This is a genomic window from Paenibacillus sp. 05T425, assembly GCF_056396205.1.
In genome coordinates this window covers 57,672-147,833 of sequence record NZ_JBFTLA010000014.1, presented here as the reverse complement: position 1 = coordinate 147,833, position 90,162 = coordinate 57,672, and the positions used below count along the sequence as shown (strand labels likewise).

The window sequence follows — 90,162 nt, the reverse complement described above, 5'->3', positions numbered from 1 at the left end:
TCCCCGTCCTGCTTCATACTCCTTCAGAATGGCTAATTTCTCTTCCCCGCAGTACTCATTTATTTGAGACATGAAAAAACTCCCCTTGATAAACAGGTTTTTATTATTTCACCTGTCTACCTAAAGGGGAGCATATCATTACAGGGCGGCTTTTAAGTCCAGAAACAAAGTCGAATTAATGACCAGATTTTGATCAGGACGAGTTCGCCCTAGAATGTTCCACCCCTCCTGACTCAACTGCGATTCATCAATCGCTTCGTACATCATTTGCCTCATTCCCTCCGCTGTGCGAACAGCTACTAGAGAATCCGGGGACGTATGACGGATTTGTTCAAGCACCGCTTGCTTATTCCTCACTAGACTAGCAACAAAGATCCGGCTATAAGAACGATAATCGAAATCTGATCCATTACCCAACACGACAGTCACCTTATCCCCCAAGCCCATGTGCTCTAGCAAAGTGCTGGATGCCTCATAGGCCACCGCATCCATTTYCACGCAGATAACCTCCACATCACCGAATAAGTGCAAAATAATTGGACTTAGCGGCAACGGCCCGCTGCCAACAAAAACAATCGGAGACTTCTCTGTCTGACTATCCTGCGGGGTGAACTGACGAAGCGTGGACAGCTCCTGACTAACCAAGGCCATGTATACATTCCAATTAGGCAGCCTCGTCACGATATCCAAGACAGTGCCCTCCAAACTGGAAATGTCGCGAGAATCGCTCAGCTCTACTAAAAACTCGGCTTCCGACAACTTATCCTGCAGTTTTCGTTGGTTCATTCGAACGTATTCGTTGCTTAGAACGGCTTGTACCTCTTCCGGAAAATAAGGGTATCGCAACTGAAGCGAGAGCTGGCTAATCAGATTCGTAACCAATTGATTAGCAGGCGACAGATCGGTTTCCTCTTGTAGAAGTTCATTCGCTTCACGTATAAAGGCAATAAAGCTGTTAATCATTTGCACCCTTGGCTCCGTGGTTATATGTATAAAAGAACCGTTAGAATAAACGTTCATTTTGCCCGCTTCCTCCTTATATCTGCATCCGAATTCCTACAACAAAATATATTCATTGGGTTCAGGATATAGAAGGATCGTAAAAAGCGCCGCCCCAAACTGGGACAGCGCTCTTGGTAAAGTTAGTTGCTTGTATAAATCAAGCTACCATTTTTCCCCGACCGTTTAACCTTATACATGGCTTCATCCGCGTTTTTTATTAGCTTCGTAACGTCCGTCGTATCTCTAGGATATACGCTGACCCCTACTGAAAACGAGATCGGAATTGCCGTCGACTCATGAATGAACGCGTTTTTGGATAATAGCCCCAGCCGGCTGTTGATCAGCTCGTCAACATCGCTTTCTTGGGAACATGGAACGATCAGAACGAACTCATCTCCTCCGATCCGGCCTATTAGATCGCTAGGCTTTGCACCCAATTTAATGGTATCGGCTATATGCTTAAGATACAGATCGCCTACATAATGGCCGTACGTATCGTTAACCTGCTTGAAATTATCCAAATCAATTAATGCAAGAGCAAACCAATCGTTGCCTGCTATCTTTAGCTCCAATTGCTCCCGAATAGCAGTCCGATTATAAAGATCGGTCAACGAATCGTGATACGCGAGATGCTTATAACCTCTTTCGGATTCCAATAATCTGCGTTCCGTATCCTTTAAGGAGGTTACGTCAGTAAGATGCATCACGAATAGTTGCTCGTTGCCGCCGTCGATTAACTCAAGGCCCATCATTAAATCCATATGTCCCTGATTAGGATTAGGATTGTTCATCCGAATCTCCATGTAGGCTGCCTTTTCTTTTCCTTGAGCATTTAGTGCCAACAATTCGTTAAAATCTAGCCCGCCATTATATTCAAAATGGCTCGTAATCTGCTGAACGGGAATTCCTTCGAACCATTGATTGGCTCGTGGGTTCATTTCTATAATGGATCCCTTCCGATCCAATAAAAAAATGGCCGTCGGCGCGGACTTGAAGAGAATATGAAACAGCTTGCGGTAATCCGGCATGATGTTATGTTTTCCGATCAAATGACGAAGAACGACAGACCAGAGCAAATAACCGATGAAATAAAAAATCATTGCGTTGCGGGACGTGAAGATCTCCGATTGCAGGAGAAGCGTGACGATGACAAACCAAGCAAACAGCGAAAATAAACTAAGCAGCAGAGACTGCGAAATTATTTTTAGTTTCGCTTCCCTCGCACGATATCGGCATACGGCCAAAATAAGGACTGAAATCAGAATATACCCCGCGACAAAAATAAGGGTAAGGAGCATAAACAACGGATCAAGCGGACTCCGTCCATCTGTAACGGCCGCATTATACAGCTCCCGATGATCCTTCATTATTAAGAAAACAGCCCATAATAGAAATGGAGCCGAATAGATCAACGGCAGCCATCGTTTCAAAGAAGCTGTTATAGAGCTTCCAATAAGTATACTAAGATGGACTAAGAAACAAATGACAAACAAAAGCATCGGGGCGTTCCCATAAAGAACAATCTGCATTTGATATTCGGTCAGCAAAGACGTTTTCACATATTCGCCTAGGAAATAAAACAAAAAAGCAAACATAAGAAAAGCCGCTATTCGGTTCAACATACTCCTTCTGTTACGATGAATAAGCGTAATGGCCATATAAAAGAAAAAATAGGTAGGGAGCAAAATGGTTAAAAAGTCCATGAATTGTGCGCTCATCGTTAAGTGTCCTATCGTTGTCTATAGTCTAACCACAATTATAACTGGTTTTCACCTGACAAAAAACGATTAAAATGTTGGCACAGGTTGCTTTCAGTCACATCTTGACCATCTATGGGATACCTTATAGGATGAAAATCAATACATTCACACCTACCCGGGAGGGATCGATGATGAAGCTGGATTTGGGCTGCGGCACGAACAAGCACCCTGATTTTTACGGAATTGACCGCTATCCGCTGGATGGCGTGGATTTAGTATGGGATATGAACAACGGCATTCCTCTTCCCGATGATTCGGTAGAATGGGTTATGGCAGGCCGCAGTCTACCCTATGTACAAGATTTATTTGCAGTGTTATCCGAAATCTATCGCATTTCCATTCATAAATCGATCGTTTGCATACTGGCTCCCTATGCCCACAGCTTCAAGAACGTGACCAACCCCATGCTCCGGCATCGTTTCGACGAACACACCCCGCGTTATTTCACTAAACATTTTTATCAGCCGCCGCACGGACCCGAGTCTCCGGCCGTCCCGCATTATCTCGACCTAGGCGATCTTCCATTCGATTTCCGCTTGATTCGGATGGAATGCTTTTACAACGATATCTTTCTTTCGCCTATTTATGAATCCGAAGAACTGGACGAACTTGGGCGGCTTCAGAACAATATCGTGGATGAAATCATGTATCATTTTGTCGTTGTAAAGGAGAACATCTCCCCATTCGAGCTTGACCAATTGTCACGCCAATCCCATATGGAACCCTCCTGCGTACAATCACTGCGCAAAATCGAAGAACCACCGGAATTAATGGAAGAACTAGAGCCGCACCTTCCAAAAGAGAGTGAAATCGTACCGCCAACGCCCCCGAAACGTTCCTTGGCGCAAAGACGCCACCACAAAAAGGCTCCGCGAATTTCAAACAGCCCCAAGAAACGATTCCGCTATTTTCGATAAATTAATTGCCTCGTCCCCATATGGACAGACAAAATCAAAAGTTTAGGCTCATACTAATGAGTTGGTAGAAACTTTTATGGAGTTGTCTTTCGGAAAGGGAGGTGAATCAACATTCCACTCATCGTGCGGGCAACTGTTAATGCAACAGGCGCCATTACCTTTACGGGAAACACTTTGGGTCTCAGTCGTTCCGAGGTGTCCGGCGTTCCCGGAACTTCCGATAGCATCGGCGCATTCGTTACAACCAACACCGCTTTGCGATACGGCACCTATCCTTTTGGCACCACGGATAACTATTTGCTCAACAGCTCATCGGCCGTCCTGAATCTTCCCGCGGGCAGCTCCGTGCTTTACGCAGAGCTAATCTGGGGCGGCACTTACGTTAATGGCACCACCAATCTGACGGCAGCCATTAATAATCCGGTATCCTTCGCGACACCCGCCGGTACCTCCAATGTATCGCCGGACTCCGCTACGAGCAACATCTTTGACCTGGGCGGAGGAGCCCTTGGTTATGTTCGAACGGCAAATGTGACGTCGCTAGTTCAGCAAGGCGGCGCAGGAACTTATACAACAGGTCGGGTTGTCGGCACATTAGTTATCAGCAATGATCCGACCGCCAACAATGCCGGATGGACGCTCGGCGTCATTTATCAGAATGCCTCGCTTCCATTCCGCAATATGTCTCTGCGGGCAGGAGCGGTTCTTGTTCAGAGCACCTCGTCGGCTGTTACGACTACGCTTACCGGTTTTTCGACGCCTGTATCCGGTGTGCTCGGAGGGCGTGCCTTGTTCAGCGCCCAAGAGGGAGATGCCAACCGTACCGGCGATCAAGCGCTCTTCGGCCCTACAACTGCGGCCTTGGTCGCTTTGTCGGGTACGAACAATTTCGCCAACAACTTCTTTGCCTCCCAGATTAACAACGATTCAGGAGCGGTAAATACATCAGGCACCTTCGGAAGCCGCAACCAGACCAACGGCGCTCCCGGAAGTAATATTGTGGGGGGAAGACAAGGCTGGGATATTACCAATGTGGATGTATCAGCCCGATTGGTCAATAATCAGACATCTGCCGTACTTCAATTAACAACCTCGGGCGATGCCTATGTACTGAACGCCAATGCCTTGCAGATCGATATTAACGCACCTAGAGTCGGCGTGACCAAATCCGCTAATGTAGCCGGCTCACTGACCGGGGATACGATCCGATATACGGTTACCGTCACCAATACAGGAACGGCCAATGCGACCGACATGATCGTAACTGACAGCCTTCCGGCCGGATTAACCTTCGTTGCGGGAAGTGTCACGGTCGCAGGCGTACCGCGACCGACGGGCGATATTATAGCCGGCGTTCCGGTTGGCACGCTGGCGCCCGGTGCGTCCATTGCCGTGGCTTACATTACGCGAGTAACGTCCATGCCCGGCACGCAACAGCTCGTCAACACAGCCAATGCCTCCTTCAACTTCCAAAGCGTTGCCGGCGGCCCGATCACCCCTGCCGTGATTCCGTCCAACGGAGTAACCGTGCCGGTGTATTCGCCGATTCTGGCCATGAACAAAACGGCAAGCACGGCTAATGCGACTGTAGGAAGCACGGTCACCTACACCATTGTTGTCGCCAACTCCGGCAATATTGCCGGCACGACGACCGTAACGGACCCGATTCCCGCTGGCACTTCATTCGTGCCGAACAGCGTGACCGTGAACGGCGTGACGGTGCCGGGAGCCAATATTGCTACCGGCGTTTCGGCAGGGTCCATTCCGGCGGGCGGCTCGGCTACCGTTACCTTTCAGGTATTGGTTCAAAGTCTGCCTTCTCCCCCGCAGCTGGTGAACCAAGCTAAGGCCGCGTATACGTTCACCGTTCCCGACGGCCGAACCTCATCCGGCTCGGCAGCATCGAACACCGTGACCTTGCCTGTTGCCCTTCCGAATGTAACTGTCGTCAAAAGCGCCAGCGTACCGGACGCTTCTGTTGGAGAAGCTTACACCTATACCGCCGTGATCGCCAACAACGGGACCGCTGCCGTCACGAATATGACTCTGACCGATGCCATGCCGAGCGGGGCTGGTCTTGTATCGGGCAGCGTAACCCTGAATGGAACGCCTCAGCCGTCAGCCAATCCCGCAAGCGGCATTGCCATCGGCACCTTGTCTGCGGGCAGTTCTGCAACCATCTCGTTCCAAGTAACGTCTTCATCGCTCCCCACGCCCGCGCAATTTGTCAACCGAGCTTCCGTGGCGTACAGCTCCGGAACGTTCAGCGGCGTATCGTTGTCCAATACCGTCACCGTCCCTGTCTATCAGCCGATTATCGCTACAGTGAAATCGGTTAACCAAAGCGTCGCCACCGTCGGAGATACATTGACCTATACGGTATTCGTCTCGAATACCGGCAATTTGGCCGCCCAAGCAACTTTAACGGATACACTTCCGGCAGGTACCTCCTTTGTACCCGGAAGCGTGACGGTCAACACGGTCTCCATCCCGGGCGCTTCGCCGATTGTCGGCATATCTCTCGGCTCCATTGCGCCAGGAAGCTCTGTTCCTGTCACGTTTCAATTCGTCCTGAACACGCTGCCCTCACCGCCGCGGCTCGCGAATCAAGCAACGACGGCGTATTCGTATCAACTGCCGAGCGGGCGCCCATTTACAGGCTTTACGTCGTCTTCCAATGTGGTCGACATTCCGGCTACCTCGCCTAATCTGACCGTCACCAAAGCAGTTAACAGCACGATTGCTACGATTAACGACATTTTGACATATTCGATCGCCGTCACCAACAACGGCGTTGCAGCCGTTACGAATGCCGTATTCTCGGATACCCTTCCAGCCGATACGGTTTTTGTAACCGGCAGTACCGTCGTGAACGGCATACCCTTGCCAAACGCCGACCCTAGCGGAGGCATCTCGCTTGGAACCATTACCGCAGGGGCAACCGTGCCGATTACCTTCAACGTCCGTGTAGCGGCCGTTGCGCCGACCATTCCGGCACAATTAAGTAATCGGGCCAATGTGAGCTTTACTTCGGGAAGTTTTACCGGCTCCTCCTCTTCAGCAGTGATCACAACGGCCGCCTACTTACCTGTCATTGACATTATCAAGAGCAGCAGCGTCAGCACATTGACCGTAGGCGATACCTTATCGTATTCACTGACTGTCAGTAATACCGGCAATTACCCGGCTGAAGTTCGATTGGAGGATATTTTACCGCCTGAGGTTGTTTTCGTGCCGAATAGCGTCATTATTAACGGCTTCCCGAATCCAGGCGTCGATCCGACTACAGGCATCCCGCTGGACACGGTATCCGCAGGCGAAATCAATGTCGTAAGCTTCTCTGTTACGGTCGTATCCCTGCCAAATCCACAGCAGCTCTCTAACCAATCCAATGCTTTATACAGCTATACTTTGCCAGACGGAAGAATGTTTGAGAGCAGTACCGCTTCATACACAGTCGTCGTCTCTGTATCCGCACCCAATGTCTCCACAATCAAAAGCAGCAACAGCAGCTTATCCGTGGCCAGTGGAGATACGGTCAAGTATACCGTATTGGTCACAAACAACGGGGCGGCTCCGATCAATAACGCGGTCGTCAGCGACATGATGCCGCAGGGCACCAGCTTTATTACCGGAAGCGTGTTTGTAAACGGTGATTCCGTGCCGCTTGCAAATCCAGCTATCGGCATTCCAATCGGTACATTAGCCCCCAGCGCTTCTGCTACCGTAACTTTCGAGGTGATGGTCAACATGCCCACTCCATCCGTAATTTCGAACCAATCTACGGTCAGCTTTACTTCGGGCGCTTTCTCGTCGGCGTCCCAATCCAACAACGTGAATATTCCCGTTACGCAGCCTGTCATTACGCTGGTGAAGTCTTCGGATACGACCAACGCTTCAGTTGGAAGCTCGGTTACATATTCCGTAGCTGTATCCAACACAGGCAATCTGGCCGCACAGGTTATATTGACCGATGCCATTCCCGCCGGCACAACGTTTATTCCGAACAGCGTGGTCGTTGGAGGCTTGCCTGTAGCCGGTGCCGATCCGGCTACGGGTATTCCGGTTGGGTCCGTGGCTGCAGGGGCAACCGTGCTCGTAACCTTCAGTGTGCTGGTCGCTTCTCTGCCGAGTCCTCAGCAGCTTGTCAACCAGGCCACGGCAGACTATACCTTTGTACCGCCGGATGGACGTACGCTGTCAGGCATTGCTCAGTCCAATATACTGACTATTTCCGTGTCCGCTCCCAATATTTCAATTGTTAAGAGCTCTACGAGGACCAATACGACATTCGGAGATATCGTTCCCTATTCCGTTAGCGTCACCAATACAGGCATTGCGGCAATAACTAACACGATATTTACCGACCCAATAGCTCCCGGCTCGTCCTTCGTGCCTGGATCGGTTACGATCAACGGCGTGCCTAACATTACCGCAATACCGGCCGCCGGCATTTCGCTAGGTCCGATCGCGCCCGGAGCAGTGATCACGGTCGCCTTCAATGTCCTGGTGGAATCCCTTCCTCCTTCCGGCTCTCTCATCAACCAATCGTCTGCAACCTTTACTTCCGGTGCTTTCTCGGGGACAGCCTTCTCCAACACCAACGTCACACCGGTTAACCAACCGATTGTGACAGCTTTGAAATCAGCGGCGGTCACGGCCGCAACGGTAGGGGATACGCTGAATTACACCATTGCCGTTACGAATTCCGGTAACTACGCCGCTACGGCAACAGTAACAGACACCATTCCGACGGGAACCTCTTTCATTCCGAATAGCGTTATCGTGAATGGCGTGCCTCATGCCGCAGAATCGCCCGTAACGGGAATCGCTGTCGGCTCCGTTGCACTGGGAGCAACCATTCAGGTTACCTTCTCCGTCTTGATCGAGTTCCTGCCTACGCCGCAGCAGCTTCTCAATCAGGCCTCGGTCAGCTTCGCGTACACGCTGCCTGACGGACGTCCGTTCAACGGCTCGATTACGTCCAATACAGTTACGGTAGGCGTAACCGCACCGAACGTTTCTGTAGTCAAGACAACGCTCACTACCGCCTCCACCGTCGGGGACACTATCGCGTACAACATTAATGTAACGAATAACGGAATTGCGGCAATCAGCAATACACTGTTAACCGATCCGCTTCCTGCAGGCACTGCTCTAGTTCCGGGCAGCGTGACCGTCAACGGCGTAACTCAGCCATCTGCAAATCCGGCAGCAGGCATACAACTCGGCGATATAGCGGCGGGAGCCTCCGTCCCGGTCACCTTCAGCGTCACGGTTACTTCGATTCCGAATCCGGCTGTCGTCAATAACCAGTCGTTCGTCAGCTTTACTTCCGGCGCCCTCTCGGCAACGGCATTCTCGGAGATTATAGCTACACCCGTGTTCCAGCCATCTCTGACCGTCAACAAAACAGTCAGCAGCACGAACGCCACTGTCGGAGATACCATTGTGTACTCGTCAACGATTACGAACGGCGGAAATATCGGAGCAACGACTACGCTAACCGATCCGATTCCGGCCGGAACCACTTTGGTACCGAACAGCGTACTGTTGAACGGAGCCAGCTTGCCCGGCGCAGACCCTGCCGCAGGCGTACCGCTTGGCGTGGTTGCGCCTGGAAGCCCCGTTACGTTAATGTTCTCTGTCATCATCACATCTTTGCCGCCAACCCAGCAGTTGGTGAATCAGTCTATGGCGGGCTTCAGCTACACGTTGCCGGATGGACGCGTCTTTACGGGATCGGCCCAGTCGAACACAGTCACCTCGACCGTTTCTTCGCCAAATGTGACTACGGTCAAGAGCACAACCTTTACAGCAACAACGATAGGCGACATTGTTCCTTTCTCCGTTACCGTAACCAACGCCGGAATTCAAAACGTTACAGACGCTACTCTGTTTGACCCAATCCCTGCCAATACGGCGTTTGTTCCAGGCAGTGTCAGCGTAGACGGCGTCCCGCGTTCCGGCAGCAATCCGGCATCCGGTATCCAGCTTGGAACGATTGCGCCTGGCGGCAGCGTTGTGGTCAACTTCAACATCACCGTCACGTCCTTGCCGACTTCCGGCTCCTTCAGCAACCAGGCTACCGTCAGCTTCACGTCCGGCGCGTTCTCGGGAACATCTCTGTCCAACACGGTTACGCTGCCTGTAGCGCAGGCGATTATCGGCGTTGTCAAGAGCTCCAGTGTACCTGTCGCAACAGTTGGCGATACAGTCGTCTACTACTTGAACGTCACCAATACCGGAAATACGACAGCTACGGTTACGCTCACGGATCCGGTTCCAGCTGGAGCGGAGTTTGTCCCCAACAGCGTCATTATCAACGGCGTGCCTCAGCCAGGCGTTGATCCCGACATGGGCATCGTAGTCGGTACCGTTGCGTCTGGAGGAACGATTACGGTTACGGTTTCCCTTCAAGTAACCATCGAGACGCTGCCGTCTCCGCAGCAGCTGGTCAACTCGGCCGTGGCTAACTTCTCCTTCTTGCTACCCGACGGAAGAACGGGCATCGGCTCGGCGCAATCCAATATCGTTGTCATTCCGGTATCCTCTCCGGATGTCAGCGTGGTCAAGAGTACGCTCGCTGTTGACGCTGTTTCCGGAGATGAGATTACTTACTCGATTCTTGTTACGAATAACGGCATTTCCACCGTCAACAATGTCGTAGTCATTGACCCGATTCCGGTCGGCAGCACCTTTGTCGCTGGCAGCGTCACCGTGGATACCGTATCGGTACCGACGGCGAATCCTTCGGTCGGCATCGCCGTAGGCTCCATATTAGCAGGAGCCACATCAACCGTAACCTTCCGGGTGCTTGTGTCATGACACCCGATATGGCCAAGGAAGAAATTCTGCTGAACCAATCGCGGATTCTTTATAACGCAGGCGGTACTGCATTCGTTACGTATTCCAACACGGTGAGCACGCCTATCGTTGGCCCTGTCATCACCTTGGTCAAAAGCTCGGAATCGACTCAAGCCTTTCCCGGCTTGCCGGTCATATTCGCCGTCAACATTACTAATACGGGTAACCGGGAAGCGGATATCACCCTCTATGACCTGCTGCAGGAAGGAACGGAATTTGTCCCCAACAGCGTACACCGGGATGGCGCGCCTCTTCCGGGCGCCAATCCCGTGACCGGACTGTATCTAGGCAGAATCGGACTGAATCAAGCCGTGAGAATTACTTTCCAACTTATGACCTCCATGCAGATTACGAGCGAGAAGCTTGGTAACCAAGTGCGGGCAGATTATACGTTCCTCGCGGCTGGAGGGAGGTTGGTCGAGGACAGCGTTTTTTCCAATACCGTCACGCTTCCGGTCATCCGAATGAATAAACCGGATGTAACGATTACCCTTACGGTGAACAAAACCCTCGCAAGTCCGGGGGAAACCCTTCGGTATACCGCACGTGTATCGAACAATGGGGACGTCGCCGCCGACGTGATTCTGTTCGCCGTCATACCGGGCGGCACGCTCTTCGTTCGTAACAGCATTACCTTGAACGGCGTTATGCAAAGCGGGGAATTGGTGACGACAGGTATCGCGCTAGGATCGGTTGCCCCTAGAAAGCAGTCTGTCGTCACCTTCGAGGTGATGATTACAGGCAGCAATATTGTGTCGCCGGCTCAAGTTTTAGTTAACCAAGCCAGTACGGAAGGTACTTATAGAAGTACAGGCGGAACCGTTGCACGACTGGATCCTTCGTTTTCCGGAACGGTTTCTACAGAGGTCTGTTATCCGCACTTTCAGCTTGAAGTAACGACGAATCCTCTCGTCGTAGAACCAGAGGCGGTTGTCGATTATGACGTCGTGCTGACGAATACCGGGAATTGGGCAGCGGATGTTACTCTGAATCGCCTTACGATCAGGCAAACCTCCCTGATACGCGGATCGATCCGCATAAATGGGGTACCTGCCGCAGATCCGGATGCCTCCAGCTCCATTAATTTGGGGTATGTATCACCGGGAAGAGCCGTTCAAATCAGTTATCAGATTTATGTGAGCCCGCTCGTAACGAACCATGTCCTGCGAGGGATTGTCACAGCTCACTATTCGTATGAGCTGAACGAAATCTATCATCATGGAGAGGTCAACTCCAACGGTTACGTCATTTACATTGAAAACTCGGATGAATAGAAAGGTGCCCCTCGGGGCACCTTTCTTTGTTGTTTCCGGCCATGTCTTATACGATTTTTCGTACAATGCCCCTGACTCCTTACGACTTCCTTCGCACTTTATGTGGATTATCGTACAAAAACCTTATCTTATAACCGTTGCCAGCTTGTATTATACGATATTTCACACAATGCCCTACCTGAGGAACATTACCTGTCTGAATTGTACGATTTCTCGTACAATCTTCTGACTCGAGCGCTTTTTATCTATGAGAGCAATGGTCCTTCCAGCGATGTCCGACTTTGAATTAACGAACAAGAGGGTGCCCTTTGGGGACACCCTCTTGTTGTTAGATTGTACTAAATCTTGCTGACTACTTCCCTATTCTGAAGCAAGGCTACCAGGTAAGCCAATGTCAATCCTTGGCCCCAGCCTTGCACTCTCTTCTTGGAGATGACTTTATAATCCTCTGAACTATACATGACCGCCGTGCCTGCAGATACATTGCGGACCGAGCCGTCTTCATCAATGTTGGCCAAGATCCCTTTATAAGCCTTGGCCATATAGTCTTGATGAAGAGGATGCGCATAGGATACCAGCGCGGCAGCAATACCGGCGGAAGCAGACGTTTCCTCGTAGGAAGTATCATCATTCAATACCGTGCGCCACAGACCGTCCGGTGATTGCAGCCTCGCTAGAGAGCTTAATTGATCGCCAAGCGCACCGCCGATTTGCATCCACATCGGCATGAAGGGATTCAACATTTTGTAAGCTTGTGCCATCGTATAAGCGGCCCATGCATTAGCTCTGCCCCAGTAAATGCCGGACAGATGATCTTGCCTCACATTATCCCAGGCGTGATAGAATAAGTTCGTCTTCGTGTCCTGCAAATATTCTTCATGCCAGTAAAATTGATTAAGCGCATCGTCGATGTATTCCTTTTTGTCTAGTTTGAATCCAAGGCGAAGCAGGAAATAAGCTGCCATGAACAACGTGTCCGCCCACGCCTGCTCCGGAAAATCATTTTTGGACGATACCGTGTGCTGGAACACGCCATTCCCGAATCGGATCGCTTCCTTGCTTAAATATTCAGCTTTCATCAAAGCCAAATCCAGATACTTCTTGTCTCCCGTGGCTTCATGCAGGGTCAGCATCGTATGGCCCATGGCACAAGCATTAACCATCATTGGCGGCAGACCGAGCTCCAAATACTCGTCCACCCATTTGACTAGAAAATCGATGTATTCTTGATTACCCGTTACTTCCCAAGCTTTGCAAATCCCGTAATAAGCTACCCCGCAAGACCAATTCCAAGTGAAATCCATGTTCATGGTTCGGCGAACTACACGGTCAATAAGTTCTTTTACTTCCGCTTCGTTGCATTCGAATTTGCGCATATCATCTATTCCTCCCTATCCTTTCTCTTGTCAAAAGAAACGATTCTCATGCTCCAAGATTAACATGAAGATAGGAGTGATTTCTCCGCATTTATACACATCTATTCTCCAAACCCCGCAAATATTGATATAATAAAAACAGTCTAACGCCAGTGAAAGGAGCTTTCCATATGACTGTTCAATCGCTTCCCGACACGCTGCTCCTCGGCTCAATAAACGAACCCTTGTGGATCGAATTCGACCGGAGATTCGGCCATCATTCCATGACGAACACCCACTACCATAAGTCGTACGAAATTTATTATTTATACAGCGGAGAGAGGAACTTCTTTATCGGAGACTCCGTCCACCATGTTCACCCTGGCGATATGGTGCTCATCGACTCCGACGTCGTCCACAAAACGTCAGGGCTCAGCGAGCCCAATCACGTACGGGTCGTTCTTCATTTCGGCGAAGCCTTCTTTAATGGCATTTCGCAGGAGGATATAGATCTGCTTTTGGCCCCTTTCCATGATGGTCATCCGCTAATCAGACTGAACCTGCAAGAACGGATGCACGTGGAAGAGCTGCTTGGTTCTCTGTTGACCGAACTTAACGAGCAGCCTCCAGGCTATCAACTGCATATCCGGAACATGGCTATTGAACTAATGCTGTTCACCGCTCGCCATATTCGGAAGCGCAAAACATTGCCTAATATGGAGCTTACACCCGTCCAGCAGAAAGTAACGGATATTATACGTCACATTAATCTGCACTACCGGGAACCGCTCCATTTGGACGATATTGCCAACCATTTTTATATTAGCAAAGGCCACTTGTGCCGTGTCTTCAAGGAAGTCACAGGCTTTGGCTTTACCCAGTACATCAACATTACCAGGGTCAAAGAAGCCGAAAACTTGCTGCGCGAAACGAACTGGAGCATTACTCAAGTGTCGGAACACTGCGGATTCGAGAACTTCTCCCACTTCGGCAGAGTGTTCAAAAAGCTGTCTGGCCTATCTCCCCGTACGTATCGAAAAGAACGATCTCGATCGGTCTAAATATAATATGAGCTTTTTAAAAGTAATTATTTGACATCGGCACCGCCTCAATGTTATATTGTGCATACACAACATACACAATTATGGAGCGGAGGTACGATATGCTGGCCTTAGAGATCAAAGCATTAAACAAAAAGTATGAGCATTTTCAATTGAAAGACGTGTCTTTTCAACTGGAAAAAGGTTATATTATGGGCTTTATCGGAGCCAATGGCGCAGGAAAAACAACCACTATCAAATCCATCCTGAACTTGACTCGCATGGATAGCGGCGAGATTCGTATTTTGGGCAAAGATTTGATCAAACACGAAGTCGAACTAAAACAAAATATCGGCTCGGCGTTTGGGGATATCGATTTCTACACGCGCAGCAAAATCAAGACCTTAACGAACGTAATCAAAAAGTTCTATCGCAATTGGGATGATCAAGCCTATCATAATTATCTAAAAAAATTTAACTTGAATGAGAATAAAAAAATTGCCGAGCTATCCACCGGTATGAAAGTAAAATACAACTTGGCCTTAGCTTTATCGCATGGCGCAAAAATCCTTATCCTGGATGAGCCTACGAGCGGACTTGATCCGGTTGCGAGAGATAATCTGCTGGATATTTTTCAAGAGCTGGTCGAAGATGGCGAAATCACCATCCTGTTCTCCACCCATATCACTTCCGACTTGGAAAAGTGCGCGGACTATATTACTTACATCCATAACGGACAAATTATTAACAGCTCCGAGAAAGAACAATTCATCGACACCTATCGTCTGGTGAACGGGAGCAAAGAGCAATTGGATTCGATCAAGGACAAGTTGATTTCCTATAAGAAAAATTCATTCGGCTTTACTGGCTTGATCCATACGAGCGATTTCGATTCCTCTTCGGATATCAAATCAACCGCGCCCAATCTCGAAGAGATCATGATCTACTTCTCGAAAAAGGAGGATAATGATGTATAACTTACTGATGAAAGAAATGAAGTTAGGCGTAAGTCCCTTCTTTTATGTGATGCCTTTTTTGACGGGCGCCTTAATGTTTATTCCCTCATGGTTGTATTTCCTAGTCATCCTTTACTTTTGCTTCATTACGATACCGAATATGTTCGCAGGCTATAAAACGCAAAACGATCTCATATTTACGAGCATACTGCCTGTAACCAAAAATGACATGGTAAAAGCAAGGGTATCCGTTATTGTCATTATGGAATTGCTGCACCTTGTAGTGGCCATGATCTTTGGCTTCATCAGTATCCGCTTATATCCGAATTTGATCTACTATTTCTTCCAGCCCTCGTTAGGATTCTGGGGACTATGCTTCGTCATGGTTGCGATCTTCAACATCATCTTTATATCCATGTATTATAAGACAGCCTACAAATACGGCGCTGCGTCGATTGTTTCCATAACGGCTGCCATTTTGTTCGCCATAGGGGCGGAATGGCTCGGAATACAAAATTCGTTCGTGCATGATCTTTTCAAAGGAACCGGTGCCGATAATCTCGCTCTTCAATTTGGAATCCTGATCACGGGCATAGCCATATTCGCGATTTGTACGTATATCGCTTATCGTATTGCCATTAAACGGTTTGAGAAAGTGGAAATCTAATGAACATAGCTATATCGAACACCTCTGAGAAGCCTATTTATCAGCAGCTTTTTGAACAAATCAGCGCACAAATCCTGAAGGGCGAACTAGAAAACGGATATAGCTTGCCTCCCATACGCCAAGCGGCCACAGAACTTCGCGTCAGTATCATTACCGTCAAAAAAGCATGGGAGKAGCTCGAGCGGCTTGGTTTGATCTACACCGTAACCGGCAAAGGATGTTTTGTTACCGAGCTCTCCCCCGATGAAATGCTCCAAAAACGAAATGAAATGATCCTGAAGCAAATGATCATCGACACCTCGTATTACAAATCCTTCGGGCTTTCTGTAGAGGAAGTGTTTGAGCTTTTGAAGGAAATTTATTGATTATAATTTAATTGGAAAAAATCAGCAAACAAAAAAACGCATCCCTCAGGGTGCGTTTTTTCAACTAATATTACACCGTAAACTTCTCGTTATTTTGAGTAGTTAAGGAGCTCTCCTTCTGCGACACTCAAGATCGCATCCATAGATTGAATCGTCATCCTCCTCTGCCAGATATTTGTACGGATGCTGCAGATATATGTTGAATTTGCCCTTTCAAATCAAGCTAATAAGGCCGTTGCGGACAGAGACGTCTCTATCAATGGCATCCCGTTCAGTGTGAGATCATTACGGACCGAACGAACCGTAATCATCCCATTTCAACAGTAATTACGGGTTTGGCATGCTTTTAAAGCTATCTGGGTCCGTAATGACTACAAATTGTCCGATATGCACCGTTTAGAGCCCATATTGTCCGTACTTCCACAGCCTCATTATTTTACAGATCGAGACCGAGATCAAGTACGTTGTTCAGCATGTGCATGATGATCGCCACCGACTGATTGCGGGTAGCGGTACCGTTCGGTGCGAACTTACCTTCGCCGACACCGTTCACGATGCCCGCTTGGCTAAGCTGATCGATATGGTCTGCAGCCCAATGACCGCTGATATCGGAGAACTTTGATACTCCGTTAGCCTCGCTCATATTCAGCACACGAGCTAGGATTGCAGCCATCTCGGCGCGAGTGATCTCTTGGTTAGGATTGAACGCGCCATTGCCTGCACCATATACGATACCTGCGCGATGCAATGCTCTAATGGATGCATCCGCCCAGTGACCATCCGTGTCGGAGAAGGAACCGTCCTCTCCTGTCGTATCCATACCTAACGCACGAACGATCATCGAAGCGAATTCAGCTCGGGTTACATGATCCGAACCTTTGAACTCACCGTTAGGATCGCCTTCGACAATGCCAAGCTGCGAAGCATATTCGATTGCTTTTGCAGCCCAATGCGTCCCCGGTACGTCAGAGAAGTTGGCCGGCGAATTCGCTTGCAGCGCTTGCTGTACATTAGCCTTTATCTGCTCTGCGTTCGCGATGGCTTTGTTCAGTACCGGCTTCTCCGGAGTGGGCTTCTGTTCCGCGGTACCGGAATCCGTTGACGAGTCAGGAACCGTCGGAGTTTCCGGATTCGGTGTCGGATTTGGCGTCTGCTTCGTCGTCACCTTAATCTTCAGTTCCGCTGGCTCGCCTGCGCTGAACACGAAGGTCAGGACATCATCATTCGATAGCGTTGCCAAGTAGCTCTTCTTGATCGTAACCGTTTGCTTGCCGTCCAAAGTTGCAGCAGCGAGGCTGTAATCGGTGTCAGCAAGTACAGTATCACCCTTCTTGATTCCTGTGAGCGTGTTTCCTTTTAATATAACCGTAACCGTGATGTCAGCTCTAGCATTCTTATAGAACGTTGCCGTCGTTGCCGAAAGCGTAGAATTCACCGCTGGCGCATCCGTATAGTAGAGGTTGGGCGCCGGAAGCTGCATCGCCTGAACTTCGTCTCGTATGTCTTCACCCAGGTAGAAGCTCAAATGCTCCGGCTGGTTGTACATAGCGTTCTGCGAGTTCGCCGCCAAACGATACTGCGGATCATGCATCAGCGTGAAAATCACATTGTCCGTCGGAATATCCGTCGTGTAGATTCTTAAAGAATTGTTGTCGCTAGTGCGAACAAGAACCTCGTCGCGCCAGTCTCCGAGGATATCGGCGATCAGGCTTGGATTCGCCTTTGTTCCGTTGTTGGAATAGGTTCCGGTCAAAGTCTGAAGCGTTGTAAGCTCGCTGTTCCCGGTTTCAATCTCATAATTAAACTTCGTGATGGATGGCGCGCCTGTTGTGGTCGAATTATCCGGCCCGTCAAAGAACTCGCTAAGCAGGTCTCCGTCCCAATACAGGATGAAGTTAACGGGAGCCTTGTTAGCTACGCCAATGCCTCCGACATCGGTTGTAATAACCTCGCCGCTCACAACATTGTACATAGGCGTCGATATTCCCCAAACCTCGAAGCCCGGCAAAGGAGTTACATTCGCCGCAACGCCGCGCCCAACATCGCCTAGGTTTGCCGCATACGTCCACACAGGCTCCCCTGTAGAACCGCGAACCAAGGTTACATTGTTCGGAGGCCCGGCTTCATGCGGCTGGAACACATAGATCTCGTTGCTGCCCGGAACCATTGCGGCTACGTGCAGAGCGTCACCGTGACCCGCAGCTACTGTACCCCTGGTTCCGTTGGTGCTCCACAGGAGCGTTCCGTCTTGGTCGATCGTGACGCCGCCCAGCACTACCTCGGTATAACCGTCAAAATCCACATCGGCAATCTGTAAGTTATGATTGCCTTGATTACTGCCGGCGTTCCAATTCGCTAGCGTAAACGTCCAGAGTTCCACAATGTTGCCGTCTATGAACTGATAAGCAGCTGCAAAATGCGGACCGTAGTGACCTCGCACCTCGATAACCGTAGGATAAGGCTCCGCGCCATACTCGCCATTCTTCGGCATATAGGCCGCCGCTCCGTTGAAGCGATCGCTGCGGTTATTGTTGGTGTCGCCCCAGTTGGAGGTTATGTTGTACGGCGCAAAATAATCGACCGTATCACCCGGCGTGCCTGTTTCGCCGTTGAATACCGTTAAGGTTTCCGGGCCGGACGCCACTCTGCCAAGCGCCGTATTGTTGACCTGGTTATCATTTGACGGGTTTTGAAGTCCGCCTACCCATACCGCTTCAGGGTCGCCCAATACCCAAGCCGGAGTGTCAGTCAGGTCATCGATCGTACCGTCCGCTTTAGGAAGATACCCCCTGGTTCCGTCTGCTGTTTTAACCGAGAACTCGGCTTTTCCGTCCTGATCCAGATCATAGAAGTTGAACGCGCTGTGATGCGCGCTGGATACGATATTGATACCCAGGTTGATTCTCCACAGCAACTTGCCCTCAAGGGTATACAAGTCGAATATCGTCTCGCCGGTATGCCTGTTTGTAAGGCCCGGGTCTTGCGCCTGAGACGGATACCATTTTACAAGAATCTCATATTGTCCATCACCATCAACATCCGCTACGGAAGTGTCGTTGGCTGTGTAGGTAATAGGATCCGCACTGGATGTCGCGCCGTAAGCAAGCGCCGGGTTTGGACGATCCGCCGGCCTCTGCATCGGAATATCGATATGATTGTTGGCCCATGCAGTTGCAGGATTGCTTATTGCGCCGGTACTTATCGTCTCTACCTCGTAGAAATCTCCGGTTGTACCGCCTGCGTCAACATAATCCAGCACAGCAACCGGTGACGTGTTGACCTTATCGCCGTTTCTGTACACGTTAAATGTTAAGCCCTTGTTATATTCCGAAGCGAGCAATCGCCATGTTACAAGTATGCCTTCTCCGCTGTTTGCCGGAACGGCTACAACTCCTCTGTCCAGCCACTCCATTGAGTACGGCTCGGATGTCATTTTGTCTTCATAGCGGTTCTCAATGTAAAGCTTCGCTGATACTCCCATTCTGTTGACTGCTACGCCAGGTACACCCGCAAGCGTTCCTACATAGGAGAATACGCCCTGCTTATTCGGGTCATAAACCAACTCCGCGGCTGTTGCAGACCATGGGGCTTCTGTCAATTCCCAGGTTACGCCTACCGATTCGGTAGTGCCGCCCGCCACCTTAACATTAATGGTTGCCGGCAGATTAAGCCCTGCCTCATCAGCCACATCCCCGATGTAAACCGTCTTAAACCAACTCTGCCATGTATTATTGTCCGCTGCCCCTGGACGCTCCGGCAAGAAGTCATAGGGCAGCACTTCTGTTATCGTGTCCGATGAAAGAGGCTTTGTAAAGAAGTACAAGTTATCGACGCCATTATCTACAACGCCGAGGTTATTTCCTCCAGCACGCTCGCCAGTAAGAACGAACGAGCTTATCTGGCTTCCCTCAAAAGGAACCGTCAGCACCGACGGCTCCGCCGCGGCATTATCCCTCGGAACAAGGGAAACCGTAGCGATCATCGTATCAAAATCAAACTCTACGCCTACCGTATACCAAATATTAACCTCGTTATAAGTAAACGCATGGTAACGGTTGCTGCTCCAAAAATTAGCCGGGTTAGAGCCGGTTGGTCCCGGTAAAGCCCCTGCAAACGCGCCTATTGTCCTTGCGCCGTTATAGGTGCCTGTTCTTAAACTAAGCAGAACATTGGCTCCATCCTGGAAACTTAAATTAAACGTATTCTGCGCGGTGGAAACCGCTGGAACCTTCCAGTCCAAATTAGCATATACTTTGCTGCCGGCAACGGCATACGGCAAATCTCCCTTACCGCCGCGGTTGCCTGAACCGGACGCGGCAAATCCGAAATAATTATTGACTTGCGGAGCGTCTTCTCTGGCAAGCGTATGGTATGTACCGCCAGCGAATATCCATAGCGGGGTTGCAGCGTCACCGGCAAAATTGCTACCGAATTGCTGCGTGTACCCTTCCGCTAATAAGGCGGAAAAGTCCGGAGTAGGCTCCGTAATCGACGGGACATAAGTTACATTGATTTGCACGCTGTTCGTAATGGAACCGTCCATATTGGACACAGCCGTAAGAGTGGCCGCGCCTTCGCCGATCGCAGTAACGGTTACGCTGTCATCATCGTTTACAACGATAGCGGCAATGGTATCGTCGCTGATCGACCATGTAAACGTTCTGTCGGTTGCATTGATAGGCATGACAACCGCGCTGAATGTGGCTGAATGCTTGTCGGCAAGCGAACCTTCTCCATATTCCAGATTAGCGGTGGAGGTTGGGGATATGGTTATTTCGCTCGGGTTGATGGTCGGTTTTACTCCACCGGACGAAGCGGCCTTGAATTGGATATTATCAACGCGCATTCCATAGGTGCTTTCATCCCAGTCAACGCCCGTAACCGCGTTAAACCTTGCCCAGGTCTGTCCGCTTGCCCGGCTTGCGCCTATGCTCATGCTGGTCAGCTCATCGGAGCCTATTGCGATTGGCTGAGGCGTGGTGTATGCCAGTGAACCGCCGTCGGTAACGCTGATTGATGCCTCTTGTGCCAGAAGATCAACGTTTATAGTTACCGAAAGTTTGGTCAAGCGCGGCACGCCTGTTAGCGCGTTAGTGGCACTTCCTATTGCCGGAGCGTTATTGGCTGTCATATTTCCTGTGTAGTAGGATACGGTTGCCGGTGAGTTCGCATTAGTTCCGCCTCCGGCAGTTCGAAGCGTTACGACTTGATCCGCACCGTCGTTAAGGCGGACATCGAGCGAGTTCGCGCTAGGGMGGGTAATGTCAACCCACCAGTCAAAGGTGACTTCAACCTGATCTTTGCCGGTAAGGTCATATTCGCCGCTATCAAGAGGAAGAGTCCACCAATAACTAGCTTGTTTGGCCGTGCTCGAATCGGTATCGGATGGAGGTTGAACGCGAAGTACTTTGGAATCAAAATCAGCTACCGTAATTGAACCGGAGCCAGTGGCTGCCGGAGCGCCGGTTACTGTCCCTACCAGCTCGCCATCCTCAAAATCCAATACATTGCCCACTTCTATCAAAGCGGTAGATGTGGAGCCCCCGTCTTCTTCCGCGCCCAAAACCACCGCGGGCATAAGCATAAATGCCATGGAAACGACKAGCAGTACAGATATGTACTTCTTAAGCCTTCTCTTCATTTACTTCACTCCTCCTAGCCATACATAGAGTTGCAAGTCCCGCCTCACTAAGCTCATTCTCCGGTTCCCCTTCGCTAAAGCGCTTTCAATTCTCGTGCTCTCACCTCGCGTCTGTAGGGATATACTCAACCGAATATGGATGTTCTTACAGTGGCAAGAATGTGTTTGCAGTATAATCCATCACCGACTTTTTCGTATATGATGACTATTGATTGTCATTGTCATTTTTGATTTTGTATCAACAATCATAGGTAGAATCAAAAATGTTCTATAATGCCAAGACAATTCTAGTAAACCGAATCCACTGTCTATGCTGTTCCGTACAGCAAAAATCCACTACCTCCTGCGGTAGTGGATTAATATGGTGGAGGCGAACCGTGGCTGTGAAAAACCACAATCCGCCGCAGTGTATTAGTTAGGGTGTTTGGGGAGGTGGCTCAACGGCTTAATCTTATTGGCAACCCCAAACGGAACATGCGCGGTTGGAGAAACACTTGATACTCCCTCAATATGACCTACCTGATCATCGAAAAAGATATGAGGACGAAATACTTTTAATACTCTCCCCTTCTCTATTCCTCCAAGAAAGAAAGCTTCGTCAACCAATATTCCAAGAGTTCTTAGCGTCGTTACTACGCGCTCATGTGCAGGTGCATTCCTTGCCGTTACTATAGCTATCCGGACACGCGGGGAATACGTATTATCATTCTGTTTCTTCTTCCACTCTCGGCGCTGAAGAGTGGCTACTTCACCAAAAAATTTGAACAGTGGACCGGGCGGCAGAGCTTCGCTTGCCTTTTGCCTCTCATTTTCATGAAAGCCTTCCATTCCAAGAGCCTGATAGATCCCTTCCGCTGAATCGTCGGCGATAATACCGTCAAAGTCAAACGCAATCCGAAGTTCTAACTCTTTCTCATCATCAACAAATCCAGTAGGAAACACCTGGGCAGCTGGCAAACCCATTTCGATTGCAGATCGCACATCATTAGGATCTGCCGAAAGAAATAATGAAGCGTTAAATGCATTCATGTAAATGAATGGATTCGTTCCTGCAACGAATGCAGCACGAGTTATCGAAAGTCCATAGTGTTGAATAGATTTGAAAACGCGTAGACCCGTATCGGGATCGTTCCTCGACAGTAACACGACCTCAACCGGTTGGTCGGCCGGATCATCACCGTTGATCATGAGTAGACGTTTTATCAAAGGGAATGCTACTCCCGGTTCTAGCACATCTTGTTCATGATTATGTTGATATTGGCGATATTCTTCCTCCCCCTTTTCCTTAAACACCTTGTCGGACTCCTCCAAGTTGAAAAGAGCGCTTGAGGCAACAGCTACTACAAACTTCTCTTCTATGGGGAAAGGCATGGTCTCCTCACTCCTTACTGTTATATGTGAGATAGCAATTCAGCGAGGTAAAGCCTGTCCATTCCCGCCGATTATCATCTCAAATAATATTACATCAATATTCGACTAATTCTTCCAGATCCCTCCACTTAAAAAATAAAAAGTACCCAATCAACGTCGCAATGACGTAAGTCGGTTACTTCTATTAGTCACAAGTATGCTGAACCCCTGTCCGAAACTACTTACACTGTTCCCCGTTACTTCTCCCGCTCCAGCAAATATCGGGCCGTAAATTGGTCCGTAATTAGTACGTTCGCGTACCCACCGGTCAACGCACCGAAGATACCGTCTACCTTCTTTGCCCCGCCGGCAACTAGAATGGACTGTTCCTTCCGCTTTAGCTCGTCCAAGTTGATGCCGATCGTTCGTTGATCGAGCTCCTCCGAGCAAATGTCGCCGGCCGCGTCGATATAACGGGAGCAGATGTCGCCCGCCCCTTTCGCCCGAATTATAGCCAGTTCTTCCTCGGTAAAATAGTTCGCCCGAATCAGCACCGAATCCTCGGACGGAGCTCCTACTGTCACCACGGCGATATTAGACTGCTTGCCTAGCTCCAAAATATTGCGGATATGGCGATCCTTCTCGATCGTCTGCTTCACGATCTTATGATCGACCAGCGCCGGCAACGGGATGAAATACGGCATGGTGTGGAATGCTTTGCCGAACAAATGTACAACTTCATACGCATATGTATTCGTCTCCGAGTGGCTGACGCCGCCGTTCAACTGTACGACCTTGACGTCGCGGACAGGCTTGTCCTTCAGATGAAGCGCCACTTGATACAGCGTCGTCCCCCATGTAGCGGCGATAATGTCGCCATTCTTGACCGTATCATATAGATAGTGGGCCGCTGCCTCGCCGATGTACTTTTTGACAACGCCGTCCTCGTAATGCGGCACCGATGCGACTACCGCTTTCCTCAGCCCGAACTTCGTCTCCAATCTTACCGCAAGAGCACCGTTGTTCTCTCCCGGGTGGACGATCTTGATTTGCACATACCCTTCGTCCTTCGCTTGCTGCAAGAATCTCGAGATCGTCGGACGCGAGACGCCAAGCTTCTGGGCGATTTCCTCTTGATTGTGATTTAGTTCATAATATAGTCTTGCCGCATCTATCATTTTGCTAAGCTTATCTTCCGCTCGCTCATCCGCCATTAGCACCCAACTCTTCTCAACATGAATCATTATTTTCTTCAAAACTATACCAAATGGCCGTCCTATTGACAATGACTGCCGCGCATGCAAAAGAGCCCCTGCCCACTCGCGAATGCAGTGAACCGGGACTCTTGCACAATCTGGTTAGCTTATGGTCTCCTTATTGCTTGTTCTTCAAATACTCCAGAACGGAAAGCAGCAAGGTAACGACCTCAGCCCTCGTTGCGTTTAATTCCGGCTCGAACCGGTTGCCGCCCATGCCTTCAATCAAGCCCTCTGCATAAGCAGCCGCAATATACGGACGAGCCCACAGCTTGATGTCATCGGCATCGGTAAACGTTGGCACTGCATCGGGATCGACCTCAATGCCCAGCGCCCGCACTAGAATGATGGTCATCTCCGTCCGTGTCAACGGATTGGACGGACGCAGCGTATTGTCCTCATAACCAGCGATGACTTGTTCCTTGACCAACTGGGCGAAAAATGATTGCGCCCATGCCGGCACTTGATCGGCATCCGCAAAGTTCAATTCGCCGCTCGATGAAACATCAAGCTTAAGCGCTCTGCCTATCATCGTAACAAACTCCGCTCTTGTCGTTTGGCCATCAGGACGGAACGTACCGTCCCCGTAACCGCTAATAAAGCCCGCTTCGATAGCAGATTCGATCGACTCCGCGGCCCAGTGGTTGCCCACATCCGTAAACGAAACTTCCGGCGCCTCCGGAGTAGGAGTAGGTGTAGGTGTCGGTGTCGGTGTAGGTGTAGGTGTCGGTGTCGGTGTTGGCGTTGGTGTCGGCGTTGCCGTCGGTTCCGGTGTTGGCGTTGTTACCGGCGGTTTTGGCGTTGGCTTCGGTGTCGGTGTCGGTGTCGGCGTCGGTGTCGGCAGCGGACTACCGTTCAAATCAACGATCCTTCCCTCGACTGCTGACGTAGACGCCGTAATCGTTCCAACCTTCTGGATATACTTCGTAAATACCTCGTAATCCGGCAAATAAAGCAGATTAACGCGTCCCTCTTTATAAGCCTTCTCCAGCGAAGCGTAGAAGTCTCCGCCTTTGGCCGTGAACGCATTAGTTGCCACTTCATAGGTCGCGTTCAGATCAAGAGGAACATAGCTGTTGCCGTTCTTCACCTCTATGCGCACGACGCGCTCGTTCACCGGCTTGGTTGAATCATAGTCGAATCGCATGCCCGCAACATGCGGGAACCGGCCGTCCTTTGTCGTCGTAATGGTGGAGACACCGTTCTCCATTGCTTCCTTGATTTCTTGTCCCGTTAACGAAATGGTAACCAGATCGTTATTGAACGGAAGAACCGTAAGCACTTCGCCTTGCGTAATCGCACCTGCATTGATCGAGTCGCGGATGCCGCCGCCGTTCTGCAGCGCGATGACCGCATTCGTGCCAGCCGCCTTGGCTGCGGCCAGCATGCCGTCAGCAATCAGATTGCCGAGATTCGTCTCCTTCGAGCGTACGTCCGCTCTTACGCCGTTCAGTATGACTTCCGTATTGCCGACCTCCGTACCCGAAAGCTCAACAATGCCCGGTTTATACTTGGTATCGAGGATCTCTTTCGCTTCCGCATCCTCGGCCACGACATACGCCGTGCCGTTCTTCGCGTCAATGGAGATCAGCTCTTCGTCCCATTCCGTCAGAACGCCTTCATCGTTAAACATAACTTCGAGTCTGCCAAGGAATTGGCCCTTCTCCCCGGTTTGCACGATAAGCTTCGGCGCGTTCGGGTCGGTATTGTCGACAACCGCTTCGTCCAGCTTGGTATGGCTATGACCGCCGACAATAATGTCGATGCCGTTAACCGCTTTGGCAAGCTCAACGTCCGCATCGTAGCCCAGGTGGGATAGCACGATGATTTTATTAATGTTTTGCCCCTTCAGCATGGCAACCGCAGCAGCAGCCTTAGCCTCCGCGTCCTCGAACTTGACGTCGCCCGGAGAAGCGATATTCGCCGTATCCTCCGTCGTCAAGCCGATGATTCCGACCTTCTCGCCGTCAACATCCATAATAAGCGCCGGATAGATCGTTTTGTCGCTGCCCGGATTTCCGATTTCATTCTTGAACATCTCTTTCAGAATCGCATCATCCGAGAAGTTCACGTTAGAGGAAACGAACGGGAACTCGGCATTGCCGATAAAATCGGCAAGCACTCGCGAGTTTTTGTCAAACTCATGGTTGCCGAACGTCATCGCGTCGTAACCGACCAAATTCATGAATTCGAGATCGGCTTGACCCAGATACTTGTTGAAATACAGCGTACCGGAGAACACGTCGCCCGCATCGACAAGAATCGGATTCGTCGCGTCCGCTTTCGCATCCTTAATCGCCGTCACGCGTCGAAGGACGCTATTCGGCGAGCTGGTTGTATCCAAATTCGCATGCGTGTCGTTCGTATGCAGTATCGTAAGCGGGAAGCCGGACGACTTCCTCAGGTCGAGCTGTGCCATAACGGCGTCGTGATCGGATACCCGGCCGTCCGACGGCGAGAAATCCGCGTTCAAATGGACAACGTCCGCCTCAGCGCTTGCAGTCAGGTTTTTGCTGACCAAAATATGGTCAAGCACCTGCGAATTGCCGTCGAACGTATACGTGTACCGTTCGTTCAACGGAAGCTCGTCAATCAGATTGTCGAGCTCGTTTCCTTTCAATAGCTGTGCTGTTTGAGTGAATTGGAAGTCGTTCAAGTCGCCTAGAGCGACAATATTGGCCTCCGAATTTTTCGTAAGCACATCCTTTACAAAACCGTTCACGATTGCCGCGATTTGATGACGCTGCGCTTCGCTCGACAGCACAGGAGGTTGAACGACGCCGAATGGCCCGTTGTCGCCGCCTTTGGAATTAAAGTGATTGGCGATGACGATTACTTTCTCGCCTTTGAATTCGAACTGAGCCGCAAGCGGCTTGCGCGAGCTGTTGAATGCAGGGTTCGTCGGATCGATTCGGCCCGGATTGTAGTTCAATTCATTCGTAGCGGCTGTGTATCCAACAGCTTCGATCGCGGAACCTTTCCGATCGTTCTCGCTGCTAGAGAGGCTTACGCGATCCGGATTGTAAAGGAACCCTACGCGAATATTTCCGCCTGGCGCTCCGCCATCCTGGTTGTTCTGAGGAGCGATGTCCGTGTAGACGTAATCGGGACCGCCTTCAGCTTTGATCGCGGCGATTAAGTCGGATGCATCCGCTTCAACCGTGCCGTTATTCGTTTCGCCGTTGCCGTCCTGCATCTCGACGACGCCGATAATATCCGGTTTCTTCATGTTGGATACGATCGATTCGGCCAATTTCTCCGTCTTGGTCGCCCCTACGCCCGGGTAATAATTTTCAATGTTATAAGAAGCGATTAATAATTTATCGTCGTTGATTTCAAGCGTAGTCGTTTCACGCTCGAACGTATTTTGGGTAATAGCCGGCAAGCCGTTCCATGCCGGAATCACCTTGAAATTGCCGTTGTTGTAGCCAATAACGCCTGTTACGTCGCTATTGAACTTGTCGCCTGTACTGACTTCCTGACCCGGATCGCCGTACGCGATCAAGAGACGCTGCGGATTCAGGTTGTTCAGCTCTTTAAGCACCAACCCTCCTGCAGCCGTAACAACGTCGTTTGCATCATTTTCGATTCTTGTCGGTATATTGTACAGCATCGAGTTGCCGTTTCCGCTTGTCCAATACGGACTCAAAATCGTAGGCGTTGGCAGCTTAACGAGCATGCCCTCCAAGGATTCATAGAAGTCGATGGCATCCTCCGATGGCTGGAACTGCGTCATCGGAACGGTGTCATTGTCGATGATGGATGATGGAATCACTCTGCCGTTCTTGCCAAGCGTGACGGCTTCAGGCATCGCCCCGGTCGGAGATAAGATTGCTCTTGCGGTCATCGTAATTTGCGTAGACGTTAAATTGCTTGTGCTTCCTTCATTGTACTCGGATACCGCACCCGTCACCGCAACCTGGCTCCCGATTGCCGGCTTCAGCGATTCGTTCGTGCTGTATACGAAGATCCCTTCGGAAGTATTGATGTTATCATCGGGATTCGGATCCTGCATGAAGAACCCTTTGTAAGCGCCCGTGGCGAAGGTGTAACCGTACTGCGTTACGACGCCTTCAACGTCCGTAACCGTCTGTCCCGCATATTCCGACGAATGGGATTCGCCCTGAATATCGTGGATGCGCGGGGCCACCGAAGCCTCGTATTCGAACGTATAGACATCGCTAGTCTGTCCGCCGGCAACGGCTATCGCTTTAATGACAACGTCTTCGCTTACCGTAATCGGTTCGTCATAAAGCTCGCTTGCCGCCGTAGGGCTAGTGCCATCCAGCGTATAATAAATCGCAGCTCCGCTAGTTGGGCTCGAGAGAGTTACCGAGCTTCCGATAATAATTCGGCCTGCTCCCGGACTTGCATTTACCGAAAGCATATCCTCTACCAGCGCGGCATCGTTTAGCGGAATGAACTGATAATCCGCGTTAAACTGCTTAATCACACCCGTTATTTTTTCAAAAGTTTTATTTACCGATAATTTCGATAGGCTGGAGTAGATTGTAAAGGTGTTGCCGCCTTGGCTAGCGGTTACTTTGCTTCCTTCTTTGCCGGTGATCGTCACATCTTCAAGCGTAACGAGCTCCGCCTCGTGAGCCTCGCCGTTAGCCGCCGACAAATCCGCGCCCGTTAACAGCTTTGGTTCCGGTACGCCGGCATCCTGCTGGGCGACCTCATAAGTTAGCCCGGACTGAGGCTTAATTTCCTCTAGATTACTGTAAATGTCCATAACGCCGCCGACCTCGACAAGGTCTCCGACCTCCGCAAACGGCGAGAATCCGTACAACACGATACCGCCCGTTTCGTCCTGAATGTACATTTCGGCACCGTCAATGTGCGTCACGACGCCTTCGGTCCACACATTTTGCGCCTTAGCGGTCGTACGCGCCGCAGCAACGCCCGACTTTTCCAATATCGTATAGTCGAAAGTCGACTCCGGGCTGTCCGCCATACCTTGCGCCTGCGCGTAAGCTTTGATCGTTGTCGCTTCGTTTATTACGATCGGTCCCGTATACGGCTCGAAGTCTTCCGTTCCTCCCGATCCATACACGGAAGCATAGACAGAGGCACTAACCGTTGCAGACTCCAACGAGATCTCCGTACCTGCAGGCCAAGCATTGGGCCTAGGCGAGGCCGTAACGGGACTTACGGCAAGCTCGTTATAGCTGCTGTTGCGAGGATCCGGCGTTTTAACTTCAAAATCGGCCGAGTTATTATCCGTATCCTCTCCGCGACTGCCTTCCGCTGCGCCTGCAGCGGCCTTCCGAATAGCTGCGGTCGTGTTCGATAATACAGGGGTCGGACTCGTCTCTGATAAGTTTGCCGACCCGAAGCCTACCAAATCGATTGTAGTATTAGAACCGTCAACCAAATCCACTTTCCCGTTCGTGCCGCTCAAGAGTAACGTTCCGACTGCATCGGGAGCAGGCAGATCCTTCGTCCCGCCTGTGCCTGCCGATTGCTTAATTAGAAAGTAGCCTTTGGCATTAATTGTGCCATTTATAGCCGTAACATTAGCAGCATCAAACGGATTAGCAGCACTGGCATAACGTACCTTCCAATTCGTCATTGTGACCGGAGAATCGGTGGGGTTGTACAACTCGATAAAATCATTTTTGTACTCTGCCCCGTTGTTGCCTCCGCCCCCGTACACTTGCGAAATGACAACATGATCAGCCGACGCTGCCCATACTGGCGCGCCAATGCTTCCGAGCGTACTGCCGACTACCATAACCGCCGCTAGCATCATACCTGTCTGTCTCTTGATACGGGAAATCCAATGCAACATGTTTCTTTCTCTCCTCTCTCCTACCAAAAATTTCACAATAACTAGCATTACATCCTTAATAGAGTAGTTCTCATTTGTAATCAAAGCATCAAAATGAAATTAAGTTCTAGTAAACATGAACATTTGTTCAGATGCGACAACAAAAATCCCCTTCTGCAGACATGCACACGATCTGGTTACAGAGTGTTTGCACGATGAAGTAAGGGGATCTAATCGTTTGGGCCCAACCGGAACGAGCCGCATCATAATATGTCATATATACTAACATCACTTATGCTGGCTAGTATACAGCGGAGCCAAACATCTGTCAATCGGCTGAAATAACTTGATATTTTTCGCGAAAATTCAACAAAATCAACTATTTAACGTTCATCTGGACGAACAGGCCTGCAATTGATATACTTGCCGGAGTAGACAGGCCTATACCGTCCAGAAACAGGGGGCAAGGGATGAGAAGATACAATTTTATAAGACCGCTAATATTGATAGTAACCGCGCTACTGACCAAAAGTCTGATTACTAACCTTTGCATGTTGTTTGGTTTAGAGCAGGAAATAGCGTCCAACTTAGGATTCATGGCAATGATTGCTGTCGCACTTATCATCTATACCCGCATGATGAAAAAACGCCGCAAATAGAAAAACAGATTCCAAATACAGCAAAAGACCGCCGGTTAAGGCGGTCTTTTTGTTTTACTCCTTCACGGCGCCTAGCATAATACCGGATACGAAGTACTTTTGCAGGAACGGATATACGATCAGCATCGGCACCATGGCGATGAATACCTTAGCCGAATTCAGCGTCCGGTTAGACAGCTCCGACAGCTTCTTGTATTGTTCGGGGGTTAGATTGGTGCCAACCGGAATGTTGACGACAAGCTGCTGGATATAGGTTTGGAGCGGATATTTAGCGGAAGTGTTCATGAGCACCAATCCGTTAAAAAACTCGTTCCAGTGATATACGCTAAGGAACAACGCCACTGCGGCAAGTACCGGAATGGAGCATGGGATATACACCCGGAACAGGACCGACCAAGGACCGGCGCCGTCGACCACGGCCGCCTCATGCAGCTCCTTCGGCAAATTGCGGAAGAAGTTCATGATCAGAATGACGTCGAATACCGGCACGCCTCCGCCAAGCACCAACGCCCAGATCGTATCGATCAAATGATAGTTTTGAATGGTAAGATACCAAGGGATCAATCCCCCGTTAAACAGCATGCAGAAGACAAGCACCCACATGAACGTATTGCGCATTTTGAAATCCTTCTTGGGCCTTGCCAGCGGATAAGCCATTAATACCGTCATCAGCAAGGCGAATCCCGTACCGAGCACGGTGCGTTGGATGGAAATCCAGAACGCGTTAAAGAACAGGCTGTCGCTAATAATCTCCTTATACGACGACAAGGAGAAACCGATAGGAAATATCGTAACCAAGCCCGCATTGGCGGCCGCTTTCTCGGAGATCGATACACAGAAGGTGTACCAAAGCGGGTATATGCAGCTGACGAGCAGAAGACCGAGGACGACGATATTGGCAATTTCAAACGTCCGCGAGCCTACCGTTATATTTCTGACCAATACAGCTCCCTCCTTCAGAAAACCGTGTAATCGGCATAGCGATACGCCAGACGATAGGATATGAATATGAGCACAAAGCTAATGACCGACTTGAACAATCCGGCAGCCGTCGCGAGCGAGTATTGCAGATTTTGCAAGCCTAGCCGGTACACCCATGTGTCCAAAATATCTCCGGTTGAATACACAAGCGGGTTGTACAGGTTATACACCTGGTCGAAGCCGGCATTCAGCACGTTGCCCAAGCTTAAGACGCCAAGCAACACAACCGTAGTCGACAGAGCAGGCAGCGTAACGTGCCGGATTAACTGCCAACGATTGGCCCCGTCAATGGCGGCCGCCTCATACAGATTGAGATTAATGCCCGTTAGCGCCGCAAGATAAATAATGGCGTTAAAGCCGAACTCCTTCCACACGTCGGTGCCGATGACGAGCTGCCGGAATATACCCGCATCCGCCATGAATAGCTTAGGATCGAAACCGAACATCCCGATAACCGTATTGACGACGCCGTAATAGCCGAAGATCCCGATGACAATCGTTGACATAATAACCCACGACAGAAAGTGCGGCAGGTAAACGACGGTCTGCACCAGCTTTTTGTAGCGCAAGCTGCGAAGTTCGTTCAGCAAAATGGCAAAGACGAGAGGGACAAGCAAATTGAGCGCGATTTTGCCGACTGCGATAATAAACGTATTGATGATGACCGTCTTGCTGTCGTTCAGCTGAAACATATACTTGAAGTTTTCGAGTCCCACCCACTCGGATTTGAACATCCCCGCTCCCGGGTTAAAATTCTGAAAAGCCATCACAATTCCGGTCATAGGCACGATACTGAACATCACTAGCCAGACCATGCCCGGCAGCAGCATCAAATAATAATGTTTCTGATGGCCTAATTTCCTCAATGCGTCTAACCTCCCTTCTTCCTATCCGTATAACAAAGCTTGCGGAGTGCACTTAGGAACCGCAGTGCCTTCCGCAAGCTTCCGCACGTTTATTTCTTCAAGAGCTCCGCCACTTCCGCCGTGATCTCGTCACCGCCTTGAGACTTCCAGTCCTTCACGAATTTGTCGAAAGAGTCGATGGATGCTTGGCCAAGGATGATCTTCATCACGGTTTCGTCCTCCATCTTCTTCAGGTTGGCCCATTTCGTTTCCATCGTCGGCGTCTGGTTGTAGGTGACGCTAAATACCTTCTTATCGATAGGAATCGTCGTGAACGGACGATCGCCGATCAAGATGGAGTACAAACGCTGGAAGTCGCCGAAGTTAGCCGTGCTGAAGTTGCTCACATTCAGATCGTCGTACGGAGGCTTAATGACGTCCCTCACCTTTTTCGCATCCGCATACATCAATTTGTACAAGCTGTTCGGCTTATTGTAATCCTCTGGATCCGTCTCGCCTTTCAGCACTTTCAGAAGCTCGACATACTCGTATTCCGTCTCGTTGGCTGCAGCCATAACGTTGCGAAGCGGATACCAGCCCACGGCAACCGATAAATCAAAGGTCGCTTCATCGCGTACAAGGGCGTTATTCATGATCATGATCGCTTTGACCACATCCGGCTTGGCGTTTTTGCTAATAATGGTGTAGGTGCTGCCCGTCGTCTTCATATGCGCATTCCACTTGTTATCATCGGAATAGACCGGATAGGCCTGCCAGTTCGCCGTCGGATCGTTCTTGAAGGAGTCCCCGTTGCCGTAGCCGCCATTCCACCATGGACCAAAGAAAATGCCTGTCTGATTGGCATTGATCGGATCCCCTACGTTGTCGCGTGTGCCTACCTCGGGATCGATAAGTCCTTTTTTGTACCAATCAGCCAGCAAAGCCAATGATTTTCTTGTATTGTCCGATATCGTTCCGTACGATACCGATCCGTCGCCATTGTCAAGCCAGTAGCCCGGATATGCATCCATCGCGCCAAAAATCGGATCGAATCCGCCCATATTGTTAGAGGAAACAAGGAACGTGGAATACGGGAACGTATTTTTGGAAGGACCGGCAATACCGATCGTTTTGTCCCCGCCAAGCTTATTATCTATAAATGCTTTCGCCGCCTTTTCAACATCCGACACCGTCTTCGGCACGGGCAGCTGCAGCTTATCGAGCCAATCCTTGCGAATCCACAAGACGTGAACGCCGTCGGTATCCACCGTAATGTTCGGGAGCGCAACCATCTTGCCCTTGTAGCTGGCATTTTCCAATGCACGGCCTTCGGTGCTCGCCATAATGTCCTTCACCTGAGAGGACTGATATTGCTGGAATATATCGGTGATGTCATAGAGCAATCCCGAGCTGGCCGCTTTGGTCATGAACGAGCGGTCGTCGACAACCATGCCGTCCGGCAGCTTGCCCGAAGCGATCGTTAAGCTGACCTTCTGCTTGAAATCGTTGCCGGTGGCCGCGGTCCAATCCACGATGACGTTGATGTTGTACTTCTCCTTGAGGTAGCGCGTGTATTGGTTATTGCTTACGCTGTCGCCTTCCGGCAGCGTTTTGTCTGTTGGATCTACCACCATGCCGATGTGAACGTCAACAGGCTTGTCAAATTTGGAGAAGGCCAAATCGTCTCCCGAAAGCTGGGAGCTCGAGTCTGGTTGTGAAGACGCTTTCAAATTATTCGATGAATCATTGGAAGAAGTACATGCTGTCAAGGTTAGGCCAAGCAATACGACGGAAAGCAGCATTGCCATATTCTTTTTCATCTAATCCCTCCCTAAGAGAATGGCGAAGCAATTCTTGTTTTGTAAGCGGTTGCTTCGTTTCTTGCCTTCTCATTGTACATTGGAAGCGGAGAAAAAAAGTCGGACGGTTGTGCCGTGTTTTGCGACGAATAAGGGGCCGAGGTAGATGTTTGTTCGATAAGATGAAATCATTCTTCCCCCCTGTGGAACTGAGCACGAAATTCGGAGGGCAAGAGGCGAGTCTGTTCATAGAAGAGGTGGGAAAAATACTTGGAGTCGTTGTAGCCTACAGCATGAGCAACCCACGCGATCGACTGATTCGTTTCGCATAACAGACGCTCGGCCGCTCTTATCCGCTCTTGTCTTAAGTAATCATTGAACGTCGTGCCCGTCAGCTTCTTAAAGCATTGGCTAAAATAGCTTCGGCTCATGTGCACATGATCGGCGACGTCCTCGGCATGCAGCGTATTCGAAGCCTGCTCGCGAATGAACAGCACAGCCCTCAGAATGCTGGTCGTCGTATTGGTGAAATCGGAGGATGCCGCAACGTGCGCATACACGCGTTTCCTGTAATCGCGCAGCCATTCAACCGCCGACCGGACGTCATTGGCATCTGACCGGAGCTCGGCATCCATTGCGATAACGGTCTCCATTTGTGACAACACACGCATGAACAGACCTTCCAGACGGCGAAAAGAAACCTTGGCTTCTACGGTCCTTTTGCATAAGCGCTGGAAGACCGATTCATTATAAAGCCAATAGTGCGACCGCCACTCCTGCTCCAGCCCGCTCCATTCTTCTTCCTCCTGTAGGCAGACGTCTTGCTCGGAAGCAGCCACAGGCGCGGATACCGCGGGAGGCTTGGCTGAGTGATGAGGCTTTTCTCCTGTCATTTGCTGCTGGATTCGGTTCAATATTTGCTCGTCGTCCTCCGATTCCAGACGCACCTTCGATATATAATCGAGCACCCCCATGCGATAAGCCGTTTGCACATTCTCGAACTCTTCATGAAAAGATAAAATAACGGAGCGCAGCCCAGGAAATCTTTGCCGCGTGACTTGAAGCAGCTCCATTCCCGACATGACGGGCATCGAAAGATCGACGAACATGAGATCCACCTCATGCCTTTCCATAAATTCGAGCGCCTTCGCGCCGTTCGCCGCTTCGCCGACTACAATCATATCGTGATTGGTCCAAGGCATAATCGAAATGAAGCCTTTGCGGGCAAGCTTGTCATCGTCAACGATTAATACACGAATCAAATCGCTCTCTCCTTTCTATACTGCTGAATGGGAAGGGTTAACGTAACGGTTGTGCCGTGATTCGGAGTGCTTTCTATACCCATACGAGCTTTATAGCCATAAAAGGATTCAAGCATCGATCGGACATAACGAAGTCCAATCCCCCAGCCTGTCTGCTGCTGATCCGGCGTATCGCGCTGCAATAAGGCAAGCGTCTCCTGACTTAGCCCTTTGCCGTCATCGCGAATCATAATGCGCACCATCTGCGCGGTTTCGTCAGGCGAAATACAGATTTCCAGCTTGCCGTGATCGTCAAGGCCATGACAAACGGCATTTTCCACGATGGGCTGCAGGATAAACCTTGCGACAGGACTATCGAGATAGGTCCCTTCCGCAATATTCAGCTTCACCTCGAAATCATGCCGCATCTGCTGCAGTTCCAGATACGTTCGCATGACGTCTATTTCCGACCTGAAAGTAGCCGTTCCCTCCGACTTGCCCAAGTTATAGCTCAACAAAAAAATCAACGAGGAAACAAACTTCTCAATCTCCGCCTGCTTATGCATAACCGCCAGCCAACGCACCGAATTGAGCGTATTCATCAGAAAATGCGGGTTGATTTGGTAGGCTAGCTTCTCGATCTCCAGCTGATGACGGCGCTTTTCCTTCTGCTCCACATCCATAATCAGCTGCTGAATTTGCCTCTTCATAATATTAAACTGATTGAATAGCCGGTCAAATTCATCGATACCCGTATGATATTGGCTAGTGCCCATATAGCCCTTGCCAAACGTCCTCATTTCCTTCTCTATCAATCGAAATGGCCTGTTAATGAGCCTCCGCAATAATAGAGTGAGCATGAACATCATCAGAAGGGCAACGGCGAGAATCCAATACATATGATTTTTCCACGTATAGAGCTCATGATTGTAGTAGGAGACGGGAAGCAGCAGCGTGATGCCGTAGCCGTAATCGCCTGTCATCCGATTCCATACATAATCGCCCGTCACACCCGATTGCCCGCTTAGCTCGAGAGGCCCGCCGGCCGCAAAAGCAGTTGAATTGCTGCTATAGGTCACCATGTCCGCCGTATCGGTGAAAACAAGCGTATAGGGCATGTACAAGTTTTCCGCAAGCGAGTTCATATCTGTGGTAATATCCGACTTGGCTTCCACATAAACGACTAGCTGCGTTCCGTCTGAAAAGGTAACCTCCCGTGTCACCGACACAACCAGATCATCGCTGAATCGGCATAAAGATTTATGCGGAGACTGGTATTTCAGCTCCCCGATACCGGCGACACTAGGCAAGGATTCCAGCGTGAAGTCACCGCGCAGCGGCAAATTGGATTGATAAGCTTTCCCGCTTGCGGGGTTAAAATACATCACCAGCTGCATAGCCGGATTCGAAAACGTAATTAATCCAATATTATAGGAAATATCGCGTGATAGAAGACGCTGACTATATGGGTCGGCGGTAGAGATATACGTTTCCATCAGGTGACCCACCGTGCCTTCCGGCGTCATCTGCTGCGTAACCTGAAGCAGGTTGTTGTACATCTGATTCAACTTTGATGTTTGCTGGTACAGATCAAAAGCCATAGAGGTCTTGATTTTATCGCGCTGCATCGTGTAGATCGCATTGTAGGAAACAGACGCCATTAAGACGGCGCATCCCACAAAGCCAACAGTCAGAAACACCATAATTCGTTTGCGAAGAGAGGAGAATTGAAACCGGTTGCGAAGCATATTCAAGAAGCTTGTCTTCCTACGTTCCGTTCGATTAGACTTTACCTGGCGATTGCCGAGCACCTCCACCACCTCACAACGAGTATGGAGCAATATTCGCCGCTCGGCGTGTTTCTCCTTCTTTGGGTGCGGGCAGACTGGGAAATGCTCTTGATCAATAATTGTTCCATTCCATTTACTTGAAACGAAACTTTCCAATCCCGCTTTGCAAAGCGAGCGTCATATTCTGCAGCTCGTTGGAGGCTGCTGCCACCTCCTGGACCATCGCGTTTTGCTCTTGTACGGAAGACGCTATCGTGCTGAGCTTGTCCGCGTTTTCCTCCGCCACATCGGCAACCAGCTGTGCCCCCTCCAGCATCGCCGCCATTTTCACAGACTGGATTTGCATTAAAGCGGCAATTTTATGGATGGCTTCAACCGTACGGTTCACCGATTGCGCAATCAAATGCAAATGGCTGATCGTTTCGGTTGTTTTGGACGATTCATTATGGATGAGCTGCGCTTGCGTCTCCATTCGGCCGACGGCCACCGTCAGATCGGACTGTATCGCTTCAATTAAGCCGCCGATATGCTTAACTTCCTTGGAGCTGTGGTTAGCCAGTTTCCTAATTTCCACCGCCACCACCTGAAACCCTTGACCATGTTCGCCGGCATGGGCCGCTTCTATTGAAGCGTTTAGCGCCAGCAGATGGGTACGGTCCGAAATGTCCTCCACGACGCGGATAATATCTTGAATTTGCTCCGCATGCTTCTCGAGCTTATTGACGATGCCGAACGTTTCATTACCTTCTTCGGCAAGTCGCTGCATCGCAGCCGATAACGAATCGATCGCTTCGTTGCTGCTGGCCATCGAGTTCTCCATTCGCACAGCATCCTGCTGAGCCTCCACCGTACATGCCTTCGCGTCGGCGGAAATGCCGGCTATCTCCTCAATGGAAGCATACATCGTTCGAGAAAGATGCGCCTGCGTATCGGTATTGCCCGATATTTCGTCCACCTGTTCCGATATGGCTGTCAGCAGCATAGCCGCTTGCTCTGCCGCCATTCGCAGCTGCTCCACTTCCGTGCCTGTCGCATTCGAATGCGCGTCGATATCGACAACAATACCGCGCAGGCTGGCAATCATCTGGTTGAACGAAATCGCAAGCTGCTTCAGCTCGTCCTTCGATTTCGGAATGTCAACGCCCGCCTTCAAGTCCCCTCCTGCCGCTAATCCCGCTGCCCGGTGCAGGTCGTTAAGCGGCTTCACGAGCCACCTTGCCGTCAGCCATCCGAGCAGCCCTGTCCAAAACACGCCTAATGCGAAGGTTAGCAGCATAAATATCCACGACTCCATGTTCGGAGCCAAATAATCCTTTAACACGAAAATAAAAAAGGCGCTCGTTCCATACGTCGTTATAGCTACTATCGAAATGCCTACCACAATTTTAGTAATCAGGCTTGATTTCATTGGTTCGCCTCCCCGTTGCTGCATAAACTTCCGTCGTTTGCATTATAGCAATCTAACGGTACGGCCAACTGTGATAAACATCACAGGAAGCTTTAAATAAAACGTAAAAGCCGGCATCGCCGGCTTTACTTCGATTCTATCGGCCGTTATTGGGCCGGGGCGTTCATAATCGTAACAATTTCGTCCAGAAGCCGGTCAAGGGTAATCGGATCATCATAGTTGAATTTGCTATTCAACCAATAGACGCGGTTCTCCTTAACGGCAGGCTCGATGCCCGCTTCATCCCAGTCGTCGAACAGAATAAGATCGGGTTGAAGGCTCATTCGTAGCCGTTGCGTTTGCCGACTGAGTCGGCTCCAATGTCGCGGAAAGCTCAACGGAATTCGAAGCTCCACACGCCGAAATAAGCAAGGTAAAAAGCAGCGTTCCCATGATGTCATTAACCAAATATGATAATCATTATCATATTTGCGGTTATAAACGTTTCTTGCAAAATGTAAATGCAAAAAAAGCTGACTACGGTCATTTTCCGTTGTCAGCTTTTCCTATTTTTTGTACAACTTTGAGATTCGTAGACTATTTTCAATATACCGTGTTTTTACTCCATCCTGTCTCCTACGCTTTTATGCGAGAAGTAGACGGAATACATCTCATCCTTTACTTCATATAACGGGATGAATCGGAATCCGCGATCGATCCCCTTCGTCCGGTAATATCCCGGGTTCCACCAAGAGTGATTTCGTTCACGATCCGGCTGGAGCAGCTGTTCTGGCCGCGATGGATCTCCAACCAAGATTCTCTCCTCATGCGTTAACCCCGCAAGCACGATCGGGCCATCCATGAAGGCGAACATCCCCGAATCGCCTGGCAGCGGCTCGGTTTTCAATGTCTTAGGAAGCTCAACCTTTACAACGTCACCATCCTTCCATGCTCTTCTCACTTGAACGAAGGAAGAGGGTTCCATAGGGGCATCTAATGGGTTTTCACCGTTAACACGGATGATCGGCGTACCGCTTATCCACCACGGAAGACGAAGGTTCAGATCAAAGGTTGATGGGTTGTCGAGGCTGATCGTTATGTTATAGACGAAATGGTCCGGACGATGGACCGGAATCGGCGGCATATCGACTTTCGTAATGGCTGTCATCCCGCTTACGGACCAGTTGTTTAAAGGGTAAATTCCATATTGGCCATCCTGCTCGATCTGAATGGTCAGATTGGAATCTGCGCGTCGATGATGAAGCTCGGAAGGAATCCACTGGCAGATGGATATGCCATCCTTGTCCTCCATGAATATTTGCGGTTCGTATGACGCGTTCGCCTGCAGCAAGGTTCCATGACAGCACCAGAAATGCTGTGTCGCGGATCCCCATGTTTTTTGGCTGCCAGGACCTACGCCAAGAAAATAAGAGATCATCCCGGTAGCCCCGTGCTGATGAGACAAGACGCCATTGTAAAACCGACGTTCCCAGTAATCCCCGTAAGAAGCGTCACCTGTCCAGCGCAGCAGTACATGGGCAAGTCTCATCATATTGTAATTGCAGCAATGTTCTTGCCCGACTCCAAGGCGTGCGGCCATATCCATATTGGGCATCCACAGCTCCCCATTATCGCCCGCCCCCGTTGCAACGTAACCCCTTTCGGCTACGGCGCAGCGCCAGAACGCCTCCACAACGTTACGGTAACGCTCCTCGCCTGTTACTTCCCATACTCTTGCGGCACCCAATATCTCAGGGATTTGCGTATTGGCATGTTTGTTCGTCATACAATCCTCTCCTGCAAGAAGAGCATCAAAAAAACGTCTTCGATCATATCGCCGAATAAGCGCCAGATGTTTCTCATCGCTTGTCTCTCCATATAGATCCGCCCATACCTCGAGCATGCCGCCTGTTTCCAGATCAAGCAGCTCATCCATCTGTTCTACAGAGAATTGGCCTGTCCATCGGTAGAACCAGTCTGCTATTCCGGACATGATCTTTAAAGACTGCGCATTGCCGGCTGCCGCGTACATATCGTAAAGGCCCATGAGCAATTTATGGATCGTATAGTGCGGCGCCCAGACGAATTTGCCCGCGGCAATCCGATGCATATACGTTTGCGGAAAAGCAGCCAGCCATTCGCCTCCGTTCGACTCCTGGCATCTCGCAAGCTCATTTACGATATAGTCGGCTTTCCCCTTAATAAGCGGGTCTTGCGTTTGTGCGTAGATTTTAGCCGCGGCCGATAGCCAGTGCCCTATAATATGACCGCGCAGCTCGCAGGTCGGCGACTCCCAGCCCCAGTGCCAATGATCAGGACCGTCCATATTGCTTGTAGTCGCGCTTGTGGTCCCGCCGTTACCGCTGTAGCTCCAAAGCCCGGCCTCCAAATAGAAATTACGGAGCAAATTATCGTTAGTCAAACTCATTAGATAGCTTTTATTTAATTCAAATCTAGATTTGATAGGACCATCACTAAGCTTGATCTTACCTAATGGGAGCTCCTTCAATCGGCTTTCCATACTCATTACCACCTTCATTATATTTGTGTTAGTATTTATTCTAATCATCTACAGATTCTAATGACATGCAGAATAATTTGTTTTCCCTATACTTTTTTTGTGTTTTCACATTAACCATTCAGGAGGCATCATTCATGAAGTCTTCGCTCCATATCACCGCGGAACGGTTTCCGCTCGTAAGGGACATGGGATGGAACGTCACCAGCCACACCTATACCCACCCAGACAGGATATTGGATTATCATGTCTTTCTCTATGTGTCGAAAGGCAGCATGCAATTGATTGAGGATGGCAAGCCCTACATCGTGGGCGAACGCGAATTTATGTTTTTGGAAAAGGGGTTGCATCATTGGGGGCGACCGGAGACCACCGCCGGGACGAGCTGGTATTGGATTCACTTCTACCCTGCTGATGATCGGCATCTCGATTACAAAGATCAGGCTCCGCTACCCGAACCGGATTATTACGCTCCCGAACATTACGAACACCGGATCTATCTCCCCAAGCACGGGCTGGCACCGCCCGGAACAGAGGAACGCTTATCCGCGATTGTTAGAGAATCCGAGCAGCGCGACAGCTATCGTCTGACCCGGATCAGCATTAGCGCCTATCGGTTTCTTCTTGATCTTGCTTCGATGAACGCTATATCCTCCAATAAACGCGGGACCGCAGCTGAACTGGCAGATCGCGTTTTGAACTATTTGTCAGCTCACTTGGAAGAGCCCTTCAACGCCAACGATATTGGAAAGCACTTGAACATGAACTACAGCCACATCTCGTCAACGTTCCGCAAGACGACAGGCCAAAGCATAGTAGAGACGCATACGCGGCTCAAAATGAACAAGGCCGTCGAGCTGCTGCGCACAAGTTCGCGAACGATTACGGAAATTAGTGAACAGCTTGGGTATCAGAACCCGTTCTACTTCACAAGAGTGTTCAAGAAAACATTTGGCGAACCGCCTTCCTCCTTCATCCAACAGTTTTATAAGCCATGACCTGTGCAACAAAATAAGGCATCTTGGACGCTAATCCAAAATGCCTTATTTTTTGATCAACAATATATAAGAACATATTCGTATGCGTAACATTGCTTGTCCTAGAATGAGTCCACACAAGCTCGTTCGCATGCTTTTCCAAATGTTGAATACATATGTAAGTATTCGATGAACAGGAGGAAACAAGCTATGACGCAACACGGGCAATCGTTCATGAGAGGTACGTTAGTGTTATCTGTCGCTGCATTCATTAACCGTATTCTCGGATTTATCAGCGGCATGTATGTTGCTCGCGTACTGGGCGCGGAGGGAATCGGCCTCTTGATGATGGCGGCTCCTCTCCTCCCGCTCGTCATTACGATTACGGAGCTTGGATTGCCAGTGGCCATCTCAAAGCTGGTCGCAGAGGCCCACGCTCGTGGAGAACGAGGGAAAGTGAGACGTATCCTTCACGTCTCGCTAGCCGTCACCAGCGTCTTAAGCATAGCGCTTACGACCATTTCACTATTAGGATCCGAATGGATCGCATCCATCTTGCTGAGCGATCAACGAGCCTATTATGCGATGCTAGCGATTACGCCGATCGCGCCAATTATCGCCATCTCCGCGGTGTTGAAAGGATACTTCCGCGGCATGCAGCAGATGAAGACCATCGCCGCCTCCGATGTGCTCGAGCATACGGTGCAGATCGCTTGTGTCCTCGCATTGGTACACCTATTGCTGCCTTTCGGCATCGCGTATGCGGCCGCGGGTGCAATGGCTGCATCCGTCGTCAGCGAAGCGATCAGCCTCTTATTTCTAGTGGCAAGCTACAAGCTGTACGGAGAATCGAAGGTGCAGGGCGAGACATGGGCGAGTAACGTGAAGCAAGGAAGAAGCACGCTTGGTGAGCTGCTGCAGATCGGACTGCCGACGACCGGTCACGGCGTTACTCACTCGTTATACAGCACCTTCCAACCGCTTCTCATTACATCCAGCCTGGCGCTGGCCGGCATAGGCACGGCGTTAGCCACGAAGCAATTCGGCCTGCTGGCCGGCTATGTATTTCCACTGCTGTTCATGCCAAGCTTTATCACGCAGTCCTTGTCCACCGCTCTCATTCCTGCGATTGGCGAGGCAGCGGCGAACAAGAACAGTCTGCTTATGCATGAGAGGATGAATCAGGCGCTAAGCTTGGGGCTTCTGATCGGCGCGCCGGCGACCGTCATTCTGTTCGAGTGGGCAACTCCGCTTACGACGCTTGTCTACAACGCACCGGAAGCAGGATTGCTGCTGAAAATATTGGCGCCGATGTTTTTCTTGCATTATTTCGACGCTCCGCTGCATGCCATCCTGCTCGGATTAGGCCGCGCTAAAGCTACACTGTGGAACTACGTGGCAGCAACGATCGTCAAGGCTATCGCGATCTTCGTGTTCGGCAGCCAATTCGGCATTATCGGCATCGCGTACGGCATCGGCATCGGAATTGTCATGCAAACCCTGTTAAACTTTTTTTCGATCTCAGGTTCGATCGGATTATATTTGAGCGTTCGTCCTTATATCAAAGTTGGGATCTGTATGATGCTGATGGCGATATGCGGGCACTGGACCTTTGATTATCTTATCAATCAAGGCTTACCGCTGTTATGGAGCGTCATAGCTTCCATCGTTTGTTCCTTGCTCATCTATTTCGTTACACTCGTATTGACGGGTACTTTGAATTGGAAAAGCAAGCTCCAGAGGTTTTCGATTCCGTGGTAAATAATTTTTGTTGCCTTCTTCGCACCTACAGCAGCTCGAACCGCAGTTGAAGCTCAGGAGTCTCCGATTTCTCTTCCAGGTGAGACTCGCAGTATCCTAATTCCAGTACCCCGGCGATACGCTCGTTGCCTAGTACCCCAAAAGTTGCGGCACGGCTCCGGTCATACATCCAGTCATGCAGGGTGAAGCGCACGCCTAAGCCCTGCTCATAGGCCAGCAGACGGAAATTTTGAACCAGGCAGGAGACGGCTGCAAAGTCCTCCTCCTGCTTAAAGCGGTCTGCTTCTTCTCTCATCACGACTAGCAGATATGCCGGAGCCGGTTCCTGTAAGCCCTGCAGGAGCCTCCCATTCGGGTTATCGGCAAAAATAAATCTCCATGGCTCGCGAAGCCCATCGTTCGGCGCCCAAACCGCATAATTAAGCAGCTCCAGCATCAGCTGCCTAGGCACTGGACGATCTAAAAACTTGACCGGACTGCTCATTTCTCCGAATAAATCGGTTAGTTTCATTTTCACACCTCCACCTTCAATTCGCATGTCCTTGATATACGGTCCACTTCTGCTCGGCTGGCGTTCTTTTGCGGCTCCTAGGCGCTTTATCAAAGTAACCCAGATGGAGAATGCCGACGAATCTTTCATCCTCATGCAGGCCGATTCCTTGGAAGAAACCTTCATGCTGAATCATGGACTCCGTATCCCACAGCATGCCTAATCCCCGTTCCCAGCCCAGCAGTTGAAAGCTCTGCATGATCCCGCATACGGCCGAATAATTACGGTCATTGGTCAAACGGTCCGGCCCTACAGAGGACATGACAATGACATGGGCGGGGATATCGGTAAATCTCTTTTTGAATACATCCAATAGTTTTCCCGGAATCAGCTTACCCAGCTTACTCTGGGTCATCTGTGCAAGCATATAATCGGCCAGCCTTTTGTTTGCTTCGGGAGTTCCGGCATAGACTACGCGCCAGGATCCAGTGTCTATGGACGGTTGCAGCCGGGCTGCGCTGCTCAGCAATTCAACTACCAGCTCTTGCTCCACCGGCCTGGAATTACATTTGCGGATACTTCTGCGTTCCTTGATCAATTCAGCCAAATTCATACCCTTCATCCTCCTTCGGATCACCTGGATTCGATGTCTATGCTCGTATCCTGAAGAAATTTATGGATCACCTTCAGCTCCATTTCTGAATATCTGTCCAAGAATCGGTAAAAACGTTCTGCTTCAAGCTCATGAAGACGTTCGTGCAGTTCGAAGATTTTTTTGCCTTGCTGCGACAAACGGAAATAACTTTCCTTCTTGTTGTCATTCATTTGCGTGCGTTTGACGAATCCTTCTTCCAGCAGTTTGCTGCCGATCTTGGTAATACTCGCCTTAGACAAATTCATCGCCTCGGCAATTCCCGTATTGTTAATCGGTTCATGCCGCCCGATGCAATCAATCACATGAACCGCGGTCAAATTTTGGGGGAATTTCTCGATGGCTTCCCTTTGGGCGATACTTTGAAAATGTTCGATTTCCGTAACCTTATAACTCTCATAGACATGTAAAAACCGGATATACTGCTCATATAGCAGCTGTTTGGTTCGCTCTTCTGCATCCATCCCTCAATCGCCCCTTATTAACGAGTAAACATTCAAAATTACTTAAAAGATAACATATAAACAAGATTTTAAACCAATATTGTTTACTAGTTAAAAATATATCATGGATGATACTGGTTATCAACTAATGTCACTATGTCACTAGCCATATTTCTTTATCATGACGTTTAGAAACTCGCGAAAATCTTCTACAAATGCTTTAGGTTCTATGATTTCCAAATCCGATCCAAAACTAGCTAAAAACCGGAATCCAATATCGTTTTGCGGCACATCGATTTTGGCGATACAGAATTCGGAATTATAGGCTTCAATCCTTTTCTGACCGTATCTTTCAATAAAGTGATCTTTAATTTGATGGGAGATCAATGCATTAATTGTTATTAATTTCGGCTGATAATGTTTTTCGGCCTTTTGCTCAGTCATAAAATCTCTAGCAACAAATGTTTGGATATCGATATTAAGATTATCCGTTCTGGACAATTTGAACGTTCGATATTCCATTCGATTTAAACAAAAACCCTTCAAATACCAACTCGTTTCGCTAAAATGAAGCTGGTATGGCTCGACCCTTCTATCCGTCTTGACTCCGCTTCGATCTATATAATCGAAGGTTAGCAACCTTCCTTGCACGATTGCTTCTTGACAAGTCTTTAAGATTTGGACAATTTCAGAACGACCGTCCCAATCATAAAATGACAGGTGAATCGAACCTTTCGAAGGTGCTGAGCCGATCATCGATTCCATTTTTTTAATCGTTAGTTCTACTTCGTCACTAAATAGAATTTGTCCTAGTCCGCCCAGTGCGGTTAATATATTCTCCAAGTCTTTACTGCTTAATAGTCGTTTGTCTAACTTGTATTCATCCATAATCCCGTATCCGCCATTAACTCCGTTTATAGAATAAATAGGTATATTAGACATGCCGAGCGTTTCCATATCACGTAAAATCGTTCTTTTGGACATGTTGAATAATTGAGCGAACTCGGTTGCTGAAACGACATTCTTTTGCAGCAAAATCATGACTATAGATATTAATCTTTCGATTTTATTCATATTGACCCTCCCGCCTGAACTTAGAAAAAAAATAAAAAAAGCTATAAAAAGGTGACAACTAAGCTGTCACCTATTATAGCTTATACTTCATGTATGACAAGAAGGAGGTTTTAACATGTCCGTTATTACGTATTTAAATTTTGATGGGAACACCGAGCAGGTCATAACGTTTTATTCAGAAGCGCTACATGCAAGCAAAGTAAAAAAAGTGAAATTCAAGGATTTCCCGCAAGATCCGAACTACCCTTTACCAGAAAACGAGTTGAATATGATTATGGAGTCATCGTTAGAATTCGCTGGCGGCAAAATAATGATGTCGGATATTCTGCCTTCGATGAAGAACGTAACGGGTGAGTTGGTTAAAGGCAACAATATACTAATTAGTATCGTAATTGATGATAAACAGCTACTAGAAAATTACTTTTCTAATTTGTCCGTAGGCGGCTATGTTATCATGCCGTTATCAGAAATGCCTTGGTCTTCCTGCTTCGGAATGTTGGTTGATAAATTTGGTGTTGTCTGGAAGTTTAATAGTGACGCTGAAATGTTCCTTGATCGTTTAGTTTCAAACTCTTAAGGAAAAGTGGCAACGGATTTTTATCGTTGCCGCTTTTTCTCGTTTGCAGCCTAGGTATTAATCCACGGCGATCTCGTCTTACTCGCTAATTCGCACCTCGATACCAAGCGCTTCCATCGTATCTATCCATTCTTTGGGACAGCCCGCGTCCGTGATCAGCATAGAAATCTCCTCCAGCCTCGATACTCTGGCAAATGTGGACATCCCAAATTTGGAGTGGTCCGCGACCAGAATGGACTCCTCCGCCCGCTGCATCATTTTCCGGGAAATGTTCGCTTCAGCTAAATGGTAGTCGGTAATGCCGTCTACAAGTGAAATGCCGCCGACAGATATAAACGCTTTGTTCACTTTAAATTGATCGAGCATCTGATCGGTGAGGGAGCCTGTTGTCGCTTGGTACTCTGGATTTACTTCCCCGCCCGCAAAAATAATGGTTCCACGAAACGTTTCCATCGCTAAATTAAGAACCGGGATCGAGTGGGTGATCAAGGTAATGTTCGTTCGATCCCTTAAATAAGGCAAAATTTCAATGGTCGTCGTTCCGTTATCTACCATGATCGTTTCACCGTCTTCAATTAATGAAGCCGCAAGCTTACCGATGGCCGCTTTCTCTGCCTTCATCATTTGGGTCCGCTTCAGAAAAGGCGGCTCTACAAGCTCAATGCGCATTTTGACCGCGCCTCCGTACACCTTGCGGAGCTTGCCCTCCTTCTCCAGGCGATCCAAATCACGCCGCACCGTTTCCGTTGAAACGCTAAGCTGCTCAGACAGGTGATGCACCTGCACTTTTCCTTCCATTTCCAAATGATTCAGAATCGTCATCCTGCGATCTTCATAGGTTAATGACATCAGAKGCCTCCTACTTGACTGATTTCATATAATTGATGTTGTTTTATGTTGTTTTTTATCATTGTAGGGTTAGGGGTACAGGATGTCAATTATTCAGCGTGAGTCATAAGAATTGCTGGTTGACAGTCTGATCTAGCGGCGCTACAATTGTCAATAAACAACATGAAGTCAACATAAAACCACATGATAACAACGTTATATACAAAAATGGAGGGCTTATCGTGCCACATTCACTCGTCTTTCGTGAGGATCACACCTTTACGATTGCGCAATTCACTGATTTACATTGGAAAGATAACGGTGTTCTGGATCAGATGACTCGCCGTCTCATGGATGATATCCTCGACGCTGAACAGCCGGATCTTGTTGTTTTTACAGGTGATGTCATCTATACCGGTGATGTAGCTCCAGGTGATCCCCCTTGCGAGGATCCAATAGGAGCATTTCGAGAAGCTGTCCAATCCGTGGAAATTCGCGGGATTCCATGGGCGATCGTGTTCGGCAATCATGACACGGAATCGATCATTTCAAGAGAAGACCTCATCCATGCGGTGCTGGAGTATCCGCATACGGTTGCCCAGCGGGGTCCGAAAGAGGTTAACGGAGAAGGGAATTACCGTTTGTCTATTCAAGATGCTGCCGGGCAAAGCAGATTCAACCTTTACTTCTTTGATTCAGGCGCTTATTCACCCGTTCCCCATATTGATGGGTATGATTGGATTCGCAGCGATCAAATCGAATGGTACAAGAAAGAATCCCTGCAGATTCGAGAACCTTTTGCTGAACGGCCTTTGCCTGCTCTCGCTTTCTTCCATATCCCTTTACCCGAATATCAAGAGGTGTGGGACAGCAAGACCTGTTACGGGAATTTTTATGAGGCTAGCGTCTGCAGCAGCCGCGTGAACTCCGGCCTTTTTGCAGCCATGCTAGAAATGGACGATATCGTAGGAACCTTCGTAGGTCATGATCATATCAACGATTATTGGGGTGAGCTGCACGGGATTCGCCTATGTTACGGCAGAGCCAGCGGCTATAACACGTATGGCAAAGAGGGCTTCGGGCGAGGCGCGAGAATGATACGACTCCGAGAAGGCGAGCGCAGCTTCGAGACATGGCTGCGACTTGCTGACGGTACCGTCATTACCCGGCAACCTGAACACCAACCCGGTACTTAATCCAGGAAGCTTGGAGGTCATTGTTTGATTATCGTCGCAACGCTGCTAGTCATCGCTTCCGGCTTGGCGCATGCCGTTTGGAGTTTATTCACGAAACGCAGTCATAACAAAAGCGTCTTCTTATGGTCCATACTTATGGTAACAACCATTGTCCTTCTTCCTTACTTAATAAGAGAATTATGGCTTCATCCCTTATCCTTATCGTCCTACGGCCTCCTATTGTTATCCGCCTGCTTGCAGGCCATTTATGCGCTCTTATTAGCACGTACCTACAATATGGGGGATCTGTCGCAAATCTATCCGATTATGAGAGGCACCAGCACCTTGTTCATTCCTATTATTGGTGTCTTGTTCCTTCGTGAATCCTTATCGATATACGGATGGATGGGGCTGCTTTGTATGGTGATTGGTTTCGTATCGCTCAGCGGCCTTTTCACCACCACAAAATCAAGAGCAGCTTCCACCCAGTCCGTTAAGCCTTTCCTTATGGCGCTTAGTGTTGGTTTGTGCACGACATGTTACGTCTTCGTCGATAAGCTCAATCTTGACCATATCTCAGCGATTTCTTTGCTTGAGGTAACCAATATCGGGTTCGTCGCAGGATTGACACCTACCGTTATCGCCTCTAAACAACTGCGCATGGAATGGAAATTGAACAGCAGGATCATTTTACTCGGAGCGATTCTCAATCCAGGATCTTATTTATTATTCCTATTCGCTATAAAGTACGCACCTGTTGCCCATATCTCCCCTGTGCGTGAAATTGGCACCGTATTTGCCACGATTCTAGGCATTGTCGTCCTCAAGGAGAAGCAAGGCACTTTACGCATATGGTGTTCGGTTCTCATTTTAATAGGTATTCTCACGATTAGTTTTTGGGGCTAAAACAACTTTAAAAGGCAGGTACATCAATGACTACTTGTAACCGTGTCATTATCATTGGGTGGGATGGCGCTGGCGATTTTGTCCGCGGGGCACATACACCGAATTTAGACCGTTTGTTTGCCACAGGGGCTTCCACGCTCGAAGCGCAAACCGCATCGCCTACCATCAGCGCCGAGTGTTGGGGAACACTGCTTCATGGGGTTTCACCAGAGAAACATGGACTCACTAATACGAAGGCCAATAAGGAACAATACCCTGTCAACTCGCCCTATCCATCCATTTTTCGTATTGCTAGAGAAGCTTTCCCTTATGCCAAACTAGCTGCTTATAGTGCTTGGCAGCCCATTAATTCCGGAATTATTGAACCATCGATCGGGGTACATAAAGTATCGATGCCTGATGGCGAGCTTGTACCAGCCATTGCTGCTTACATCAAAGAAAACCCTGATTTCAAGCTGCTATATGTACAATTGGATTTGCCCGACGCTGCAGGTCATAAGCATGGGTACAACACGCCTGGGCAGCATCGTGTTATCGAAGAAACTGACCAGCACACGGGCGTCATACTAGAAGCACTTGAGGAGGCTGATCTGTTAAAGGATAGCCTTATTATCGCTGTCACCGATCACGGCGGCGGTGGCGAGAATGCTTTTGATCACGGAAGTGATCATCCTATGGATAAAACCATCTTCTGGGGCTGCACGGGCCCTGGCATCGCACCTGGAACCAAGCTTGAGCATGTCGATATCTCCGACACGGCCGCAGTTGTGGCGCATGCGCTCGGATTGGAAGCCTCTGCTTCTTGGGAGGGCAAACTGCCGGTTGGATTGTTCCACAGCTTGTAATCATGCCAAACAAAGAAACCCTGGCTTCGTCTACAAGACAAAGTCGGCGACAAGTACCCTCTGTAACCTGCATTGTAGAGTAAAGCTGCGAGCTCTCTGCTCGGTGCGATTCCTTCTCCCGGGAATAGCCGCTGCCCGTTGCGGTAATATCGCTGCCGCCCGCGGTTGAGCTGTTCCATTTTAATGTATGCGTTTTCGAAAAAGCAGGGCAATGGCTTCATTCTTTGAATTTAGTGATTTCCATAGAGCTACGATAGCTCCTTGGGGTTTGTCCATAATACGCCTTKAATTTCCGATAAAAAAAACCAGGCGTTTCATAACCGATTTCGTAAGCAATCTCGTCTATGCTTTTCCGCGAATGCTTTAACAAATGGACGGCCTGCAGCATGCGCTGGGTTTGTACCAAAGAAAGGAAGGTATGCCCCGTCCGTTCCTTCAACATATTCCCTAAGTAATTCGCATTAAATCCGAAGGCATCGGCTAAACCCGTTAATGTGCAATCCCGATAGTTCTGTTCGATATAGCGCAGGATATCTATAATGCTAGTTTTGCCGTTCGTGAGCTGAAGCTCGAAATTTTTATCCGTTCGGTATACTCGCATCAGTTCGGTAAAAATCAAAGGGATATAGTAACCTACCATGTCCATGGACAATTCATCGGTATCAAAATATTCGCACATCATATTCTGGATGAGATTATGCAGATGGCGCTGATTTTCCGAGTGGAACAATACAAATCGATCATGACTCTGATCCTCGGACAACGCATTGGATAGAAAACTGGATACAATTCCGGTACGATTCAACCGGCTTAGCATGCCAGACAAAAGCGAATCCCTTTTCAAAATAATATTGATAAGGATATCGTTTTCGCCAAGGGGATAGATACGATGAAGGACATCCTTATCAAGCATGCAAACTTGCCCCTGTTTGATATGAGCCATCTTCCCGTTAATCTCCTGCGTGCATTCTCCGGAGTACATGTAATTTAATTCGATAAACGTATGATTATGCAAGGGCATTGGAGCAAAGCGATGATGCTTGCTAATAAAAATCGATCCTTGGTCAAAAAAATAATCCTCTTGCATGCGGAAGACGGAACCTCCGTTTTCCGGCTTCAACTCATTTCCATCGAAGTCATTGACGTTGGCACGGGTAATCGACTGTATTTGCTCGATGGGATCGAGCTGCCTCAAGTAGTGATCCAATTGCAAATGATCCATGCTCTCACCTCATATCCTTACTTTCCATCCATCAATATCTTCTTCTGGTTTCGATATTCCAAAGGGCTAACGCCTTCTATTTCCTTAAATACGCGATTGAAATTTTTAGTATTCTCGAAGCCGACTTGGGCAGCGATTTCGTATATTTTGTCGTTCGTCGTTTCCAGCAGCTGCTTCGCTTTGCCGATTCGGTATTTCTTGAGGTAGTTGACGAAGTTTTCGCCCGTATACTCTCGGAATGCTTGGCTGAAATAATAGTAATTGAAAGAAACCATATTCGATATAATCGTCATATTGATGTTTTTATAATAGTTGTCATGGATATATTGCAGCGCTTCTTTCATTTCCTTATGATCGATTTTCGCAGATTTAAGCGTTTTTATATAATCGTTGACCAGCATAAGCAGTCCTTCCACTTCGCGGACGTAATCTTGGAAATAAACAAAGTTATATAGATCCCCCACCGCTTTGTACCGTTTCAATATCTCCACGGACTCTTTGCCATAGAGATGGAAGACGTGATCGAACACCAATTCGTTCAGCTGTCGGCTAACGCCTTCCAGATAAACAATATCATACTCATCGATCACATTCATATCGAGCACCTCGTGAAGGAGCTTGGACAATTCCTTTTCCCGCCCCGCGCCAAGCATATTCGCGATCATTTTTATTTTATCGACGGGAACTTCAATGCGGCGTTGTTTATGTTGAATGTCTTCGAACAGCACCATGCCGGGGGTTGAACGAAGCAGGCTATATTTCATGGAATGAGACGCCTCTTCGTACGCGGCTTGAATGCTCTCTATCTTGGAATGGGGTCCGCTCATCGCAAGCATATAATCGAATTCGGCCGTCAAAGAAATGGAAAGAATAAGCCTCTCGCAGGGATGCACTCCCTCAGTGAGGATAACGGCGCGTCCGCTCCGGTCGATGAAACGAGCAAAGCGAAAGTCAAAGTCGGGCTTCGCTTTACCCAACAGCCCGTCCATTTGAGCTTGAAACACATGAGCCCCCAAAGCCTTTAAATCTCCTGCATACTTAACGATAACAACACGGAAACCGTTATCGAGCCAATCGAGTCCGAGCGGCGACAGCTTTCCCCTGACTTCTTCAGCGTCGAAGGCCGGCTCTGTACTGTAAAAAAGAAGCTGGCTTTCAAGGTATGCTTCTCGTTGCTGCATAGAAGCAGACAGAGCCTCCGTCACCCCTTCTCTGCGCAGCAAATCATCTTCCAATCGTTTAATAGCCATGTTTAGCTCTTCGCGAACGACTGGCTTCAATAAATATTCCTTCACATTATAGTGGATGGCTGCCTTGGCATACGAAAAATCGTCGTATCCGCTCACAATGACGATCACGGGTTTTCTCGGATCATCCTGAAGCTGCTTTATTAACTGAATCCCGTCCATCTCCGGCATGCTGATATCGGTTAGCATCATATCGATGTCAGTCGTTCGAATCCATTCAAGCGCCTCAAGGCCGTCGGATGCCAAATAAATTTCGTAAACGTCCTTATACTCTCTCTGGATCATCGCCTTCAAGCCTAGACGAATATTTTTTTCATCATCAACGATAAGCAGCTTTCTCATGACTTAAAGTTCCCTCCCCTATTCTTCATAAAGGCATCTTGATGATCACTTTCGTATAGCTTCCCTGCTCGCTCTCGATTCGCAATCCGTTATCGTAACCGTAATACATTTGAATGCGCTGATTCACGTTCCGGAGACCGATTCCATTGCTTCCCTGTTTCAACATGGGATCTTCGCTGAATCTCGACTTAAACACGGCATCGTCTAAGACGAGCTTCTCATGAAGGGAGCGAAGCTTATCTTCTGACATTCCGCTGCCGTTATCGGTCACCTCCACGTAGAACGACTCCTCGAGAACAAACGCACGTATGTGCAGACGCAGCTCTCCTTGTTTGAGGAGGTCGGAATTCATGCCATGTTTTAACGCGTTTTCAACGATGGGCTGCAGGGACATTTTCAATAATTCGTGATCCATATAACGGTCCGGTATCTCAATCTCAAGCCRTAGTTTGTGGTCGTAACGGATATTCATAATCGCGATATAGTGCTGGATATGCTGAATTTCATGTCGCAGCTGAACGCGGTCATCGGTCCACTTCAGGTTATAGCGCATGATGCTGCCAAGAGAGGTCAACGCATCCGATATCGTATACTGCTCCTCGATCTCCGCAAGCATCTTCAAGTTCTCCAGCGTGTTGTATAGAAAATGGGCATCGATTTGGTTACGCAGCGATTGCAGCTCTGCTTCCTTCGTGGCAGCTCCCTTACTAACTGCTTCTACAATCAGTTCATTGATTTTCTTCAGCATTTGCCTGAAATGATGAGCGAGCTCTCCGACTTCATCGCCGCTGACGACCTGAACATCGACGTTAAAGTCGCCTTTTCTTACTTTTTTCATCGAATCACGCAAAATATGAAGCTTTTTCAAAACGATAGACTGCATGAAAAACGTAGTAATCGCAAGTAAAACGAGTAATGCAACAACGACCAAAATGACCGTATTTCTCGTATGATCAATTTTTGAATAAGTGGTTTTCAGAGAGATCACGTTGACCAGATCCACATTCAGTTTGTCGATATGACCGATTACGCATAAATAATCTGAACCCTCGTCCGAAAATAGGAAGGAAGAATGCCCCGCTTCTTGATTGCTTCTCCATTCAGCAATACGCAGATCGTCCTGCTCGAAGCCGAATAACGATGACGTCATGTTCGTATACAACCGGTTCTGTCCGTCCAATATAAAAAATCTTGATTGTCGATCTTGCGTATTGCTATAAGCTCTGTTGAAAAAATCTTCGATTCTCATATCCACTTTAATAATTCCCAAATAACGCGAGGTAGGATAATGAATTTTTCGTATAAACGATACGTAGGAGCTGGATTGCTTGCTCTCCACAGGATTACGATCCAAGACATCTTTTTCGTCCATCAGTATTTCCCATACGACCGTTTCTTCTTCATCCATCGCCACTTTGTACCAAGGCCGCTCAGCAACCCTCGACTCTTTATAGATAATTGGCCAGATTTCACTTACGTACTGGTTCCGTACAAAGAAGTGGATATTGGCCAGAATAGGATTGTTATATAGAACTCGTTGAAGATAGGAATAGGAGGTAGACTCGAATGCCATCAATTCCGAAACGGGCAATTCTTTGTCCGTACTCGCGTATTCGATTAATTGGTCGTCGGAAACCGTTAGTTGCGCCGTTCTTTCCATCAGATCCAATTTATTCGTTATGTCTAGCAACTCTCTCTCCATTACGAACGTGTTTTCTTTGATGATGTCTTTAATCGTATTTCCATAGAACTCGCTAAACAAATAATTCGAAAGAATAATGACCGGAACGAGGATGATGAGAATATAGGCTCCAATCAGCTTTATCTGTATAGACAAGCTGTCAAACGAATGTTTCAGCTTATCTACGATGTCATGCACCCGCCTCATACCATAATCTCCTCCATTCTTCGTCCATGCAAATTATAACATGAAGCAGCCGGAAACCTGGCGGTTTCCGGCGCTTCCAAGATCATTACTGACCAAGCTCTTCCATCTTATTCTTATTCAACTCGAATTGCGTATTTTGATAGGCTTCAACCTTTTCATAGCCGGCATCCTTGCGGAAATCCAAATACTCGTTAAAGATTTTGTCGAACTCGCTATCTGTTTTTGCAAACAGCAGCTTAGGCAATGTTTTACCCCACTGTTGATTTATTTTATTAGAGATAATACCTTCTTCGGAGGTTCCCGTCGGATTAATGTTATCGTACAGACTGAAGCTTACCGTTTTCCCTTTTGTCCAATCCTCAACCTGTTTCCCAGGCTCGACTGCCGGAGGATCCCACTGCATTCTCATGTTCGTATCCATCAGCATCCAATATTGATAGCTGACGCCGTATTTTTTTCCTGAAGCGGCACCGTCTTTATTCATCAGCTCTACGACTTCGGGCTTTAATTGATCTTTGCCTTCGATCGTATCGTACGTAACTCCTTTTTCGCCCAAGGAAGCATCTTTTTGACCTTCCTCGCTGATCAAGTAAGTCAGGAATTGAATGGCTCTTTCTTTGTCTTTAACCTTCTTGGAAATTAAAGTTAATGTCCAACCGCCGATACCAGGCCCTGAAAGCGTAGGCTGATCCAGATTAGCGTTAGCTGGTCCGTCTACGGCAATATATACGCTGTTAGGGTCTTGCTGGTAAAGGGTTGCATTTTGCGCCGACATGTCGGTCCGTTGATACATCATCGAGAAGTAACGTCCTTGCGCGATTTTCTCCTCCATTTGCGGGCGCTTATCGATATAAATATCTTTGGCCATCAATCCTAACTCATTTGCTTGTCTGAACGTTTTGAGCCATGCTACATAATCCGGATCCGTCGTGCGATCATAGATTTTGCCGTCCTTCTCTCTCGGCAACGCAAGGAAATTCATCAGATGATCGCCCAATGCGTTATTGCCTGAATCCGTGAATTCTTGAAGCCCGAGCGGAATAAGAGGCTGTCCATTTACTTCCGGGAACTTCTCCTTCGCTGCCTTCAGCGCATTCAAGAACCCTTCCGGCGTTCTCATATCAGGGCTTCCGATCGCTTCATACATGTCTTTCTTTACGAGGAAGGTTTGAGCAGACGTGAAGTTCTCCCCGTATTTTTTGAAATCCTCGGATGATGATGATGCATTAGGATAGCCGTATACTTTACCGTCGTTCTGCTTCAACCACGCCAGCTTAGCCGGGTCCGCCACTTTATAGAAGTAAGAATCATATTGATCTGCCAGTTCGTTAATCGGGAGCACTAACTCCCCTTCGATCATTTTCTTGACCGCATCGTTGGATACGTCGATCGTAATGAAGTCGGGCAAGTCGCCGGAGGCGATCATCGTACTCAGCTTCTCGTTTTCATTGCCTGGAGGAACGATGAAGTTGACGCTGACTCCCGTTTTCTTCGTAATGTATTGGCTAGTCAGGTCCTCGCCCCATTTGGCGCCGAACCAGGAGAAGTTGATGTACCAGTCGAAGGTTATTGGATCGATGTTGTTCTTCCAACCAGGTGAGTTCGGATCAGACTTCGGTGTCTCGGAAGCCTCGTTAGCCGCCTGATTGTTATTGACGTTATTACCGTTGTTGGAGGAACAGGCAACGATGGTGAAGCAGAGCAGCAAAGCAAATGCGGCATACCATTTTTTACGAGCATTTCTCATCTTACGGTCCCCTTATCAATTGTATTTTATATATCACAATCTTGCCGCTTGGCAAGACATGTAACCGCTTGTAACCGCTAGCCTTTCACTGAACCAATCATCATGCCTTGCACGAAATACTTTTGCAGGAAAGGATACACCACTACGATCGGCATCGTCGTAATGACCATCGTCGCGAGCTTGATCGATTGCGAGGTAACGGTTTTATTGACGATGCCCGCATCCGCCGCCATCTGATTCGAGCTCGATTGGGCAATAATTCGGTATAAGTAAGTCTGAATAGGCTGCAAATCAGGGTTGTTAATATAAATCATGCCGGCAAAATAATCATTCCATTGGGATACGCCTTGGAACAATGCGATGGTGGCGAGCACCGGCATCGATACAGGCAGCACTACCCGGATGAAAATGGTGAAATCATGAGCCCCGTCTATTCTAGCCGCTTCCTCCAATGAATCCGGAATTTCCCGGAAAAAGGTCATGAATATGATTAAGTTAAAGAAGCTGAACAAAGCAGGAATAATATAAACCCCGAAAGTATCGAAAAGCCCCAAATCCCTAATGAGCAGAAAGGAAGGAATTAGACCTCCGCTGAAAAACAAAGTAATGGTGCCGATTACAAGATAAATGCGACCACCGATCAAGTCTTTTTTGGATAAGGCATAAGCAACCATCGCGGTAAATAATACATGCGTAACGGTTCCGATAAGCGTTTTGGCTACCGTCACGAACATGGCCGTCATAATGCCCGAGTTATCGAATACCGCTTCATAATTTCCAAAGCTGAATATCCGCGGCCACCAATAAATGCCTCCTCGCATCGCATCGGTACCTTCATTGAAAGAATTGACCAACACGTACCAGATGGGATAGAGCGTCGCAAAACAAACGAGGAGCATCAGTAAACTATTAATAAAATCAAAGGTTTGTTCCCCATAGGTTTTTCGCTTTAAAGAAAACATACTGCACTCTCCTGCTCTAGAATAAGGATGAATGATTCAACCGTTTGGATACAAAATTGGCAGACAGCAGCAGGATCAGCGCAATGATCGACTTAATCAATCCAACTGCCGTCGAATAGGAATAACGCGCTTGCTGAAGTCCGACTTGATACACATAGACATCAATGACATTGCTGGCAGATTCGTTAAGCTGGTTTTTCAACACCATGATCTGGTCAAAGTTCGAATTCAAAATACCGCTGACGGCCAAAACAAACAAAATCGAGATCGTTCCTTTAATGGACGGCAAAGTTAAATAGTACATTTTCTGAAATCTTCCGGCTCCGTCTATCGTTGCCGCTTCATACAGCTCGGGAGAAATTCCCGCAATGGCCGCCAAGTAAATAATCGCCGACCAGCCTAGCTCCTTCCATATGTCCGAAATGAGCGAAAGGCCCCAGAAATATTTAGGCTCGGCCAAAAATACGATAGGCTCTTTAATGATTTGAAGCCCCATAAGCACATCGTTAATAATTCCGACATCGGCCAGCCAAGTCGTCATGATGCCGCCTAAAATAACCCATGATAAAAAATGCGGCAAATAGGAAATCGTTTGAATGGATCGCTTGAAGCGTATGGAGCGAATCTCATTGAGAAGCAAAGCGAACATGATAGGAAGCGGAAAGCCAATGACAAGCTTCAGGAAGCTCATACCGAGCGTGTTCTTTATGACGTACCGCAAATTGTCGTCTTCCATGAATGCCTTGAAATGATCCAAGCCGACCCACGGCGCATCCGAAATGGGCCTGACGATATTAAATTCTTTGAAGGCAATTATAATTCCGTAGATCGGAATGTAATTGAATACGACCATCCAGGCTACTCCCAGCAGGGCCATGACTTGCAAATAACGTTGATTAACAAGTTTTCTTAGAAACTTGTTTCTCTTCTTCGCAGGAAGAGAGCTTTGTACGGGAAGACTTGCATTTGAATCCACCTGCTGCACCTCCATTATGTTGATTCTCTAGACGCGTTAATCGAATGACTTCATTGTATTTCATCGCTATCCGTAACATAAGGCGTCAAATTGCAGGCATAGTTGCAGAATTTTAGATGCGCTTTCTTATGACCTGTAAAACGAACAGTTATTCCTGTACTGCCATCATTGATGTAGGCGGCGGAAACGATTTAAATAAGTATAGTGATACTCATTTCTGAAAGGGGAAATATACGTGGCCAACATCCAAGTCGTTAAGGATCATACCATTATTCGAAACGAAGCTTTCATCGCCAAAGCCGAGCAGCTGAAGCCTGAGCTTATCTGTACCGAGGTCCATCCGGTTCATCTTATTGATGTCGTATCCGACGAATCCGCAGTCCATGGCTGGAGAGCGAACGTCCTGGAGCCGGCTGAAGCGCTTGCCGATAAAAGCTTTGGAAAAGGCGACTCATTTATACTCGATTTCGGAACGCATCTTGTCGGCTACCTGGACCATATTCATATCAAACCCGTCGGAAGCCCGCCGGATGCGCCTCTTCATCTCAAGATTACGTTCGGCGAGATGCCGATCGAGATGGCAGAGCCATTCAGCTCGTACGAGGGCTGGATCAGCAGCTCTTGGCTGCAAGAAGAAGTATTCCACATCGATGTTCTGCCAGGCGTTCTTTCCCTTCCTCGTCGGTACAGCTTCCGTTACGTGAAGTTCGAAGTGCTCGCCGCTTCCCAAAAATACAGCGTCTCCTTCGACGAGATCGTATGCCGAACCGTTACTTCCGCGGATGTCAGCAAGGTCGCGCCTCTGGAGCATACGGACGAGCTCATTAAGAAGATCGATGAGGTCAGCATCAAAACCTTGCAGGACTGCATGCAGCTCGTCTTCGAGGACGGTCCTAAGCGCGACCGCCGTCTATGGCTGGGAGATCTGCGGCTTCAAGCATTGGCCAACTATGAAACCTTCAAAAATTACGATCTAGTCAAACGGAATCTATATTTGTTTGCCGGCGTTCCTAATGACAAAGGTCAGATTACGGCCAATGTGTTCACATTCGCGGATCTGATTGCCGATGATACGTATCTTCTCGACTATTCGATCTTCTTCGTCACGACGCTGTACGACTATTATCTGGAGTCGCAAGATTTGGATACGTTGACGGAGCTTTGGCCGTTAGCTCTCAAGCAGATTGAGATTGCCTTGGGGTACTTGGACGAAAGACATCTCATCCGCGATTCGAGTTCTTGGTATTCCTTCATTGATTGGAATCAGGACTTGAATAAGCAGACGCCGACGCAAGGCGTGCTGATCTACGCGATCAGAAGAGCCATTCGCATAGCCGAAATCGTAAGCTGCGATAGCCTCGGAATGCTGCAGCAACAGCTTGATCTGACCGTGGAAGCGGCTAAAGAGCATTTATGGGATGAAGCTGCCGGCTTCTTCGTAAGCGGCGCGGACCGTCAAGTGTCATGGGCAAGCCAAATCTGGATGGTTCATGCGGAAGTGTGGGAGCCTCAGATAAATAAAGAGCTGCTTAATCGTTTGTTGGAAGCGAAGCCCGTTGTCGGCGTAACGACACCTTATCTGTACCACCACTTAGTAGAAGCCCTTATTATCGTAGGCGAAACCTCGCAGGCCATTGCCCAAATGAAAGCTTATTGGGGAGAAATGATCAAGGACGGCGCCGATACGTTCTGGGAGCTGTACGATCCGAGCAACAAATCGTTCTCGCCTTATGGCAATCCTATGATCAACAGCTATTGCCACGCCTGGAGCTGCACACCGACTTATCTAATACGGAAATATAATTTGTAATATAAAATGGGGTCGATTTCTCTAGTCCGTCATTATGGGCAGAGGAACCGGCCCCTTCTTCTATCACAACGCGTAACCGGCTATCGCCGTCCTTTGATGCCGCTCCATCTCAGATCGTCGTCCGTTAGGGACCCTAGCGACACGATTAGATCATATTCCAACCCTATTGCATCGTTGCGGACTGAGGTGACCTCATAGGTTCCCTTTTTAAACAAACTCGCGCTGAATGTCTCTGATAGAGTCCGCTGAGTCCGTAAAGATGGGAATCAGGGGAGAAAAGCACAATTAAGGTCTTTACGGTCCACACTAGGATCCATATCTTATGAGCAAAATCATATACTTTCCTAAACGTCAAAAAAACCGCACCTCCGAAGTAAGGAGATACGGCACGCGTAGGGCGATTCACCCTTTCACCGAACCCATTGTTAAGCCGCCGACAAAATATTTTTGCAAAGCCAGGAAGGCGAGCAGCAACGGCAATGCGCATAGAATACATGCGGCGAATAGAACGTTCCACTGGGCCGGATTCTGTTGGTCGCCTAGGAAACCGAGCATAGCGACGGGGAGCGGCGCATCAAGCGATTTTGTAATAAAGACCATGTTAAAGAAGTAATCGTTCCAGATCCAGACGCCCTGCGTAATGATGACGGATACCGTTACCGGCATGATAAGCGGAAATACAATTTGCCAAAAGCGTCTGAACAACCCCGCTCCATCGATGTGGGCCGCCTCCTCGATTTCCTCCGGCACGCCGCTGCGGATGAAGCCGGTATACAGGAAGGTGGAGAATGGAAGGCTGCATGTAATAAACAACAAGATAGGCGTATATTGATTCATTGGAATGCCAAGGCCTTTGATCATCTGAATGATCGGAATCAATACCATCTGCCCGGGTATGACGAGACCGGATAAGAAGAAGACATATAGAAACTTGCTGAATCGGCTTCTAATTCTAGCAATCGGGTAGGCCGCCATCGCTGCAAGCACGACGACAAAGAATACCGAAACCGAAGTAAGGACGACGCTGTTCCATAGCGCTGTCGGGAAATGCATGCGTGTGAACGCCGATTGAAAGCTGTCGAATGTAAACTCGTTAAACCAGTTCAGCGGATTCGTCATGTTGCGCGGCGATCGCAAAGAACTCGAGAGAACGATCAGGAGCGGAATCAAGTTAATAAAGACGAGCACCAGAATCGCTATATGCGTTAGCAGCTTTCCAATAGGGGAACCGCTTCTCATGCCGATACCTCCCGTCTGTTCAGGGTAAATACGCAAACCATTGTAATGAGAATGATGATGGCGAAAGAAATAATGCCGAGCGCAGAGGCTTTGCCGAACAATTGATCCGTGAATGCCATCTTATACATCGCGTAGATCAGCGTATTCGTCGATGTGCCAGGCCCACCGTTTGTCATGACAAACGGATAATCGAACGCCTTCAAGCCGTTAATGACACTTAGCGTAATATTGATCGTAACGGAAGTAGCCAGCAGCGGAAGCGTAATGAAACGGAACAACTTCCATCTGCCCGCCCCGTCGATTCTTCCCGCCTCCAGCAAATCATGCGGCAAAGACTGAAGACCGGCCAAAAAAATGATCGTGCTTACGCCTAGGTTTTTCCATATGTCGACAGTGATGATGGCGTACAAAGCTTTCGTATAACTGCCAAGAAAATTGGTATCTAAGCCCGTAATGCCAATACGATCAAGCAAGGCGGCGATCAGCCCCTCTTCCGGCATATAGACGTAGCTCCATATAAATCCTACTACGATCGCGCTGAACAACGTAGGAATGTAAAAAGCCGAACGGTAAAACCCTTTGGCTCTTATGTTCGCATTTAGTAAAAGAGCGATTAATAAAGCAATTAAATTGCCCAAAACGACTGTAAGGACGGTGTATAGAAGCGTGTTCTTGATGGATTCAGCAAGGATCTCTTCCTTGAAGAGCGTCTTGAAATTGGAGAAGCCGACGTAATCGAACTGCTGAACGTAACCGTTAAAATCCGTCAGGCTGTACTGGAACAGCCGAGTAATCGGAAATATCCAAAAAACACAGTAAAAGAGGAGAGCCGGCAAAACAAAGAAATACATCGTTTTTTTCATTACGGCACTATTCATGTTGATTCTTTCCTTTCCCGGTCAAAATCGCGGCGAGGGGCGGGAAGCCCCTCGCCGCTGACTGTCTGCATTAGCCTTTGAACAGCTCTTTGTACTTGTCCTGCATCGCTTTCGTAACATCTTCCGCAGTCGTTTTCTTGCCGCCGATAATTTCGGAGAACTTGGACTGCATCACATCGCTCACGCCTGCCGGCCACATTTGGTTAGAGAAATAGAAAGCGTTGCCCGTAGTCTGAATATCCGTCAGCGCGTCCTTGAAAATATCGTTCGTCAGCTCGACTCCGTTGAATACGCTGATCGAAGGATTAGAAGCAACCCATGCCTCGAACAATGGCGACTGTCCGTCGAACAGGTATTCGAAGATTTGCTTGCCAACCTCCAGATTCGGGGAAGCCGCGTTCAAAGCATAACCTGCCGCTGTCGAAGCCGACGCGTAGACAGGTTGACCCGCTTCGTTGCCTGGGAGCGAGAAGAAACCGCGCTCGAACTCAGCTGCTCCGCTTGCCGTGACGCCCGGCAAATCCCATGTGCCCGTGAAGATCATCGCCGCTTTACCGTCAACGAACTGCTGAACGGCTTGCGAGCTAGCCATGCCAAGCGAGCCTGTCGCCACATATCCTTTGTCGTACAGCTCCTTGTATTGGTTCACCGTGTTGACCCACTTCTCGTCGGTCAGTGCCGTTTCACCCGTTTGGAGCTTCGTGTCGAACTCCGCATCTGAAGGGTAGACCGTGTTAGCCGCCAACTGATACATGCCGAACTGAATGACCCAAGGATCCTTGTCTCCCATTACGATCGGCGTGATGCCAGCCGCTTTCAGCTTATCAGCCGCAGCGAGGAAGCTCGGCCAATCCTTCGGCAATTCTGTAATCCCGGCCTCTTCGAATAACGCCTTGTTGTAATACGTTCCAAGAATGTCCATGCCCTTAGCTACGGCATAAGGTTTCTCTTCATAGCTCATATCATTCTTAGCAGCCTGACTGACATTATCCCAGAAGGAAAGGCCGGACAGATCGGCGGCATAACCTGCTTTCGCCACCTCTATTGCGCCCATGTTAGCCAGCTTCGGAAACACGAGGAAAATGTCGGGGCCTTCGCCTGCGGACAGCTTCGTTTTCACCGTCGTGTAATACTGCTCGTCCGGAAGCTTCTGCACTTCTAGCGTGACGTTAGGAAATTTTTCTTTGACGAGCTTCGGAAGCGTCTCCAGTTCAAAATCCGCGCCTTCCGCCGCTTTGGCGCCCGATACGAGCATCGTCAGCGTTACCGGTTTCTCGCTTGTACTTTCCCCCGGCGTGTTAGTCGACTGCGCATTGGTATTGTCTCCGTTATTGGCCGAATTGCTGCTTCCGCAGGCACTCAGAGCCACAACCATCATCGACGCCAGTGCAATGCCCAGCGTTTTTTTCTTCCAAAACTTCATCCGATATTCCCCCCGTACAGAAATGTTTTCTTGTTACATTTGTCATTTTAATATGTTTTTCTGTTGTTTATAAGCGCGCCATTTTTTGTTATCGCTCCGTATTTTTCGGAATGGATATACAAAAAAAGGACCCTTCAGGGTCCCTTCATCCATTTATGAAACTAATTGGATATTTCGTTCTGTAATGCCGTCATGTAATCGAGCGGAGAGTAATCATCGTTAGTGACTAGCAGCTGTGCGTTGTTCCATGCCATCAATTGCGCGTTCGTGTCGAATCTGGCTTCGAACCAAAGCGCCCCTTTCGTAACCTCGCCGATTTTTTGCTGTATTTGTTTGGTCAGCGGGGGCAAGTTCTCCGGCATGTCGCTTACATTAAAGCCAGTCACCATGCCGAGCTCGTTCATCGCACGATCCCCGTACCGTTCGAACACGTATTTGATCCATTCTCCGACTTCCGGCGTATAAGCCGACTTGGAGAACGACGTCGTAAGCCCGGCATTGACCGGATATTCGTCCAACGTTCCGCTGCCGCCCTCTACGAGCGGGATGCTGAAGAAACCGATGTTATCCGCGCCAATCTGATTCCGCAGCTCGTCGTTAAACGCGCGCAGCTGCCAGCTTCCCATATAGAACATGGCCGCCTTTCCCTGCAGGAACATATCAACGGAAGTGCTCATATCAATGGTGTTGACTCTCGGCCCAAAGTAACCGCTGAGCCCCATGTTTTGAACGACTTGCGCCGCCTCCACGAAGCCCGGACTCGTCAACGCTATTTCGCCTCTATCGACCCGCTCCATGACGTCTGCTCCGTACATGCGAATGGCGTAAGCATTAACAAGCCTTGTTATCGGCCATTTATCCTTGCCCGCGACAGAGAAAGGCTGAATGTCATGCTCCTTCAATTCCGCGGCGATGTCCAGCATTTCCTTCCACGTTTGCGGCTCGCTCAGCCCGTATTCAGAGAAGATGGCTTTGTTATACCAGAAGCCTTCGATATTAAGCTCCAGCGGGATTGCGAACAGTCCGCCATCCGCGTACGATTTCAGCAACTCTGCGGCAGCGGGATTCATAGTAGACATAAGGCCAAGCTCGGTGAACGCTTCCTCTACGTTAAGCGCAGCATCGCTGTTGATGAGATCCTGCAAGGGCTTGCCCGATTGATAGCTGAACATCGTTGGAAGATCGTTGCTGGCGGCGAGCAGTTGCACGCGCTGGTTCAGATCGCTCTCTGCCACGTTCTCGAATTTATAGCGTATCTCGGGATGCTCCGCTGCATATTCCTGCGCTAATTCGCCGATAATGCGCGCGCTTCCTTCGTTCTCTTTGTTGGAGCTTAAATAAAAGATCGTCGTCGGACTCGCGCCGGGTTCGACCTCGGGGTCCTTATCGCCACCGCACGCATGAAGCACGCTGAGCGATAAGATCGCAAGAGCTAACCGCGAAGCGATGAACAGCCGTTTGCTTCTCATATCCCTTTCCCCTTCGTACGGAATTGACCCGGGGTCATGCCCGTATGTTTCTTGAACACCTCGGAGAAATGCCGAGCATGATAATAGCCTACCTGCTCGCTAATATCCTGAATCGTCAAATCCTCGCCCAGTAACCTTTTCGCTTTCTCCATGCGGACTTTCGTCAGATGCTTAATGTAGGAGACGCCCATCTCCTCTTTGAACAGAAGACTGAAGTAGGTTACATTCATCCCGACATGATCGGCAACTTCCTGCTGGGTTAGATCTCGTCCAAGATGATCGTTCATATATCGTACGGCTTTCTCGACGGAAGCATGTTTTGACCTCGTACGAATGTCGATGATCCAATCCATGATTCGTTCCATTTCCTCGCGCAGCCAAGAGGTCATTTGCTCCAAAGTCTGCATGCCCAGCAGCTTGCGCTCGGGCAAATGACCCGGAGGTTTCAGGTCGGTCAAGCTTTCGCCTGTCTCCTTCGCTACCTCGAGTCCGTGGAACAACATACGCATCAGCTCGATTTCTGCAACCTCGGGGTCCGGCTTCATTTTGCGGAATTCGCCGAGATAGTTGTCTAGCTTTGCCATCAAAGCGTCTTTGTCGCCGATCCGCATATCGAATAGCACTTCTTCTTCGATCTCGGACAGATGCGGATCGACAGACTCGGAAACGCCAAGCTCGCTGAAGCGAATCCAGCCCTTTCCCTCTAAGTACTTGCCGTATCGCAGCGCCCTTAGCGCTTCCTTATAGCTGTTCGGGGCGAGGCCAAGCGTCTCGTACGTATGGCCCGATCCGACCGTTGCATCTCCGATGCTCTCCATGATGTCCGTCCAACCGGCAAATGCTTGCTCAAAGTGAAAGACAGCCGCGAGAAATTCGGCTCCGTTACGAATGCGTACGATCCTGTAACCGGATCCGCTAGCCAATTGTACATGCTCGTCCGATAGCGCCAGCACGGTTATCCCTTTCACCTCGGACGCATCCGGACCGAAATGCTCTGCCCAGTCCTTGATCGCCTCATCGCCTCTTTGCATCAGACCGTGTGTGCTCTGCATAAGCAACTGTTGTTTGCTTTCCTGCTTAAGCGCCGACATTTCCGAATGCTCATGAATTCGCGTGACCGCCTTGCGAATGCCATCCTTGATTTTCTCCAAGGTGATCGGCTTTTCCAGATAGTCGATAACACCAAGATGGATCGCCTTCTTCACGTACTCGAATTCATTGTATCCGCTGAATACGATACACATCGTCTCCGGCGCTTCGGATCKGATCGTTTCGATCAGCTCCAGCCCGTCCATGCCAGGCATCCGTATGTCGGTAATGACAATATCCGGCCGATGGGTTCTGAATGTCTCCAGAGCCGATATGCCGTCCTTAGCGGTGGCGACCAGCTCGACTCCGCATTCCGCCCAATTGATCAGTTTAATCAAGCCCTTCAGTACAATATACTCGTCATCGAACAAAACAGCCTTCAGCATCGTTTATGCCTCCCCCGTCATTTGCCTATATGGAAAGCGCAGCTGCACTTTGGTACCCTCTCCGACCTTGCTGTCTATCGTAAAGGTGCTTGTTGGGCCATAAAATAGACTCAGTCTCTCCTTTACGTTCAGCATACCGTAACCTTGCTCTGTCTTCGTCAGGTCTTCCATCCCGACGCCGTCATCCTCGACCGTGAAGACGAGAAATTCGCCGTCCTTCCGTCCGGTCAGCCGAATTCTGCCCTCGCCTACTTTAGGCTCCAAGCCATGATAAATCGCGTTTTCGACAAGCGGCTGAAGCAGCAGCTTCATAATCTCGAAGCTCTTGATCTCTTCCTCGATCGTTTCTTCATAGTGAAACCGATTGTCGTAGCGCATGTTTTGAATAATCATATAATGACGGATATGCTGAATTTCCTTGAACACCGGTATAAGCTCCCGCCCCTTATTCAGGCTAAGCTTAAAGCTCTCGGAAAGCGAAAGCGCCATTTGCGCAATGTCAGCCTTCTCCTCAAGCAGTGCCATGAAATAAATGGAATCCAGCGTATTGTATAGAAAATGCGGTTTGATCTGCGCTTGAAGCGAGCGAAGCTCTGCTTCTCTCTCTTTAAGCTGAGATTGCAATAAGCTTTCGCTCAATTGCTGGTTAACAATGGCTAACCGCCTGAAGGTCTGGTTGATGACGCCGACCTCGTCGGCTGCGAACGTTTCATTTCCGTCGATCGGCTGACTGCCCTTCGCCCAATCCACAATCATTTTTTTGAGCTGCAGCAACGGTTTCGTAATCGTACCCGATACAAAATATGACACGAGCAGCGCAATGCCGGCCATGAAAGCGGCAAGCAGCATCGTAATGTCGCCGATCCGATCGGACTGCCTAAGCAGCGACTTCGTCTCGACGAAATGAATGAACATCCAGCCGCTCGTCGCGTTTTTGTAGACGCTAAAGATGTATCCAGCTTGCTTAAGTCTATCCATCATGGCATCGTAATTACCTGACAGCCCGATGCCCTCCGTCTCCTCCGGTCGGTAATCGTAGACGACGGTCGGCTGACTAGTCGCCGTATCCAGCACGAGGAAGCCGCTTTTCCCGCTCTCGTTCAGCGTTTGCTCGAAGATCGTCTTCTTAATGTTGATGACTAATAGACCGATCTGACCGCCCGTCAATTCATTCGGGTCGCGCAGTACTTTTACGCTCGAGAAGGAGCTTCCCGCCGCGTCCTCCAGCACGTTATACCCGAAGAAAATCTCTTTCCCTTTCGCCGCTTGCGCCGTCTCATACCATTCCGTTAATGGAATCTGCTTGCGCGTATCGTCCGTGCCATAACGTCCKGCCTGCTCCGACCTTCCATAGCAGACCGAACGATAATTGCGGTCGAAGATGCAGATCGACTCGATATACTGCGTATCGAACAGATTGGAAACGACGATGTTTTGCAGCTTATTTGCCGTGCGGACATCGATGACGGCTTGATCGTTGCCGTTGCTGGCCCCGCTTATTAACAACTCCTTCCGGAGCTCGTCGTTGGAGAGAATGATCCGGTTCATGTTGATGATATTTCGCAGCAGCAAATCCGCCACTTCGCTCGACGTCTTCAAATACCCCCGGTTCGTTTCCATATGGTTCTGGATCAAGGTTTCCTTCGCGATGTTGAAGGAGAAGTAACCGAGCACGAACAACGGAGGGAGCGACACCAGTATCATGGCGGTAAAAAATCTTCTTCTAATCCTCGGCTGGCGAAACAGCTGCAAGGCAAAGCGAATCCGTGATTTCACGACGATCTTCCTTTAAACAAATTTGGTTATGCCTGCGTAAACAAAATATTCCCCGCCTGCGAGAGAGAAGTTCTTCCGGCAGTACAGGGAATGAACCGGCCTATTGTCTAGAGCCGTATTTAACATCAGTATAGCAGAGGAGCCCGCGCCGCGGTTCGGCGCATTTATCAGGTCAACTCCGCATTTATCGGATTGTCCCCCGAATTATTCGCTTTGCTCATCGATAATTGCTTGCAAATCGCTCATATATTGCACGGCCGAATATTCGGGCCCCGCAATGAGCAATTGCGCGTTATCCCACGCGGTCCGTTGTTCGTTCGTCGTGAACAACGCTTCGAACCAAAGCGCCCCTTTCGTAACCGAATCCAGCTTTTGCTGAATCATCCGGTTAAGCGGCGTAGCATCGCCTGCCTCCGTTACGCGGAACCCCGTAATCATGCCCTTGCCGCTTGCATAGTCGCCATAGTTCTCGAACACGAATTTGATCCATTGTCCGACTTGCTCGTTATACGCTTCCTTAGAGAAAGAAGCCGTCAGTCCCGCATTGACCGGATATTCGCTCTGCTTTCCTTGGCCGCCCTGAACCAAAGGGATGCTGAAAAATCCGATTTGGTCCGCTCCGATCGTATTCCGTTCCTCATTATCGAAGTCTCGAAGCGACCAGCTGCCGGAATAGAACATAGCGGCTTTTCCATTCAGAAACAAGTCCGTCGCTTGCCTGAAGTCAACCTTGCTGGCTTCCAGCCCAAAGTAACCTTTGAACGACATGCCCTTAATTTCCTCGGCCGCCTCGACGAATTCGGGTGAAGTGAGCTTCAATTGTCCCTGGTCGACCCTCTGCATGGCATCGGGCCCTATCTTCCGAATGAGATAAGCATTGATCAGCCGCGTGATCGGCCATTTCTCTTTCCCGGCAAGCGCGAAAGGCTGGATGCCCGCTTCTACAAAGCGGTCAGCCGCTTTCGTCATATCCGACCATGTGGTCGGCTCGGGAATATTCAGCTCGGCAAAAAGCTTTTTATTATACCAAAATCCTTCTATATTCATTTCCAAAGGCAGCGCATATAAGCCTTTCCCATCCACCAGCGCAGTCAGCAGCTCGACAGCCGATGGCAGCAGCTTATTCCGAATGCCCAGCTCGTCAAACAGCTCGGACAGATCAAGCACCGCTCCGCTTTCAATGAATTGAAGCAGCGGCTTGCCCGAGGGGTAGCTGAACATGACCGGAAGATCGTTGCTTGCGGCCAGCAACTGCAATTTAGAAGGGAGCTCGGTACTGCCAAGCTCTTCGTATTCAAATACAACATGAAGTTGATCAGTCGCATACTTGGCCGTCAATTCCTCTATAATAGAGGTGGTTTGGACATTCCCGCCTGAGGTTATGTAGGAAATGGATATATCATCCGGTTCAGGCTCTTGTGTGCGGGTACCCTGAACCCCGCATGAGGCAAGGAATGCCGGAAGTAACAGCAGCATGACCCATTTGCCATAGCCAGAACACCCTTTTGTAGCTTTCATAGCTGCACGTCCGTTTCATTAAAAAAGCAAGCGTAAACGGCTGTCGCCGTCTTTGGGCGGCGCAAGCAAACGTTTCGCGGATGAAATATAAGCCCAGTATAAACTTAAATTTTATACTTTCTTATATTTTGAGAAAAACTCCTATCGGAGTAAATCGAGGATGAGCGACCGCGTTTAAGAGGAAGTTTTTATCGCCAATCTGAATGATCTTCTTTACGCTTTATCGCTGTAAAGCACTTAAACATTCTAATGTGGTAAAGAGACCCGCCTGGCGGCTCCTTGTGCAAAGGTACCACCAAGCGGGTAGAAATTCAACTATTCTATTGAAAGGATGCTGTCGATGGCCGTACGCGCACGAAGCGCCACTGCAGCCAGCTCTGCTCTAGTAAGTCCTGCGGAAGGGAGCAGCTTGCCTGAAGCCGTTCCTTTCAGGATGCCGTATTTGACCATGACAGCCAAGGACAAACGGTATTCTGACGTGATGGCTGAAGCATCTGTAAATGGTTTAAGAAGCTCAGCCGCCGCTTCCCCCGACATCGTGACATCGAGACCGGCGGCACCTAATGCTTTAGTCAGAATGTCTGCCGTTTGTTCCCGACTAATCGAAAAATCAGCCGAAGGCGTTGCGTTTGCCGATAGTTGGAGAAGAGCAGCTTCTCTCACGACGGCATCAAACCACTTCGTATCTTGCTCTTCTTTGGATGGCGTTATTCCGAGTACGTTAAGAGCGACCATCAACGCTTTATAATAGGTTGTATAGGATGTCGGCTGCATCCGGTCAGCCGACACGCCGTTCAGCAGCAGTAAGCTGCTTGCTTGCCGGATTTCTTTGGCGTACCACGCATCGGCCGGTATGTCTATGAACTGGCGTTCGACGTTAATCGGGACGTAAATGCCGTCCGAAAGCACGAGTGCCTGAATGGTTCTCGTACCATCCGCATTCGTTACGACGCGAGTGGGTACTGGAGTTAAGGTACCGTCATTATTCAATCTAGCCAATACCGTGAATGCGGCAGAGCTATCAGCAAGTTTCCCATGAGCGTACATTCCCTTCTTGGAAATGATGCTTAACTTCACAGGTGTTCCTGCCACTGATACGCCCGGTATTTTCAACTCATTCACAAGCGAAAGCTCAGCCTCCGTCAATGCGCTTACCAATACGGATTCAGCTTCCGGCTCTTCCGGTTGTTCCGTTCCCGGCTCCGGCTCAGGTTCAGGAGACGGCGTAACGGTGCCGGATCCGCTGTTGCTTCCGACGGTCACCGTAACGATGTTGCTGCCTGTGGTGCTTCCTGCGAAAGCTTCTGAATGAGCCGAGATTTGCAACGTTGCTTTGGCCTTAGCAGTGCCCGCAAGTTGAAGCTTCGCTACCGTTTGATCTTCGTTCAACGTGACAGAGGATAGAGTCAAGCCGCTATCTCCGCCGTCGAAGCTCCAATTATCCGTATTGACCGCATCAAGACCGAATGGAGTCTGGTCCGCTTGGACGTTCAGGAATGGGTTGCGCTGTGAACCGGATATTTTGCCGGATACGCTAATGACAGCATCGGTCTGGAAAGATAAGCTGTCGATACGCAGATCCGGTGAACGGAATACAACGTAAAGATCATGCGTCCCCGTAATGGCCGTATTGCTCAAATCAACCGTAACATCGGTATAACCCAGCTCGCTCACGGCTACACCCGCAGTTTCGATCGTGTAAGAAGTCGGACCCGTGTAACCTACTTCCAGCAAAGCGATCGGCGCGCTATACGGTGAATCCGCATGAAGCGTAATGAATCCGCCTTCCGAACCACTCGCCACGCTGGCAGTTACCCGCTTCGCTCCCGTTAAATCCACTTTAGGGATTGCTGTCCAAGAGCCGTTCTGCTTGGATCTGACCGAATAATATTCGCCTACGACTTTCTTTTCTTTCAAACCGCTAGCCGTACGAGCCTTCGATACCTCATGATAAATGACTTCGTCCGAAGCGAACGAATGGTCGAAGACGTTGAACGGCTCGTAAATATCGAGCTGAGCGAGCGGCGTTCCGACTACTTCAACCGAAGCTTCCAGACGGATATCGTCCGATGCAGATCCTGCCATGAATGAATAGGTGCCGCTCTCGACCTGGAAGTCGCCTTTATTGACGTCCCATACGGCAAAATCTTTCGGATTCACGGTCAACTCGACCGTCTTCGATTCGCCGGCTTCCAGCTCGATTTTCTCATAAGATACGAGCTGCTTAATAGGCGCATATTCGCCATACGCAGCATCATTGTTGTTCGCATAGAGCTGGACGACCTCGGAGGTGTCCACAGCGCCCGTATTTTCTACGGTGACGGATACGGTGAACGGTTCGCTGCCGCTGACCGAAGAAGGAACGGCCAAGTCGCTATACGTGAAATCACTGTAAGATAAACCGTAACCGAAGCTGTATGTGACCGGAGCGTCGGTATACATATACGTCAATTTGGATTCAATCGGATCGGCATTCGTCATATCAACCGTGAATCTAGGGTCGGTATTGGCTTCGATCGTCTGGGTCGTATTGCCCTCCGGTATCGCGTATTGGTTAATCGACGGGAAAGCCGACATATCCGAGTACCATGTAGATGTCAGACGGCCTGTTGGCGAATAATCGCCATAAAGCACCTGAGCAAGCGCCTGTGAATCGTATTGTCCCCCATACGGCTGGTACACGATCGCGGACACGTTCGGATTGTTCTGAATGTCTTCCATAACCACCGGGAAGCTGGATTTCACAACAACAATTGTTTTCTTGCCCTCTGCCGCGAACGCCGCGGAAACCTTCTCGACGAGCTCATAATCGTCATTGCCCATATAGAGGGAAGATCGGTCGTTGCCCTCACCGGCGCTGTGACGAGGAATCGCACCTACGAATACAATCGCGTAATCGTCTGTTGCTGCTCTAGCAGCTGCTTCTTCGCCAACATCCTTAACGATCGTCTGCTCGAATTTCACATCATCGCCTCGGCTTGCTGCAACCGTTGCGTTCGTTAGCGTCGTGGCTGCCGTCTTCAGCGTGTTGTCCTCCGCGGTTCGGATGAATCGGCCGTTCGTATAATACCAGTTCGAGAAATCGCCGCTGAATCCGGTACGATAGCCGTTGGACACGATCGAGACGGTGTCGTCTCCGTTCGCTTCCATTCGAAGCCGTGACGGAATGGTGCTCGTGCTTCCAAGCATCTCGGCCAAATTCCAGTCATTGTTCGTAAGGTTCAGCTGCGTTGCGTCGGTATTTCCAACGACCGCATTGGCGGCGGACGGCGAGGTAATCCATTTGCCGTTAAGCAGAGACTGCAAGCTTACGCCTTCCTGACCCCAATCGTACACTCTGAACAAATGTGCATTGTTCTCCACATCCAGCGGATCTTCTGTCGTGATTAGCCCCGCGCCAGCTTCTCCGCCGTATGTGCTCGCCGTAACGGTCTGACCGCTCAGGACGGATTGAAGCGCTATTAATTTGCCGCCTTCATCATAGCTAACGTTGTCGCTTCCATTTTGCTTAATAATGGCAAGCAGCGGTGAATCACCGGAGTTAGGAATACTAGGAGTTGTCCCTACGGAATAAACAGTCTTGAACCTTGCATCCGCATAGGGGCCGGATACAGCAGCTTTCTGTTCCTTTGCCAGCGGAAGAGCTCCGTCGTTTTTAAGCAATACGATACTTTCCTGTGCCGCCCGCAGCGCCACGTCTTGGTGCTCTTGCAGCGCATAAGTAGCCGGCGCTTCCGTACGCACGTCCTTGGCGTCTTGCGCGAACGGATAATATTTCGGAATGCCGTTCTCGTCCGTTTCGTTGAAAATGCCGATGCGTACCATCTGATTAACGTGCGGACGAGCCGCTTCGATCAAATCCTCGGCTGTGACGTCGTATTTCCCTTGCTCGACAGCGCTTACGACCGCGAGTACGTCGGCTAGCGCGTCGCTTGCGTTCGGTGACGGTCGCCCCGCATTCGCTTCGGCCAATATCATGAGCAAGTTCGCCAGCGTCCGATCTTGTGCATACTTCGTGTCATAGCCGTTACCCATCGTGTTAGCACCAAACACGAGTGCGTCTCCGTTGAAATCGGGCGAGCTGTATACACCGTACTTGGAGAAATTGTTGGCGTGAAGCTGGATGGGCGAGAAAATGTTCGGCACGCCGTTGGTGCGGCCAAACGAAGTCATAACTCCCGCTACCGATCCGTTCTCAAAAGCTTGCAGCGGAGCGCGCGTTTGATACTCGTAAATGGCTCTTGCTCCCGCGCTGTTACTTGCGGACTGTCTGAACCATTGCGCATTATATACGGAGTAATGCTTCGTGCCTACGGCAGCCCGCATCCAAAATCCGTCCTCGCTTTCAGCCTGATCCGTACCGCTGAGGCCCGCCGCCATTTCGTCGATCATCGTGCCTGCGAGATAGGCGTCCTCCGCGAACCCTTCGTCGAACCGGCCGCTGAGCGGGTTGATTCTTAGATCGCTTACGACCGTGAAAGCGACCGAAGCGGAAGAATCGCTTCCGCCATGGATATTCGAAACGCCTTGCTTAACTTTCAGCTGGCTGATTTTCTCGGCGCCGATGACTTGTCCGATATCGGCAAGCAGCTCTTTATTCCAGGTTTGCCCCATCCCTACCAATGCCGGAAAATCAGTCGATATGCCTTGTACGTTATCAGCGGCTGATAGTGCCCCCGGAATCTTATGACCCGCGTTCTCTCCCTGCTGCAATGTATAATGATTACGGGATCCAGTCGCATAGACAGCTGGACCTTCTAAACCCGTGTACTGAAAGTAAGCGTCTACAAATGCATCCAAATGCTCGGGCACTCCGTCAAAGAGCGGCATACCATCAAAAACGCCGCCCACTTGCGTCTTGAAGGCAACTAGGTCCTCCTCAGCCGCGTTGACGACTCCTGTTGGCATGGTTCCTGTTAGCAGTCCAATCGAGAGCGAACATGCAAGAACAACCGGCATTGCTTTCTTGCTCCAAGTCCGATAACCGAATACCTTCATAACCGATCAACCTTCCCCTCTTGTACTTAAGTGACTACTTGACCACACGCCTCGGTTTACTGCTCAAAACGCACCTCCTCTTTTCCGATAGCGCTTTCATACCATATTTTACTTGTCACTTCGAAATAGAAATAGCGAGCTATTTCTCGGGTTGTTACCGCATTTTTTTGATGCCCTACTATGCAAAAAGCGTAATTGATGTTTCTATCGAGCCGGTATCGTTCTAAAAAAAAACAAAAAAACCTTGATTTCTCAAGGTTTTTTCTGGAGGCGCCTGGGAGGTCTAGCACGCTCTATTACCTCTTCGCCTTATAAAACTCATGATACAGCTTCATCAGAGCTCTCTTTTCGATCCGTGACATATAGCTCCGCGAAATGCCCAGCTCCTTCGAGATTTCCCGTTGCGTAATCACCGCAAACGGCTAACAATTCCAGGTCGAGAACTCGCTGGGTCTCATACCCATCTCCCGTTTAAACAGCTTGATGAAATAACTTTTGTTGGCATAGCCCAAATAATCGGAAATTTCCTCCACGCCTTTATTGGATTGCTGAAGCAGCTCCTTCGCCTTTTGCAGCTTGACCATATTGACGTATTCGATAAAATTTTGATTCGTTTCTTTTTTGAACAGCCGGCTGAAATAACTGGCATTCAAATTCAAATATCCCGCCATATCCTCCAAGGAAACCTTCTCGGTCACATGCTCAATGACATATTGCTGTGCCTTAATGACCTCTGGCCGCTTCGAGGTGACGGCGAATAGGCTGAGCTTGCGCGCAAACTCCTTCAAGAAGTGGATCAGCCACTCCTCAAGATGATCGAGCGTCTCGATCCCATGAACGGAATCGTACAACTTCTCGCCGGGCAGGAACAGATCATGCGACATCGTCGCCTTCGCCTTCATCTGGAGATCCATAAGCAGCTGAAGCACCATCTCCTTCACGTCTCCAGGATGGAACGACTGTCTGCGGACAGACCTCATCCACTGTTCCACCAGCAGCTTCAGTTCTTCCTGTTGGTTGAGCGCGACGCTCTTGTTCACGCTGGAGAACACTTCTGCATATTCGGCGAAAATATCACCTTTGGCAAACGCTTTTACCTCAAAGCGGTGAATGCCTGTCTCCTTTATATAGAAAGCATGTTCCCGTTCCTTCAGCATGGGCAGCAAAATTTCACGCAGCTCCTTCGGGTTGCGGGCCGGTCTGCCCATTATGCACGTCACGTTGAACCGCAAATAACGGATAATGGCCGCGATGCCGTCGCGCATGGCCACATGAATTTGTCCCAGCTCCCCTTCCGGGTTGTCTGTGCGGCACAGGACGACAAGCTGATTGTTGCTGTACCTAAAGATCGGCCACTTCTCCGGCGGCAATACGTCCTGCAGCACGTTCTCAACGGAAAAAGCAATCGTGTATTCGTTCATCTCCCGCGACTTGGACAACTCAGGCATCCGATTGATGACGAGCAGAAGCGGCACATGCCACTTTGCGTTTAAGGAGACGCCGAACGATGCCGCGCGCGCTATCCAGTCTTCTTTCGGCCAAGAGGATTGGAAGAGCGTTTCCTTCAGAAATTTTTCCTTCAGCGCGGACACGTTCATCGTTTGCTTCTGCTTGTATTGCACGATATCGGCGTACCGCTGCTTTCTCTCCGCAAGCTCGTCGGCCATTCTTTTCAGAATGTCCTGCAAATCTGCGACATCCAGACTTTCCTTCAATATATAATCGCTTACGTTCAGCTTAATCGCTTGCTGCGCGTACTTGAACTCATTATGACAGGACAGAATGACCGCTTTCGCGTCCGGTTTGACGGATAGGAATTTGTTCAGCATCTCCAGTCCGTTCATCTTCGGCATGCCGATGTCGGTCACGATAATGTCGGGCGGATCCTCACCCGCCGCTTCCCATGCCTCGAGTCCGTTGGAGAAGCTTCCTGCCAGCTGGATGCCGAGATCATGCCACTGCACCGCGCCTGCCAAGTATCTCAGAACGGGAAAATCGTCATCTACCAATATGGCTTTCAACATAGGTCTCACCCGCGCTCTCGACTTCGATTGGGAATTGTAACGTAATTGCAGTCCCTATACCCGGTTCGCTTTGAATCCACGATTTAAATTTGGTTCCATAGATAAGCCGAAGCCGCTGGAACACGTTTTTGACGCCTATGCCGGAGAAGCCGCGCGCCTCTCCTTCGCCATCGCCGTCTTCGCGCTCTTCGCTTTGCTTCCTAAGCTTCTCCAGCTGCTCCTCCGACATGCCCGCGCCGTTGTCGGTTACGCTGATGCGAATCAGTCTCTTACCGTCCTCGTTCACCCTTCCCGCTGCAATGTAAATCTCGCCGTGCTGTTGCTCAAAGCCGTGTATAATGGCGTTTTCGATCAGTGGCTGGATCATGAAACGAGGCACCAACGTTTCGCCGCATTCATCGTCGAACCGGGTAACGAGCTGAATCTGATTGGCATGCCGGAAGTTCATTAGCTTCATGTAATGATCGATGGTAGCCACTTCTTCCCGAAGAGGAATATAAGCGTTGTCGCGATCAATAGTCATCCGCAGCAAGGAGGAAAGCGAACCGATCAGCTCAGCGTTCTCCTTGTCCCCGCGCACCAATATATTCATTCGAATCGAATTGAGCAAATTGAACATAAAATGCGGATTAATTTGCGCTTGCAGCATTTCCAGCTCCGCCTTCCGCTTCTTCGATTGTTCAACCGTTATTTGCTGGATCATGAATTCGATCCGATCGAGCATATAATCGATCGTCCTTGCAAGCTGACCGACTTCATTGTTCGTCCTAATCCCGTTGCGGGAACCAAGCTGGCCTCTTCCGATGCTCGTCACGAACTTGCTAAGGCTTGTAATCGGCTTCAGGATGGCGGAGATACGCACCGTAAGCAGGAGGAAAAACAAAGTAAAAAACAACGCCTGCACGATAAAACTAATAGAAAGCACTTGTTTATTTTTCTGAATCGCCGGATTCAACGGAATCAGATTGACGACATGCCAACCGTTGCTCTCCAGCGTCTGCTGGACGATAATATACGTTTCGCCGTCCGTCTCGACGGTCTGCTTTTCTTTCTCTAGCGGCCACCAATCCAGCTTCTTGCCGATTCTAGCGGGGTCCGAATGGGACATGACGCGTCCGGCGGAATCTATCAGCATCATCTCCTGATCCGCGCCTCCATTCAAGTAAGGCCGGATAAGTCTTTCGTTCATATCGATCACGATGTAACCGATGGGACTGTAAGTGGCGCTTCTAATAGCGCGTCCCATCGTCACCGTATGAGACTTGCCGCCCGTAACGCGGGAGATGTCTCCCCTCCAATAGGCGGCGAGCATCTCCCGGTTCGAAAGATTAGGGAACCAATCCTCCCCGTAGAGCCTTGTGGGATCGTAATCGCTGTGCGAATAATTGGTATAGAACGCATCTTTTGTCCCCAGGATGGTCACGTCATAATCGTTTTTCGGCATGAACAGCTCGTCCAAGCTGCGCGACAATTGGCTGTAAGCAAGCGAGTAGCTCCGCCTCTGCTCTTCCGGCTGAAGCGCATCCCGGTTCGTGGACAGCATCTGTCTCAGCTCGCTGTTCATGAGTACGAAGTTCGACAGCGTGAGCGTATCCTCGAAGAGGCCGTTGATTTCGGTTTCGGCTACCTTGAGCGAATCCTTCGCGTTAGCGATGACCTTTTCCAATATAATATCCCTTGTGAAGTAGTTCGTTACAATATAGATGACGATAAGCGGGAACAGGAAACAAATTAATGCCGACCAGACCAGCTTCGTGCGCAAGGATTGATGTCGTTTCATAACGAGTTCCCCCGTCCTTAGCCTCTAATTGGAATGGGGACAGGGAGATTACGTCTCCCTGCCCCTCCATATTGTAAACCGCTTCAAGACAGGCGGCAAATGTTACTTTCCGCTGTTATTGCCTACGACTTCGGTTATTTTCTTGTCGATGTTTGCAATCGTGGCGTCAATGTCTTGGTTGCCGAGCAGGTACAGCTCCGCTTCCGGAATAACCGAGTTTTTGGCTTCATCTGCATATTTCGTCGGTACCGGCGCCGTTCCCGGAACMATCGTTTCCATCGTATAGTTGAGCGATTCCACGTCGATTTTGGACGGATCCTTTGCCGCGCCGACAATCGTATCGATCAGCTTGCCCGTATCCGCTTTCGCCCAGCCGGAGAAGACGCGTCCGCCGATGCCCAGTCCTTCGGACGTATACCATCTAACGAAAGTATAAGCGGCTTCTTTGTTTTTGGATTTGGCGGCTACGCCCATATAAGTCGGTTGAACCGGCGTGTAATGCTTGCTTTCGCCATCTAGGCGCGGGATTGGAGCGAACGCCGTCACGAAGTTTGCGGGTATGGCGTCCGTTCCGCCCGACTCCGCTACCATCCAGTCGCCCATTGGCAGCATGGCGGCAAGCCCGTTGAAATATTGGTTACGGTAAGCGAGTTTCTGCGAAATAATATCTTCGTAAGCGTTCGCGCTCTTGTCTTCGTACATCATCTTCTTCATCATTTCCAGGTTCGCCTTGAACGCCGGATCAAGCGCGTTTGAAGTGCCGTCCGCCTTCAGGAACGTGTTGTCCGTAGGCTTGCTCATAAGCTGAAGCTGGAAATAATCCGGCCAGTTGTGCAAATATGCGCCATAACGCTTCGTCGCGCCTTCGCCTTTCGTCAGCTTCTGGGCATACTCAGCGAACTCGGTCCATGTCCAATCCGTTGGAACCGGCAATCCCGCTTCGTCCAGCATCTCTTTGTTTAGCAGAACGAACCAGCGCTGCATCGAGGAAGGAAGCGCGTACACTTTTCCGTTCACCTTCGTGTCGACTAAATATTCGTCCTCGTACTTGTAGCCATCCTTCTCGATGTAGCCGTCAAGCGGTTCCAGCATGCCGATATCCGCTCGCTGCGTATAATTCGTGTATGGAAGCTCGACGATGTCGAGCTGATCGTTAGAAGCCGCCATCAGGTCCAGCTTCTGCATCGAAGCAACGGAATCTCCTTTCTCGTTCAAAAGATCCAGCTCGACTTTAATATTCGGATACTTCTCTTCGAATTTAGGTATGATTTCGCTCCACTTCGCTTTTCCGTCCGTCTGCCAAGTGCTGAGCTTCAGCACGACTTGCTCCGCAGCCGGCTCCTTGCCTGCGTTCGCAGGCTTATCGGACGGCGCTCCGCCGTTTGTCCCTCCGGAACAAGCGGAAGCGAGCATGGCCAAACCGATCATCGTAATGCCTAATCTCTTTTTCATGTGAACCCTCCTCATCATATTGCTTCGTAACTGTTCGTTAGGCGAAGTTGAAACGGCTTACGAGAGAATCGTATCATGTTCGATTATGCTCCGAAGTTCTCATTTTTTACGTAGTTGAAACGATTTTGACTTTGTCATCCTTTCACCCCGCCAAGCGATATGCCTTCGATGACCTGCTTCTGGCCGATGGCGAAAATAATCAGCAGCGGCAAAATCGCGGATACCGCGCCCGCCATCATCAGCGAGTAGACATCGCCGTACTGATCGCCGAACAGCCGGATACCAAGCTGAATCGTAAATAGTTCCTTCGACTTCAGGAAGATTAGCGGATATTGATAATCGTTCCATGTCCAGATGAACCGCAAAATCGCATAAGTAGCGAGACCCGGCCGAATGAGCGGCAGCGCGATTTGCATAAACGTGCGGAAGTGTCCCGCTCCGTCGATTTTAGCAGATTCCAGATACTCGTTGTTGACGCTCATGAAAAACTGGCGAAGCATGAACGCGCCGATAATGCTGAAGCTGTTAATCAGGATAAGTCCCAGATGCGTGTCGATCAGGTTCAGCTCGTTGAACAATAGAAACTGAGGCACGAGCGACGCTTGCGGCGGAACCATGTACAGGGCGAGCACAAGAAGAAACATGGCATCGCGGCCGCGGAAACGCAGCTTGGAGAAGCCGTAGGCAGCCAGCGCGCATACGAGCACGTTAATGAAAGTAGTCGCCAACGTAATATAAATGGAATTGCCGTAATACCTTACGAAATCGCCGGTCCACACGCTCGTATAGTTCTCGATCACGTTCCATGTGGAAGGAAACCACTGTATCGGAAACGTAAACACGTCCGCCTCTTTCTTGAAGGAGGCCGACAGCATCCATAGAAACGGCAGCAGCGACACGATGCCCATCAGCCCCATTATTAACGTCCAGATCAGCTTGGATAATTGCAATTGCTTCATCTTCTTAATCTCCTTCCGTACATCCCGCCGTTAGTAGTTGACCCATCTCTTCTGCGCCAGCATCTGAAGACCCGTAACGGCGAGGCAGATGAGGAAGAGTATAAGCGCCATCCCGGACGCATAACCCGTCTTCAACTGATTGAAGGCCGTGTCGTACAGCTCGTATACGATAACCGTAGTCGAGTTCGCGGGACCGCCTTGCGTCAGCACCTGGATAAGGTCGAATATTTTAAATGTGCCGATGATGCCGGTAACCAGCAGAAAAAACGTGGTCGGCGAAATGCAAGGAACGGTAATTTTCCGAAATTGCGTCCAAACGTTGGCTCCGTCGATCTCCGCCGCTTCGTACAAATCCTTCGGTATGCCCTGAAGGCCGGCGATGAAAATAATAATGTTGTAGCCAAGCAGAATCCAAACTTGAATCATCATAAGTGAAGGCAAAGCATAGTCGATGTCGGCGAGCCACTTCGGCGGGTTGTCGATCCCAATGGACATCAGGAAGCTGTTGACGGGCCCGAAGGTCGGGTGGAACAGCACCTGCCACACCATGGCGACCGCCACGACGCTCGATATATAGGGAAGAAAATATACGACCTTAAATGCGCCTTTTCCGTAAACATGCTTATCGATCAGGATGGCCAGCATAAGCGCCAATACGATCGTGATGGGCACCGTAATAATGAAAATCAGGTTGTTGTACAGGCTTTTCATAAAGACGTCGTCTTGAAACAATCTCTCGAAATTGTCCAGACCGGTGAACCTTATGCCTCCGATCCCCGTCACGAAATTCCATTCCGTAAAGCTGAGCAGCAGCGATCCCAGAACCGGCAGAAGCGACAGCACGATTAGTCCCAGCATCAGAGGCGCGACGAACAAATACCCCGCTATCGATTCTCGAAAGCTCATGCTGATTCCTCTGTTTGTTCTCATAGTCATCCTCCCAAACGCGAAATAGTGTACGTAATCAAGTTGTTATCTTCACGTTCATTGTAGAAAATAACGCGGACCGAAATAAGAATGAGAACTGCCCAATTTGAAACTTTTTTTACTTTTTAAATAAAAGAAGCGATGAGACAGATGCCGGTTTCGGTCATCTATCCCATCGCAAGGCCTTATCCTGTCTGGGTTCTTACCTTTCCCTTGAGATATTTTTTGGGATGGCCGCGCGGTATACAAAAAAACGAGGGTGCCATCCTTCAAAAGAACGGCATCCTCGTTATATATGACGAATATTTTTTGAATCAATATAAGGTTTGGAGCGATTGAGGCGTGAAAGGAATAAGTTCCTCCAGCTTGCCTTCCCTAATCTTACTTACCCAAGCCGGATCCGAAAGCAGCGCCCGGCCGATGGCGACTAGATCGAACTCCTGATTCTCCAGCTTCGGTATTAAACTATCCAAGCTTGCGATCCCCGAGCCGCTTCCTGTAGTGAAGAAGGTCGACACGTCCCCTTCCAAGCCGACGGAGCCCACCGTGATGGTCGGTTTGCCGGTCAACTGCTTCACCCAACCCGCGAAATTCAACTCGGAACCTTCGAATTCCGGTTCCCAGAAGCGCCGCGTCGAACAATGGAATATATCCACGCCTGCATCCACCAAAGGTTCGAGAAATTGCTTTAACTCCTCCGCTGTTTTTACGAGCTTAGCCGAGTAATCGGAACCCTTCCATTGCGAGATACGCAGGATGATCGGGAAATCGGGGCCAACGGCTTCGCGGCAAGCTTTTACGACTTCCGCTGCAAAGGTCGTACGCGCGATGAAACTGTTTCCGTATCGGTCCGTCCTCTGGTTCGTTTTCTCCCAGAAAAATTGATCGATTAAATAACCGTGCGCGCCGTGCAGCTCGATGCCGTCAAACCCAAGACGTTTGGCTTCAGCAGCTGCTTTTGCGAATTCCTGCACGATACGGCCGATTTCTTCTTCGGTGTACTCATTCACGTTGCCGCGAGCGCCCATATGCCAGATTTGAGGAACGATCTTGCCTCCCGCATCGTGTACTTCGGAAACGACATTCGCCCAGCCTTTCAAGGCTTCTTCCCCGTAGATGAACGGGACATCCTTCTGGTTGCTCGAATCGGCATGGTTAATGACCGTGCCCTCCGTTATGATTAGCCCGACCCCGTTCTCTGCCCTGCGACGATAATAAGCAGCGACATCCTGCCCGGGAACGCCGTTAGGCGATTTTTGGCGCGTCATTGGCGCCATTACCGTTCGGTTGGTCAAGGATAGCTGCCCTATAGAAAAAGGACGGAATAGGGATTGCACCGTTTGCGTGTTAGTCATGGTTACCCTCCATTAAATCTTATTTTTAAAAGCATGMGCATGCATATAAATTACCGAAATAAAAGAATTCTGTCAAGTTGCTCTTATTTCAACAGTTTTTGAACAAGAATTTCCAGCTCGGTCAAGATGCCATCGCTATTAAGCTCTGCATTCAAAACCTGATTAACCGTTTCAAGCGCTTGTTGGTACTTATGTTCGCCCGACTCCGTAATTCGGGTATAGATGCCGCGTCGATCATCGGCGCAGGTATGCCGTTCCAGTGCTCCAACACTGGGCGCTCCCATGCGATCCACAAGGCGAGACGTCGCGCTTTGGCTTAACCCCACCAGCTCTTGGAGCTGCTGCAATCGCAGTTCTTTGCACGGCGAGCTGGAAACGAATTTAAGTACGCAAAATTCCTTTAAGGAAATATCATATTGCTTGAGCAGCGCTTGTTCCAACTTATCGTTGACGCTGGAATGGATCTGGGATACAGCCAGCCATAGATCCAGACGTTCGTTGTTGTTTTGCAAGATTCGACCACCCCGAGAATAAATGTTGATAACGTCGTCTTATTGTATCAAGCTTATCGGAAATGGTCAAAATCTCTATTCATGCGATATCCTCCTCCACGCAGTCATTACATTTAAAAAATGTCCAATTTTGCTTTTAACAATTCTATATCATCAAGGCCAGTAATAGAGTTTTTCATCGAAGCTTCATTTTTCCTTTTCTGATACCGCAAAAGCCGTTTGCCCCTCCTTCGCATGGGGACAACGGCTTTTTGATTTACAGCAGCGTCTTCTGGTGTTCGTGTTCGTATAGATCGGGGCGGCGGTCGTAGAAGGGCGCTACCGCTCCGCGTTCGCGATTCTCTCGGAGCCTGTGGAAGTCGAGCTCGACCAACACCGTCATGTTTTCGTTCGTTTCCCCGACCTGCAAGATGCCATCCGCGGCGAACGGCAGATCGCATGGGGTGAATACTCCCGCTTGGCAATACCCCATGTCCACCTGTGGACGATCCTCGGACAAGGATCCGACGAGGCCGCTCAATACGACGAACAACTGATTTTCGATCGCCCTCGCTTGGGCGCAATGCCGCACGCGATGGTACCCGAAGGAACTATCGGTATAGGAAGGGCATAGAAGCAGTTCCGCGCCGCGAAGCGCGGCTGCCCTCGCCAGCTCCGGAAACTCGATGTCGTAACAGGTCAAGATCGCCATCTTGCCCCACTCCGTGTCGAATACGTTAAGCTCGTCGCCCGCGACCAGAGGCCAGCGAATCTGCTCCTCCGGCGTAAGATGCACCTTGCACTGCGTCTCCACCCGTCCGTCGGGAAAGAAGAGGAAAGCCTTGTTCGAGTACTTGCCCTCTTCCTCTCGGCAAATATGCGTCCCTGCTAGTATGGCAATATTGCATTCTCGGCTTCGTTCTCCGAAGAACTCGATATATCTGTCCGTCAGCCCGTCCAGAAAATAACACGCTTCATCGTGCAGCATCGACGGCTCTAAGCTTAGCAAGTGTGCCGTCAAGTATTCCGGGAACACGATCATGGAGGCGCCCTGCCCGGCAGCATCCCGTACCTTCGTATCGATTCCCGTCCAGAACTCTTCTTCGGTACGGATATCGGTGAGACCGTATTGCGTTGTTGCTATCGTTAACTTCTTCATATGCACCTCTGGTATGTTTTAAGTACGAATTTGTAAAGAATAGATATCCGTCCGGCGATCCTTGAAAGACAATGCATCGTTGGACTTACGATACCTTTCCAGCGTTTCCATGTCTACCTCGGCCATGATGACCGTCTCCGTATTCTCGCTGCACTCCCCCGCGATGCCGTCGCGAGAGAAGGAAAAATCGGCCGGCGTATAAATACCGGACTGGGCGTACTGAACGTCTACGTTGTCCACATGGGTTAGATTCCMTACCGTTCCGGCGGTCACGATGAATACTTGGTTCTCGATCGCCCTGGCCTGCGCACAGTACTTCACCCTCAGGAACGTCTGCCTATCTTCAGCGCAGAAAGGAACGAATATAATCTGCGCTCCCTCCTCAGCGACGATACGCGACAACTCCGGATACTCGATATCGCTGCTGAGTTGAATCGATATTTTACCGCAATCCGTATCGAACACCCCGAGTGATCTCCCCCCGTTGATGCCCCACCACTTCCGCTCGTTCGGAGAAATATGCAGCTTGTATTGCTGCTCAATTGTGCCGTCCCGGCGGAACAAGTGAGCGACGTTGTATAGCCGGTTATTGTTCTCGACGAAGTGGGAGCCGCCTACGATATTTACGTTATATTTGACCGCGAGTTCGGAGAATAACTCCACATAGTTGGTCGTATAGGTCGTGAGCTTCCGGACGGCCAAGCTTGGAGACCGCTCATCCAAAAAGGAAAGCAGCTGCATCGTGAAGTTCTCCGGGAAAACGGCGAAATCGGACTTGTAATCCGCTGCCACGTCGACGTAATGCTCGCACTGGGTGGCGAATTCCTCGAAAGAATCGATCTTCTTCATCATATACTGGACCACGCAAATTCGGACGGGAAAAGACATTTTATAAAGCGTCTTGTTGATGCTAGGCTTGTATTCGATATTATTCCACTCTAACAGGGCCGCGAAATTTTCGGAATCGGCGTCATCGGACAAATAATTGGTAATGATCCTCTTCAGCGTAAATCCGTTCATCATCTGGAAAGTCAGCACCGAATCGTAGATGTTCTGCTGCAACACTTCCTCCGCATAAGCTCTCGGCGACAATTTATCGGAATAGTTGTGATATCCCGGGATGCGTCCCCCTACGATAATACTCTTGAGGTTAAGCTGCTCCGCCAGCCGTTTCCTTGCCTCGTATAACCTTCTGCCGATCTTCATGCGGCGGAAATCCGGGTGTACCATGACTTCCATCCCATAGAGGTTCCCGCCCCGGGGGTTATGGTTGCGAATATAGCCCTTGTCCGTGATTTCGGAATACGTATGCTGCTCCAAATAATCGTCGAAGTTCACGATCAGGCTAGAGCAGGAGCCGATAATATCACCGTCGAGCTCCACGCACATTTGGCCTTCGGGAAACGTGCGGACGTGACTTTCCAATTGATCCAGCTTCCAGGGACTCATGTTCGGAAAACAAATATTTTGCAACGCGATGATTTTATCGAAATCTTCGCGTTCAATGTTGCGGATGATAATTTTCTTTTCGAATTGCGAGATTTGATCGGTTGTCATAGAAATAAGACCCCTTTATAAATGCGTTTAACTACATTATACCACATTGAGAAGAAATGCCTTCGGCGTACTTGTCAGAGGACGGTGTCGTTTCAGCGTAACGTGTAGAGAATGGATGGGGATTTCAAGAACTTTCCTATACGTCAAAAAAGTCCACACCCCTGAACAAGAGGCATGGATAATCGGGCCTTGAATGTATATTACGAAAATTGTATTTAACTCGGAAAAATGACTTTCTTGCCCGGGAATGGGCTGCGATTCATGCCGTTATATTCGATAATTACTCAATCGCTGGACTGAGTGGATGCACAGAAGACAAAAAAGAGCTCAAATGGCTGCACAGCAGTCATTTGAACTCTTTAGAAATGCATGACCTCACGAATCATTCATGAGTCGATCGTGCAGGCAGCCGGGTTGCTTTCTTGACTATGAATTGCTCTAGATAAATACGACCTTCACTTCTTCATCCGCACTCAGAGTTACGTGAATATGTTTGCCCATTTCATCATTGAGCACTTCTGATTCACTGCCATTCACAATGGCTTTCGTCCAGGGAATTCCCGAACTTAATCTGATTGCATTCACGCTAATGCTTGAGCACAGCGTCACTTGTGATGTCCCGGTTCTTAGATCCCAAGACAGCTGCTTCACCTCTACTTGCGTTCTTGCCATAAGCCCATCCATAGATCCCGATTGCCAATCAGAAGGCAAAGCCGGAAGCAGCTCGATTTCACCCGTATTCGAGAATAGCAACGTCTCGTTAATTGAAGCAACGACGCCAAATGACGTATCGGTGCAATAGCAATGATTTCTGCGATTCGTATCATGGTCTGTCATTAACGACGGGTAATAACCGGCATCCGTCATCATGGGCAGCAGCGAAGACAGTACGCCTTCGCCTTGTTTGAGCCGCGCGCTAACTAGTGCCTTATGCATCCATCCGTGCCCCGCCGTCGCGTCCTTCGTATTGTACTTGTCTCTATTCTCAAGTGCGATCCTCGCTGCTGTAGCGAGAGCTTTATTGTTTTGCGTTTCATAAGCAGGCCAAGCGACGTACAGATGGCTCAGATGGCGGTGGTTATTATTTTCCGTATATTCATTCATCGCCCATTCACGCAAAGCGCCGTCCGCATCATATTTATAATCAGGCAACAGATTTAAGAGCGCTTCCCATTTGGCAACGGCGGCTTCATAGCCTTCGCGCTTGATGGCTTTCTCCATCGTGATGACCATTAACAGACCATCTCGCGCAGCCGAAATGTCCATGGTAGCATTAGCCGTAATCGTGCTGTTATAGCCAATCGGATTATTTTCCGGCGAATAGGTCGGGATAATCATATACTTCTCGCCTGGATTTAACGTTTCTTTACCCCTTTGATGACAAGCATTGCCGTTCTTGTCCGTGAAATATTCCGGCGTACATATCTGTTCCCAGAAGTTAGCCTGCTTCGTCAGGAGAGGAAGCAAAATATCTTCCTCCAATTCCAGATATCCCTTTCGCAATAGATTAGCGAATTCCTTATCGGAAAGCCCCCCGTCATGGACGCTGAGCAGCGGCTGCAACTCATAGATTCTCATTGTATCCACAATCGGAATTTGCTTATTGCCGTAGCATTGCCAGTATTCGTAGATCGGCAGCAGGCACCAGCTTGCCCCGGCATTCCAATACTCAAACGGATAATCGTTGTCGTATTCCACATGCATGCCGCGGTCGCCGTCAGAGTTGACGGATACCTGAAGCGCATCATGCATGCCGTAAGCCATGCGGGCATTGTATGCGAAGTCCGGCGCATTTCGCAGAAAAAATGCGATATATCCCAGCTGCGCCTGCGTCAGATGCCCCGTATTCATGGCCGCAACCTGCAAATTCACATTTGCGTCCAAGGTGTAGATGCCGCGCCAGCCCGGATTCCATTCGCCCGTCCACATGCCGTACAAGCGAGGTGCGCTTGAGCCGCCGCAGCATATCATCGCATACCGCCCCTGGTTGTAAACCTGCTCCATAAAGGCATGATTGATTCTCGATACCGTTGCTTGTTGGTTATGAATCAACGCTAGATTATCCGCCTGCTTGTCCATCTCATCGCCAGCTAACGAGAAACGGACGGCATTGAATTCAGCAGCATGCTGCTCGGTATGGGGAGCAAGGGCAGCGTAATAATCAAAACAGCCTTGAACATCACTATACTTCTGCGCGACGGTGTTCGTATGCCGGAACAACCGCTCTACGAGAGCGTATTCCGTCTGTCCGGCAAAATCTTCGATACTGCCCATCTCATAAGTTCGATTTGATTGCGTAATGAGATAGACGGCA

59 protein-coding genes and 1 pseudogene (1 of these 60 cut by a window edge) are annotated in these 90,162 nt (G+C 49.4%); 15 read left to right on the top strand and 45 right to left on the bottom strand.

The genetic code is table 11. The features are described 5' to 3' along the window. Positions 1-138: 138 nt before the first annotated feature. A complete protein-coding gene (locus tag AC1DF0_RS26515; protein WP_477576279.1) occupies positions 139-1,020 on the bottom strand; it encodes a nicotianamine synthase family protein in 882 nt (293 codons plus the stop codon). 122 nt (positions 1,021-1,142) lie between these two features. Beyond that, positions 1,143-2,369: a GGDEF domain-containing protein gene (locus AC1DF0_RS26510; RefSeq protein ID WP_477576277.1), complete on the bottom strand. Its 1,227-nt coding sequence runs from the start codon at positions 2,367-2,369 to the stop codon at positions 1,143-1,145. Between the two features lie 521 nt (positions 2,370-2,890). Here AC1DF0_RS26510 and AC1DF0_RS26505 point away from each other — a divergent pair. From AC1DF0_RS26505 to AC1DF0_RS26495, 3 genes are all read left to right on the top strand, one after another. After that, positions 2,891-3,679: a class I SAM-dependent methyltransferase gene (locus tag AC1DF0_RS26505; RefSeq protein WP_477576276.1), complete on the top strand. Its 789-nt coding sequence runs from the start codon at positions 2,891-2,893 to the stop codon at positions 3,677-3,679. Between the two features lie 174 nt (positions 3,680-3,853). Continuing rightward, positions 3,854-10,507, top strand: coding sequence for a DUF7507 domain-containing protein (locus tag AC1DF0_RS26500; protein WP_477576275.1), 6,654 nt, complete (start codon positions 3,854-3,856; stop codon positions 10,505-10,507). Further along, a complete protein-coding gene (locus AC1DF0_RS26495; RefSeq protein ID WP_477576273.1) occupies positions 10,504-11,820 on the top strand; it encodes a COG1361 family protein in 1,317 nt (438 codons plus the stop codon). The genes AC1DF0_RS26500 and AC1DF0_RS26495 overlap by 4 nt, the downstream gene beginning before the upstream one ends. Positions 11,821-12,158: 338 nt before the next feature. Here the strand turns inward: AC1DF0_RS26495 and AC1DF0_RS26490 are convergent, their stop codons facing one another. Then, complete coding sequence (locus AC1DF0_RS26490) at positions 12,159-13,196, bottom strand: glycoside hydrolase family 88/105 protein (RefSeq protein ID WP_442051675.1); 1,038 nt, start codon at positions 13,194-13,196, stop codon at positions 12,159-12,161. 170 nt (positions 13,197-13,366) lie between these two features. Between AC1DF0_RS26490 and AC1DF0_RS26485 the strand changes: the two genes are divergently transcribed. The 4 genes from AC1DF0_RS26485 to AC1DF0_RS26470 all read left to right on the top strand — a co-directional run bounded on the left by AC1DF0_RS26485 (position 13,367) and on the right by AC1DF0_RS26470 (position 16,203). Further along, positions 13,367-14,236 carry a helix-turn-helix transcriptional regulator gene (locus AC1DF0_RS26485; RefSeq protein WP_442051674.1) on the top strand — a complete coding sequence of 290 codons (870 nt, stop codon included), beginning with the start codon at positions 13,367-13,369 and terminating at the stop codon, positions 14,234-14,236. Positions 14,237-14,337: 101 nt separating this feature from the next. After that, positions 14,338-15,192, top strand: a complete 855-nt coding sequence (locus AC1DF0_RS26480; RefSeq protein ID WP_442051673.1) for an ABC transporter ATP-binding protein — start codon at positions 14,338-14,340, stop codon at positions 15,190-15,192. After that, the gene (locus AC1DF0_RS26475; RefSeq protein WP_442051681.1) at positions 15,185-15,838 is read left to right on the top strand and encodes an ABC-2 transporter permease; all 654 of its coding nucleotides are present in this window, start codon (positions 15,185-15,187) and stop codon (positions 15,836-15,838) included. Before AC1DF0_RS26480 ends, AC1DF0_RS26475 begins: the two co-directional genes overlap by 8 nt. After that, positions 15,838-16,203, top strand: a complete 366-nt coding sequence (locus AC1DF0_RS26470) for a GntR family transcriptional regulator (RefSeq protein WP_477576269.1) — start codon at positions 15,838-15,840, stop codon at positions 16,201-16,203. Before AC1DF0_RS26475 ends, AC1DF0_RS26470 begins: the two co-directional genes overlap by 1 nt. A gap of 436 nt (positions 16,204-16,639) precedes the next feature. On the opposite strand, the gene AC1DF0_RS26465 is transcribed toward AC1DF0_RS26470, so the two are convergent. The 4 genes from AC1DF0_RS26465 to AC1DF0_RS26450 form a co-directional block, all read right to left on the bottom strand. Beyond that, positions 16,640-21,844 carry a rhamnogalacturonan lyase family protein gene (locus AC1DF0_RS26465; RefSeq protein WP_477576267.1) on the bottom strand — a complete coding sequence of 1,735 codons (5,205 nt, stop codon included), beginning with the start codon at positions 21,842-21,844 and terminating at the stop codon, positions 16,640-16,642. Between the two features lie 411 nt (positions 21,845-22,255). Beyond that, complete coding sequence (locus tag AC1DF0_RS26460; RefSeq protein WP_477576265.1) at positions 22,256-23,215, bottom strand: 5'-nucleotidase; 960 nt, start codon at positions 23,213-23,215, stop codon at positions 22,256-22,258. 236 nt (positions 23,216-23,451) lie between these two features. Next, on the bottom strand, positions 23,452-24,408 hold the full coding sequence (locus tag AC1DF0_RS26455; RefSeq protein ID WP_477576263.1) for a sugar-binding transcriptional regulator: 957 nt from the start codon (positions 24,406-24,408) through the stop codon (positions 23,452-23,454). A 160-nt stretch (positions 24,409-24,568) separates the two neighbouring features. Beyond that, positions 24,569-30,247: a 5'-nucleotidase C-terminal domain-containing protein gene (locus tag AC1DF0_RS26450; RefSeq protein WP_477576261.1), complete on the bottom strand. Its 5,679-nt coding sequence runs from the start codon at positions 30,245-30,247 to the stop codon at positions 24,569-24,571. 449 nt (positions 30,248-30,696) lie between these two features. Here AC1DF0_RS26450 and AC1DF0_RS26445 point away from each other — a divergent pair, with 449 nt between their 5' ends. After that, positions 30,697-30,885, top strand: coding sequence for a hypothetical protein (locus AC1DF0_RS26445; protein ID WP_477576259.1), 189 nt, complete (start codon positions 30,697-30,699; stop codon positions 30,883-30,885). Positions 30,886-30,939: 54 nt separating this feature from the next. Here the strand turns inward: AC1DF0_RS26445 and AC1DF0_RS26440 are convergent, their stop codons facing one another. From AC1DF0_RS26440 to AC1DF0_RS26405, 8 genes are all read right to left on the bottom strand, one after another. Next, positions 30,940-31,827 (bottom strand): carbohydrate ABC transporter permease, encoded by an 888-nt coding sequence (locus AC1DF0_RS26440; RefSeq protein ID WP_442051667.1) that lies wholly within the window; start codon positions 31,825-31,827, stop codon positions 30,940-30,942. A gap of 14 nt (positions 31,828-31,841) precedes the next feature. Continuing rightward, positions 31,842-32,732: an ABC transporter permease gene (locus AC1DF0_RS26435; RefSeq protein WP_442051666.1), complete on the bottom strand. Its 891-nt coding sequence runs from the start codon at positions 32,730-32,732 to the stop codon at positions 31,842-31,844. An 89-nt stretch (positions 32,733-32,821) separates the two neighbouring features. Next, positions 32,822-34,531, bottom strand: a complete 1,710-nt coding sequence (locus AC1DF0_RS26430; RefSeq protein WP_477576256.1) for an extracellular solute-binding protein — start codon at positions 34,529-34,531, stop codon at positions 32,822-32,824. 167 nt (positions 34,532-34,698) lie between these two features. Next, complete coding sequence (locus AC1DF0_RS26425; protein WP_477576254.1) at positions 34,699-35,772, bottom strand: response regulator transcription factor; 1,074 nt, start codon at positions 35,770-35,772, stop codon at positions 34,699-34,701. Then, on the bottom strand, positions 35,769-37,499 hold the full coding sequence (locus AC1DF0_RS26420; RefSeq protein ID WP_477576289.1) for a sensor histidine kinase: 1,731 nt from the start codon (positions 37,497-37,499) through the stop codon (positions 35,769-35,771). The genes AC1DF0_RS26425 and AC1DF0_RS26420 overlap by 4 nt, the downstream gene beginning before the upstream one ends. A gap of 175 nt (positions 37,500-37,674) precedes the next feature. After that, positions 37,675-38,949 carry a methyl-accepting chemotaxis protein gene (locus tag AC1DF0_RS26415; protein WP_477576252.1) on the bottom strand — a complete coding sequence of 425 codons (1,275 nt, stop codon included), beginning with the start codon at positions 38,947-38,949 and terminating at the stop codon, positions 37,675-37,677. 146 nt (positions 38,950-39,095) lie between these two features. Next, a complete protein-coding gene (locus tag AC1DF0_RS26410) occupies positions 39,096-39,272 on the bottom strand; it encodes a hypothetical protein (RefSeq protein ID WP_477576250.1) in 177 nt (58 codons plus the stop codon). A gap of 275 nt (positions 39,273-39,547) precedes the next feature. Continuing rightward, positions 39,548-41,449: a beta-L-arabinofuranosidase domain-containing protein gene (locus AC1DF0_RS26405; protein ID WP_477576248.1), complete on the bottom strand. Its 1,902-nt coding sequence runs from the start codon at positions 41,447-41,449 to the stop codon at positions 39,548-39,550. Positions 41,450-41,583: 134 nt separating this feature from the next. Between AC1DF0_RS26405 and AC1DF0_RS26400 the strand changes: the two genes are divergently transcribed. Both AC1DF0_RS26400 and spoVB read left to right on the top strand, forming a co-directional pair. Continuing rightward, positions 41,584-42,444, top strand: coding sequence for an AraC family transcriptional regulator (locus tag AC1DF0_RS26400; RefSeq protein ID WP_477576246.1), 861 nt, complete (start codon positions 41,584-41,586; stop codon positions 42,442-42,444). A 189-nt stretch (positions 42,445-42,633) separates the two neighbouring features. Continuing rightward, on the top strand, positions 42,634-44,184 hold the full coding sequence (gene spoVB, locus AC1DF0_RS26395) for a stage V sporulation protein B (protein ID WP_442051659.1): 1,551 nt from the start codon (positions 42,634-42,636) through the stop codon (positions 44,182-44,184). A gap of 25 nt (positions 44,185-44,209) precedes the next feature. Here the strand turns inward: spoVB and AC1DF0_RS26390 are convergent, their stop codons facing one another. From AC1DF0_RS26390 to AC1DF0_RS26375, 4 genes are all read right to left on the bottom strand, one after another. Beyond that, positions 44,210-44,695, bottom strand: a complete 486-nt coding sequence (locus AC1DF0_RS26390) for a nitroreductase family protein (protein ID WP_442051658.1) — start codon at positions 44,693-44,695, stop codon at positions 44,210-44,212. A 16-nt stretch (positions 44,696-44,711) separates the two neighbouring features. Further along, positions 44,712-45,287, bottom strand: a complete 576-nt coding sequence (locus AC1DF0_RS26385) for a nitroreductase family protein (protein WP_477576243.1) — start codon at positions 45,285-45,287, stop codon at positions 44,712-44,714. 20 nt (positions 45,288-45,307) lie between these two features. Then, positions 45,308-45,790: a MarR family transcriptional regulator gene (locus tag AC1DF0_RS26380; protein ID WP_477576241.1), complete on the bottom strand. Its 483-nt coding sequence runs from the start codon at positions 45,788-45,790 to the stop codon at positions 45,308-45,310. A gap of 141 nt (positions 45,791-45,931) precedes the next feature. Continuing rightward, positions 45,932-46,843: a helix-turn-helix transcriptional regulator gene (locus AC1DF0_RS26375; RefSeq protein WP_477576239.1), complete on the bottom strand. Its 912-nt coding sequence runs from the start codon at positions 46,841-46,843 to the stop codon at positions 45,932-45,934. A 115-nt stretch (positions 46,844-46,958) separates the two neighbouring features. Here AC1DF0_RS26375 and AC1DF0_RS26370 point away from each other — a divergent pair, with 115 nt between their 5' ends. Beyond that, on the top strand, positions 46,959-47,420 hold the full coding sequence (locus AC1DF0_RS26370; protein ID WP_477576237.1) for a VOC family protein: 462 nt from the start codon (positions 46,959-46,961) through the stop codon (positions 47,418-47,420). Positions 47,421-47,498: 78 nt separating this feature from the next. Here the strand turns inward: AC1DF0_RS26370 and AC1DF0_RS26365 are convergent, their stop codons facing one another. Continuing rightward, positions 47,499-48,269, bottom strand: coding sequence for a DeoR/GlpR family DNA-binding transcription regulator (locus tag AC1DF0_RS26365; protein WP_442053442.1), 771 nt, complete (start codon positions 48,267-48,269; stop codon positions 47,499-47,501). 221 nt (positions 48,270-48,490) lie between these two features. Here AC1DF0_RS26365 and AC1DF0_RS26360 point away from each other — a divergent pair, with 221 nt between their 5' ends. From AC1DF0_RS26360 to AC1DF0_RS26350, 3 genes are read left to right on the top strand one after another with little or no spacing between them, the layout of a single operon-like run. Beyond that, positions 48,491-49,444, top strand: coding sequence for a metallophosphoesterase family protein (locus AC1DF0_RS26360; protein WP_477576234.1), 954 nt, complete (start codon positions 48,491-48,493; stop codon positions 49,442-49,444). Positions 49,445-49,468: 24 nt separating this feature from the next. Then, positions 49,469-50,329, top strand: a complete 861-nt coding sequence (locus AC1DF0_RS26355) for an EamA family transporter (RefSeq protein WP_477576232.1) — start codon at positions 49,469-49,471, stop codon at positions 50,327-50,329. A 26-nt stretch (positions 50,330-50,355) separates the two neighbouring features. Then, the gene (locus AC1DF0_RS26350) at positions 50,356-51,174 is read left to right on the top strand and encodes an alkaline phosphatase family protein (RefSeq protein ID WP_477576230.1); all 819 of its coding nucleotides are present in this window, start codon (positions 50,356-50,358) and stop codon (positions 51,172-51,174) included. A 217-nt stretch (positions 51,175-51,391) separates the two neighbouring features. Here the strand turns inward: AC1DF0_RS26350 and AC1DF0_RS26345 are convergent, their stop codons facing one another. The 6 genes from AC1DF0_RS26345 to AC1DF0_RS26320 all read right to left on the bottom strand — a co-directional run bounded on the left by AC1DF0_RS26345 (position 51,392) and on the right by AC1DF0_RS26320 (position 59,558). Next, entirely contained in the window at positions 51,392-52,396 is a 1,005-nt protein-coding gene (locus AC1DF0_RS26345) for an AraC family transcriptional regulator (protein WP_477576227.1), read from the bottom strand. 17 nt (positions 52,397-52,413) lie between these two features. After that, positions 52,414-53,985: a response regulator transcription factor gene (locus AC1DF0_RS26340; RefSeq protein ID WP_477576225.1), complete on the bottom strand. Its 1,572-nt coding sequence runs from the start codon at positions 53,983-53,985 to the stop codon at positions 52,414-52,416. 25 nt (positions 53,986-54,010) lie between these two features. Continuing rightward, positions 54,011-55,873 (bottom strand): sensor histidine kinase, encoded by a 1,863-nt coding sequence (locus AC1DF0_RS26335; RefSeq protein WP_477576223.1) that lies wholly within the window; start codon positions 55,871-55,873, stop codon positions 54,011-54,013. 85 nt (positions 55,874-55,958) lie between these two features. Further along, positions 55,959-57,620 carry an extracellular solute-binding protein gene (locus AC1DF0_RS26330; RefSeq protein ID WP_477576221.1) on the bottom strand — a complete coding sequence of 554 codons (1,662 nt, stop codon included), beginning with the start codon at positions 57,618-57,620 and terminating at the stop codon, positions 55,959-55,961. A gap of 77 nt (positions 57,621-57,697) precedes the next feature. Further along, a complete protein-coding gene (locus AC1DF0_RS26325; RefSeq protein ID WP_477576219.1) occupies positions 57,698-58,582 on the bottom strand; it encodes a carbohydrate ABC transporter permease in 885 nt (294 codons plus the stop codon). Positions 58,583-58,598: 16 nt separating this feature from the next. After that, positions 58,599-59,558 carry an ABC transporter permease gene (locus AC1DF0_RS26320; RefSeq protein ID WP_477576217.1) on the bottom strand — a complete coding sequence of 320 codons (960 nt, stop codon included), beginning with the start codon at positions 59,556-59,558 and terminating at the stop codon, positions 58,599-58,601. Between the two features lie 235 nt (positions 59,559-59,793). Between AC1DF0_RS26320 and AC1DF0_RS26315 the strand changes: the two genes are divergently transcribed. Next, positions 59,794-61,368, top strand: coding sequence for an alpha-L-rhamnosidase-related protein (locus tag AC1DF0_RS26315; RefSeq protein ID WP_477576215.1), 1,575 nt, complete (start codon positions 59,794-59,796; stop codon positions 61,366-61,368). Positions 61,369-61,770: 402 nt separating this feature from the next. Here AC1DF0_RS26315 and AC1DF0_RS26310 read toward each other — a convergent pair whose 3' ends face one another. The 19 genes and pseudogenes from AC1DF0_RS26310 to AC1DF0_RS26220 all read right to left on the bottom strand — a co-directional run. Further along, positions 61,771-62,607, bottom strand: a complete 837-nt coding sequence (locus AC1DF0_RS26310; protein ID WP_442053258.1) for a carbohydrate ABC transporter permease — start codon at positions 62,605-62,607, stop codon at positions 61,771-61,773. Beyond that, complete coding sequence (locus AC1DF0_RS26305; RefSeq protein ID WP_477576212.1) at positions 62,604-63,485, bottom strand: carbohydrate ABC transporter permease; 882 nt, start codon at positions 63,483-63,485, stop codon at positions 62,604-62,606. Before AC1DF0_RS26305 ends, AC1DF0_RS26310 begins: the two co-directional genes overlap by 4 nt. 70 nt (positions 63,486-63,555) lie before the next feature. After that, entirely contained in the window at positions 63,556-64,908 is a 1,353-nt protein-coding gene (locus AC1DF0_RS26300) for an ABC transporter substrate-binding protein (RefSeq protein WP_477576210.1), read from the bottom strand. 161 nt (positions 64,909-65,069) lie between these two features. Next, positions 65,070-66,377 (bottom strand): ABC transporter substrate-binding protein, encoded by a 1,308-nt coding sequence (locus AC1DF0_RS26295; protein ID WP_442053261.1) that lies wholly within the window; start codon positions 66,375-66,377, stop codon positions 65,070-65,072. Continuing rightward, positions 66,374-67,852, bottom strand: a complete 1,479-nt coding sequence (locus tag AC1DF0_RS26290; RefSeq protein WP_442053262.1) for a response regulator transcription factor — start codon at positions 67,850-67,852, stop codon at positions 66,374-66,376. The genes AC1DF0_RS26295 and AC1DF0_RS26290 overlap by 4 nt, the downstream gene beginning before the upstream one ends. A gap of 3 nt (positions 67,853-67,855) precedes the next feature. Further along, positions 67,856-69,628, bottom strand: a complete 1,773-nt coding sequence (locus tag AC1DF0_RS26285) for a sensor histidine kinase (protein ID WP_477576207.1) — start codon at positions 69,626-69,628, stop codon at positions 67,856-67,858. 204 nt (positions 69,629-69,832) lie between these two features. Then, entirely contained in the window at positions 69,833-71,146 is a 1,314-nt protein-coding gene (locus AC1DF0_RS26280; RefSeq protein ID WP_477576205.1) for an ABC transporter substrate-binding protein, read from the bottom strand. A gap of 315 nt (positions 71,147-71,461) precedes the next feature. Continuing rightward, the gene (locus AC1DF0_RS26275; protein ID WP_477576203.1) at positions 71,462-76,144 is read right to left on the bottom strand and encodes a glycoside hydrolase family 3 C-terminal domain-containing protein; all 4,683 of its coding nucleotides are present in this window, start codon (positions 76,142-76,144) and stop codon (positions 71,462-71,464) included. A gap of 296 nt (positions 76,145-76,440) precedes the next feature. After that, positions 76,441-76,551 (bottom strand): annotated as a pseudogene (locus AC1DF0_RS26270) (sigma factor-like helix-turn-helix DNA-binding protein); the annotation flags it as partial. A 15-nt stretch (positions 76,552-76,566) separates the two neighbouring features. Beyond that, positions 76,567-78,168: a response regulator transcription factor gene (locus AC1DF0_RS26265; RefSeq protein ID WP_477576201.1), complete on the bottom strand. Its 1,602-nt coding sequence runs from the start codon at positions 78,166-78,168 to the stop codon at positions 76,567-76,569. Beyond that, positions 78,143-79,948, bottom strand: a complete 1,806-nt coding sequence (locus tag AC1DF0_RS26260) for a cache domain-containing sensor histidine kinase (RefSeq protein ID WP_442052623.1) — start codon at positions 79,946-79,948, stop codon at positions 78,143-78,145. Before AC1DF0_RS26260 ends, AC1DF0_RS26265 begins: the two co-directional genes overlap by 26 nt. Before the next feature lie 102 nt (positions 79,949-80,050). Then, positions 80,051-81,400, bottom strand: coding sequence for an ABC transporter substrate-binding protein (locus tag AC1DF0_RS26255; RefSeq protein WP_477576199.1), 1,350 nt, complete (start codon positions 81,398-81,400; stop codon positions 80,051-80,053). A gap of 134 nt (positions 81,401-81,534) precedes the next feature. Further along, the gene (locus tag AC1DF0_RS26250) at positions 81,535-82,359 is read right to left on the bottom strand and encodes a carbohydrate ABC transporter permease (RefSeq protein WP_442052621.1); all 825 of its coding nucleotides are present in this window, start codon (positions 82,357-82,359) and stop codon (positions 81,535-81,537) included. A gap of 30 nt (positions 82,360-82,389) precedes the next feature. Next, positions 82,390-83,289: a carbohydrate ABC transporter permease gene (locus tag AC1DF0_RS26245; RefSeq protein WP_442052620.1), complete on the bottom strand. Its 900-nt coding sequence runs from the start codon at positions 83,287-83,289 to the stop codon at positions 82,390-82,392. A gap of 311 nt (positions 83,290-83,600) precedes the next feature. Next, the gene (locus AC1DF0_RS26240; protein WP_442052619.1) at positions 83,601-84,641 is read right to left on the bottom strand and encodes an NADH:flavin oxidoreductase; all 1,041 of its coding nucleotides are present in this window, start codon (positions 84,639-84,641) and stop codon (positions 83,601-83,603) included. Positions 84,642-84,724: 83 nt separating this feature from the next. Next, complete coding sequence (locus AC1DF0_RS26235; RefSeq protein ID WP_442052618.1) at positions 84,725-85,153, bottom strand: MarR family winged helix-turn-helix transcriptional regulator; 429 nt, start codon at positions 85,151-85,153, stop codon at positions 84,725-84,727. 256 nt (positions 85,154-85,409) lie between these two features. Then, complete coding sequence (locus AC1DF0_RS26230; RefSeq protein ID WP_442052617.1) at positions 85,410-86,291, bottom strand: carbon-nitrogen hydrolase family protein; 882 nt, start codon at positions 86,289-86,291, stop codon at positions 85,410-85,412. A gap of 18 nt (positions 86,292-86,309) precedes the next feature. Further along, complete coding sequence (locus AC1DF0_RS26225; protein WP_477576197.1) at positions 86,310-87,848, bottom strand: GNAT family N-acetyltransferase; 1,539 nt, start codon at positions 87,846-87,848, stop codon at positions 86,310-86,312. Positions 87,849-88,286: 438 nt separating this feature from the next. Further along, a protein-coding gene (locus AC1DF0_RS26220) for a glycosyl hydrolase family 95 catalytic domain-containing protein (protein ID WP_477576195.1) crosses the window boundary here: on the bottom strand, positions 88,287-90,162 show its 3' portion. 827 nt of this gene lie beyond the right edge of the window; the window shows 1,876 of its 2,703 coding nt (coding positions 828-2,703); its start codon lies off the right edge, out of view — the gene reads right to left on this strand; it ends in the stop codon at positions 88,287-88,289.

Excerpts from the sequence above, each read along its gene's own strand:
- AC1DF0_RS26510 (WP_477576277.1), bottom strand. The coding sequence starts at position 2,369 with ATGAAGGATCATCGGGAGCTGTATAATGCGGCCGTTACAGATGGACGG.
- AC1DF0_RS26505 (WP_477576276.1), top strand. The coding sequence starts at position 2,891 with ATGATGAAGCTGGATTTGGGCTGCGGCACGAACAAGCACCCTGATTTT.
- AC1DF0_RS26495 (WP_477576273.1), top strand. The coding sequence starts at position 10,504 with ATGACACCCGATATGGCCAAGGAAGAAATTCTGCTGAACCAATCGCGG.
- AC1DF0_RS26490 (WP_442051675.1), bottom strand. The coding sequence starts at position 13,196 with ATGCGCAAATTCGAATGCAACGAAGCGGAAGTAAAAGAACTTATTGAC.
- AC1DF0_RS26485 (WP_442051674.1), top strand. The coding sequence starts at position 13,367 with ATGACTGTTCAATCGCTTCCCGACACGCTGCTCCTCGGCTCAATAAAC.
- AC1DF0_RS26480 (WP_442051673.1), top strand. The coding sequence starts at position 14,338 with ATGCTGGCCTTAGAGATCAAAGCATTAAACAAAAAGTATGAGCATTTT.
- AC1DF0_RS26475 (WP_442051681.1), top strand. The coding sequence starts at position 15,185 with ATGTATAACTTACTGATGAAAGAAATGAAGTTAGGCGTAAGTCCCTTC.
- AC1DF0_RS26460 (WP_477576265.1), bottom strand. The coding sequence starts at position 23,215 with ATGCCTTTCCCCATAGAAGAGAAGTTTGTAGTAGCTGTTGCCTCAAGC.
- AC1DF0_RS26455 (WP_477576263.1), bottom strand. The coding sequence starts at position 24,408 with ATGGCGGATGAGCGAGCGGAAGATAAGCTTAGCAAAATGATAGATGCG.
- AC1DF0_RS26450 (WP_477576261.1), bottom strand. The coding sequence starts at position 30,247 with ATGTTGCATTGGATTTCCCGTATCAAGAGACAGACAGGTATGATGCTA.
- AC1DF0_RS26445 (WP_477576259.1), top strand. The coding sequence starts at position 30,697 with ATGAGAAGATACAATTTTATAAGACCGCTAATATTGATAGTAACCGCG.
- AC1DF0_RS26430 (WP_477576256.1), bottom strand. The coding sequence starts at position 34,531 with ATGAAAAAGAATATGGCAATGCTGCTTTCCGTCGTATTGCTTGGCCTA.
- AC1DF0_RS26420 (WP_477576289.1), bottom strand. The coding sequence starts at position 37,499 with ATGCTTCGCAACCGGTTTCAATTCTCCTCTCTTCGCAAACGAATTATG.
- AC1DF0_RS26415 (WP_477576252.1), bottom strand. The coding sequence starts at position 38,949 with ATGAAATCAAGCCTGATTACTAAAATTGTGGTAGGCATTTCGATAGTA.
- AC1DF0_RS26410 (WP_477576250.1), bottom strand. The coding sequence starts at position 39,272 with ATGAGCCTTCAACCCGATCTTATTCTGTTCGACGACTGGGATGAAGCG.
- AC1DF0_RS26405 (WP_477576248.1), bottom strand. The coding sequence starts at position 41,449 with ATGGAAAGCCGATTGAAGGAGCTCCCATTAGGTAAGATCAAGCTTAGT.
- AC1DF0_RS26400 (WP_477576246.1), top strand. The coding sequence starts at position 41,584 with ATGAAGTCTTCGCTCCATATCACCGCGGAACGGTTTCCGCTCGTAAGG.
- spoVB (WP_442051659.1), top strand. The coding sequence starts at position 42,634 with ATGACGCAACACGGGCAATCGTTCATGAGAGGTACGTTAGTGTTATCT.
- AC1DF0_RS26390 (WP_442051658.1), bottom strand. The coding sequence starts at position 44,695 with ATGAAACTAACCGATTTATTCGGAGAAATGAGCAGTCCGGTCAAGTTT.
- AC1DF0_RS26385 (WP_477576243.1), bottom strand. The coding sequence starts at position 45,287 with ATGAATTTGGCTGAATTGATCAAGGAACGCAGAAGTATCCGCAAATGT.
- AC1DF0_RS26380 (WP_477576241.1), bottom strand. The coding sequence starts at position 45,790 with ATGGATGCAGAAGAGCGAACCAAACAGCTGCTATATGAGCAGTATATC.
- AC1DF0_RS26375 (WP_477576239.1), bottom strand. The coding sequence starts at position 46,843 with ATGAATAAAATCGAAAGATTAATATCTATAGTCATGATTTTGCTGCAA.
- AC1DF0_RS26370 (WP_477576237.1), top strand. The coding sequence starts at position 46,959 with ATGTCCGTTATTACGTATTTAAATTTTGATGGGAACACCGAGCAGGTC.
- AC1DF0_RS26365 (WP_442053442.1), bottom strand. The coding sequence starts at position 48,269 with ATGTCATTAACCTATGAAGATCGCAGGATGACGATTCTGAATCATTTG.
- AC1DF0_RS26350 (WP_477576230.1), top strand. The coding sequence starts at position 50,356 with ATGACTACTTGTAACCGTGTCATTATCATTGGGTGGGATGGCGCTGGC.
- AC1DF0_RS26340 (WP_477576225.1), bottom strand. The coding sequence starts at position 53,985 with ATGAGAAAGCTGCTTATCGTTGATGATGAAAAAAATATTCGTCTAGGC.
- AC1DF0_RS26330 (WP_477576221.1), bottom strand. The coding sequence starts at position 57,620 with ATGAGAAATGCTCGTAAAAAATGGTATGCCGCATTTGCTTTGCTGCTC.
- AC1DF0_RS26325 (WP_477576219.1), bottom strand. The coding sequence starts at position 58,582 with ATGTTTTCTTTAAAGCGAAAAACCTATGGGGAACAAACCTTTGATTTT.
- AC1DF0_RS26310 (WP_442053258.1), bottom strand. The coding sequence starts at position 62,607 with ATGAGAAGCGGTTCCCCTATTGGAAAGCTGCTAACGCATATAGCGATT.
- AC1DF0_RS26305 (WP_477576212.1), bottom strand. The coding sequence starts at position 63,485 with ATGAATAGTGCCGTAATGAAAAAAACGATGTATTTCTTTGTTTTGCCG.
- AC1DF0_RS26300 (WP_477576210.1), bottom strand. The coding sequence starts at position 64,908 with ATGAAGTTTTGGAAGAAAAAAACGCTGGGCATTGCACTGGCGTCGATG.
- AC1DF0_RS26295 (WP_442053261.1), bottom strand. The coding sequence starts at position 66,377 with ATGAGAAGCAAACGGCTGTTCATCGCTTCGCGGTTAGCTCTTGCGATC.
- AC1DF0_RS26280 (WP_477576205.1), bottom strand. The coding sequence starts at position 71,146 with ATGAAAGCTACAAAAGGGTGTTCTGGCTATGGCAAATGGGTCATGCTG.
- AC1DF0_RS26275 (WP_477576203.1), bottom strand. The coding sequence starts at position 76,144 with ATGAAGGTATTCGGTTATCGGACTTGGAGCAAGAAAGCAATGCCGGTT.
- AC1DF0_RS26265 (WP_477576201.1), bottom strand. The coding sequence starts at position 78,168 with ATGTTGAAAGCCATATTGGTAGATGACGATTTTCCCGTTCTGAGATAC.
- AC1DF0_RS26260 (WP_442052623.1), bottom strand. The coding sequence starts at position 79,948 with ATGAAACGACATCAATCCTTGCGCACGAAGCTGGTCTGGTCGGCATTA.
- AC1DF0_RS26250 (WP_442052621.1), bottom strand. The coding sequence starts at position 82,359 with ATGAAGCAATTGCAATTATCCAAGCTGATCTGGACGTTAATAATGGGG.
- AC1DF0_RS26245 (WP_442052620.1), bottom strand. The coding sequence starts at position 83,289 with ATGAGAACAAACAGAGGAATCAGCATGAGCTTTCGAGAATCGATAGCG.
- AC1DF0_RS26240 (WP_442052619.1), bottom strand. The coding sequence starts at position 84,641 with ATGACTAACACGCAAACGGTGCAATCCCTATTCCGTCCTTTTTCTATA.
- AC1DF0_RS26230 (WP_442052617.1), bottom strand. The coding sequence starts at position 86,291 with ATGAAGAAGTTAACGATAGCAACAACGCAATACGGTCTCACCGATATC.